This is a genomic window from Streptomyces sp. NPDC001781 (assembly GCF_053596035.1).
The window spans coordinates 1-93,185 of sequence record NZ_JBSFFI010000025.1 but is presented as its reverse complement, the minus strand read 5'-3'; the positions used below and the strand labels follow the sequence as shown (position 1 = coordinate 93,185).

Genomic DNA, 93,185 nt, shown 5'->3' with positions numbered 1-93,185 from the left:
CGGCCGGAGGATCTCCGACCAGGAGCCGACCCCGGACGCCTCGGCGGTCTGCACCGGGTCCCCGACCCGCTCCATGACCCTGGTCGGACCGCACCTGACGCCGCCCGCCGATCCACCAGTGATTACGGGACAGCCCTTAGCCCACGGACACCGACACCCCCGCCGCCAGTCCCCACCCGGCCATCACCCCGGCCCCGGCCTCCAGTACGTGCCGGGACCGGAGGCGGGGCAGCCCCAGGCGCCCCGGCGCCATCGTGCGCACGGCCAGCACCCGGAGCGTACGGTCCAGGTACGCCACGTCGATGGCCATCCGCATCCCGAAGGTGTGCACACTCGCGGCCGGCGACAGCAGCAGCGCCCCCTTCACCGCGTCCCGCCCGAGCAGCCCGCGGGTGCGTGCCCGGTAGGACACCGCCAGCTCCAGCGGCACACACACCTCGCCCCCCGGCCGATGCACCGTCAGAGTCCCGTAGCCGTCCCGCCAGCGCGCCATCCCGCCCCACCTCCGCCGGGACCGTACCCACCGTCCCCAGGCCGCACGCGAGTGTCAGTACCCCCTGCCACACTCCGGACCATGACAGCCGAGACAGCAGAAGTCCGCCTGCGGGGCGTGACCGAGGACGACCTCGAGATCTTCCTCGCCTTCGAACACGACCCGGAGGCCGTCCGCCGGTCCCGTTTCACCCCGCGCCCCCGGGATGCCTTCCTCACCCACTGGCGCACCCGCATCCTCCCCGACCCCGACTGCCTGGTGCGGACGGTCACCGTGGACGGCGAGGTGGCGGGCAACGTCGTCTCCTGGACGCAAGACGGCAGGCGCTTCGTCGGCTACTGGCTGGGCCGCCCCTACTGGCGCCGGGGCACAGGCACCCGCGCCCTCGGCCTCTTCCTCGCCGAGGAGCCCGTCCGCCCCCTGTACGCCGACCCCTTCGCCGGCAACACCGCCTCCGTCGCCCTGCTGGAGAAGCACGGCTTCGTGCGGGTGGGTGAGCCCGACGAGGAGGGGTTCGTGCTCCTGGTCCTCGACGGCCAGGCCCCGAAAGCCCCGTGACACCGTTCCCCCCGGGTCGAGTAGTGGTGCGCGCCGGCTGCTTCGTGGCCCGGAGACCGGCTGCCGCCGAGGTCGTCGCTTAGCGGAATGGTCAAGTCACTGTTCGTCGGCGGGGTCGTCCGTGGGAGGTACCCCGGTCCTGGAGCGCCGGGGTCGCCCGAATGGCGCGAAAACCTGATGATCGTTCGCCGAGAAGGCGGATCGCCTGGGAATCCGCTGTGGATCGACCCCCGGATGCCCCTGAACCGAGGATTCCGCGCTCGCCGTGACGTCGCCGGATGACTCCGCAGCGTAGTTGTGGCGCGCCGGGTCGCGCTTCCATCCTCACGAAGGGTTATGGTGGAAACCCCCCCTCGGGCCGGTCCGTCTCCCCCCCCCACGGACCGGCCCGTTTTTCTTGGGCGCGCGCGGCGCGGGTTAGGCTCGGCGTCCGCGGGAACCGCAACCGCGGTGTTTTGGAGGGGCTCTCACGTGAACCTGCGCGACAAGCTGCGCGGCCTGCTGGTCAGGGTCTACGCACGCCGGGTGGAAGGCCACCTGGACCACGCGTCGGTGCCGGAGCACATCGGCGTCATCATGGACGGCAACCGACGCTGGGCGAAGGCAGCGGGGTCCAGCACGGTCCACGGCCACCGGGCCGGCGCCGAGAAGATCGAGGAGTTCCTCGGCTGGTGCGACGAGACCGACGTCAAGGTCGTCACCCTCTGGCTGCTCTCCACGGACAACTTCGACCGCCCGCAGGACGAGCTCGGCCCCCTGCTCGACATCATCGACGGGGTCGTGCGCACCCTCGCCGAGGACGGCCGCTGGCGCGTGCACCACGTCGGCACCCGTGACCTCCTGCCCGCCGGGATGCAGCGGACCCTCAAACAGGCCGAGGAGAGCACCGCCCACGTCGACGGCATAGTGGTCAACGTCGCCATCGGCTACGGCGGCCGCCAGGAGATCGCCGACGCCGTGCGCGCCATGCTGGCCGACGCCCAGGACAGAGGCGTCGGCATGGCGGAGCTGGCCGAGTCCGTCGACGTCGACATGATCGGCCGGCACCTCTACACCGGCGCCCAGCCCGATCCCGACCTGGTCATCCGAACCAGTGGCGAACAGCGGCTCTCCGGGTTCATGCTCTGGCAGACCGCCCACTCGGAGTACTACTTCTGCGACGTCTTCTGGCCGGCCTTCCGCAAGGTCGACTTCCTGCGCGCCCTGCGCGACTACGCCGCCCGGCACCGCCGCTACGGCGGCTGACCCGGGCAGCCCGCCCGCATCAGGACACCACGAGCACCCCGTCGGCACCCGTCCGGCGGGGTGCTCACGGTGTACCCGGCCCCGCCCGGAAGTAACAAGGAGTTCACCGGCCTGCCGGTGGCCGCTTCTGCATGGGCGTGCGACTTCGAGGGCATAACGCTCTCAGGCCGACACCCGAACCACGGGCGTCGGACTCAGCGGGCGGCACGGGGTCGCCCGCCCGGGAGGTCCTTTGCACCAGCCCGACCGTGCCTCGTACGTACGGCAGCAGTGGCGGAGGGCCGGTCAGCGGCCCGCCGCGCGCGGGGACCGCAGACCGGCCCGGTTCCACCTCGTCGCTCCCCGACCTCATCCGAGGGGGTACGTCCTTCCGTGGTGACCAGCACAAAGCGCCACAAGCCCGACCGGCGCACCTATGTTCTCGACACCAGCGTCCTGCTGGCCGACCCCAACGCCGTGACCCGGTTCGAGGAGCACGAGGTAGTGCTCCCGATCGTCGTGGTCACCGAGCTGGAGGCCAAGCGGCACCATCCCGAACTCGGGTACTTCGCCCGCCAGGCCCTGCGCCTGCTGGACGACTACCGGGTCAGGTACGGCCGACTCGACGCCCCCATCCCGATCGGGGAACTCGGCGGGACCGTCCGTGTCGAGCTCAACCACTCGGACCCCAGCGTGCTGCCCAGCGGCTACCGCCTGGGGGACAACGACTCCCGCATCCTCGCGGTGGCCCGGAATCTCCAGGCCGAGGGGTTCGACGTCACCGTCGTGTCGAAGGACCTGCCGCTCAGGATCAAGGCGTCCTCGGTCGGTCTGCTGGCCGAGGAGTACCGCGCCGAACTCGCCATCACGGACTCCTCCGGCTGGACCGGCATGTCCGAGCTGACGCTTCCCGGCGAACAGGTGGACATCCTCTTCGAGGAAGGCCGCGTGTTCGTCCCCGAGGCGGCCGAACTGCCCGTGCACACCGGACTGACCATCCAGTCCGAGCGCGGCAAGGCGCTCGGCCGGGTCACCCCGGACGGCAACGTCCGGCTGGTGCGCGGCGACCGGGAGGCCTTCGGTATCAAGGGCCGCAGCGCAGAGCAGCGCATCGCGCTCGACCTGCTGCTCGACGCGGACGTCGGCATCCTCTCCATGGGTGGCCGCGCGGGCACCGGCAAGTCGGCGCTGGCGCTGTGCGCCGGCCTGGAGGCGGTCCTGGAGCGCCGCCAGCACCAGAAGGTGATGGTCTTCCGGCCGCTGTACGCGGTCGGCGGGCAGGAACTGGGCTACCTGCCGGGCAGCGAGTCGGAGAAGATGGGCCCCTGGGCCCAGGCGGTCTTCGACACGCTCTCCGCGGTCACCAGCCGGGAGGTCATCGAGGAGATCACGGCGCGCGGGATGCTGGAGGTCCTCCCGCTCACCCACATCCGCGGCCGCTCGCTGCACGACGCCTTCGTGATCGTGGACGAGGCGCAGTCGCTGGAACGCAACGTGCTGCTGACGGTGCTCTCGCGGATCGGCGCCAACTCGCGGGTGGTGCTCACCCATGACGTGGCGCAGCGGGACAACCTGCGTGTCGGCCGCTACGACGGCGTCGTGGCCGTCGTGGAGAAGCTGAAGGGGCATCCGCTCTTCGCGCACGTCACGCTGAACCGGTCCGAAAGGTCCCAGATCGCGGCGCTGGTGACCGAAATGCTGGAGGACGGGCACATCTGACCCGTCCTCGGACAACCACAGGCGCCGCCCGGAGAAGCAGAAGAGCTTAGCCGGGCGGCGTCCGCGTGCGCGGGTATTTCCTGAATCCCCTTGGGCCAAACGAGGTGTGAGCTTTCACACGGCACCCGGAATTGCCACTCGCCACCGGGTTACGGCAGAGTCTCTGTCCTGTCAGGCCCCGCATACGACACACCTGTACCCCGAGGCACGTTCCAGCCCCCCGGCAGGCGCGATCCACGGAGCAAGTCGCCAACTCCATAGCGTCGTCGTATGCCGCCCGAGCATCACGCGGCGCTCCCCGTGCGGGAGTTCCCACCGGGCCCGTGTCTCCTGTGACCCTTCAGTTGGGAGGCCAGTGTCGGGGGCACGATTGCGTCCGCCACGGTCACCGAAGCGGGCGATGCTGGAAGGAAACCGTGTGAGCCGGATTTCGGTCCGGGGATTCGCAGTGGCCTCCGCCACCGCGGTCACCGCCGTAGGAAGCGTCGTCGGAGTTGCCTCGGGCAGCGTCGCGCAGAACAACGACGCCGAGCCGACGGCTGCCGACACCACGCTTCTCGCTGAGCTCCCCGCGGATCAGCAGGCGCAGGTTCAGACCGCGTCCCTGACGCAGCAGGCGGACGCGCAGGCCATCGCGGCCGACGCCAGCGCCAAGAAGGACGCGGAGGCAGCGGCCCGCAAGGCCGCCGCCGAGACGGCCATCGCCAAGAAGAAGGACGCCGAGAAGGCGGCCGAGCTGGCCAAGGAGCGTGCCGAGACCAAGGCCGCCGCCGCCAGCCGCAGCGATGTCCGCGACGCCTCCAGCTTCGCTCCCCAGAGCAGCTACTCCGTCGCCCAGATCCAGGCCATGGCCCGTCAGATGGTGGGCGCCGGCCAGTTCCAGTGCTTCAGCAACATCGTCGACCACGAGTCGAGCTGGAACTACCGTGCCGTGAACGCCTCCTCCGGTGCCTACGGTCTCTTCCAGGCCCTGCCCGGCTCCAAGATGTCCTCGGTGGGCGCCGACTGGCAGACCAACCCGGCCACCCAGATCAAGTGGGGCCTCAACTACATGGACAGCCGCTACGGCAGCCCGTGTGAGGCATGGACCTTCTGGCAGGCCAACCACTGGTACTAGAGCGGCTTCCGGGCACCCGGCCGCGCGCAGCCCCTCCCCCTCACGGGGTGAGGGGCTTTCGCGCGGTACGGTCGTCCTCGCACGGCTCCCCGGCGTGACGAAGCGCGCCGGAGTGGGCCCGGGACGCGGGGGAAGGGTACGGAACATGACGCGAATGCCAGGATGGCTCGGACGGCTCGGTGCCGGACTGACCGAGATGAGCGAGCGCCTGGACGAGCGCCGCGCCGAGGTCCAGAAGGAGCACGCGGGACCCGAGGGGCCCCCTGAGCCGGTTGCCGTACCGGCGCCGCGCCCGGCTCCGACCGCCCAGCGTCCCGACCCCGCCCACGCCGTGCCGTGGGGAGTGCGGGTCGCGGCCGAGGCGGGCTGGCGGCTGCTGGTGCTGGCCGGCACGGTCTGGGTGCTGATGCGGGTGATCAGCGCCGTACAACTCGTGGTGTTCGCGTTCGTGGTCGCCCTGCTGGTTACCGCGCTGCTGCAGCCCACCGTGGCCCGGCTGATGCGGTACGGCATGCCACGCGGCCCGTCGACGGCGCTCACCGCCATATCGGGCTTCGTGATCATCGGGCTGCTCGGCTGGTTCGTGACCTGGCAGGTCATGGAGAACATCGACACCCTCTCCAGCCAGATCCAGAACGGCATCGACGATCTGCGCAACTGGCTGCTGAAGAGTCCGTTCCACGTCACCGACAAGCAGATCAACCAGATCGCCAAGAACCTCCGCGAGGCCGTCGGAGCCAACACCGACCAGATAACGTCCGCCGGTCTGGAAGGCGTTCAGGTCGTCGTCGAGGCGCTGACCGGAATCCTGCTCGTCTTCTTCTCCACGCTCTTCCTGCTCTACGACGGCAGGCGGATCTGGGAGTGGTTCCTGAAGCTGGTGCCCGCCGCCGCCCGTCCGGGCGTGGCCGGTGCCGGTCCGCGCGCCTGGGCCACCCTGACCGCGTACGTGCGCGGCACCGTGCTGGTCGCCCTGATCGACGCCATATTCATCGGCCTCGGCATCTACTTCCTCGATGTGCCGATGGCGGTGCCGCTGGCGGTCTTCATCTTCCTGTTCTCCTTCATCCCACTGGTCGGCGCTGTCGCCTCCGGGGCGCTGGCCATCGTGGTCGCGCTGGTGACGCAGGGCGTTTTCACCGCCCTGATGACGCTGGTCGTGGTGCTCGCGGTCCAGCAGATCGAGGGCCACGTCCTCCAGCCGTTCATCCTGGGCCGGGCGGTCCGGGTCCACCCGCTCGCGGTGGTCCTCACGGTCGCGGCCGGCGGCATGGTGGCCGGCATCGGCGGAGCGGTCGTCGCCGTCCCGCTGGTCGCGGTGACGAACACGGTCGTGGGCTACCTGCGGAAGTACTCGGCCGAGCTGGACCGGCCGGTGACGGAGATAGGGGACCCGGCTGCCGCGACGGCCGAGGACGAGCCCCCGGTCCGGGCCCTCGCGGAGCCGTCCGGGGACACCGCCCCCGAGGACGCCCGCGAAACCACCGAAGGCCCCGCTCACCAGATGTGAGCGGGGCCTTCGGGCGGGGGTACTACTCGGCGAGGACGGCCTCGGCGTCGAGGGTGACGCCGACCGCCTGGATCACCGAGGCGATCTTGAACGCCTCCTGGATCACCTCGCGCTCGACACCGGCCTTGCGGAGCACCTGCTCGTGCGAGTCGAGGCACATACCGCAGCCGTTGATCGCGGAGACCGCGAAGGACCACAGCTCGAAGTCGACCTTGTCGACGCCGGGGTTGCCGATGACGTTCATCCGCAGACCGGCGCGCAGGGTGCCGTACTCGTGGTCCGACAGCAGGTGCCGGGTGCGGTAGAAGACGTTGTTCATCGCCATGACGGCGGCGGCGGACTTGGCCGCGCCGTACGCCTCCGGCGAGAGGGCCGCCTTCGCGTCCGGCTCCAGCTCACGCAGCACGATGGGGGAGCGCGAGGCGATCGCGGTCGCCAGCACGGTGCCCCAGAGCTGCTGGGCGGGCAGGTCGGAGTTGCCGATGACCGAGCCCAGGTTGAGCTTCAGGTCCTTGGCGTAGTCCGGGACGCGGGACTTCAGCGAGTCGAGCGACATGGGTCACTCACCGGCCAGCAGCGCGACCGGGTCCAGGGTCTCGTCGCCCTTGCTCCAGTTGCACGGGCACAGCTCGTCCGTCTGGAGGGCGTCGAGGACCCGCAGGACCTCCTTGGGGTTACGGCCGACGGAGCCGGCGGTCACCATGGTGAACTGGATCTCGTTGTTCTGGTCGACGATGAAGACGGCACGCTTGGCGAAGCCGTCCTCGCCCTCGATGCCCAGGTCGCGCATCAGCTCGTGCTTGGAGTCCGCCATCATCGGGAACGGCAGGTCGGTCAGGTCCGGGTGGTCCTTGCGCCAGGCGTGGTGGACGAACTCGGAGTCACCGGAGAAGCCGAGGACCTGCGCGTCACGGTCGGCGAACTCGTCGTTCAGCTTGCCGAAGGCGGCGATCTCGGTCGGGCACACGAAGGTGAAGTCCTTGGGCCACGCGAAGACGATCTTCCACTTGCCCTCGTAGGTCTTGTGGTCGATCGTCTCGAACTCCTTGCCCTTCTCCAGCGAGACGCAGGCGGTCAGTTCGAACTCGGGGAACTTGTCACCGACAGTGAGCACGTGCTCTCCTTGCAGCGCGGGGGCACCCCAGCTTGCGGGATGTCTCCCATGGGTTGGACGGGGCCGATGGTGGCACAGGGTGGATTGATTAGTGAAATAGCTACACTCGGTCCGGTTGATCGGAGGTGGCTATCAGTGACCATCAGTAGTGGCAAGCGGAAGCAGCCGACCCTGGCGCAACTGCGGGCCTTCACCGCGGTCGCCGAGCACCTGCACTTCCGGGACGCGGCCGCCGCCGTCGGGATGAGCCAGCCGGCGCTGTCCGGGGCGGTCGCCGCGCTGGAGAAGACCCTCGGTGTGGCCCTGGTGGAGCGTACGACCCGCAAGGTACTGCTCTCGTCCGCGGGGGAGCGGCTCGCGGTGCGGGCCAGGGCGGTGCTGGCCGAGATGGCAGCGCTGCTGGAGGAGGCCGAGGCGGTGCGGGCGCCGTTCACCGGGGTGCTGCGGCTCGGCGCCATACCGACCGTCGCCCCCTATCTGCTGCCGACCGTGCTGCACCTGGTGCACGAGCGCTATCCGCAGCTCGACCTCCAGGTGCACGAGGAGCAGACCGCCAGCCTGCTCGAGGGCCTGCAGTCCGGACGGCTGGACCTCCTGCTGCTCGCCGTGCCGCTCGGTGTGCCCGGTGTGAGTGAACTCCCCCTGTTCGACGAGGACTTCGTGCTCGTCACGCCGCTCGGCCATGAACTCGGCCGCCGCAGCGGCATCCCGCGCGAGACGCTGCGCGAGCTGAACCTGCTGCTGCTGGACGAGGGCCACTGCCTGCGCGACCAGGCGCTGGAGATCTGCCGGGAGGCCGGCCGGGAGATCCGGGGCGGCGGCGCGGCGCCGGTCACCACGACCGCCGCCGGGCTCTCCACCCTGGTTCAGCTGGTCGCGGGCGGCCTCGGCTGCACCCTGCTGCCGCGCACCGCGACACGGCTGGAGGCGACCCGCGGCAGCAAGGTCCTCACCAGCTCCTTCGCCGCTCCGGCCCCGAGCCGCCGGATCGCCCTCGCCATGCGCACGGCCGCGGCCCGCTCCGCCGAGTACGAGGAGCTGGCCGCGGCCCTGCGCGAGGCGATGACCCCGCTGCCGGTACGGATCGTGGGCGCGGAGGGCTGAGTCCCTACTCGGTGCGCAGCCCGTCGGGGCGGGTCATGCGCAGCAGGGGCGGCAGGGTGAGCAGGGTGACCGAAAGGACGACGCCCGCGCCGACGCCTGCCAGCGCCAGCACGTCGGGCCAGACCACCCTCACCTCGGCCGCCGACATGCGCAGCAGCACCGCGCCCAGTCCCACGCCCACGGCCGAGGCCGGCAGCAGGCCCAGCGCGATCGGGAGGGCCGACTGCCACAGCACCGACAGGCCGAGCGTGCGGCGCCGGGTGCCGAACGCGACCAGCGCCGACAGCAGTCTGCGCCGCTCGCGCAACTGCTCCAGCTGGGAGACCAGCAGGCTCGCCCCGACCAGCACCAGCACACACGAGGCGCCGATCAGCATGCCGGTGCGCAGCGACGTGAACCGGGCGGACGTCTCGGTCGGCGTCACGGCCATGACCTCCGCGACCGGGTCGACCCGCGCGGCGGTGTTGCGCACGTACTCCTGCACGTCCGGCAGCGCCCGGTCCATCCGCACGAAGACCTCGCCGGACAGTGCCGGTTCGGCGGCCTTCGGGAACGCGGCCGGGGTGACCAGCAGGCCGTTGGCGCGGGGCATCAGCGAGTCCTTCCGGGCCGTCGCCCAGCGCAGGTGCTCCGGCACCGCGACCGGGACCGACAGGCCCTGGACATCCGAGTACGCGGGGTCGATGTAGGCGTCGTGGCCGGGGCGCAGCACGGCGGCACGGGAGGCGCGGTCGAAGTCGGTGGCGTACTCGGGACCGGCCAGGGCGAAGGTGTCGCCGTCGCGGCACGACGGCAGGTGCGCCAGCTCCCGCAGCGAGGCGCAGTCGCCCATGATCACGTCGAGCGCGGCGTCCGCGTCCCGCGGCTTCTCGCCGAGCGGGGCCCTCGCCAGACCCACCGAGGCCCGCACCCCCCTGGTCCGGGCGACCGCGGCGGCGGCCGGGCCCACCCGGCCGTGGTCGGAGAGGGCGATCTCCAGCTGGGCGCGGGAGGGGTCCTTCCCGGTGTCCTTCTCGTACTCGCCCTGCACGCCGGCGAAGAGCATCTGGAGGGCGATCGCGCCGGCCACGGCGACCGCGACACCGTTGACCGTTCGGGCCGCCGTACCGCTGCTCAGCTGGAGCCTGCGCACGGCCAGTTGCCAGGACAGCGGGCCCGGATCGAGGCGGGCCACGGCGCGCTCCACCAGCCAGGGCAGCAGCGCGGTGACGCCGACCAGGAGCAGCAGGACACCGGCGATGACGAGGTACTGGTTGAAGTCACCGCCCGAGTGGCCCTGGCCGGTCATCGGGTAGAGCAGTGCCAGGCCGGCCGGCGGCAGCAGCAGCCGCCACCACAGCCGGCGCCGGGCGGGCACGGCGGCGCGGACCACACCGAGCGGCTCGACGACCACGGCGCGCATGGCCAGCAGGGTGACCAGCACCGCACAGGCCGGGACCGCGAGCGCGACCAGCAGGGCCAGCAGGGGAGAGGGGTCGAGGTAGGCGGGGTAGAAGCTTTCGCCCATGACCGTCACCGATCCGGCGAGCTGCCGCCCGGCCAGGAACAGCCCGGCGCCGACCACCAGCCCGATCAGCGAGCCGGCCAGCGCCTCGCCCGCCGCGATCCGCCGGGTTGTCCGGCCGTCGGCGCCCACCAGCCGCAGCGCGGCCAGCCTGCGGTCGCGCCGCTCGCCGCCGAAGCGCACGGCGGCGGTGATGAACACCGCGACCGGCATCAGCAGCACCACGAACACGACCAGCACCATCATCACCAGCACCGGGTCGGCCTGTGCGGTGTCCGGCTGCGGGTCGCCGAAGGCGCGCAGCCGCTCGGTGCGGGCACCCCCGGCCTTCGGCTTCAGCCCCTCGGCGCCCGCGTAGTAGACGAGTTCGCGCGGACCCAGCAGCCCCTTGGCGCCGATGGTCCCGGTGATCCGGTACGGCAGCCGCTCGCGCAGCAGCCCGGCGTCGCCGGAGGCGAGGAGTTCGCCCAGCGCGGGGGAGACCAGCATCTCGCCCTTGGCCGGCAAGCGGCCGACGCCGGGAGGGAGCGATGCCTTCGGGCCCTCGGGTTCGAGGAGGCGGCCGCGGATGGACTCGGTCCGCCACCAGGTGCCGGTGTCCGCCAGCAGCAGGGTGTCGTCGCCCTTGGGGAGCGGGTGCACGGCGAACGTGTAGTCGGTCCGGGCCTCCTCCACCGCGTGGCGCGCGGAGACGACGCCGGGCAGCGCGGTGGTGAGCAGCAGCAGCGCCACGCCCATACCGACGCCGACCGCGGTCAGCGCCGTACGGACCCACCCCTCGCGCCCCCCGGTCACGGCGAACCGGGCCCCCATCCCCAGGTCACGGGCGTACCGCCGCACACTCATGCGCTGCGCTCCATGTCCCGCGACCGGCCGTCGCGCACGACGATCTCGCGGTCGGACCAGGCCGCGACCCGCGCCTCATGGGTGACGAGGACGACGGCCGCGCTGGTGGAGCGGGCGGCGTCGGTGAGCAGTTCCATCACGCGCTCGCCGTTGAGCGAGTCCAGCGCGCCGGTCGGCTCGTCCGCGAACAGCACCCGGGGCCCGGTGACCAGGGCACGCGCCACCGCGACCCGCTGGCCCTGGCCGCCGGACACCTCGCCGGGCCGCTTGCGCCGGAGGCCGTCCACCTCCAGGCGCTCCATCCAGGTGAGCGCGGCTTGTTCGGCTTCCTTGCGCGGCGTGCCGTTCAGCCGCAGCGGCAGCGCCACGTTCTCCACGCAGGTCAACTCCGGGACGAGCTGGCCGAACTGGAAGACGAAGCCGAACTCACCGCGCCTGAGGGCGCTGCGCTCGGTGTCGCTCATGGTGGTCAGCTCGCGTCCGGCGTAGGTGATCGAGCCGGAGTCGGGCCGGACGATCCCGGCGAGGCAGTGCAGCAGGGTGGACTTGCCGGAGCCGGAGGGGCCCATGACGGCGACGACCTCGCCGGGGTGGACGGAGAAGGCCGCGCCGTCGAGGGCGGCGGTGGGGCCGTAGGACTTGTGCAGGTCCCGGGCGACGAGCAGGGAGCCGTCGGGCGGGATCATGCGACCACCTCCGTGCGAAGTCTGTCGAGACGTGCGGCGGTCAGTTCCAGCCATCGGAGGTCGGCCTCCAGATGGAACAGGGCATGGTCGCAGATCAACTGGTCGGCCAGATCGCCCTTGCGCTTGCGGTCGGTGAGCACGCGCATGGCGCGCAGGTGCTCGGAGCGCTGGGTGTCGAGGACGTCGGCGGCGTCGCGCCGGGTCAGCAGGGCGAGCACGACCTTGGTGTACAGGGTCGAGCGGAGGTAGTCCTCCGGCTTCTCCGGACTGGCGAGCCAGCGCTCGACGTCCGTGATGCCGGCGTCGGTGATGGCATAGCGTTTCCGGTCCGGCCCGTCGCCCGCCTCGATGCCCTCGACCTCCACGAGGCCGTTCTTCAGCAGCCGGGACATGGTCGCGTAGACCTGCCCGTAGGCGAGCGGCCGGTCGTGGCCGAAGGTGTCGTCGAAGGCGCGCTTGAGGTCGTAGCCGTGCCGGGGGCCGGACTCCAGGAGCCCTAGAAGGGTGTGACCGATGGACATGGCGGGGACTATACACACGATGTATACCCGCGGTGCACAGGAATGCTCGGAATGGGAAACTCCGCTTTTTCGGGCGTTCTCCCGGGCAACCTCGGACCCTTCCTGCCCGTCCGTTCCTTTGGGGTGGGTGCTCATTCTCACGTCCGTAAAAGAGTGGATCGGGCGCTCTTTGTCGCATACAGGGGTGTTAGCTTTCGGAGCTGACCCCGAGACGGAAGCGGAGCCAAGGGACCCATGGGACGAGCGGACGAGAGACGAGCGCGACAGCGCGGCGGCCACCGCGCGGCACCCGGACGCCGTTCGGCCGTCCCGGCCCCGGAGCCCGGCGGCAGGCCCGCCAAGGGCCGAATACGCCGGATCTTCACCTGGAAGAAGATCCTCGGCACCGTCTTCGGTCTCTGCCTGCTGTGCATGGGCGCCTTCGCCGCCCTCTACATGTCGGTCGACGTGCCCGCGGGCAACGTGGCCGCCCAGCGGCAGAGCAACGTCTACAAGTACAGCGACGGCACGGTCCTCGCCCGCGACGGCAAGGTGAACCGCGAGATAGTCGACCTCTCCAAGGTGCCGCGCAAGGTCCAGCTCACCTTCGTCGCCGCCGAGAACAAGTCCTTCTACACCGACCCCGGCGTCGACCTGAAGGGCACCGCCCGCGGCCTGCTCAACACCCTCGCGGGACGCGGCAAGCAGGGCGGCTCGACCATCACCCAGCAGTACGTCAAGAACTACTACCTGAGCCAGGACCAGACCGTCTCCCGCAAGCTCAAGGAGATGGTCATCTCGCTGAAGGTGGAGCGCGAGAAGTCCAAGGACGACATCCTCGCCGGATACATCAACACCAGTTACTACGGCCGCGGCGCCTACGGCATCCAGGCAGCCGCCCAGGCGTACTACCACGTCGACGCCCAGGACCTCAGCGTCCAGCAGGGCGCCTACCTCGCCGCCCTCCTCCAGGCCCCCAGCCAGTACGACTGGGCCACGGCCACGGCGACCGGCAAGCGGCTGGTCACCGACCGGTGGAACTACGTCCTGGACAACATGGTCAAGGAGCACTGGCTCGACCCGGGCAAGCGCGCCGCCCTGAAGTTCCCCGTGCCCAAGCCGCCCAAGGGCGCGCCCGGCATGGAGGGGCAGAAGGGCTACCTGGTCCAGCTCGCCAACTCCCAGCTCGAGAACCAGCTCATGAAGCAGGAGGGCATCTCCCGCTCGGAGGCCGAGGCGAAGGTCGAGGGGCAGGGCTGGACCATCACCCTCAACGTCGACCGCAGGAAGCAGGCGGCGCTGGAGAAGTCGGTCAGCACCCAGCTCACCGGCAAGCTGGAGCCGAAACAGCGGCCCGTGGACGCCGACGTCCAGGCCGGGGCGGTCTCCGTCGACCCCAGGACCGGCCGGATCGTCGCCCTCTACGGCGGCAAGGACTACTACAGCCACTGGGTCGACAACGCGGCCCGCCGTGACTACCAGCCCGCCTCCACCTTCAAGCCGGTCATCCTCGCGGCCGCGCTGGAGCACGGCGCCACCACCCAGAGCGGGACCCTCATCGGCGCCGGCACCGCCTACGACGGCACCAGCCGCCGCCAGGTCCTCGACCACGGTGCCCGCGTCGGCTTCGCCCCGCCCAACGAGGACGACGCCGACTACGGCCCGATCACCGTCCAGACCGCCATGAACAAGTCCGTCAACTCGGTGTTCGCGCAGATGGGCGTGGACGTCGGCATGGACAAGGTGATGGACACCGCGAAGCGGCTCGGCATGGACACCGAGGGCATGCAGGCGGTGCCCGCCCAGACCCTCGGCTCCATGGGCGCGAGCCCGCTGGAGATGGCGGGCATGTACGCCACCCTCGACAACCACGGCCGCAAGGTCACCCCGGCCATCGTCAAGTCGGCCGAGCAGCAGGGCCGTACGGTCCAGATGCCGAACCCGGTCGGCGAGCGGGTGCTCGACCGCACCACCGCCGACACCGTGACCTCCGTGCTCACCGGCGTCGTCGACGACGGCACCGCCCGGCAGTCCGTCGCCGACAACGCGCTGCGGGCGGGACAGCAGGTCGCGGGCAAGACCGGTACCTCCGACTGCGACCGCTCGGCCTGGTTCACCGGTTACACACCCGATCTCGTCACCTCCGTCGGCCTGTTCGGCGAGGCGCACAAGGACGGAGTCACCGGCTGCGAGGGCGAGAAGACCAAGCGGTTCGCCCATGTCTCGCTCAAGGGCGCCCTGGGCGGCGGCCGCGTCAACGGCGGCGGGCCCCCGGCCCAGATCTGGGCGGCATACACCTTCGGTGTGACCCGGCAGGCCGGGTTCGACCTCGACACCACCCAGGGTGCCGCCGTCGCCCCGACCCCGTCGCCGACCCCCAGCGAGACCCCGTCCCAAACGCCGTCCGAGACCCCGAGCAGCGAACCGCCCACCTCGAAGGCGCCGTCCGAGACGCCCAGCCAGACCCCGAGCGACACCCCGACCTCGGAGCCTCCCACCCAGAGCCCGCCCCAGACGCCGACCACCCCGCCGCCGCCGTCCGGAGGCTTCACCCCGCCCAACCCGTTCGACCCCGGCCAGCGGGACGGCGGCCAGTAGGACCTCCGCACACGCGAAGGGCGCCCGGCATCGTGCCGGGCGCCCTTCGCGTCGTACGGGACGGGGGAGTTCAGCCCCCGTGCAGCTCGAACCAGACGACCTTGCCGACACTCAGCCGGGTCGCACCCCAGCGCCGGGCCAGCTTGTTGACCAGGTACAGGCCCCGGCCTCCCTCGTCGGTGGCTCTCGCCTGGCACAGCCGGGGCAGCTGCGGCACGTCGTCACCGACCTCGCAGCGCAGCACGTCCGTGCGCAGCAGCCGCAGGGTCACCGGACGCGTGGTGTAGCGCACCGCGTTGGTGACCACCTCGCTCACCAGCAGCTCGACGGAGTAGGTGAGGTCCTCCAGCCCCCAGTCGGCCAGCGCCGCACGGGCCAGCCGGCGGGCCTTGCCGGGGGCCGCGTCCTCCGCGTCCAGCGACCAGTACCGCACATCGTCGGACGCGATCCCGTCGAAGCGGGCCGCGAGCAGGGCGATGTCGTCGTCCCGGTCGCCCGGGCCGAGCATGTCCAGCACCTCGTCGCACAGCGCCTCCAGCGGCGGCGGATGGTCCGGGCCGGTCAGCTGCGCGGTCGCGGTCAGCCGCTCCCGCAACTGCTCTATGCCCGTCCACACGTCCCGCAGCCGGGACTCCACCAGGCCGTCGGTGTACAGCAGCAGCGTGGCCCCGGCGGGAGCCTCCAGCTCGACCGCCTCGAAGTCCACCCCGCCCACACCGATCGGCGCGCCCGGCGGCACCCGCAGCACCTCGGCCTCGCCGCCCAGGTGCAGCAGCACCGGCGGCGGATGGCCGGCGTTGGCGATGGTGATGCGGTGCGCGACGGGGTCGTAGACCGCGTACATGCAGGTCGCCATGCGGTCGGTGCCCAGACGCTGGGCCTGCTCGTCCAGGTGGTGCAGCACCTCCTGCGGGGGCAGGTCGAGACCGGCCAGGGTCTGCGCGGTGGTGCGGAGCTGGCCCATGATGGCGGCCGAGGTCATGGAGTGGCCCATCACGTCGCCGACCACCAGAGCCACCCGGCTGCCGGGCAGCGGGATCGCGTCGTACCAGTCGCCACCCACCCGCGCCGTCTCCGCCGCAGGCAGATATCGCGAGGCCAGCCGCACACCGGTGGGATGCGGGAGGGTCTCGGGGAGCATGGTGCGCTGCAGCTCGTCGGCGATGTACGCCTCACGGCCGTACAGCACCGCCTTGTCGATGCCGAGCGCGCTGTGCGTGGCGAGCTGCGCCGCCACCAGCAGGTCCTCCGCCTCGAAGGCCAGCCGGTCCGGGCGGCGCAGGAACACCGCCGCGCCGATCACCCGGCGCCGTCCCCGCAGCGGCGCGAGGATCGCCCGCTGTCCGGACGGGACCAGCACCTCGCCGTCCTCGCCGAGCAGCTCGGGCAGCGCGGCGCGGGCGGCCGGGGTGTCCGCGAACACCGGGCGCACCCCGCGCAGCACCTCGTTCAGCGCGCCGCCGGGGCGCACCTCGCACAGCTCCGCGGTGAGCGCGGCCGGGCCCGAGAGCGCGGCCAGCGCCGCCGCCTCGGCGTCCGGCTCCGGGAACGCGGGCGGCAGCAGCAGACCCTCGGACTCCCGCTCGTCCGGAAGCCGGTCGGTGCGGCGCAGCCGCAGCACCACCGGGCCGGTCGGCCGCTCGTCGCCGACCGGCAGCGGATCGCGCAGGTAGACCAGGATCGCGTCGGAGAAGGTGGGCACGGTGGCGCGGCACAGACCCATGACGATCTCGTCCAGGTCGAGACCGCGCGCGATGCGCCGGGTGGCCGCGCCGACGAACCGCAGCCGGTCACCGTCGCGGCGCATCGGCATCGGACGTCCGGGCGGGCCGCCGCGGCCGGTACGCCGCTCCTGGCCGCCCGGAGGGCGCTCCTGCTCGGCGCCCGGCTGGGCGGGAATGGACTCCGGCGCCGGCCTCGGACGGTGCTCCCCCACGCTGGAGTTCGCGCGCGCGGGAGGTTCCCCCATGGGCTCGGCGGCGGCAGGCTGCGAGTGCTCAGGGCCGTTGACTGGGCGCTCCTTCTTCTTGTTCTTCCCCGTGCCCCCGCCGCCCCGGGTCTGGGCCGGTGCGCCCAGCAGCGCCCCGCGCACGGCGGGGTCGACGCCCGGCTGGGGGCGTCCGCAGGAGGAAGTGGGCTGCTCCGTCACGCGTGTCGAATCCGTCCGTCCGGGGCTGCGCGCCGGGCGCGCAGGAGATGCCGCCGAAGTCCCGATACCCGGATCACGTGTCCCATGAACGCAATTCCCGGGTGGACAGGGGCGGTTTCCGCCGAGCGGGTGAATCCCGCGCGGGCCGGGCCGCCGCCCGCCTCGTACCCCTCGCTCACGTGCTCCCGCCCCTCGGTGACATACGGTCAGGCTCTGCGCGGACTAGGGTAGTTCCATCTCGGCGCCCTTGCGGAGGACGATCCTACGGTTGTGGTCCGGGGGCGCATCAAGGGTCTCATGAGGACATGTGCGCGGGCGTACGGTCCCAGTCCTCCGGAAGCGCGGGCACCGACCAGGACGGATCGGGCCGCCAGTGCTGCCAGCCGTCCGGGTAGGGGGAGCCCCACGCCTCGATCACCTCCACCGCCCGCCGTCCCGCCGACTTCACCCGTACGGCGGTCTCCGCGTCCATCAGGCCGTCCCGCTGGGCCTGGGCGAACTCGTCCTCGTCCCGCCAGTGCCAGGTGCGGTCCGGGTGCACGGAGATGTCCAGGAAGTGGTCCTCGGAGTCGACCCCGCCCGCCCAACGGGCCAGCGGCTGCTCCAGGTTGACGTACCAGTTCTTGAAGCGCCAGCCCGGTTCCCAGAACAGCCACACCGACCAGGGCTCGCCGGGCCGGGCCAGCTTCAGCACGCCGGTGCCGAACCAGCGGTCCCGCCGCACCACGCGCGGCTTGGTGTAGCGGGACTCCAGCGGCTCCAGGTGGACCGGGGTGCCGTCGGCCAGTACCGGCTTGACGCACTCGGTGCCGGGGGCCAGCCATACGGCGAGCAGCTCGGCGTCGTCGCGGACGACGGTGACGGGACGCGCGATGTGGAACGCGTCGCCCGCGTTCTCCCGGTACCGCCACAGGATCGGGGTGCCGGGGGTCCAGTACGCCGCCGTCGGGCCCGCTTCCGCTCGTCTCACCGCTTCGTCGTCCGCCATGGACAGATATTAGGTGCCGGAAGCACCCGATGCTGCGGTGCGCGTCACCCTTCCGGACAGGTGGCGGAAAATCGGCGGTGCTGTCCGCCCGACGTCACGGGCGCGTCATCCGCAGGACATCCAGCGCCTCGTCCAACTGCGCCGGCGTCAGCTCACCGCGCTCCACATAGCCGCCCTCCAGCACCACTTCGCGGATCGTCTTCCGCTCCGCGAGGGACTTCTTGGCGATCCGCGCCGCCTCCTCGTAGCCCACGTACCGGTTGAGGGGGGTCACCACGGAGGGGGAGGACTCGGCGTACTCACGGGCGCGTTCGCGGTCGGCGGTGATGCCGTCGACGGTGCGGTCGGCCAGCAGGCGGGAGGCGTTGGCCAGCAGGCGCACCGACTCCAGCACGTTCTTCGCCATGACCGGGAGCATCACGTTCAGCTCGAAGTTCCCCGCCGCGCCGGCCGTGGCGATGGTGGCGTCGTTGCCGACGACCTGGGCCGCGACCATCAGCACCGCCTCCGGGACGACCGGGTTGACCTTGCCCGGCATGATCGAGGAACCGGGCTGGAGATCGGGCAGGCGGATCTCGGCGAGGCCCGTGCGCGGGCCGGACGACATCCAGCGCAGATCGTTCGCGATCTTCGTCAGTCCGACCGCGACGGTCCGCAACTGGCCACTGGTCTCCACGATCCCGTCGCGCGCGCCCTGTGCCTCGAAGTGGTCGCGGGCCTCGGTGAAGGGCAGCCCGGTCGCCCGCGCCACCTCCTCGATCACGGCCGCCGAGAAGCCGGGCGGGGTGTTGATCCCGGTGCCCACCGCCGTCCCGCCGAGGGGGAGTTCGGCCAGCCGGGGCAGCGACGAGCGCAACCGCTCCACGCCGTACGTCACCTGCGCCGCGTAGCCGCCGAACTCCTGGCCCAGGGTCACGGGCGTCGCGTCCATCAGGTGGGTGCGCCCCGCCTTCACCACGTCCGCGAACTCCTCCGACTTGCGGGTGAGGGCGGCTGCCAGGTGCTCCAGCGCGGGGATCAGGTCGTGGACCACGGCGGCGGTGGCCGCGACGTGGATCGAGGAGGGGAAGACGTCGTTGGACGACTGGGAGGCGTTCACCTGGTCGTTGGGGTGCACGTCCCGGCCCAGCCGCTCACCGGCCAGGGTGGCGATGACCTCGTTGGCGTTCATGTTGGACGAGGTGCCGGACCCGGTCTGGAAGACGTCCACCGGGAAGTGCTCGTCCCAGGCCCCGTCGGCGACCTCGGCGGCGGCCCCCTGGATCGCGTCGGCCACGTCCCGGTCCAGCACACCCAGGTCGGCGTTCACCTTCGCCGCCGCGCCCTTGATCCGGGCCAGCGCCTCGATGTGGGCCCGCTCCAGACGCTGCCCGGACACGGGGAAGTTCTCGACGGCGCGCTGGGTCTGCGCGCGCCACTTGGCGTGGGCGGGAACGCGGACCTCGCCCATGGAGTCGTGCTCGGTGCGGTACTCGTCGGTCATGACCGGTACAGCGAACGGGGGCACCAGGATGTTCCTGGCCTCGGCCGGACGGAGTGACCTTTCGGCGTGCCCGGCCTCTCAGTGCACCGAGAACCCGCCGTCCACGAAGAGGGACTGGCCGGTGACGTACCCCGAGGCGCCGCTCGCCAGGAAGACGGCGGCGCCCGCGAAGTCCTCGGCGAGGCCGTTGCGCCCCACCATCGTCCGTGCCGCCAGCGCCGCCACCTTCTCCGGGTCGGACGACAGCCGCGCGTTGAGCGGCGTCATCACGAAGCCCGGCACCAGGGTGTTGGCGGTGACGCCGTACGGCGACCACTCCTCGGCCTGGGAGCGCGCGAGCGACTCCAGCGCGCCCTTGGACACGCCGTAGGCCCCGGAGCGGACGAAGGCGCGGTGGGCCTGCTGGGAGGAGATGTGGATGATCCGCCCGAACCCCCGCTCGGCCATCCCCGGCCCGAACCGGCGGCTCAGCAGATGCGGTGCGCGCAGGTTCACGGCGAGAGTGAGGTCCCACTCCTCGTCGCTCAACTCGCTGAACGGCGGACGCAGGTTGATCCCGGCCGAGTTGACGAGGATGTCGGGTTCGCCGAACACCCCCGCCGCCTCCTCGGAGGCGGCCCGCACGCCGTCCCGCGTGCTCAGGTCGGCGCTCACCCACCCGGCACGGCAGCCGAGTCCGGCGAGCCGGGCACAGGCCGCCTCCAGCGCCTCCCTGCCGCGCGCGACGACCACCACCGAGGCCCCTGCCCGCGCCAGCGCCTCGGCGATCGCGCGCCCGATGCCCGAACTGCCCCCGGTCACCACGGCGACGCGCCCGTCCAGCGCGAACAACCCCGAGAGATAAGCCGCAGAAGTCATGCCGGCACCCTAGGGTGCCGGCCGGATCGGCCCCCTCAGGAGGGATCTTCAGGCGAGGCCGGGTCCCCGGACCGGGATCGAGGTGAACGTCGGCGCGGGCGCCGGGTCCTGGAAGAAGTCGTTGCCCTTGTCGTCGACCACGACGAAGGCCGGGAAGTCCTCGACCTCGATCTTCCAGACCGCCTCCATGCCCAGCTCCTCGTACTCCAGGACCTCGACCTTCTTGATGCAGTCCTGGGCCAGGCGGGCGGCGGGGCCGCCGATGGAGCCGAGGTAGAAGCCGCCGTGGGCGTCGCAGGCGTCGGTGACCTGCTTGCTGCGGTTGCCCTTGGCCAGCATCACCCTGGAGCCGCCGGCCGCCTGGAACTGCTCCACGTAGGAGTCCATCCGCCCGGCCGTGGTCGGGCCGAAGGAACCGGAGGCGTACCCCTCGGGGGTCTTCGCCGGGCCCGCGTAGTACACCGGGTGGTCCTTGAGGTACTGCGGCATGCCCTCGCCTGCGTCGAGCCGCTCCTTGATCTTGGCGTGCGCGATGTCGCGGGCCACGACCAGCGGACCGGTCAGCGAGAGGCGGGTCTTGACCGGGTACTTGGTCAGCTCCGCGAGGATCTCGTCCATGGGCTGGTTGAGGTCGATCCTCACGACGTCACCGGCCTCGTCCAGGTGCTCGTCGGTGGTGTCCGGCAGGAAGCGCGCCGGGTCCGTCTCCAGCTGCTCCAGGAAGACGCCCTCGGCGGTGATCTTGGCGACGGCCTGGCGGTCCGCCGAGCAGGAGACCGCGATGGCGACCGGGCAGGACGCGCCGTGCCGGGGCAGGCGCACCACGCGCACGTCGTGGCAGAAGTACTTGCCGCCGAACTGCGCGCCGATGCCGATCTTCTGGGTCAGCTCGAAGACCTTCTCCTCCAGCTCCTTGTCCCTGAAGCCGTGGCCGAGCGCGGAGCCCTCGGCCGGGATCTCGTCCAGGTAGTGCGCGGAGGCGTACTTGGCGGTCTTCAGCGCGAACTCGGCGCTGGTGCCGCCGACCACGATCGCCAGGTGGTACGGCGGGCAGGCGGCCGTGCCCAGCGAACGGATCTTCTCCTCCAGGAACTTCATCATGGAGGACTCGTTCAGGACGGCCTTCGTCTCCTGGTAGAGGAACGACTTGTTGGCCGAGCCGCCGCCCTTCGCCATGAAGAGGAACTTGTAGGCGCCGCCGTCCGTCGCGTACAGCTCGATCTGCGCCGGGAGGTTGGAGCCGGTGTTCTTCTCCTCCCACATGGTGAGCGGAGCCATCTGCGAGTAGCGCAGGTTCAGGTTCAGGTAGGCGTCGTAGATGCCGCGGCTCAGTGCCGCCTCGTCGCCGCCCTCGGTCAGCACGTTCTGGCCGCGCTTGCCCATGACGATGGCGGTGCCGGTGTCCTGGCACATGGGCAGCACGCCGGCCGCCGCGATGTTCGCGTTCTTCAGCAGGTCCAGCGCGACGAACTTGTCGTTGCCGGACGCCTCGGGGTCGTCGATGATCCGGCGCAGCTGGGCGAGGTGGGCGGGGCGCAGGTAGTGCTGGATGTCGTGGATGGCCTCCTCGGCCAGCTTGCGCAGCGCCTCCGGCTCCACCTTGAGAAACGTCCGCCCGTCCGGCCCCTCGACGGTGGACACGCCCTCGGAGGTCACCAGGCGGTACGGCGTGGTGTCCTCTCCCTGGGGGAGCAGATCGGTGTACGCGAACTCAGGCATCTCAGCCCATTCCTTCTTCGACGGACGGCGCCCGCCGACGCTGGCGGGCCTCTCCAGCGTAGAACCCGGTGCGGACGGTGCTGCGGTGAGGTAGGACTCAGTCGCTTCCCGGGGCCCTCCGGAGGGATGGTCCGGCGACGCCGCCACGGGAGTTGTCCACAGACCCTGGTCGCGATCTATCGCGTTTCGGTACCCTGCTGCCGTGGACCTTCAGAAGCACGCCCAGCCCGCGGACACCGGCCCGCGCCCGGCCGACCTGCGCGCCTCGGACGCCGACCGAGACCGGGTCGCCGACATCCTCCGCGACGCCCTGGCCGAGGGCCGGCTGACCGCCGAGGAGCACGCCGAGCGGGTGGAGGGGGTGCTGCACACCAAGACCGTCGGCGGGTTGGACGCCTTCATACGCGACCTGCCCGCAGCGCACGAGCGCCCGGCGGCGCCCGCGTACTCCTCCGTCCCGCACCGGCCGCCGCCCGGCTCGCTCCCGGCCGACGCGGACACCAGCGTGGTCGCCGTCTTCAGCAGCGCCGTGCGCCGGGGCCGCTGGCGCGCGGGGCGCCGGGTGCACGCGTTCGCGGTGTTCGGCACCGTGGAGATAGACCTCAGCGAGGCCGTCTTCGAGTACCAGCAGGTGGTCGTCAAGGCGGTCTCGGTCTTCGGCGACATCCAGATCCGCGTCCCGGAGAACGTGTCGCTGCGCGGCACCGGCGGCAGCGTGCTGGGCAACTTCGAGGTCAGCGCGCTGGACTCGGTGCAGCCGGACGCCCCCGTGATCTACGTCGACGGCTGGTCGGTGCTGGGCAACGTGGAGGCCCGGCCCCGGCGCGGCCGGGTGGTCGCGGACATCCTCGACCGGGTCCAGGGCGCGGTCGAGCGGGCCCATGGCAAGGTCGACCGCAAGCTGCACAAGTACCTGGGGGGCTGACGCCGAACAGGCCGTCGTACGCCGGTGGTCGGGAACGCAGTGCATAGGCGCGCGCACAACGGGTAGGGCTTGCTGCATCGTCTCTCGCTAGCGAATCCGTCGTCAGGAGTAGACCGTGCTGCAACCGCCGCATTCGTCCCTGCAGGTAGCCGCCGTTCCGGCCCAGCGGGGCCCGGCGCGAGACAGGGATCAGGACGTGCCCTGGCACACCGAGGCGGTGTGCCGCCGCGACGAGGCCGGTCTGTTCTTCGCCCCGTCGAAGGAGCCGACCGCCGCGCGCCTGTCCCGCGAGGAGGCGGCCAAGCGGGTGTGCGCCCGTTGCCCGGTGATGATCGAGTGCCGCGAGCACGCTCTGCTCCAGCCCGAGCCGTACGGCGTCTGGGGCGGCCTGACGGCGGCCGAGCGCCGCGTGGTCCTGGCCCGCCGGCGCAGGCGTGAGGTGGAACTCAAGAAGGCGACGGCCGCCCGCATAGCCGGCTGACCGACTTCTCAGGGGCGCGGGGAGGCGCACGGCCGGTCACGACGGACCTGCACGTGCCGGCCGCCCGCGCCCCCTGATCCGCTACTTCGCCCGGTCGAAGTCGACCGCGCTGTAGGCCCGCAGCTTGCTGAGCCGGTGCTCGGACTCGATCTTCCGCACGGTCCCCGACTTGGACCGCATCACGATGGAGTCGGTGGTGGCGGTCTCCGACCGGTACCGCACCCCCCGCATCAGCTCTCCGTCGGTGATCCCGGTCGCCACGAAGAAGACGTTCTCCCCGCCCACCAGGTCGTTCGTGGTGAGTACCCGGTCCAGGTCGTGGCCGGCGGCGACCGCCCGCTCCCGCTCCTCGTCGTCCTTGGGCCAGAGCTTGCCCTGGATCGTGCCGCCCAGGCACTTCACGGCGCAGGCCGAGATGATCCCCTCGGGCGTGCCGCCGATGCCGAGCAGCAGGTCGATGCCGGTGCCCTCGCGCAGGGCGAGGATGGACCCCGCCACATCGCCGTCCGAGATCAGCTTGATCCGCGCGCCGGTGTCCCGGATCTCCTTGATGACGCCCTCGTGCCGGGGCCGGTCCAGGATGACGACCGTGACGTCCTCGGGCGTGCGCCGCTTCGCCTTGGCGACCCGGCGGATGTTGACCGACACGGGCGCGTCGATGTCCACGAAGTCGGCCGCCTCGGGGCCGGTGACCAGCTTGTCCATGTAGAACACGGCGGACGGGTCGAACATGGCGCCCCGCTCGGCGGCGGCCAGCACGGCGATCGCGTTGGCCATGCCCTTCGCCGTCAGGGTGGTCCCGTCGATCGGGTCGACGGCGATGTCGACCTCGGGTCCCGTCCCGTCGCCGACCCGCTCCCCGTTGAAGAGCATCGGCGCCTCGTCCTTCTCGCCCTCGCCGATGACGACGACGCCGTTCATCGAGACGGTCGAGACGAGGGTCCGCATGGCGCGCACGGCGGCGCCGTCGGCACCGTTCTTGTCGCCCCGGCCGACCCAGCGGCCGGCGGCCATGGCCGCGGCTTCGGTGACCCTGACCAGTTCCAGGGCGAGGTTGCGGTCGGGGGCCTCGGAGGGGACATCGAGTTCGGACGGCAGATGATGCTCGGTCATCGGAGCGCACCTTTCTGATACGACGACGGCCGGATGAGTATGAGGTGACTCTATCTCCGGGCTTGCAGAATGAGCAGGGGGCCCCACGGATGAGCGCGGAGGGCACCTGAGACCATAGATGGCGTGGCAGGTTCGAACGGCAAGCAGAAGACGGCCCGGGACATGATCCTCTCCCTGGCCCTGATCGGTATCGCGGCGGCGGTCGTCTACGTCTTCGTCCCGCACGACGACCACAAGCCCGACCTCCCGCGGGTCGACTACGCGGTCGAGGCGACCACGGCGCGCAGGGCCGTGAGCTATCCGGTGGCGGCCCCCGAGGGGCTGCCGGACACCTGGAAGGCGACCTCCGTCCGCTTCCGCGGTGAGGAGTCCGATCGCTGGCACCTCGGCTTCCAGGACCCCGAGGGCGAGTACGTGCAGGTCGAGCAGTCCACCCAGAAGCGCTCCGACTTCATCCAGCAGGCCACCCAGGGCTCCTCGGCGACGAAGAGGACCGAGAAGATCGACGGCCGCACCTGGACCCGGTACTCCGGCGGCCGTTACGACGCCCTCGTTCTGGAGGGCACCCCCGGCTCCACCACGGTGGTGTCGGGCACCGCGTCGTTCGACCGTCTGACGGCCATGGCCTCGGCGCTCAAGATGGCGTAGGGGTCCCCTCCACCATGCGCGAAGGCCCCCGGAAGCGCATTCCGGGGGCCTTCGCGTCCGCCGTGAACCGGCGGCAGAGCGCTGCTCAGACGGTCGTGATCACGTCGTCGTAGGAGAGGCGCGGGCCGCGCGGGTGCGAGGCGTCGGCGGCAGGGCGGCCGATGTTGACGATCATCAGCGGGGCGTGGTCGTCGTCCAGGAACTCCTTGCGGACCCCCTCGGCGTCGAAGCCGGTCATCGGGCCCGCGGCCAGGCCGGCGGCGCGGACGCCGATGACGAAGTAGGCGGCCTGGAGAGCGGCGTTCAGCGCCGCGGAGTGCTCGCGCACCGGGCGCTCGGCGAAGAAGGCGTCCTTGGCCTGCGGGAATGCCGGGAACAGGGCCGGCAGCTCCTCGTGGAACTCGTTGTCCGCGGAGAGGATCGCCACCAGCGGGGCCGAGGCGGTCTTGGCGCGGTTGCCCTCTGCCATGTGCCCGAGCAGGCGCTCGCGGGCCTCGGGGGAGCGGACCAGGGTGATCCGCAGCGGGGTCTGGTTGAAGGCGGTGGGGCCGTACTTGACCAGGTCGTAGATCGCGCGGACCTGCTCGTCGGTCACCGGCTCGTCGGTGAAGGAGTTCGCGGTGCGGGCCTCGCGGAACAGCAGGTCCTGGGCGGCCGGGTCGAGAACGAGAGACATCTGTGACTTCCTGGGGTGCGCGTACGGTCCGTGTGCGGGACCTGGTGACGGGCCCGACCTTACGCCAGAGAAGTTCAAGGTTCAACAATGCTCTCGGTAGGTGCCCGGTCCGCTACTCGCCCTCCTCGTCCTCCGCCTCCTCCGCGAGCGCCGCGTCCAGCCGCTCCCGCGCCCCCTCCAGCCAGCGCCGGCACACCTTGGCCAGCTCCTCGCCGCGCTCCCACAGCGCGAGCGACTCCTCCAGCGTCGACCCGCCCGCCTCCAGACGCCGCACGACCTCGATCAACTCGTCCCGCGCCTGCTCGTACGAGAGCGCCTCGTCCACCTTGCTGCTCATCCGCCCACCCTATTCATCGCCGCCGACATCGACCCGTACGGCGAACTCGCCCGCCGCCACCCGGGCCCGCAGCGGCTCGCCGCCATCCACCTCGGCCGGGTCGCGGACCACATGGCCGTCCTCCTTCTGCAGGACGGCGTAGCCGCGCCGGAGCGTGGCCGCGGGCGAGAGGGCGACCACGCGCGCGTGCGTGTGGGTCAGCTCCGACTCCGCCCGGTCCAGCAGATGCCCCAGCGTGCGCCGGGCGCGCCCCAGCAGCGCCTCCACCTGCGTCTCCCGCTCGTCCAGCATCCGGTGCGGGCGCTCCATCACCGGCCGGGCCAGCGTGTGCGCCAGCCCCCGCTCCTCCCGCTCCAGCAGGGAGTTCGCGCACCGCCGGCCCCGGTCGCGCAGCATCCGTACCCGCGCCAGCTCCTCACCCACGTCCGGGACGACCTTCTTGGCCGCGTCGGTCGGGGTGGAGGCCCGCAGGTCGGCCACCAGGTCCAGCAGCGGGGTGTCCGGCTCGTGCCCGATCGCCGAGACCACCGGTGTCCGGCAGGCCGCGACCGCGCGGATCAGCTCCTCGTCGGAGAAGGGCAGCAGGTCCTCCACGCTGCCCCCGCCGCGGGCCACCACGATCACGTCCACGTCGTCCCGCGCGTCCAGCTCCTCGACCGCCCGGACCACCTGCGGCACCGCGTGCACCCCCTGCACCGGCACATTGCGCACCTCGAAGCGGACGGCGGGCCAGCGGTGCCGGGCGTTCTCCAGCACGTCCCGCTCCGCCGCCGAGGCCCGGCCGCACACCAGCCCGATGAGCTGCGGCAGGAAGGGCAGCGCCTTCTTGCGGTCGGCCGCGAAGAGCCCCTCCGCGGCCAGCGACTTCTTGAGCTGCTCCAGCCGCGCCAGCAGCTCGCCCACGCCCACCGGCCGTATCTCGGCGGCACGCAGCGAGAGCTGGCCGCGCGGGGCGTACCACTCCGGCTTGGCGAGCACCACGACCCGCGCGCCCTCGCCGACCACGTCGGCGACCGCGTCGAACACCTGCCGGAAGCAGGTGACGCTCACCGAGATGTCGTGCGAGGGGTCGCGCAGCGTCAGGAACACCACCCCGGCGCCGGGCCGCCGCGACAACTGGGTGATCTGCCCCTCCACCCACACCGCGCCGAGCCGGTCGATCCAGCGGCCGATCAGGCGGGAGACCTCCCCGACCGGGAGCGGGGCCTCGGGCGACGTGTTCACAGCCATGCGGCGAGGGTAACGGCCGCCGCCGACAGCGGGCGTGTGCCGGGACCACCCCCTGTGGGCGGATCCACCAGGTCCGGCACCCGGCCTTACGATGGGCGCATGACCGCTTCGCCTGGCCGCCGTGTCCTGCTCGCCGCCCCCCGTGGCTACTGCGCCGGTGTGGACCGCGCCGTGATCGCCGTCGAGAAGGCCCTCGAACAGTACGGGGCCCCGATCTACGTCCGGCACGAGATCGTCCACAACAAGTACGTCGTGCAGACCCTGGAGAAGAAGGGCGCGATCTTCGTCGAGCGGACGGAGGAGGTGCCGCCGGGCCAGATCGTGATGTTCTCCGCGCACGGCGTCGCCCCGGCCGTGCACGAGGAGGCGAAGCGCGGCCGGCTCGCCACCATCGACGCCACCTGCCCGCTGGTCACCAAGGTCCACAAGGAAGCCGTCCGCTACGCCAAGGACGACTACGACATCCTGCTGATCGGGCACGAGGGGCACGAGGAGGTCATCGGCACCTCCGGCGAGGCCCCCGACCACATCCAGCTCGTCGACGGCCCCGAGGACGTGGCCAAGGTCGAGGTCCGCGATCCCTCCAAGATCGTCTGGCTCTCCCAGACCACGCTGTCCGTGGACGAGACCATGGAGACCGTCGACGCGTTGAAGGCGAAGTTCCCCGGCCTGGTCTCCCCGCCCAGCGACGACATCTGCTACGCCACGCAGAACCGTCAGCTCGCGGTGAAGCAGATGGGCGCCGAGGCCGATCTGGTCATCGTGGTCGGCTCGCGCAACTCCTCCAACTCCGTGCGGCTCGTCGAGGTCGCCAAGCTCGCCGGGGCCCGGGCGGCGTACCTGGTGGACTTCGCCGGCGAGATCGACGAGACCTGGCTGGAGGGCGTGACCACGGTCGGCGTCACCTCCGGCGCCTCCGTGCCCGAGGTCCTGGTCGAGGAGGTCCTCGAGTGGCTGGCCCGGCGCGGCTACGGCGACGTGGAGCTGGTCAAGGCGGCCGAGGAGTCCATCACCTTCTCGCTGCCCAAGGAGCTCCGCCGCGACCTGCGCGAGGAAGCCGCCGCCCTGGCGGCCGAACGCGGCGGAACCGGTACGCCCGGGGCGTGACCGTCAGTCGTACGCCGTAACGTGGGGCCATGCAGATCTTCGGCGTGGACATCGGTGGGTCCGGCATCAAGGGTGCCCCGGTGGACCTGGACAAGGGCGATCTCGCCCAGGAGCGCTGCAAGGTGCTCACCCCGCATCCGGCGACGCCCGAGGGCGTCGCCGACGGCGTCAAGGAAGTGATCGACCACTTCGGCTGGACCGGCCCGGTCGGGCTGACCTTCCCCGGAGTGGTCCAGGACGGCGCGACCGTCCTCACCGCGGCGAACGTCGACAAGAGCTGGATCGGCACGGACGCCCGCACCCTGTTCAGCGAGAAGCTGGGCGGCCTGCCGGTCACGCTGGTCAACGACGCGGACGCGGCCGGCCTCGCCGAGATGCGGTTCGGTGCCGGGCGCGGACGGGGCGGCACGGTCATCGTGCTGACCTTCGGCACCGGCATCGGCAGCGCGGTCTTCACCGACGGCGTGCTGGTCGCCAACACCGAGCTGGGCCATGTCGAGCTGAACGGCCACGACGCGGAGAAGAAGGCGTCCAGCAAGGCCAAGGAGGACGGCGACCTGAGCTGGGAGCACTGGGCACGCCGGGTCGAGAAGTACCTCGCGCACCTGGAGATGCTCTTCTCGCCGGAGCTGTTCATCGTCGGCGGCGGGGTGAGCCGCAAGGCCGAGAAGTTCCTCCCGCACATCAAGGGCATCAAGGCCGAGATCGTCCCGGCCCAGCTCCAGAACAACGCGGGCATCGTGGGCGCGGCGATGCGCGCCGGGCAGCGCGAAGCCGCGGAGTAGCGGTGGCCTGGGGCCCGGCCTGCGTCTTCCGCCGGCCGGGCCCCTGCCACCCAGGCGTGCGGCACAGCGGCGCCCTGGGCGCCGCTCCACCGGTCTTCACGCGGTTCGGCGCCGTCTGCCGCGGATCCAGCGCACCCGGCGCACCAGGACCGTCACCCCGGCGATCAGCGTCCCGCCGTACAGCCAGCCCGCCTGGGTGGCGAGGCCGGTGAAGACGCCCATCAGGGAGCCGAGGAAGCCCGCGCTGCCGTCGGCGACCGGGAAGAGGCCGGCGCCGAAGGCGATGGGCAGGGCGACGGGGGCGGTCAGCAGGTCGCCGGGGCGCACCCAGAGCGCGGTGAGCACGCAGACGGGCAGGAACAGCACGCCGTAGGCGATCAGGGACGAGCCGAACAGCAGGGCGTCCAGGCCGCCGAGCAGCAGCATCGCGGCCACGCAGAACAGGCCGCCGCCGAGCCCGGTGAGCCGGGGGTCCGGGAAGCGCCGGCCACCGGGCGCGCGGCCCGGCTCGGCGACGGACCGGCGCACGGCCTCGGGGCCGCGGCGGGCCGCGACGGACCCCCCGGCCGGTCGCACGGCGTCCGGACCGCGCCGGGCCTGGGGCGGAAGATGCGCGGGCGTGGGTGTGCCGCGTCGCGGCCCGTCTTTCGGAGGTCGCGTTCTGTGTTGCTCCACTGGACCAACTTAGGTCTGTTTATGTGCCGAATCGCCCTTCAGACACGCCGAAGACCTGCCCGCGGGGTCAGTCCGGCCGGACGGGGGACTCTCCCGCCGGTCACCCCGCGCGGACGCCGTAAACTGGTGGATCGGCCGGTGTCCCTCGGGCCGTGTCCGCGAAGTCGCCTGGCTCGCGTCGCCTGGCACGCGCGCTCGCCGCGTTGTCGGGGTCGCCCTCGTACGCCCAGTACGAAGGCGACCCTCCGCCCTGCGATCGCACGCACCAGACGCCACGAGCACTGCCCTCCGGGCAGACGGCGCTGCTTCGCGAACACGGCCCAGGCCCTGGCAGCCCCTGGCCCACTCCTCTACGGGAAGTCGCAACGTGTCGCTCACGATCGGAATCGTCGGCCTGCCCAATGTCGGCAAGTCGACCCTGTTCAACGCCCTGACCAAGAACGACGTGCTGGCGGCCAACTACCCGTTCGCCACGATCGAGCCGAACGTCGGCGTGGTCGGCGTCCCCGACGGCCGCCTGGCGCAGCTCGCGTCGATCTTCTCGTCGGAGCGCATCCTCCCGGCGACGGTGGACTTCGTCGACATCGCGGGCATCGTGCGCGGCGCGTCCGAGGGTGAGGGACTGGGCAACAAGTTCCTGGCGAACATCCGTGAGTCCGACGCGATCTGCCAGGTCATCCGCGCCTTCAAGGACGAGAACGTCGTGCACGTCGACGGCAAGGTCTCGCCGAAGGACGACATCGAGACGATCAACACCGAGCTGATCCTCGCCGACCTCCAGACCATCGAGAAGGTCCTGCCGCGCCTCCAGAAGGAGTCCCGGATCAAGAAGGACGTCGCGCCGAAGGTGAAGGCGGTCGAGGAGGCGAAGGAGATCCTGGAGCGGGGCGACACCCTGTCCTCCCAGGGCATCCTCCAGGGCTCGGAGCGCGCGGAGCCGCTGCACGACCTGCACCTCCTGACGACGAAGCCCTTCCTCTACGTCTTCAACGTGGACGAGGACGAGCTGACCGACGAGGACTTCAAGAACACCCAGCGCGCGCTGGTCGCCCCGGCCGAGGCGATCTTCCTCAACGCCAAGCTGGAGGCGGACCTCGCCGAGCTGGACGAGGAGGACGCGATGGAACTCCTGGAGTCCGTCGGCGCCGAGGAGCCCGGCCTCGCCACCCTCGCCCGCGTCGGCTTCAACACCCTCGGCCTCCAGACCTACCTCACGGCCGGCCCCAAGGAATCCCGCGCCTGGACCATCCCCAAGGGCGCCACCGCCCCCGAGGCGGCCGGTGTCATCCACACCGACTTCCAGAAGGGCTTCATCAAGGCGGAGGTCATCTCCTTCGACGACCTGGTGGAGACGGGCTCCGTGGCGGAGGCCCGCGCCAAGGGCAAGGCGCGCATGGAGGGCAAGGACTACGTGATGCGGGACGGGGACGTGGTGGAGTTCCGGTTCAACGTCTGAGCGGATGAACTGACACCACGTCGTTGACGTGGCAAACATGCAGGTCAGATGGGGCCCACCTCTCCGGAGGTGGGCCCCTACCCTTTCCCCGTGCTGGATGGGTGCTGGATCAGCTGAGGCACCATCAGTCGGTCCCTCTCTCAGATGACACCAAGGGTGGTACGTTATTGAGTACCACTTGATGGGAGGGTTGAAGTCATGTCCATCACTGCGAGTGAAGCGCGCAAGGAACTGTTTCCGTTGATCAAAAAGGTCAACGAGAATCACGAGGCCATCGAGATCGTCTCCAAACACGGTAACGCGGTGCTCGTCTCGGCCGAGGACTACATGGCGCTGCGCGAGGGCTCCTACCTGCTGCGCTCGCCAGCGAACGCCCGGCGTTTGCTCAAGGCGTACGAGAACGCCCTGTCGCACATCAACGTGTCGGAGCGTGAGCTGATCGATCCCGAGTCGCCGGACGCAGGTGCGGGTGCCGCGTGAGGCTCGTCTTCGAGGATCAGGGCTGGGAGGACTACACGTCCTGGCTCAAGAACGACCGTAAGATGCTCGCCCGGATCAACAAGCTCATCGAAGATGTCAGGCGTGACCCCTTCGTGGGCATCGGCAAGCCGGAGCCGCTGAAGTATCACCTGCCAGGGGCCTGGTCGCGACGGATCGACGAAGAGCACCGCCTCGTCTATCTGGTGACCGACAATGAGATCGTCATCCTCGCTGCCCGGTATCACTACTGATCGGTGATTGTCCGGTGTGCTGGGACAGTCAGGCCGAACCGGTTGATGAGTACGGTCGTGCTCTTTTTGCGGTATCGCGGTCAATTCTGAGGGCCCATTTTGATGAATTGTCGCAAGCGGACCTTGAAGACCTCAATTGCGATCGGGTTGATGTCACGTTTCGACAGCTCGCTAAACTCGCTCGCCTGCACCGCGACAAGGGATGCTGGATGTCGCCGGCGTGAGGCTGCCTCAAACCTTGACGACCTCCACGGAAGGGCCGCACAGGAGTGTCAGATCCTCGGGGTCGGACGTGAGGACGGTGACCGGCCGGGGTGCGTTGCGGGCGATGACGGCGAAGGCGGCATCGATGGCGTACTTGTGGCCGTGGCAGTGATGGGTGCGCAGAAGCGCGACAGCCTGGTCGGTGATCTCCTTGGTGACGTCGTGAACGTCGACGCGGGAGAGGATCCACGAGGTGTCGCGCTGGCTGGGACACCGATCGGTCAAAACGACGGTCGATATCTACGGGCATCTGCTGCCCGGCGCGTGGGAGCGCTGCCGGGAAGTCTTGCAGCGTTCCATGCGGCCGCTGCCCCTGGACGTGACGTCCTTGCCGTCAGAGGCGACGAGCTCAAGCGCCGGCAACTGAGCTGGGTAGGCGTACCAGGGCGGGCTGGCCTGTGCGGTGCTGGGATGGAACGCCCGTGCTGGGATGGTGCTGGGATGCCCACCGTAGAACGCGCGTTTCCGCAGGTGGGAGCTCTGCACTACAGGTTCCGCTTCAACGTGTAGTGGCCGACGCGTCACCGCGTCGCTGATCCGGCGGGTACGCAGGCCGGATGAGGTCCGACCCTTCGGGGTCGGGCCTCTCGTTCTTTCCCGTGGTGGGACGGTGCTGGGGCGTGGCCGCCCGGCCCGCGCTCGGAGTGAGCGGGCGGCGGCGCGAAGGTGTGATCACGGCTCAGCGGGGGAGTCATGGCCGGAGGAAGTCGCTGGACGCGGGTGTGCCCCGTCCCTCGTCATCACTTCGAGTGATTCTCTGGCCTTTGCTTGCATGGCCCAACCCACGGTTGCCACGCTGTTGCTGTCTGTACAACCTGATGGGAGCGGCCAGTGACATTCGGTGAGCAGCCGGCGTACCTGCGGGTGGCGGGTGATCTCCGCCAGAAGATCGTCGACGGTTCACTGCCGCCCCATACCCGCCTCCCGTCGCAGGCCCGCATCCGCGAGGAGTACGGGGTCTCGGACACGGTCGCGCTGGAGGCCCGCAAGGTGCTGATGGCGGAGGGGCTGGTCGAGGGGCGGTCCGGCTCGGGTACGTATGTGCGTGAGCGGCCGGTGCCGCGCAGTGTGGCGCGCTCGGGGTACCGCCCGCAGGGCGGCGCCACCCCCTTCCGGCAGGAGCAGGCCGACGCGACCGCGCGCGGCACCTGGGAGTCCAGCAGCGAGCGTGCCGAGGCCGGTACCGGGATCGCGGAGCGGCTCGGGATCGAGCCGGGCGAGCGGGTGATGCGGACCAAGTACCTGTTCCGGGACGCCGGCGAGCCGATGATGATCTCCACCTCCTGGGAGCCGCTCGCCGTGACCGGCCGCACCCCGGTCATGCTGCCCGAGGAGGGTCCCCTGGGCGGGATGGGCGTGGTCGAGCGGATGCGCGCCATCGACGTCATCGTGGACAACGTCACCGAGGAGGTCGGGGCCCGTCCCGGCCTCGCGGAGGAGCTCCTCCTGCTCGGCGGCGTTCCCGGCCATGTCGTCCTCGTCATCCAGCGCACCTACTACGCCTCGGGCCGCCCGGTCGAGACGGCCGACGTCGTCATCCCGGCCGACCGCTATCAGGTCGCGTACCACCTGTCCGTGCGGTAGCGGAGCCTCATGAGGTAGCGCACACGGGACGCGCTCCCCCGGGGCGTGCTCCGGCGTGCGATTCCCGCGCCCCCTGTCGCCGTCCGGCCGGCCGGCCGACCGTCGTCCCTGGTGGACGGCGGTCGAGGCCGTCCCGGGCGCGCTCCTCGGGACGCGGCGCGTTCGATTCCGTGCGCCCCCGTACGTTCTGGCCGGTTGCGTACCTCTTCGTGAAAAGCCGTATCCGCTGTGTGAAGGTTGGGCGTACGCTCGGGCATATGCGTACTGCGGTTTCCTCGGGCGGGACACCTTGGAGCCCCGGAGCGGAAAGCGGGTGGGGCGGGTGCTTAGGGCTACGGGAGGGGAAGCGATGGGGGCGATGAACGAGGGTGCGGTCGTTCTGCCCTGGCTCGTCATACGTCAGGACGACAACGGCAATCGCTACCGGGTCGGCCGGTACGCGACGCGGGCCGAGGCCCAGAAGATCGCCGACAGTCTCGACGGCCGCGGGCACAGGCAGCTCTACTCCGTGGAGCGCGTGAGTCAGCACGGCGAGAGCACGCGCAACTGACCACGGGCGTGCTCCCGTAGGCTCCGGACCATGACCGAACGGATCGTGGTGGTGGGAGCCGCCCTGCTCGACGGGGACCGGCTGCTCGCCGCGCGGCGCAGCGCGCCCCCGGAGCTGGCCGGACGCTGGGAGCTGCCCGGCGGCAAGGTCGAGCCCGGCGAGCGACCCGAAGAAGCCCTCGTGCGCGAACTGCGCGAGGAGCTGGGCGTCGACGCCGAGGCGGTCGAACGCGTACCGGGGGAGTGGCCCCTGAGGACTCCTTACGTGCTGTGGGTCTGGACCGCCCGGCTCCGTCCGGGCTCACCCGGACCCGAGGCCCTCCAGGACCACGACGAACTGCGCTGGCTCACCCCCGGCCACCTCTGGGACGTGCCCTGGCTCGACCAGGACGTCCCGGCGGTGCGCGAGATCGCCGCACGCCTCGGCGCGCAGGCGCGCTGACCGGGGTGCGGGGTGCGCGGCCCGGCGTGCGGAGCCGGAGCAGGGCCGGCCCCGACCCGCCGCGCCGCCGTACTCCCCGCCCGGGTGTACCGGGAGTGGTCCGGCCGGCTCCCGGAAGCCGCACGTCGTTCGCGCCACGGTGTCCCGGCCCGCACGGTACTGCGCACCGCATACCGGGTATGTGGCCAGTAACCCCATGAAATCGGACATGGGTGGGTCCGCTCACGTGGGAAGTGATCGGCGTGTTCGACACCGAGGGCGACTGCGTCGAGCGGACGTTCCCCCCGGAGCCCGGCGCGGTGCGCACAGCCCGTGCCGCTGTCCGGGACCAGTTGGGGCGCTGGCATCTGGACTCCCTCGCCGACCTGACGGTGTTGCTGGTCAGCGAGCTGGTGACCAACTCCCTGCGGCACGCGGACGGCCCGATCGGGCTGCGCCTGGTGCGCCCGGTCGGGCTCGGCGGGGTGCTGCGGGTGGAGATCTCCGACCAGGTGCCGGACCCCCCGCGCGAGCGGATCGCCCGGCCCGAGGACGAGAGCGGCCGGGGGGTGGCGCTCGTCGCGTCCTCGTCCGCCCGCTGGGGTACCCGGCCGGGCGGGAGCGGCAAGACCGTCTGGTTCGAACTGGCGATCCCCGAATGATGCCCGCCCGCCCGTCACGACCCGGAGCGCGGGCGGGAGCATCGGGGGCACGGCTGGACAGGCCGGGGGTAAGGAGGGGGTGCGCGCGCCCCCGCGTGGGTCGGCTCGCACCCCGGTGCGCGAGCGCGTTGCCGGGCGCGTGGTTCGAGGCCGTGTTCGCTGGTTAGAAGACTGGAAGTGTTGTCGCGGCGCGGTCCGGAAGGCATCCGTACCGAGCTGTGATCGTGAACACCGTGTCGTGCGGCGCCGTAGTGCTGGATACTGCGGGCAGCCGCCCCCGGTGACCGGTGCCGGACGCGGTGAGCTGGAGGGGACGGTTCGCGTGAGCGAGATACCAGCGAAGGCCACGGAGTCCGAGGACCCGTCGGACGGCGCGAGGAGCCGGGCCGCCCAGGAGGCGGCCCCCGCTGACATGTGGCAGAGCAGTCCGCCCGGCTCGATGTACGACTACATAAAGGTCGCGTCCTTCTCCCTCAGTCCCGGCGGGCTGGTCGAGCAGTGGAGCCTGCGCGCCGAACAGCTCTTCGGCGTCCCCGCCCGCCGTGCCGTGGGGCTGGACCCGATCGAGGCGTTCGTCGACCCCGACCTGCGCAGTCGTGGCGAGCGGAAGATGGCCGAGATCCTGGACGGGCGGGAGTGGACCGGCGTGGTCCCCTTCCGCATGCCGGCCGGCGAGGACGGCTCGCGCGGCGAGGAGGGCATGGCGGAGGTCTACGTCATGCCCACCCGTACCGCCGAGGGCGACAAGGCCGCCGTGTGCATCGTGGTGGACGTGCGGACCCTGCGCAGCATCGAGACCGACCTCGCCGCCTCGCAGGCGATATTCGGCCAATCTCCCTTCGGGTTCCTGCTGATCGACACCGATCTCCGGGTGCGCCGGGCCAACACAAGGTTCGCGTCGATCTTCGGTGGCACCCCGGACGACCACCGGGGCAAGGGCGTGCACGACTATCTCCCGCGCGGCGAGGCCGACCGGGTCGCGGCCACCATGCGCAGGGTGCTGGAGTCCGGCGATTCCATCACCGACATGCACGTCACCGGCTTCGTACCGGACTCCGACGAGCGCCGGCACTGGTCCATCAACCTCTACCGCGTGCACAGCGGCAGCGGGCGCCCCATCGGTGTGGCCTGGCTCGGCACCGACATCACCGCCCGGCGCGAGGCCGCCCGTGAGGCCGCCTCCGCGCGGCGCAACCTCGCCCTGCTCAACGAGGCGGGTGCCCGCATAGGGAACTCGCTCGACCTGGAGACGACCGCCCGCGAACTGCTCGACGTGGTCGTCCCCGGCTTCTGCGACCTGGCCACCGTCGACCTCTACCAGGCCCTGCTGACCGGCGACGAGGCCCCGCCCAAGCTGGCCGACGGCAGCGCGGAACTGCGCCGGGTGGCCTTCGCCAGCGCCGTCTCCGACGCGCCCTTCGGCGGTTCGGCGGAGCGGGTGGAGCTGGGCGCGGTGCACCGCTTCCCGTTCAACTCCCCGTGCGCGGACGCCCTGCGCACCGCCCGGCCGCAGCGGGTGCCCGCCGAGGAGGGCGGCCTGGTGCAGTCCACGCTCGCCGTGCCGATGGTCGCGCACGACACCGTGGTGGGCATCGTGCAGTTCGCCCGCACCAAGGGCAGCGAACCGTTCGGGGACCGCGACCGCGACCTCGCGGTCGAGCTGGCCGCGCGCGCCGCCGTCTGCATCGACAACGCCCGGCTCTACCGCCGCGAGCACGAACGCGCGCTCATACTCCAGCGGTCCCTGCTCCCGCCCGGCGACCCCGAGGCGTCCGGCCTGGACATCGCCTGCCGCTACCTGCCCGGCAACGCGGCGACCGAGGTCGGCGGCGACTGGTTCGACGTCATCGAACTCCCCGGCCACCGCACGGCGTTGGTGGTCGGCGACGTGATGGGCCGCGGCCTGCGCGCGGCCGTGGCGATGGGTGAGCTCCGTACGGCGGTGCGCACCCTGGCCCTGCTCGACCTCGAACCGGCCGAGGTGCTCTCCGCGCTGGACGAGATCGCCCGCGGCCTCGGCACCCCCGGCGGGGTCCAGCAGGCCACCCGCGCGGCCCGCCAGCCGCGCGACGCCGACCTGTCCGAGGTGTACCTGGCCACCTGCGTGTACGCGGTCTACGACTCCGTCACCCGGCGCTGCACCTTCGCCAACGCCGGCCATCTGCCGCCGGTGCTGGTGGAGCCCGGCGAGGCCGCGCTGATGCTCGACGTGCCGCCCGGGATGCCGCTGGGCGTGGGCGGCGAGCCGTTCGAGGAGGTGGAGGTCGAGCTGCCCGAGGGCGCCCTGCTCGCCCTCTACACCGACGGTCTGGTCGAGTCCCGCGACCATCCGCTGGACGAGGGGCTCCAGGCGTTCGTGCAGGCGCTCACCGACCCCTCCCGCCCGTTGGAGGACGTCTGCGACCACGTCCTGAACAGCCTCGACACCCGGCACGGCGAGGACGACATCGCGTTGCTCATGGCCCGCGTCCAGGGTCTGCCCACCGAGTCGGTCGGAGACTGGACCCTGCCCCGCGAGCCGCGCAGCGTGGGCCGGGCCAGGGAGTACGCGCGGTCCCAGCTGCTGAGCTGGGACCTGGAACCCCTGGTCGACACCACGGAACTCCTGGTCAGCGAGCTGGTGACGAACGCCCTGCGGTACGGCGAGGGCGAGATCCGGCTCCGGCTGCTGCTGGACCGCACCCTGGTCTGCGAGGTCTGGGACGGCGGTCTGGTCCAGCCCCGCAGGCGGCGGGCCCGTGACACCGACGAGGGCGGGCGCGGCCTGCAACTGGTCGGCCTCCTCAGCGCGGCCTGGGGCTCCCGGCGCACCCCGCGCGGCAAGACGGTGTGGTTCGAGCTGCCGCTCCCCGGTGGCGACAGCCCCCTGACCGACCCGGCGGAGGCGCTGCTCAGCCTGTTCTGAGGGGCCGGCCCGCACCGCGTCCACGACGGCGCCGCTCAGTGCGTTCGGGGGCCGAGGCGGCCGCGGGTCTCCGGGCCGCCGAAGGACACCGGCGGCCCGCCGTCCGGTCCCTCGCCGAGGAGCACCCCGCCGAGGACCGCCCCGGCGGTTCCCTCGGCGCCGGACTCCGGCCCGCCGTGCGTGCGGACGTCCCGGTCGGCCAGTTCCAGGGCCCGGCGGGCCAGGACGGCCGCCTCGACGGGGTGGGGCGCGGCGAGGGTGCCCACGGCCGCCGTGAGCAGGGAGCGGGGGCCGGCGCCGACCGCGCCCCGGTGCACCGCGACGAAGTCCTCCGCCTCGCCGACGGCCGCCCGCGCCACCAGACAGGCCGCGGTGTCCAGCACTCCCGACCGGGACCCCGGCAGCCGGACCAGGGCGCGGGTGACGCGCCGCAGCGCGTCCAGCGGGTCGTACGGGCCCGCCGTCAGCTCCGTGCGTACGGCGGCCAGGGTGCCGTCGGCCCCCGACGGCACCGGTGTGCCCGTCGCCCGCGCCCGCGCCAGTACCGCCTCCGCCCCGGTCAGCGCGGCCGGTACCAGTGCCGCCGCCTCCCGCAGCCACCGGGCCGTGCGGTCCGTCCCCGCCACCAGAATCCCCGCCTGCGCCACCGATCCCTCCGCCGCACGGAGTTGACGCAGAACCCGCATCTCCTCGCCCGAGTCGGCTGCCCGGCGTGCCTCGTTGAGCCGGGCGGTGGCGAACACCAGCCGGTCCATCGCCTCTTCGGCGCACCGGGCGGCCCGCGCACCGACCGCGGGGCCGTACCGCTCGCCCAGTTCCGAGGCCGTGGCCCGCGCGCCCGCCGCACGTGGGGCCAGCCGGCGGAACGCGCCCTCGGCCACCTCCAGCGCCGGGCCCACCTCCGCCCGGCGCAGCCGGTCCAGCTCCCCGGCCCGCGCGTCCAGCACCCGCCCCGCCTCCGCGCACCGGCCGACGACGCCCGCCAGGGCCTGCCGGCGGTCACCGGGGTCGCGGGGTTCGCCCTCCTCGTAGCGGTGCCACAGGGCGAAGGCGGCGGAGAGTTCGGTCCGGGCGGCGTGGATCGCTTGCCGGAAGGGGGCGAGAGCCCGCTCGTCCGCGAGCGCGGCCGCGAAGGGCAGTTCCTCCTCGCTCGCCCGGACGCTGTCGTCGGCCCGGACCAGGGCCTCGCGGGCCCGGCGGTCGGACTCGGCCGGGGCGGGGGCGGCCGGGGCCGACGGGTGTACGCCGGACGCGCGGCGGCCCCGGCGCACGTAGCCGTACGCGGCGACGACTCCGGCGGTGCCGAGCACGGCGACCGGGAGGATCAGGTCGGTGGCGGAGGACTCGTCGTCCCGAGGGGCGGCGGGAGCGGCCGGTGCCCTGCGGGGAGGGGACGCGGTCGCCGGTTCCTGCGCCGCGAGCACCGGGACGGCCAGCCAGCCCGCCCCGGCGACCGCGCCGACCAGCGCGTGCGCGACCCGCACGCGTATGTGCGCCGGGGCGTGCCGGGGGCGGCCCCGGACCTGGGAGGACGTCACTTTGGGAGCGTATGGGCGGGTTCGCGGCCCCGCGAGCGGAGGGTGTTGCGCCGCACGGGTGGGCTTGCCGCGCGGCGCGGTCGTGTCGCTCCGTTTCCCCCGGCACGGTCGCCTTCAGTGGGTGCATAGATCTGATCAGCTCCATATACCGCCAAAAGTGATCAAAACGCCCGCGGCTTTCCGGAGGTAGCAGAGATGTCCCACGACGGCGTCGGCTCACGCGCGGTCCTGCGCGCGACCGCCTTCCTCACCGCGGGCGCCCTCGCGGTGCCCCTCCTCGCCGGATGCGGCTCGGACGAGAAGGCCGGCCGCCCGCCGGCCGGACCGGACATCGCCCACGTCACCCGCGACAAGGTCGCCGAGGGCGGTACCGTGAAGTGGGCCGTGGACGCGCTGCCGGAGACGCTCAACGCCTATCAGGCCGACGCCGACGCGGGCACCACCCGAGTCGCCCAGGCCACCCTCCCCTCGATGTTCCAGCTCGACGCGGGCGGCCGCCCGGCGGTGAACCCCGCCTATCTGGAGTCCGCCAAGGTCATCGAGACCGAGCCGCGCCAGGTCGTGTTGTACAAGCTGAACCAGCAGGCCGTGTGGAGCGACGGCCGCGAGATCGGCGCCGCCGACTTCCTCGCCCAGTGGCGCGCCCTGTCCGGCAAGGACAGCGCCTACTGGACCGCCCGCAACGCCGGGTACGACCGCATCTCCAAGATCGAGCGCGGCGCCAGCGACCTCCAGGTCCGGGTCACCTTCTCCCGCCCTTACGCCGACTGGAAGTCGCTGTTCTCCCCGCTGTACCCGAAGGACGTCATGGGCACCCCGGACGCCTTCAACGACGGTGCCCGGCGCAAGCTGAAGACCACCGCGGGCCCCTTCCGGGTGGACAAGGTCGACACCGCCGGCAAGGACGTCGTCCTCTCCCGCAACCCGCGCTGGTGGGGACAGCCCGCCAAGCTCGACCAGATCGTGCTGCACACCGTCCCGCGGGACGAGCGGGCCACCGCGCTGGCGGACGGCAAGGTCGACGTCGCCGACGTGGACGCCGCCACGGCCGGGCGGATCGGCGGTGCCGCCGGTGGCAGCGGGACCGGGAGCCCGCTCGCGGGCGGCGGCAGGACCTCCGCCAAGAAGCTCCGCTCCTGGGCGCTCGCCCACGGTCTGGATACGGAGAAGGTCGAGCACGCGGGCAGGCAGAAGCTGCGCAAGGCCATCACCCGGTACCTGGAGGAGCAGGATGGGCTCCGCTCCTACGAGGTGCGCAAGTCCCTGGAGCCCGCCTACACCCAGCTCGCCCTGAACGGCGCCGGGGGCCTGCTCGCGGACGAGCGGGTACGCCGGGCCGTGGCCCGCGCACTGGACCGCAAGGAGCTGGCCAGGCTGGTGCTGACCCCGCTCGGCCTGCCCGCCGAGCCGGTCGGCAGCCACCTGGCGCTGGCGGGCCAGCCCGCCTACGCCGACAACAGCAACGCCCTGGGCGGCCAGGACACCAAGGAGGCGCAGGCCCTGCTCTCGGAGGCGGGCTGGGTGCCGGGCGGCCCGGTCAAGGCGCAGAAGAAGGCCGAGAAGGCCGCCGGACCCGAGCGCGGCACCAAGGACGACGAGGACCGGTCCGAGGGCGGCAAGGACGGCGAGTACATCGTCGGCGAGGACGACGACAACACCGACGGCAAGAACGAGCACGGCGACGGCAGCGGCCGTCACCTCGCTCAGGACGGCAAGCAGTACACCGGCCAGGGCGGTGCCCCCGGTGCCTACGCCCCCAAGGGCACCGCGGCCCCGGCGGGCGCGGTGAACGGACCGCTCGCCAAGGACGGCCAGGCGCTCAACCTCCGCTTCGTCCTCCCCACCGGCGCGGGCTCGGAGACCCTGAACACCGTCGCCGGGCGGATCTCCGCGATGCTGGAGAAGGTCGGCATCCGCACCACGCTCATCAAGGTCCCCGACGAGAGCTACTTCAAGGACCACATCGCGGCCGGCGACTTCGACCTCGCCCTGTACTCCTGGCCCGCCTCCGCCTTCCCGGCCACCGACGCGCGCCCGATCTTCGCCAAGCCCGCGCCCGCCGCCGACGGCTCGGTGAACGTCGAGCAGAACTACACCCGCGTCGGCACCGACCAGGTGGACCAGCTCTTCGACCAGGCCGCCTCCACGCTGGACGAGGACGAGTCCCGCGACCTCATCCGCAAGGCCGACACCCGCATCTGGGCGGCGGCCGCCTCCATCCCCCTCTACCAGCGCCCCCAGCTCGTGGGCGTACGGAAGACCCTGGTCAACATGGGTGCCTTCGGCTTCCAGGCGCCGGTCTACGAGGACATGGGCTTCCTGAAGAAGGGCGCGAAGGTCTCGCCCAGCCCGACCGGGAGCTGAACCCCGCTCCCACCGCCCGTTCCACCCGGAAACCGGGCCCCGTGGCCCTGCGGAGGCCGCCCCCCGCAGGGCCACGTACCATGGGGTGAGGCCGTGGCGTGTCCAGCCCGGCAGGTCCCGCGCAAGAGAATCCCGCGCAGGGCAGTCCGCACACTCCGGGAGTACGCCGCAATATGGCCACGCGCCACGACATCCGTAACGTCGCCATCGTCGCCCACGTCGACCATGGCAAGACCACCATCGTCGACGGCATGCTGAAGCAGGCCGGCGCGTTCGCCGCTCACCAGCTCGACTCCGTCGACGACCGGGTCATGGACTCCAATGACCTGGAGCGTGAGAAGGGCATCACGATCCTCGCCAAGAACACGGCGGTGAAGTACCACCCCAAGGACGGCGGCGAGCCGATCACCATCAACATCATCGACACCCCCGGCCACGCCGACTTCGGTGGCGAGGTCGAGCGCGGTCTGTCGATGGTGGACGGCGTCGTCCTCCTCGTCGACGCCTCCGAGGGCCCGCTGCCGCAGACCCGCTTCGTGCTGCGCAAGGCGCTCCAGCAGCGGCTTCCCGTCATCCTGTGCATCAACAAGACGGACCGCCCCGACTCGCGCATCGACGAGGTCGTCAACGAGACCTACGACCTCTTCCTCGACCTCGACGCGGACGAGGAGCAGATCGAGTTCCCGATCGTCTACGCCTGCGGCCGCGACGGCATCGCCTCGCTGACCAAGCCGGAGAACGGCACGGTCCCGGCGGACTCCACCAGCCTGGAGCCGTTCTTCTCCACCATCCTGGAGCACATCCCGGCCCCCACGTACGAGGAGGACGCGCCGCTCCAGGCCCACGTCACCAACCTCGACGCGGACAACTTCCTCGGCCGTATCGCGCTGCTCCGCGTCGAGCAGGGCGAGCTGCGCAAGGGCCAGACCGTCGCGTGGATCAAGCGCGACGGCACGGTCTCCAACGTGCGCATCTCCGAGCTGATGATGACCGAGGCGCTCACCCGCAAGCCGGCCGAGGTGGCGGGCCCCGGTGACATCTGCGCCGTGGCCGGTATCCCGGACATCATGATCGGTGAGACCCTCGCCGACCCGGAGAACCCTGTCGCGCTCCCCCTGATCACGGTGGACGAGCCCGCGATCTCCATGGTCATCGGTACCAACACCTCGCCGCTGGTCGGCCGCGGCGGCACCGGCAAGGGCGCGGACGCCAAGTCCGCCGTCAAGGACCGCAAGGTCACCGCCCGCCAGGTCAAGGACCGCCTCGACCGCGAGCTGATCGGTAACGTCTCCCTCCGCGTGCTCGACACCGAGCGCCCGGACGCCTGGGAGGTCCAGGGCCGCGGTGAGCTGGCGCTCGCCATCCTGGTCGAGCAGATGCGCCGTGAGGGCTTCGAGCTGACCATCGGCAAGCCCCAGGTCGTCACCCAGATGATCGACGGCAAGGTGCACGAGCCGGTCGAGCGCATGACGATCGACGTCCCCGAGGAGCACATGGGCGCGGTCACGCAGCTCATGGGCGTCCGCAAGGGCCGGATGGACAACATGTCCAACCACGGCTCCGGCTGGGTCCGCCTGGAGTTCGTCGTCCCGTCCCGCGGCCTCATCGGCTTCCGTACCGAGTTCCTGACCAACACCCGCGGTACGGGCATCGCCCACTCCATCCACGAGGGCCACGAGCCGTGGTTCGGCACCCTGACGACCCGTAACAACGGCTCGCTCGTCGCCGACCGCGCCGGCTCCGTCACCGCGTTCGCGATGACGAACCTCCAGGAGCGCGGCGTGCTCTTCACCGAGCCGGGCACCGAGGTGTACGAGGGCATGATCGTCGGCGAGAACTCGCGCTCCGACGACATGGACGTCAACATCACCAAGGAGAAGAAGCTCACGAACATGCGGTCGGCCTCGGCCGACTCGTTCGAGGCGATCGTTCCGCCGCGCAAGCTCTCCCTGGAGCAGTCGCTCGAGTTCTGCCGCGACGACGAGTGCGTCGAGGTGACCCCGGAGGCGGTCCGCATCCGCAAGGTCGTCCTCGACCAGAAGGAGCGCGGTCGCACCGCGAGCCGCGCCAAGCACGGCTGACGCGGGGGCTGTCCGCAGCCGAAGTGAGTGAGAAGGGTCCGCCCGGCACCTGCCGGGCGGACCCTTCCTCTTCCCCGTCGCACCACCAGGGCCATGCAGGGTTTTCCCTATGAACGCGGATCAGGTTCACTCCGGGTTACGGCGGCCTCCCGCGCGTGGTTAAAGTGGCCGGAATCGGTGAGTCCTCGGGCGACTCCGGCGCTCCTTCCAGCGCAACCGGTTTTCTCTCCCTGTGTCCGCTATTCGGACAACTGCATCCGATAGTTGTGTAACAAGTCCGTTTCGCAGGGATCTTTCACCCATGCGTTTGTCCGGATTTTGGGAGAAGTAGACGGCAGGTGTGATCGAACCGAGACCTCGAAAGTGTGGTTCGCTCCGGCCCGCATGGCAGATAGTTAGGCGCGTAGATAGCTCGGGTCACGCGCTGTTGTTGAGGGCGCCGGGCTCACGAGCGCGGGGGCACTTGAGCATTTCAGGCACCGGTGACGGTGGTGCGTCCAGTGTCCCTCCATGCGGTGAACCAATGGACTCATGAGGAGGAGCCCCATGCGTGGTGCCAAGAGCGCCAAGTGGGTTGCGATAGCGGCGATTGTGGCGCTGGGTGCGACGGCCTGTGGCGGCGGCGGGGACGACGGCTCGGGCGATGGCGGCTCGCGCGCGGTGAACGCGAAGGGCGTGTTCAGCTACCAGAGCAACGAGCCCCAGCACCCCATCCAGCCGGCGAACGTCATGGAGACCGGCGGTGGCCGTATCACCGACGCCCTCTTCAGTGGCCTGGTCGACTACAACCCGAAGTCGGGCAAGCTGGAGAACCTGGTCGCCGAGTCCATCAAGCAGGACGACGCCAGCCACTACACGATCAAGCTCAAGCAGGGCTGGACCTTCCACAACGGTGAGAAGGTCACCTCGCACTCCTTCGTGGACGCCTGGAACTGGGGCGCCAACTCGAAGAACGCACAGCAGAACGCCTCCTGGTTCTCGGACATCAAGGGCTACGCCGACGTCCACCCGGACAAGGGCGACCCGAAGACCGACAAGATGTCCGGTCTGACCACCCCGGACGACTCGACCATCAAGGTCGCGCTGGCCTCCCCCGTTCCGTACTGGACCTACAAGCTGGGCTACAGCGCCTTCTACCCGCTGCCCAAGGTCTTCTACACGAACCCCAAGAAGTACGGCCAGGAGCCTGTCGGCAACGGCGCGTACAAGTTCGTCAAGTGGAACCACAACCAGGACTTCCTGGTGAACACGTACGCCGACTACGCGGGCCCCAAGCCCAAGAACGGCGGCATCGACTTCAAGTTCTACACGACCTCTGAGGCCGCCTACCAGGACGCCGTCTCCGACAACCTGGACGTGCTGGACCAGGTCGCGCCGAGCGCGATGTCCAAGTACCACCAGGACCTGGGCGACCGCGCGGTCGACGCCCCGCAGAACGCGATCCAGACCGTCTCCGTCGCCGAGTACGCGCCGACGATCAAGAAGCTCAAGGACCGCGCGAAGTTCATCGAGGGCCTGTCCATGGCCGTCGACCGCAGCACCATCACCAAGACGGTGCTGGCCGGCTCGCGTGAGCCCGCCACGGGCTTCGTCCCGCCGGCCGTCGAGGGTTACAAGGCCAACGCCTGTGGCGAGGCCTGCACGTACAACCCGAAGAAGGCCAAGCAGCTGATCCAGGAGGCGGGTGGCGCCAACGCGACCATCTCGATCCTGTACAACGCCGACGGCGGCCACAAGGAATGGGTGACGGCCGTGTGCGCCAACATCACCCAGAACACCGGCGTCAAGTGCGAGGGCGACTCGAAGGCCGACTTCAAGACGGCCCTGGACGTCCGCACCAAGAAGAAGGTCCAGAGCCTCTACCGCTCCGGCTGGGTGCAGGACTACCCGCTGAACGCCAACTTCCTCAAGGACCTGTACGGCAGCACCGCCGCGGGCAACGAGGGCGGCTACTCCAACAAGGAGTTCGACAAGCTGGCGGCCAAGGCGGACAAGGCTTCCTCGCTTGACGAGTCGGTGAAGCTGTACCAGGACGCCGAGGCGGCCCTGTACAAGGACATGCCCGCCATCCCGCTGTGGTACTACAAGACGAACGCGGGTTACTCGAAGAACGTCACGAACGTCAGCTACGACACCTTCGGCAAGCCGGTCTTCGCGGACGTCGAGGTCTACAAGAAGTAAAGGCCGCAACGGTCGATTCACTGAGGCGCCCGCGCAGGCCGCGGGCGCCCCACCGTTCGCAACCGGTGGCCGCCCCGCACCACCCCCCACCAGGAGAGCGCGGCAGGGGCGGCCACCAGAGCGGCTGACAATGGAGGCTCGATGGGGCGCTATGTCGCGCGGCGACTGCTCCAGATGATCCCGGTGTTCGTCGGGACCACTCTGCTCATCTTTTTGATGGTCTACTCCCTGCCCGGTGACCCCGTCCGGGCGCTGTGGGGCGACAGACCTGCCGATCCCCAGGCGATGGCGCGCCTGAAGCACGAGTACTGGCTCGACAGGCCGGTTCTCGAGCAGTACTGGCACTACATCAGCAATGTTTTCAAGGGAGACTTCGGCACCAGCTTCGTGACGGGGCGCAAGGTCGTCGACGTCATGTCCGAGGTCTTCCCGGTGACGATCCGGCTCGCGCTGGTCGCCTTCACCATCGAGATCGTGGTCGGACTGGTCCTGGGCCTGGTGTCCGGCCTCAACCGCGGCAAAATCTACGACAAGCTCGTGCTGGTGATCACGCTGCTGCTGGTCTCCATCCCGATCTTCGTGCTCGGCTTCATCGCCCAGACGGTCTTCGGCAACCAGCTCGGCTGGGTGACCCCGACGGTGCAGGACTCCAACGACATCACCCAGTTGATCCTGCCCGGCATCATCCTGGGCTCCCTGTCCTTCGCGTACGTGGCCCGGCTCAGCCGGACCTCCATCGCAGAGAACCTCCGGGCCGACTACGTGCGCACGGCCGTGGCCAAGGGCCTGCCGCGCCGCCGTGTCATCGGCGTCCACCTGCTGCGCAACTCGCTGATTCCCGTGGTCACGTTCCTCGGCACCGACCTGGGCGCCCTGATGGGTGGCGCCATCGTCACCGAGGGCATCTTCAACGTCCACGGCATCGGCAACACGCTGTACCGGTCCATCAACCAGTCCGACAACACGACGGTCGTCGGCATCGTGACCGTCCTTGTGATCGTCTACCTGGTCTCCAGCCTCGTCGTCGACCTGCTCTACGCCGTCCTGGACCCGAGGATCCGCTATGTCTGAGGCACTCACGACCGAAACGGCCCTGGAGGAAGCGGTCGCCGGCACGGCGGCCCCCAACCCCTCGCAGGACAGGCCGCGCAGCCTCTGGTCCGACGCGTGGCGGGACCTGCGCCGCAACCCGTTCTTCGTCATCTCGGCAGTACTCATCCTCCTGCTGATCGCGATCGCCGCCTTCCCGGGTGTGTTCACCTCGACCGACCCGAAGCACGCGGACCTCGTGCACCACTACCTGACCGGGCCCAACTGGAGCCACATCGGGCAGGCCGACTGGTTCGGCTACGACGGCCAGGGCCGCAGCGTGTACTCGCGGACGATGTACGGCGCCCGTGCGTCGATCATCGTCGGCATCTTCACCACGCTCGGTGTCGCGATCCTCGGCAGTGTGGTCGGCATGCTCGCCGGCTACTACGGCGGCTGGTTCGACGCGGTGCTGTCCCGGGTCACCGACGTGTTCTTCGGTATCCCGCTGCTGCTCGGCGCGATCGTCGTCCTGAACGCCTTCACCCACCGCACGGTGTGGACCGTGGTGGCCGCGATGGTCTTCCTCGGCTGGACCCAGATCACCCGCGTCATGCGCGGCTCCGTGATCACCGTCAAGCAGCAGGACTTCGTGCAGGCCGCGCGGGCGCTCGGCGCCGGCACCGGCCGCATCCTGCTGCGGCACATCCTGCCGAACGCCGTCGCTCCGGTGATCGTGGTCTCCACCATCGCGCTCGGTGGTTACATCTCGCTGGAGGCGACCCTGTCGTTCCTGGGCATCGGCCTCCCGCCCAGCACGGTCTCCTGGGGCAACGACATCTCGTCCGCGCAGACGGTCATCCGTACCGCGCCGCACGTGCTGTTCTTCCCCAGCGCCATGCTGAGCCTCACCGTGCTCGCGTTCATCATGCTCGGCGACGCGGTCCGCGACGCCCTCGACCCGAAGCTGCGCTGAGGGAGGCGTACGTGACGATCATCGAAGATTCCGAATCCGGCTTCGCCTCAGGCGAGGCTCACACCGGACCGCTACTCGAAGTACGCGACCTGCACGTCGAGTTCCACACCCGGGACGGGGTGGCCAAGGCCGTCAACGGCGTCAACTACAACGTGAGCGCGGGCGAGACGCTCGCCGTGCTCGGCGAGTCCGGCTCCGGCAAGTCCGTGACCGCGCAGGCGATCATGGGCATCCTCGACATGCCGCCGGCGAGGATCCCGCGGGGCGAGATCCTCTTCCGCGGCCAGGACATGCTGAAGATGTCCGCCGAGGAGCGACGCAAGATCCGGGGCCGCCGGATCGCCATGATCTTCCAGGACGCGCTCAGCTCCCTGAACCCGGTGCTGTCCGTCGGCTACCAGCTCGGTGAGATGTTCCGCGTCCACCGGGGCCTGTCCAAGAAGGACGCCAAGGCCAAGGCGATCGAGCTGATGGACCGGGTGAAGATCCCGGCCGCGGCGTCCCGGGTGAACGACTACCCGCACCAGTTCTCGGGCGGTATGCGCCAGCGCATCATGATCGCCATGGCGCTGGCCCTGGAGCCGGACCTGATCATCGCCGACGAGCCGACCACGGCTCTCGACGTGACGGTCCAGGCCCAGGTCATGGACCTGCTCGCGGAGCTGCAGCGCGAGTACAACATGGGTCTGATCCTGATCACCCACGACCTCGGTGTCGTCGCGGACGTCGCCGACAAGATCGCGGTGATGTACGCGGGCCGAATCGTGGAGGCCGCCCCGATCCACGAGCTGTACAAGCGCCCCGCGCACCCGTACACCCGGGGCCTGCTGGACTCGATCCCGCGTCTGGACCAGAAGGGCCAGGAGCTCTACGCGATCAAGGGCCTGCCGCCCAACCTGCTGCACATCCCCAGCGGTTGCGCCTTCAACCCGCGCTGCCCCAAGGCCCAGGACATCTGCCGCACGCAGAGCCCCGCCCTGCTGCCGGTCACCGAACAGGACGGCAGTGACGTGGTCGGCCGCGCCTCGGCGTGCCACTTCTGGAAGGAGACGATCCATGGCTGAGCTCAGCAAGAACGACGAGCGGCAGGACGCCACGCCGAACGTCTCCGAGGTCGAGGTGGTGGACGCGCACTCCGAGCAGGAGGCGGTCGCCGCCATCGAGGCCCCCGTGGAGCGCGGCGAGCCGATCCTGCAGGTGCGCAACCTGGTGAAGCACTTCCCGCTCACCCAGGGCGTCCTCTTCAAGCGCCAGGTCGGTGCGGTCAAGGCCGTCGACGGCGTCTCCTTCGACCTGTACCAGGGCGAGACCCTGGGCATCGTGGGCGAGTCCGGCTGCGGCAAGTCGACGGTGGCCAAGCTCCTGATGACCCTGGAGCGGGCCACGGCGGGCGAGGTCTTCTACAAGGGCCAGGACATCACCAAGCTGTCCGGGCGCGCCCTGAAGGCCGTACGCCGCAACATCCAGATGGTGTTCCAGGACCCGTACACATCGCTCAACCCCCGCATGACGGTGGGCGACATCATCGGCGAGCCCTTCGACATCCATCCCGAGGTGGCCCCCAGGGGCGACCGGCGCCGCAAGGTGCAGGAACTGCTGGACGTCGTCGGTCTCAACCCCGAGTACATCAACCGCTATCCGCACCAGTTCTCCGGCGGTCAGCGCCAGCGCATCGGCATCGCCCGCGGCCTTGCGCTCAACCCCGAGATCATCATCTGCGACGAGCCGGTGTCCGCCCTGGACGTCTCGGTGCAGGCCCAGGTCATCAACCTGATGGAGCGACTGCAGGACGAGTTCAACCTCTCCTACATCTTCATCGCGCACGACCTGTCGATCGTCCGGCACATCTCGGACCGCGTGGGCGTGATGTACCTCGGCAAGATGGCCGAGATCGGCACGGACGAGCAGATCTACGACCACCCGACGCACCCCTACACCCAGGCGCTGCTGTCGGCGGTCCCGGTGCCGGACCCGGAGGCCCGCGAGCACCGCGAGCGGATCATCCTCACCGGTGACGTGCCCTCCCCGGCCAACCCGCCCTCGGGCTGCCGCTTCCGCACCCGCTGCTGGAAGGCCCAGGACAAGTGCGCCGAGGAGGTGCCGCTGCTCGCCGTCCCCGAGCGCTTCAAGGGCGCCGACAGCCCGGCGGCCCACGAGTCCGCCTGCCACTTCGCCGAGGAGAAGGACGTGGTCCACGCGGTCTGATCCCTCCCACGGTCGGACCGGTTCCCGGCGCCCTCACTCCCGAGGCGCCGGGAACCGTCTTTTCACGACACCGCCCGCGGCCACCTCGCCGGATCCCCCGACCGCCCCCCGCCGGCCGTCAGCCGGGCACCCGGGAGCGGGCCCAGTGGCAGGCCACCTCGGGTTCCGGGCCCGCGCCGAGGACGGCCGGGTCCTCGGCGCGGCAGGCGTCCGCGACCCCCGCCCGGTCCGCCTCGCCGCTCGCCAGGACCGGGCAGCGTGCGCGGAAGCGGCAGCCGGTGGGCATGCGGGAGGGGTCCGGGGGTTCGCCGGTGAGGATCACCGGGTCGCCGGGGGCGTCCGGCAGGACGGACAGCAGTGCCTGGGTGTACGGATGCCGGGGGGCGGTCAGCACCTCCTCGACCGGGCCCGTCTCCACGATCCGGCCGAGGTACATCACCGCCACCCGGTCGGCGATGTTCCATGCCAGACCGAGGTCATGGGTCACGATCAGGGAGGCCAGCCCCAGTTCGTCGCGCAGTCTCAGCAGCAGCGCCAGGATCTCACCGCGTACCGAGGCGTCCAGCGAGGCCACCGGCTCGTCGGCCACCAGGAGTTCGGGCTCCAGGACGAGCGCCCCGGCGATCACCACGCGCTGGCGCTGCCCACCGGAGAGCTCGTGCGGGTACCGGAGGAAGAAGCGCTCGGGTGGTCGCAGTCCCGCACGGGACAGAGCGGCGGCGACCGCGGCCCCCTCGTCGCCGGTACCGCCGTGGATGCGCAGGCCCTCGGCCACCGCGTCGTAGACGGTGTGCCGCGGGTTCAGCGAACCGCTGGGGTCCTGGAGCACGAGCTGCACCCGGCGCCGGTACGCCTTCAGGGCACGGGAGGAATGGCCGAGCTGTCTGCCGTCGAACCGTATGCTGCCCGAAGTCGGCCGGACCAGACCCAGCAGCGACCGGGCCAGCGTCGTCTTGCCGCACCCGGACTCACCGACCAGCGCGACCGTCTCCCCGGTGCGGATGTCGAGCTCGACCCCGTCCACCGCTCGCGCCACCGGGTCACCGTTGCGCCCGGGAAAGGACACGTGCAGTCCTCGTGCGCTCAGCAGCGCCGGAGCGGGCGTCGTCATGTGGTGCTCCTCGTGTCCTCGGCCCCGGCCGCTTGGCCGGGGGCGGCCGCCGCCACGTGAACGCAGGCGGCCCGTCGCCCGTGGGACAGGGCGCGCAGCGGCTGATCCCGGGTGGCGCAGTCGTCCAGCGCGACGGCGCAGCGCGCGTGGAACGCGCAGCCGGCGGGCAGGGCGAACGGGTCGGGCGGGTCGCCGGGCAGACCCTGGGGGGCGAAGCGGGAGGCCGGGTCCCCGATGCGCGGGAACGCCGTCGACAGGGCCTTGGCGTAGGGGTGCCTGGCGTCCTCGTGCACCGAGCGGGCCGGACCCTCCTCCACGACCCGCCCGGCGTACATCACCGCCAGCCGGTCGCAGGTTTCCGCGAGTACCGCCAGGTCGTGACTGATCATCATCAGCGCGACGTCCTGGTCGGTGACGAGTCGTTCGATCAGCCCCAGGATCTGCGCCTGAACCATCACGTCCAGTGCGGTGGTGGGCTCGTCGGCGATGACCAACTGCGGGTCGCATGCCAGTGCCATGGCGATCATGACGCGTTGCCGCTGTCCGCCCGAGAGTTCATGCGGGTACGCCGATGCCCGCGCGGCCGGCAACCCGACCTGTTCCAGGAGCTCGCCGGCCCTCTTCCCGGCCGCCGCGGCCGTCGCCCGGCCGTGCAGCACGACCGGCTCGGCGATCTGCTCTCCGACACGCTGTACGGGGTTGAGAGCGTGCATCGCGCCCTGAAAGACGATCGAGGCTCCGGCCCAGCGGACGGCGCGGACCCGGCCCCAGCGCATCGTCAGCACGTCCTCCCCGTCGAGGAGGATCTCTCCGCTCACCCGTGTCCCGACGGGTAGCAGCCGCAGCACGGCGAGCGCCAGCGTCGACTTGCCGCAGCCCGACTCACCGGCGATTCCGAGCTTCTGGCCGGCCGCCACCGAGAGGTCGACCCCGCGTACGGCGGCGGCTCCGCCGGGGTAGGTGACCGTGAGGTCGCGTACGTCGAGAAGGGTCAATGGGAAGCCCCCAGCCTGGGGTTGAGCACGGATTCCACGGCACGTCCGCACAGCGTGAACGAGAGGGCGACCAGGGCGATCGCCACGCCGGGTGGCACCAGGTACCACCAGTCGCCCGCGCTCACCGCGCCCGCCTCGCGCGCGTCCTGGAGCAGCCCGCCCCACGAGACGACGGTGGGGTCGCCGAGGCCGAGGAACGCAAGGGTCGCCTCGGAGAGGATGGAGGACGAGACCATCAGCGTGGTCTGCGCCAGGACGAGGGGCATCACGTTGGGCAGCACGTGGCGGGTCATGACGTGCCAGTGGCCGCCCCCCAGCGCCTTGGCCCGCTCTATGTAGGGGCGTGACTCCACGGCCAGCGTCTGGGCCCTCACGAGCCGGGCGGTCGTCGGCCAGGAGGTGACGCCGATGGCGAGGATCACCGTCCCGAGGGAACGGGACATGACGGTGGCCAGCGCGATGGCGAGTACCAGGGTCGGCATCACCAGGAACCAGTCCGTGACACGCATCAGCACAGTCGCGTACGCGCCACGGAAGTGACCGGCGGTGATGCCGACCACCGCGCCGATCGCCACCGACAGCACGGCAGCGAGGAGCCCGACGAGCAGTGACACCCGCGCGCCCCAGATCACCAGGGCCAGCAGGTTCCGCCCGAACCGGTCGGTGCCCAGAGGGAAGTGGCCGCTGGGCGCCTCCAGCGGGGCGCCCGGGGCGTCGGTGACGCTGGAGACGTCCGACCCGACGATCAGCGGCGCCGCCAGCGCGGTCACCGCGAGCAGGACGAGTGCGGCCAGTCCGGTGACACCGGCACGATGGGCGCGGTACCGCCGCCAGAACCGGTTCGCGGAACGCCACCGCCGCTGCCGGGCGAGCGCCCTGGGGCCGGACCGCGCGACCGGGGTGCTCATCGGCCCACCCGGGGGTCGAACAAGGGGTAGACCAGATCGGCCAGTGTGTTCATGACGATGACCGCCGAGGCGAAGAAGAGGAACAGGCCCTGCACCAGCGGCAGGTCGGGGACGCTCAGGGCCTGGTAGAACAGTCCGCCGAGGCCCGGCCAGGAGAACACGGTCTCGACGAGGATCACTCCGGCGACGGTCCGGCCGAGGTTCACGAAGACGAGGGTGACGGTCGGCAGCAGTGCGTTCGGCACGGCGTGCCGACGGCGCACCAGATCGTCCCGCAGCCCCTTCGCGCGTGCGGTCGTCAGGTAGTCGCTGCCCATCTCGTCCAGCAGGGCGGAGCGGGTGACCAGCAGGGTCTGGCCGTACTCGACCGCGACAAGCGTGATCACCGGAAGAACGAGATGGTGCGCGACGTCGAGACCGTGCGCGAAGCCGTCCGTGCCACCGGCCTCCATGCCGCCGGTGGGGAACAGACCTGGCACGGGGCCCAGTCCCACGGAGAACACGATGATCAGCAGCAGGCCGAGCCAGAAGGACGGGAGGGAGTACAGGGTCAGGGCCAGGCCCGTGTTCACCCGGTCACCCGGGCTGCCGTGCCGCCACGCCGAGCGCGTACCCAGGTACATCCCGAGCGCCGTGTAGAGCACGAAGGCCGTACCCGTCAGCAGCAGGGTGTTCGGCAGGGCTTCGGTGATCTTGTCGATGACCGGTGTGCGGAACTGGTAGGACGTACCGAGATCGCCGGTGAGTGCCTTGCCGCAGTAGTCCGTGAACTGTTGCCACAGCGGTAGGTCGAGGCCGAACTGTTGCCGGTAGGAGGCGAGTTGTTCCGCCGAGACGGGCCGGCCGCCGGTCATGGTCTTGACCGGGTCGCCGGGGATCAGGCGGAAGAGGAAGAAGCCGGTGACGAGGACGGCGAGCAGGGAGACGATCGCGCCACCCAGCTTGCCGGCCCCGTACCGCGCATAGCCGGCCCCTGCGCGGGGCCTCGGCCTGAGGGCCGCGGTACCGGTGGTGACCGGGACCGCGGTGCCGGCCGGTGCCGGCTCGGTGTCAGCTGTCATGACGCGCCGCCCACGGGCCGGCGGACAGGATGGTCCGGTTCATGGGCTACTCGCGGTCGTCGGCGGTGGTACGGCGCCGCCGGGCGAGGAAGAAGCCGGCACCCGCGAGGACCAGGACGCCGGCGACCACGCCGACGATCACACCGGTCGAGTCCTGGTCCTCCGACGAGCCGGACTGTGCGGGGACCGCCGACCACCAGCTCCAGTAGCCGTCCTGGCCGTAGATGTTGCCCGCCGCCTCGGGCATCGTCTCGATCGACTTGATCCGGTCGGTGCGGTAGGCCTCGACAGCGTTCGGATAGGCCATGACGTTCATGTAGCCCAGGTCGTACAGCCGCGACTCGGCCTGCTTCACGAGTGCCGCCCGCCGTGCGGGGTCGTACTCGGCGAGCTGCTTGGCGTACAGGCCGTCGAAACCCTTGTCGCAGATGAAGTTGTCTGTCGCGCCGGTGTCCTTGGGAGTGGCGGGGAGCGCACCGCAGGTGTGGATCGACAGCACGTAGTCCGGATCCGGGTTGACCGACCAGCCGTCGAACGCGAGATCGTACTTCCCGGCGAGCCAGGGGTCGGTGACGTTGTCCAGGCAGTCGAGCGTCATGCCGATGCCGAGCTTGCCCCACCACTCCTTGAGGTACTGCCCGACCGCCTTGTCGTTGGGGTCGGTGGCATGGCACAGGACGCGGTAGGTGAGCGGCTTGCCGTCCTTCCCCAGCCGCTTGCCGGCACCGTTGGCCCGGTACCCCGCCTGATCGAGGAGCCGGGCCGCCTCGGCGGGGTCGTAGGCGAGTTCCTGGCCGGCGGCGGGCTTCCAGAAGTAGCTCGAGAAGCGGGGCGGTATGTAGCCCTGGCCCTGGACCGCGTGCCCCTGGAAGACTCTTTCGACGATGGTCTTGCGGTCGACCGCGCTGAACAGGGCGTGGCGCACCCGCTCGTCCAGCAGGGACGGATCGCCGTCGCCGAACCTCTGCCCGCTCTTCGACCGGGCGCCGGGATTGACGGCCAGTGCGTAGAAGCGGCGGCCAGGGGCGTCATTGACCCGGATGTTCTTCTCGCCCTTGAGGGAGGCCGCCTGGGCGGGGGTGAGGGAGGGTGAGCCCGCCACGAAGGACACCTCGCCCTTGCGCAGCGCGGCCACCGCCGCGTCCTGGTCCTTGTAGTACTTGAAGACCAGTTCGTCGAACTTCGGCGCTCCCCGCCAGAAGCTTTTGTTCGCCTTCAGCCGTACGTAGCTGTCGGCTTTGTAGTCGGCGAGTACGAACGGTCCGTTGCCGACGACGGGGAAGCTCTTGTCGTTATTGAATTTGGAATAATCCTTGACCTTCTCCCATACGTGCTTGGGCACTATGGGTACGTCCAGTGCGGCCATCGTGGCTTGCGGCTTCTTCAGCTCGATGACCAGCTTGGTGGGGCTCGGCGCGGAAACCTCGCGGAAGTTGGTGACGAAACTGCCGTTCGCCGTGGCGGCCGCCTCGTCCGTCATGAGCTTGTTGAAGGTCCACGCCGCGTCCTCGGCGGTCACCCGGTGCCCGTCCGACCACTTCGTGCCGGAGCGGATGGTGTACGTCCAGGTGAGCTTGTCGGTGGACGGTTTCCAGCTCGTGGCCAATCCGGGGACCGGTCGGGCGTCCTCGGGGGCGTAGTCCGTCAGGTACTCGTAGGTCAGCCGCAGGAGGCTGGTGCTGACCAGGCGGACCGCCAGGAAGGGGCTGAGCGAGTCCACGCTCTGTGCGACGGCGACGGTGAGGACCTTGTCGGCGGGAGCGGCCTCCGCTCGCTGCGGCGCCGGGCCGAACGGAGTGGTGAGGCCGGCGGTGAGCGCCATGGCGGCCGTCCCGGCGGTTACGAGCCGGCGGACAGGGGACCACGGGCGTCTCGGCGCCGTCTGCTCCACTCCTTGCTGGTCGTGTGGGCTCATAGCTCGTGACCTCATGTCATCACTCGTACGAACAGCGCCTGTCGGACTGGCGATCGGGGCCGCCACGGGGGTGGCGGCCGCGATGGATGAGCCTGTCTATCAGCGCTGATCTGCACGCGTCAACGGGCCGAAGAGCCGTCGTGGCCTGGGGAAAGACGGGCCGTCATCGACGCGGCGCCGACTATTGGTCTAGTCCGGTGAAGCGGTCCTGGTGAGGGCCTGACGAGTGGTCGCGACCGGCATGGATCACCTGGTGAGAGGGTGCGCGAACGGCTGTGCGCCCACCGGGCGATCCGGTGGGCGCACAGCGCGGCATCAGGATCATCCGTACTGGATGCCCCAGAGGTTGTTGTTGCGCTTGGCCGGCGCCACGATGCCGGTCTTCTTCCAGACCTTGCTCTTCACGCACTGCTGCCGGCCGTTGGGCACCAGCCGGTACTTGGTGACGCTGAACCCCTTGGCCTCGTGGCTCATCATCAGGCGGCCCTTGGACTTTCCACGCTGCTTCTTGACCGTGGCGGAGTAGGTCCACGTGTCGGACTTGGACCAGGTCTTTCCGACCGAGACGCTGAACGAGGTCGAAGCCTTGGCGAAGATGACCCCCGCCTCGGTGCCCAGCTGGGCGGTGCCCGTCGCGGTCCAGCTGCCGGTCTTGTTCTTCGCGTAGCTGATGGTCACGCCCGCCCTCGCCCAGTCGCTGTGGACGTTGGTCGACTTCCAGACCGTGTGCTTGTCCGAGATCGTGTAGATCGGCGAGCTGCTGCAGACGACTCCCGCGGCGGCGGGCGACGCGGAGACCGCTACCGCGCCGCCGCTCAGGAGCGCGGTGGACAGGACTGTGCTCAGGGCACGTCTCATGAAATGCCTTCCCCGTGAAGACCCAAGGGCGCTGGTCGTCGCCCGGTTGTTCGGTACGCGTCAAATAGTGGACCCGACTCGCCTTCCAGTAAATGAATTTGAGTACTTCTTGAGGTTGCCGCAGTTGTGCGGATGGGGAGACTTCGCTTTCTGCCGGTCCTGGATCCGCCGAAAGGGTTGAGGAACGCCGCATACGGGTCCGTGTGCATGCGCCGAGTGGCGTTCCCGCCGATATTTGGGAGCAGGAACAGCGTGCTGGAAAACGACGGCAGAGGTGGTCATGCGCGGATTCACGCACGCCCGATGGCTGGCCGGCGCCGCCGCGGTGATGCTCGCGGCCACCGGCTGCGGCGGTGGGGCGAGCGGGGCGGCGGACGGCGGGATGCTCACCTCCTCCTGGGGCGACCCGCAGAACCCGCTGGAGCCGTCCAACACCAACGAGGTGCAGGGCGGCAAGGTGCTCGACATGGTCTTCCGGGGCCTGAAGCGGTACGACCCGCGCACCGGCGAGGCCCGGAACATGCTGGCCCGGTCGATCGAGACCACCGACTCCCGGCACTACACCGTGAAGCTCAGGGACGGCTGGACCTTCTCCAACGGAGAGAAGGTCACCGCCCGCTCCTTCACCGACGCCTGGAACTACGGCGCGAGCCTGAGGAACAAGCAGAAGAACGCGTACTTCTTCGGCTACATCGAGGGCTACGACAAGGTCCACCCCGAGATGGGGAGCCAGCGCGCGGACACCCTCTCCGGGCTCGAAGTGGTCGACGACCGCACCTTCACCGTCACCCTCAACCAGAAGTTCTCCGGCTTCCCCGACACCCTCGGCTACGCCGCCTTCGCCCCACTGCCCCGCGTCTTCTTCACCGACCACGCCGCCTGGCTGAAGACCCCGGTCGGCAACGGCCCGTACACCGTCGAGTCCTACACCAGGGGCTCCCAGATGACCCTGCGGAAGTGGAACGGCTACCCCGGCGCGGACAAGGCGCTCAACGACGGGGTGATCCTCAAGGTCTACACCGACAGCAACACCGCCTACACCGACCTGATGGCCGGCAACCTCGACCTCGCCGACGACATCCCGGCCGCCCAGCTCAAGAACGTCAGGACCGACCTGGGCGAGCGGTACATCAACACCCCGGCCGGCATCCTCCAGACCCTCGCCTTCCCGTACTACGACGAGCGCTGGAACCGGCCCGGCACGGAGAGGGTCCGCACCGGACTCTCCATGGCCATCAACCGGGACCAGATCACCAAGACGATCTTCGAGCACACCCGTACCCCCGCCACCGACTGGACCTCGCCCGTACTCGGCACCGACGGCGGCTACAAGGCGGGCCTGTGCGGACGCGCGTGCACCTACGACCCGGCGGCCGCCCGGCGGCTGGTGCGGCAGGGCGGCGGCATCCCCGGCGGCTCCCTGCGGCTCACCTACAACGCTGACACCGGCTCGCACCGGGAGTGGATCGACGCGGTCTGCAACTCCATCAACCACGCCCTCGGCGACGACAACGCCTGCGTCGGCAACCCGGTCGGCACCTTCGCCGACTTCCGCAACCAGATGGCGCAGCACAAGATGAGCGGCCCCTTCCGGGCGGGCTGGCAGATGGACTACCCCCTCATCCAGAACTTCCTCCAGCCCCTCTACTTCACCGGCGCCTCCTCCAACGACGGCCAGTGGTCCAACTCCGAGTTCGACGAGCTGGTGGACCGGGCCAACGCCGAGACCGACCCGGCCAAGTCGGTCGCCACCTTCCAGCAGGCCGAGGAGGTCGTCCGGGACAACATGGCCGCCATCCCGCTCTGGTACCAGAACGGCAACGCCGGCTACTCCCAGCGGCTCACCGGCGTCCGGCTCAACCCGTTCAGCGTGCCGGTGTACAACGAGATCAAGGTGAGCTGAGCGCATGGGACGCTACGTCGTCCGGCGGCTGCTCCAGATGGTGCCGGTGTTCGCCGGAGCCACCCTGCTGATCTTCCTGATGGTCAATGTGATGGGCGACCCCATCGCGGGCCTGTGCGGGGAGCGGCAGTGCGACGCGGCCACCGCCGCCCAGCTCCGGAGCGAGTTCGGGCTCGACCAGCCGCTCTGGCAGCAGTACGCGACCTACATGGGCAACGTCTTCACCGGCGACTTCGGCACCGCCTTCAACGGACAGCCCGTCACCGAGCTGATGGCGGCCTCCTTTCCCGTCACCGTCCGGCTCACCGTCGTGGCCGTCCTCCTCGAACTCGTCGTCGGCATCAGCCTCGGCGTGCTCACCGGACTGAGCCGGGGCCGGCCCGTCGACACCGGGGTACTGCTGCTCACCCTCGTGGTGATCTCCGTGCCGACCTTCGTCACCGGTCTGGTGCTCCAGCTGCTGCTCGGCGTGGAGTGGGGATGGATCAAGCCGTCGGTCTCGCCGGAGGCGCCGTTCGGCGAGCTGATCGTGCCGGGACTGGTGCTGGCGTCGGTGTCGCTCGCCTACGTCACCCGGCTGACCCGTACCTCCATCGCGGAGAACCGGCGCTCGGACTACGTCCGCACCGCCGTGGCCAAGGGGCTGCCCCGGCGGCGGGTCATCGTGCGGCACCTGCTGCGGACCTCGCTGATCCCCGTCGTCACCTTCATCGGCACCGACATCGGGGCGCTGATGGGCGGGGCGATCGTCACCGAGCGGATCTTCAACATCCACGGCGTCGGCTTCCAGCTCTACCAGGGCATCCTCCGGCAGAACACGCAGACGGTGGTCGGCTTCGTCACCGTGCTGGTCCTGGTCTTCCTGGTCGCCAACCTGCTGGTGGACCTGCTCTACGCGGTACTCGACCCGAGGATTCGCTATGCCTGAGCCTTCGTACGAGCCGCGGGGGGCCATCGCCGGGACCGGGATGGGCGGGACCATGGACCTCGCGGCCGGTGAGGCCGCGACGCTGGAACGGGTGCCGGGCGGACCGGCGGGCGGCGGGCCCGAGGGCAGACCGCGTTCGCTGTGGTCCGACGCCTGGCGGGACCTGAGGCGCAACCCGGTCTTCCTGCTCTCCGCGCTCGTCATCCTCTTCCTGGTCTTCATCTCCATCTGGCCCTCGGCCATCACCTCCGGCAACCCCCTCGACTGCGACCTCGCCAAGGCCCAGGACGGCTCGGCGCCCGGCCACCCCTTCGGCTTCGACGGCCAGGGCTGCGACGTCTACACGCGGACCGTCTACGGCGCCCGTACGTCGGTCACGGTGGGCGTGTGCGCCACGCTCGGGGTGGCGCTGCTCGGGTCGGTGCTCGGCGGTCTCGCGGGGTTCTTCGGCGGGGCCCCGGACGCCGTGCTGTCCCGGATCACCGACGTCTTCTTCGCCATCCCGGTCGTCCTGGGCGGCCTGGTACTGCTGTCGGTGGTCACCAGCAACACCGTCTGGCCGGTCATCGGGTTCATGGTGCTGCTCGGCTGGCCGCAGATCTCCCGGATCGCCCGCGGCTCCGTCATCACCGCCCGGCAGAACGACTACGTGCAGGCCGCCCGCGCGCTCGGCGCCTCGCCCACCCGGCTGCTGCTGCGGCACATCGCGCCCAACGCCGTCGCCCCCGTCATCGTCGTGGCCACCATCGCGCTCGGCACCTACATCTCGCTGGAGGCAACCCTGTCCTACCTCGGCGTCGGCCTGAAGCCGCCGAGCGTGTCCTGGGGCATCGACATCTCCGCCGCCTCCCCCTACATCCGCAACGCCCCGCACGCCCTGCTCTGGCCGTCCGGGGCGCTGGCCATCACCGTCCTGGCCTTCATCATGCTCGGCGACGCGGTGCGCGACGCCCTCGACCCGAAGCTGAGGTGACGGCGCCATGCTGCTCGAAGTGCGCGACCTGCACGTGGAGTTCCGCACCCGCGACGGCGTCGCCAAGGCCGTCAACGGGGTGTCGTACGAGGTAGCGGCGGGTGAGACGCTCGCCGTGCTCGGGGAGTCCGGGTCCGGGAAGTCGGTGACCGCGCAGACCGTGATGGGCATCCTCGACATGCCGCCCGGCCGGATCACCGGCGGCCGCATCCTGTTCCAGGGCCGTGACCTGCTGACCATGAAGGAGGAGGAGCGGCGGCGGACCAGGGGCGCCGGAATGGCGATGATCTTCCAGGACGCGCTCTCCGCCCTCAACCCCGTGCTCAGCGTCGGCGACCAGCTCGGCGAGATGTTCACGGTCCACCGGGGGACGTCCCGGGGGGACGCCCGCAAGCGTGCCGTCGAGCTGATGGACCGGGTGCGCATCCCGGGCGCCGCCCAGCGGGTGCGGGACTATCCGCACCAGTTCTCCGGCGGCATGCGCCAGCGGATCATGATCGCCATGGCGATCGCACTGGAGCCCGCGCTCGTCATCGCCGACGAACCCACCACCGCGCTGGACGTCACCGTGCAGGCCCAGGTGATGGACCTCCTCGCGGAGCTGCGCCGGGAGTACGACATGGGGCTCGTGCTCATCACCCACGACCTCGGCGTCGTCGCGGACGTGGCCGACCGGATCGCCGTCATGTACGCGGGCCGGATCGTGGAGACGGCGCCCGTGCACGACGTCTACAAGGCTCCGGCCCACCCCTACACCCGCGGCCTGCTCGACTCCATCCCCCGCCTCGACCACAAGGGCCGGGAGCTGTACGCCATCCGCGGTCTGCCGCCCAGCCTCACGCACGTTCCGGCCGGCTGCGCCTTCCACCCGCGCTGCGCGATGGCGCGGGACGTCTGCCGCACGGACGAGCCCCCGCTGCACCCGGCCGGGCCGGGCCGGGCGAGCGCCTGCCACTTCTGGAGGGAGTGCCTCGATGGCCTCGGCGGCTGAACCCGTGCTGGAGGCGTGCGGCCTGGTCAAGCACTATCCGCTGACCCGGGGCATCCTGCTGCGCAAGCAGATCGGCGCCGTCAGGGCCGTCGACGGCGTCGACTTCGCCCTCGCCCGGGGCGAGACCCTCGGCATCGTGGGCGAGTCGGGGTGCGGCAAGTCCACCGTGGCCAGGCTGCTGTGCCATCTGGAGCACCCCACCGAGGGCGGTATCCGGTACCGGGGCGAGGACATCACCGACGTCTCCGGGCGCCGCCTGAAGGAGGTGCGCCGGAACATCCAGATGGTGTTCCAGGACCCGTACACCTCGCTCAACCCCCGGATGACGGTCGGGGACATCGTCGGGGAGCCGTACGAGATCCACCCCGAGGTCGCGCCGAAGGGCGAACGGCGGCGCAAGGTGCAGGAGCTGCTGGAGGTGGTGGGGCTCGACCCGGAGTTCCTGAACCGCTATCCGCACCAGTTCTCCGGTGGCCAGCGGCAGCGGATCGGCATCGCGCGGGCGCTGGCACTGCGCCCGGAGGTGATCGTCGCGGACGAGCCGGTGTCCGCGCTGGACGTCTCGGTGCAGGCGCAGGTGATCAACCTGCTGGAGCGTCTCCAGGCGGAGTTCGGGCTGAGTTACGTGTTCATCGCGCACGACCTGTCGATCGTGCGGCACATCTCGGACCGGGTCGCGGTGATGTACCTGGGCCGGATCGTGGAGACCGGCACGGACGCGCAGATCTACGAGCACCCCACGCATCCGTACACCCAGGCGCTGCTCTCGGCGGTTCCGGTGCCCGATCCGGAGGCGCGGGCGCACCGGGAACGGATCATCCTGAGCGGTGACGTGCCGTCCCCGGCCGCGATCCCGTCCGGGTGCCGGTTCCGCACCCGGTGCTGGAAGGCCGAGGAGCGGTGCGCGCGGGAGGTGCCGGAGCTGGCGGTGCCGCAGGAGTTCCGGGCGGCCGGGGGGCCGGTCGCGCATCCGTCGGCGTGTCTGTTCGCGGCGGAGCGGCGAGTGGTGCCGGGTGCCATGGAGGAACACGGCAACGGGCCGGGATGACATGGCGTACCCCGGCCCGTTCCACGGCACCCGCACGGCCGTACGCGATCAGCCTCGCGGGTGCGTATATCTATGCGGCTTCCATGAAGTTGCCTGTGCGTTAACGCTGTTCCGGTCCGTCTGATCCGCCGAGGGCGCGCCTGAGGAAGTCGACCTGGAGGAGGAGCAGGTTCTCCGCGACCTGCTCCTGCGGGGTCATGTGGGTGACGCCGGACAGCGGGAGCACCTCGTGCGGGCGGCCGGCGGCCAGCAGGGCGGAGGACAGCCGGAGGGTGTGCGCGGCCACCACGTTGTCGTCGGCGAGACCGTGGATGATCATCATGGGCCGGTGCGGTTCGGCGGGGCCGGCGAGGCCCTCGTCGGTGATCAGGGAACTGCGGGCGTAGCTCTCCGGGTCCGCCTCGGGGTCGCCCAGGTAGCGCTCGGTGTAGTGGGTGTCGTACAGCCGCCAGTCGGTGACCGGGGCGCCGACGATGCCCGCGTGGAAGACGTCCGGACGGCGCAGCACGGCCAGCGCGGACAGGTAACCGCCGTACGACCAGCCCCGGATGGCCACGCGGGAGAGGTCGAGCGGGTAGCGCTCGGCGAGGTCCCGCAGGGCGTCGATCTGGTCGTCGAGGGTGACCGTGAAGTCCCGGTGGATCGACTTCTCCCACTCGGGGGAGCGGCCGGGGGTGCCCCGGCCGTCCGCGACGACCACCGCGAAGCCCTGGTCGGCGAACCATTGCGAGGTCAGATGGGCGTTGTGGGCGGCGACGACCCGCTGGCCGTGCGGGCCGCCGTAGGGGTCGAGCAGGACGGGCAGGGGAGTGTCGCCGGGGTAGTCCGATGGCATAAGCACGGCGCACGGAATTCGGCGTGCGCCCCCCTCGGTCAGGGTCACGCCGGGAGACAAACCGGGGTCTTCGGCGTACGAGGGGACACCGAGCGCCGCTTTTCCGTCACGCAGCACCTGGACACGGGCGCCGGGACTGTCCAGGGTCGCGGAGACCAGGACGGTCACGCCGCCCGAGCGCACCGCCGAGTGCACACCGGGCTCCCGCGACACGCGCTGCGCGCCGGCCTCGCCGACCCGGTACACGTGGATCTCGCCTGTCTCCGGGTCCTTGGCCGCCTCTCCCGCGGAGGCCGAGACCAGTACGTCCTGCGACGACACGTCGAGCACCGCCCGGACGTGCAGCTCCGGTCCGGTCAGAACACGTTCGCCCACGGTGAGAACGCGCGCGCCGCTCTCGTCCGCGATCCGGACCAGTGCGCCGGAGGGGGTCCAGGCGGGCACCCCGGCGAAAAGATCCAGCCATACTGGATCTTCGGCGGTGTGCAGCGTCCGGGTCTCACCGGTGTCCGGGTCCAGGGCGAGGACGAGCAGGCTCCGCTGGTCCCGCGACTGCACCTGGAGAAGCGGCGCACCCGCCTGCGACCAGTGCACTCGTGCCAGATAGGGGTACCGCTCGCGGTCCCAGCGGACCTCGCTGCGGGTGCCGTCCAGGCCGATGACGAGCAGGGTCACCTCGGCGTTGGCGGTGCCCGCGGCCGGGTAGCGCACGTGGTGCGGCTCACGGTCCGGGTGTGACGTGTCCGCGATCCACCAGCGCCGCACCGGCGTGTCGTCCACCCGCGCCACCAGCAGCCGGTCCGACCGGGGGGACCACCAGAAGCCCCGCGTACGGTGCATCTCCTCGGCGGCGATGAACTCCGCCAGACCGTAGGTCACTTCGTCGCTCTCGGGGACGGCCAGCGCCCGGTCGTCGGCCCCCTCGGCCCCCACGACGCGCAGTTCGCCTCCGGCGACGTAGGCGACACGGGTGCCGTCGGGGGAGGGGCGGGGGTCGATCACCGGTCCGGGGACGGGCAGTTCACGGGCGGTGCCGGCGCGCAGCTCGGCCGTGAACAGCCGCCCCGACAAGGCGAAGGAAGCCAGTTCGGCGGCCGCGTCGGTGGCGTAGCCGACGATGCCGGCGCCGCCCTCGCGGCTGCGTTCGCGGCGGGCGCGTTCCTCCGGGGACAGCTCCTCGGCCGCGCCCGCGAGCAGGGCGCGGGGGTCGGCGGCGAGGCGTTCGGTGCCGTCCTCGGTGTCCAGCACCCACAGGGAGTTGGCGCGGTCCGTGCCGGAGCCGGAGCGCAGGAACGCGACACGGGAGCCGTCGGGGGCCACGGTGAACGCGCGCGGCGCGCCGAGCGAGAAGCGCTGGGTCCGGGCGTGTCGGCGGGGGAAGGAGTCGGTGCCGCCTGTCTGGGTCGTCATGGGCCGACCATATTGGCCATGCGCCCCCTTGTGCGGCCGTGCGCCGAGCGATGCGCGAGCACACATAGTTATGATCAATGTCGCTGCGTGGGTATGAACCTGGCGGCGTCCGCGTGGACTTGGCTCTCGGGCCGGTCCGCCGGGGCTGTACCGAGTCACGACCCCCATAGTCCGAACCCCCCGTGTCCCTGGGATTCATTGGAGGTGAGCCGCCGTGGCACTCTCGATTTCGGCGGTGGTGCTGCTGGCGATCATCGTCTTCCTGCTGATCAAGAAGTCGGGATTGAAGGGGGGGCACGCCGCCATCTGCATGCTCCTCGGCTTCTATCTCGCCTCCTCGACCATCGCACCCACGATCAGCGAGCTGACCACGAACGTCGCCAGCATGATCGGCAGCATCAAGTTCTGACGCGGGGCGGGGTGATGGCGTCGGCCGTCACCCCTCCCGCCGTGATCGGCCCATGGGCAGTGCGGGCTGGACGCGGCGCAGGAACGTGGCGTCGTCCGGAGTCTGCCGAAGTCGCGCCAGCAGGGTTTCCAAGGGTGCGTCCCCGTGTGAGCGCAGGCCGCGGCGCAGACCCCTGGTGATCGCCAACTCCTGTCGTGTGAGCAGGAGTTCCTCTCGGCGGGTGCCGGTGCGGTCGATGCCCACAGGCGGGAAGACGCGGCGGGAGGCCAGTTCGCGGTCCAGCCGGATCTCCATGTTGCCGGTGCTCTTCAGCTCCTCGAAGAAGTAGCCGTCGGCGCGTGAACCCGTGTCCACGAGCGCGGTCGCGAGGATGGTCAGCGAACCGCCCTCCTCCGCCTTCCCGCCGGGGTGTGCCGGGGCGGGAAGGCGGATCAGTCCGGCGTCACCAGACCGCACTCTCCGGTGCTCCGAACCACTGCTTCAGCGCCTCCGCCAGCCCGGCCGTCGACATCGGCGTTCCCACGTCGGCTGCCCAGGCCGTGAAGCCGTCCGGACGGACGAGGACCGCCGCCAGGTCCTGGCGGGACGGGCAAGCGGCTGTCAGGGTGTCGACGCGATCGGCATACCCCGCGACGAGGGCCCGGAGCTGCGGATCGTCGCTGAGGTCGAGCAGGAGCGCCCGGCCGCCGTGGAGGTGGTCCGCGAGGCGGCCGCCGTCGCTGAGTTCGAGGTCCGGGGTGCTACGGCCGGTCAGCGGGTGCTCGCCCGGCAGCTCGTACCGCACCCCGGCGCCGTTGAGCCGCGCGGTGAGGTACGTGGTGCCCACGACCGTCTCCGCCAGGTCGCTGACGATCTCGCGCAGGGCCCGGGACCGCGGGTCCGGGCGCATGGCCGCGACCTGGGACCGGGTCCAGTCCAGGACCCACGCACCGACCGGGTGCCGCTCGGAGGTGTACGTGTCCAGCAATCCTTCTGGCGCCCGGCCGCCGATCACCGCGGCGAGCTTCCAGCCGAGGTTCATCGCGTCCCCGATACCCAGGCTGAGACCCTGGCTTCCGAACGCGGAGTGAACGTGCGCCGCGTCGCCCGCCAGCAGAACCCGGCCCTTGCGGTACTCGGTGACCTGGCGGGCGTGGTCGGTGAAGCGGGTCGCGGCCCGTACCCCGGTGATCGTGACGTCCACGCCGGATACGCGGCGCAGCCGCGTCTGGAGGTCCTCGGCGGTGACCGGCGCGTCCCGGTCGGCCGGCGGGCCGTCGAACTCCACGGTGACGACGCGACCCGGCATCGGCCCGTAGGCGTACACCCCGGTGTCCGTGGCGGTCCAGCCGACCTTCAGATTCTCGGCGCCGGTCATCTCCACGACCGCCTGGTGGCAGGTGATCTCCGGGTCCGTACCCGGAAATTCAAACCCCGCGAGCTTGCGGACCACACTGCGGCCGCCGTCGCAGCCCACGAGCCAGCCGGCGCGTACCACCCCCTGGCTGGTCCGCACGGTGACGGCCCCGTCGTCCGCGTCGAAGCCGGTCAGCTCCGCCCCCCGGCGAACGTCGACGCCGAGCTCGTCCGCCCTCCCGCCGAGCAGCCGCTCGATGTCCTGCTGCGTCACGAAAGCGATCTCGGCGGCGGGTCCGGCATCGCCGAGGCCCGGTTCCGTTCGGTCGACCAGGTCGGCGCGCAGCATGATTCCGGCGAAGTGCCCGACGATCCCCAGCCCTCGGCCAGCTGCCCCGGCTCCGTTCCCGCCGTTCCGCTCGCTCACGAATGCCTGGAAGCGGTCCATCGCCTGCCGCTGCACCTCGGCCAGCGCGGGCAGCATGCCCCTGCGGTAGAGCGCCACGGCGCTGGGCGTGGTGATCGCCCCGCCCTTGATCGTCGGATTCACTTCGGTGAGGCGCTCCAGCACGGCCACGCGCGCGCCCCCGAGCCGGAGTTCGCAGGCCAGCATCAGTCCGACCGGGCCGCCTCCGGCCACCACTACGTCCACGTCATGGTCCATGACGCCGACTATGACCGAGGCCCACGGAGGCCAGAAAGCCGCCGAGGTGTCAAGGAAGCGGCGGACGCTCTCCGGCTTCTTGTGCCTGCCTGCACGAAAGCCCGGCCGGCCCGATCGTCTGTCGCGAACCAACCCCGGCCGGGTCCTGAGGAGGGGCAACCGGTGTCAGCCGCGTACGCCGGTGACGAAGGCGGTCCCGGTGTCTGGGTGAGGGCGAGCTGGGGGCCGTAGGTGTGCTCGGAGGCGCGGACGTGGATCGTGCCTGGGGTGACGTGTCGGTCTACGCGATCTTCGCCCCCCGTACCGGCTCCGGCGCCGTCTCACCGACATCCCCCCACTTCCGCCGGCGCGCCCTACGCCACCCGCAAGGAGTCCGTCTACGGAGAGGACGTCACCACCGTGGAGTGGGCCGTCCCTGCGGACGGCCTGCCGCGCTACGCCGACGACAGCAGGTGACCGAAAGTCTCGCCGGGCGAGGATGGAGGATGACCGCGTGGCACACCTACCGACAGATGTACGGGCCGCTCTCAGGTTCTTCGCGTTCTACCTGGGCAACGGCACGCTGGACGTCGAGCTGCTGGACGGCATCGACTACCGCGCCCGCCTGCTGGAGTACGGCTCGGACCTGGAGATGATCTTCGCGATCTACGCCAACGTCCTCGAGGTCGACGAACACGGGGAGACGCTCAACGACGGCGACGCCCAGTACCGCGTCGCCCAGTGGATTCGGCAGTGCTGTGATCCCGGCTACCGGGCGGAGCCCCCGTTCGAGGCGTGGGAGACCGAGCTGCACGGTCCCTGACGGCAATGTCAGGAGTACCACTGCCTGCACCGCGCCTCGTACGCTGGACCCCATGACCGAACTGCCCCCCCGGCGTCTGCTGCTCGTGCACGCGCATCCCGACGACGAGTCGATCAACAACGGCGCGACCATGGCCAGGTACGCGGCCGAGGGGGCGCACGTGACTCTGGTGACCTGCACGCTGGGAGAGCGCGGGGAGGTGATCCCGCCGGAACTGCGGCACCTGGAGGGGGCCGCGCTCGGGGCGCACCGGCGGGGCGAGCTGGACGCCGCCCTCGGGGAGCTGGGCGTCAGTGATGTGCGGGTGCTCGGGTACCAGGACTCCGGGATGATGGGGCTGGCGGACAACGACGACCCCGCCGCCTTCTGGCAGGCCGACGTCGACGAGGCCGCCGGGGCGCTCGTGGACGTGATCCTGGAGGTCCGGCCGCAGGTCGTCGTCGCGTACGACGACAACGGGGGGTACGGCCACCCCGACCACATCCAGGCCCACCGGGTCGCGATGCGCGCCGTCGAGCTGGCCGGAGGCCGGGGGCACCGGGTGGACAAGGTCTACTGGAACCGCATGCCCCGCTCGGTCGTCGAGGACGCCTTCGCGCGGCTCGCCGCGGAGCTGCCCGGCCTGCCGTTCGGCAGCAGCGCCGACATCGCCGACCTGCCCGGCGTGGTGCCGGACGGGCGGATCACCACCGCCGTCGACGGCACCGCGTACGCCGCGGCCAAGGCCGCCGCGATGCGCGCCCACGCCACCCAGATCACCGTCGCCGGCGAGTACTTCGCACTCTCCAACGACCTCGCCCAGCCGCTGTTCGCCACCGAGTACTACGAGCTGGTGCGCGGCCACGCCGAACCCGGCGAGAGGGACCTCTTCGCCGGAGTCGAGGTGGCGTCATGAGCGGCTCGATGCTCGCCCAGCCGCTGCGGCGCCCCTCCTCCGGCCGGATGGCCGCGCTCCTCGGGCTCGCGCTGCTCGGCGCCGTCGTCGGCGCCGCCGGGGCGCTGGTGCAGGCCGCCTGGTTCCCGCTCGGCCTGCTGCTCGCCCTCGCGGGCGCGGGCGGGCTGTTCCTCGGCGGCGGCTACGCGCTTCGTGCCCGCTCGGGCGCGGTCGCCCCGGTGCTCGGCTGGGTCATCGCGGTCATCCTGCTCACCGCCAGCCGCCCGGAAGGTGACTTCCTGTTCGGCGCGGGCGGCGGCTCGTACGTCTTCCTGCTCGGCGGCATGGCCCTCGCTGTGATCTGCGCCACCTTGGCCCCGGGGCGGCAACCCGACGGCGACACCGACCGACTTGGCAAGTGACGTATCACCTCGCGGGACTCCCGTGCGGGTCCGGTGCGGATTTCCACAGCGGTCGTGGGATTCGCGCCAGAGGTGGCCAGTATGGTGGTGCGCGCCGCCGAGATGCCCGCTGAGGTCGTGACGGGCGGCGGAGCCAACCGGGAGAACCTGCCTTGAGTCGTGAAACTGACACTCCGTCCTCCGGGCCCGACGGGCGCGGCGGAGCCGCTTACCCCTCCGGCACCCCGCCGTACGGGACGCCCATGGCTTCCGGCGACGGGACCGGCGCGGGAAGTCCGGACGCGCGTCCCGAGGACCGCAAGACCGAGACCACGCTGACCACGCGCATCCGGATCAACATCCCCGGATCGCGGCCGATTCCGCCGGTCGTCGTGCGCAAGACCGTCGACGGCGCCCCGGCCGGCGAGAGCGGCGGCGACGAGCCGGCCGCCGACGCCCGGCCCGAGCCCGCCGCGCCGTCCGCGCCCGAACCGGCGGCCGAGGGCGCCCCGCAGGCGGAGGAGAAGACCAGCGACTGGTTCGCTCCCCGCAAGTCCGGTGCGCCCAAGGGAGGTTCGGGTGGCGGTGACACCAACGGCGCCGGAATCCCCGGCGGTTCCGCCGCCGGTGCGAGCGGTCCGCGCCCCGGCGCCCCGGCGCTCGGCCCCGGACCCTCCGCCCAGCGCCCGGCCGCCCCCGCGCCGAACACCCCCCGCCCCGGCGGCACAGGCGGCCCCGGCATGTCCGGCGCCACCGGTGGTCCCGTCGCGCCGGGCCACGGCGGCGGCACCGGATCGTTCGACGTGACCGAGGCGCTGGCCTCGGGCCCGCGCGGCGGCGCCCGCCCCGGCGAGTCCGCCCGCGACGACCTGCCGTTCTTCTCCGACAACGGCGGTGCCCCGGCCGGTGGTCCGGGTGCCCCCGGCGCAGGCGGACGCGGCGGCCCCGGAGGTCCGAGCGGCTTCAACGGCCCCGGCGGCCAGGGCGCCCCCGGCCCGAACGGCCCCGCAGGACCGACCGGCGGCCCGGTCACCGGCGACGGCCCGCTGCCGACGCGTCCGGTACCGGGCAACGCGCCCGGCGCCCCCGGCACGCAGGGCATGCAGCCCGGTGAGCCCTTCGACGGCCCGCCCGCGTTCCGCGCGCCCGGAGGCGGCCCGCCCAGGACCCCGCAGAGCCCTCAGGGCGCCCCGCAGACCCCGCAGGCCGGCAACCCCCTCGGCGACGACACCGCGATCCTCACCCCGCAGCAGCTCGCCGCCGCCCCGGGCACTCCCGGCCACGCCCCGCACGGCACCGTCTCCGGGCACACCGTCACCAGCGGTGTCCCCGTCTTCCCCGGTGCCGGGGCCGACCCCTTCGGCCCCGCCCCGGCCGCCGACCGCCCTGCGTACACGGCGCCCAAGCCGCCCGCCCCGCAGGCCAAGGCCACGCCGCAGCCCAAGAAGAAGGGCCGCAGCAAGCTGATGCTGCTGGTCGCCGGTGTGGTCGTCGTCGCGGGCGGTGCCTACGGCGCCGGGCTGCTGATGAACCGCACCGACGTGCCCAAGGGCACCACCGTGCTCGGCGTGGACATCGGCGGCGGGACCCGTGACGACGCGGTCAAGAAGCTCGACGACGCCTTCCGGGACCGGGTCGGCAAGCCGCTCCAGCTCTCCGTGGGCGGCGGCAACGTGGCCCTCACCCCGGACAAGGCGGGCCTGCAGTTCGACTACCAGGCCACGGTCAGCGACGCCGCCAGGAGCGACTACAACCCGCTCTCCGTGATCGGCTCCCTCTTCGGGCAGAAGCGGGTCGTCCCGCCGGTCACCCCGGTGGACGAGGAGAAGCTCCAGGTCGCCCTCCAGCAGGCGGGCGGCGGTTCGGGCTCGGTCGTCGAAGGCGGCATCAAGTTCGAGTCCGGCAAGGCCGTCCCGGTCTACGGCAAGCCCGGCAAGGCCGTCGACGCGGCCGGCTCCACAAAGGCCGTCGAACAGGCGTACCACACCCTGATCGAGACCGGCACCGCGACCCCGGTCGCCGTGCCCACCACCACCAGCCGGCCCACGGTCCCGGACGCCGAGGTCGACCGCGAGATGAAGGCGTTCGCGGAACCGGCCATGTCCAACATCGTCACCGTCCAGGTCGACGCGGCGCACAGCATCAACTTCGGGCCCAAGTCGCTGCCGAAGATCCTCGGGTTCAAGGCGGTGGGCGGCAAGCTCACCGACACCTACGACCTCCAGGCGCTCAAGGCGGCGTACGGCACCACCTTCGACGGCGTGAAGGTGGAGAGCGCCACCGGCAAGCGGGACGTGCTCCCGCAGGACGTGGTGGCGGCCCTGCGCAAGGCCCTGGTCGGGAAGACCGCGGCACAGCGCATCGGCACGATCGACACCAGGCCGAACTAGGGTCTGTCCGGCGGATCGAGGGGCGGGGAGGCAGCGGTGCCGGTCGATCCCGGTGAGCGGGGTCCGGCCTGATCCGAACGAAGGACCCTGGGCGCGTACGGCTCGGCGAGGGCGTCCGGGGCGGTTCCGGGTGCCCTCGCCGTCGTATGACATCTGTCATCCGGCACCGAGGACCGACGGCACTGCCGCCCCCACCCCTCTCGCGGCCAGCATGGACGGCATGACGACGACAGCGGTGCCGACCGCGACCGGGATGCCGGTGGCGGTCGGGTTCGAGCAGGTGAGCAAGGCGTACGGGGACGTGCGGGCGGTGGACGGGCTGTCGCTCGTGCTGCGGCCCGGGGAGACCGTCGCACTGCTCGGGCCCAACGGGGCGGGAAAGTCCACCACGCTCGATCTGCTGCTCGGGCTGAAGCAGCCGGACGAGGGGCGGGTGACCGTGTTCGGGACCGGGCCGCGCGAGGCGATCGTCGCCGGGCGCATCGGCGCGATGCTGCAGAGCGGCGGGCTGATGGAGGACGTGACGGTCGCCGAACTGGTCCGCCTCGCCTGCTCGTTGCACCCACGCCCCCACCCCGCCTCCGACGTGCTCGCCCGCGCCGGCATCACGCAGATCGCCGACCGCAAGGTCAACAAGCTCTCCGGCGGCCAGGCCCAGCGCGTCCGGTTCGCCCTGGCCACCGCCGGGGACAGCGACCTGATCGTGCTGGACGAGCCGACCACCGGCATGGACGTCTCCGCCCGGCACGCGTTCTGGTCCACCATGCGCGAGCAGGCCGACCAGGGCCGTACGGTCCTCTTCGCCACCCACTACCTCGAGGAGGCCGACGCCATCGCGGACCGTGTGCTCGTCCTGCACCGGGGCCGCCTGCTGGCGGACGGCACCGCCGCCGAGATCAAGGCCCGCGCGGGCGCCCGCCGGGTCTCCTTCGACCTGGCCGGCGCCGTCGACGAGACCGCGCTGGCCGGGCTGCCCGCGCTGACCTCGCTGGACGTCTCCGGGCAGACCGTCCGCATCCAGTCCTCCGACGCCGACGCCACCGTGCACGCCGTGTACGGGCTCGGCCTCCACCCCCGCAACCTGGAAGTCGCCGGGCTCGGCCTGGAGCAGGCTTTCGTCGCCATCACCGAGGCCGAGGAGGCCAAGCGCGCATGACCGGCATCCTCGCCTCCCGGGCCCTGATCAAGCTGGAACTCTCCCGCGCCCTGCGCAACCGCAAGTTCCTGTTCTTCTCCGTGCTCTACCCGTCGATCATCTTCCTGATCTTCGCGGGGAGTTCGGGCACCGACGAGAAGGTGGGCGGCACCGGCCTCACCGTCGCGACCTACCTGATGGTCTCCATGGCCTCCTTCGGCGCGCTGACCGCCGTGCTGATGGGCAACAGCGAGCGCATCGCCAAGGAGCGGGAGAGCGGCTGGGTGCGCCAGCTCCGGCTGACCCCGCTGCCCGGCCACGGATACGTCCTCGCTAAGACCGCGAGCGCGGCCGTGGTGAGCCTGCCGTCCATCGTGATGGTGTTCGCCGTCGCCGCAGTCGTGAAGGACGTACGCCTCGACGCCTGGCAGTGGCTCGCCCTCACCGGCGTCATCTGGGCCGGCAGTCTCGTCTTCGCCGCGCTCGGCGTCGCCATCGGCTACCTCGCCTCCGGGGACGCGGTACGCCCCATCACGATGATCGTCTACTTCGCGCTCTCCCTCCTCGGCGGCCTGTGGATGCCCTCGGCCGGGTTCCCGCGCTGGCTCCAGGACATCGCCGAGTGGCTGCCGACGTACGCGTACGCTGCCCTGGGACGCGCGGTCGAGCAGAGCCAGGCCCCGCACGCGCGGGACGTCGCCGTCCTCGCCGTGTACTTCGCCCTCTTCGCGGGCGGCGCGGCCTGGCTGTACCGGAAGGACACGCTGAAGGCGTGAACGCCATGACCGAGGACCCGGCCGCCGGACCCGGCAGGGGCGCCCCGCTGGGGCGTCCGCCGCAGGGGCGGCGCGAGCTGTGGGTGAAGCTGCTGTGGATCGGCGTCTGGCTGGTCTTCCTCAGCTCACCCGTCCACGACCTGGTGAGCGGCGGCCACGGGAGTGCGGCCACCTGGGCCGGAGCGGTCGGGCTCACCGCGTTCGTCGCGGTCTACCTGGGGCTGGTCTTCCGCAACATGGGCCGGACCTTCTCCGGACCGGCCGTCGTCGTGCTCCTGCTGGTCCTCGGCATCCTCGCGACGCTGCTGGTCTACACCTTCGGCAGCGCCTGGCTCGGCCTCTTCGTCTACCTCTCGGTGGCCTGCGGGGCGACCCTCCCGGCCAAGGCCACCTACTGGGCGATCCCGGCCTCGGCGGCCCTGATGTACCTGGTCGGGCTGCACACCGGTGAGGAGGAGGCGGGAAACCTGATCCTGCTGGTGGTGCTGATCGGCTTCGCCATGACGGGCGTACGGCAGCTCGTCCGCACCACGATCGAGCTGCGCAAGGCGCGGGCGACGGTGGCGCAGCTCGCCGCCAACGAGGAGCGGCTGCGGCTCGCCCGCGACCTGCACGACCTGCTGGGGCACTCGCTGTCCCTGATCACGCTCAAGAGCGAGCTGGCGGGGCGCATGCTGCCGGGCCGGCCGGAGGAGGCCGCCCAGCAGGTGGCGGACATCGAGCGGGTCAGCCGGCAGGCGCTGGTCGACGTCCGCGAGGCCGTCACCGGATACCGGCGGCCCCGGCTCGCGGCCGAACTGGCCGGGGCGCAGGTCGCGCTGACGGCCGCCGGGGTGATCGCCGAGATCCCGGCCGAGCCCGACCTCGCCGGGCTGCCCGAGGAGGCGGAGGCCGCGCTCGCGTGGACGCTGCGGGAGGCCGTCACCAACGTGGTCCGGCACAGCGGGGCCGAGCGGTGCGCGGTGGAGCTGCTGCACCGGCACACCCTGGACGGGCCGGTGCTGGAACTGTCCGTCGAGGACAACGGCTCCGGCGGCTCGGGCAAGGGGCCCGGCAACGGGCTCACCGGGCTCGCGGAGCGCCTCCAGGGTGCCGGGGGCACGCTGGAGGCGGGGCGGTCCGCCAAGGGTTTCCGGGTGGTCGCCCGCGTCCCGTCGGCCGTCGCGGCGGACGTAGTATCCGGGTCATGACGAGCACGATCAAGGTCCTCCTCGCCGAGGACCAGTCGATGGTCCGCGAGGCGCTCGCCGCCCTGCTCGGACTGGAGGACGACATCGAGGTCGTCGCGCAGGTCGCCCGCGGGGACGAGGTGCTGGCCGCCGTGGGGGAGCACGGGGTGGACGTGGCCCTGCTCGACATCGAGATGCCCGGCTGCACCGGGATCGAGGCCGCCGCCCAGGTGCACCGGGCGCACCCCGGTGTGAAGCTCGTCGTCCTCACCACCTTCGGCCGCCCCGGTTACCTCCGCAGCGCCATGGAGGCGGGCGCCGACGCCTTCCTCGTCAAGGACGCCCCCGCCGCCCAGCTCGCCGCAGCCGTACGCAAGGTCCTCACCGGCGAACGCGTCATCGACCCCACCCTGGCCGCCGCGGCCCTCGCGGACGGCGCCAACCCCCTGACGGACCGCGAACGGGAGATCCTCCGCACCGCCGCGGACGGCTCCACCAACGCCGAACTCGCCCGGGTCCTCCACCTCTCCCAGGGCACGGTCCGCAACTACCTCTCCACGGCCATCCAGAAACTCGCGGCCCGCAACCGGGCGGAGGCCGTCCGTATCGCACGGGAGAAGGGCTGGCTCTGAGGCGCCCCGCGGCCGACGGAACCGGGGCCGGCCGGAGTGGCCGCCGGCCGCCGCGCCGGCCCCCGCCGGTCAGTTGAGCAGCGCCCTCGCCGCCTGGGCCTGGGCCCTGGCCTTCTCCTCGGCCGTGGGGTCGACCACCGAGACCAGCTCCGCGTACGCCTCCAGTTCGGCCGCGCCCTCGGTGAAGGCGCCGCGCTGGACGAGGAGCCGGGCGCGGTCGTAGCGCAGGCGGGCCGGGCGGGAGGGGAGGAGCATGGCCAGTTCGACGGCCCAGAGGGCCACGTCGGAGCGTTCCGGGCGGGCGGTGGCCCAGGCGCGGATGTTGTTCAGGATGCGCTGGACGACCTGGAGCGGAGCCGCCGGAACCAGCATGGACGGCTCCAGCGGCGCGCCCGTCGCACCGGCCACCAGCAGCTCGGTGTCCATGCCGCTGAGCACCCGGCCGCCCACGAAGGGGTCCGCGAGGACCCGGTCGCCGGCCGTGCCGAAGCCGACCACGAAGTGGCCCGGCAGCGCGACCCCGTACACCGGGGCGCCCGCGCGCCGGGCGACCTCCATCCACACCACCGACAGCAGGATCGGCAGCCCGCGCCGCCGCCGCAGCACGGAGTGCAGCAGCGAGGAATCCAGCCGCTCGTACTCCCCGGCCGTACCGCAGAACCCGTGGGTCCCGCCCAGCAGCCGGCCCACCGCCCGCGCCCACGCCAGCGGCTCGCCCGGCCGGTACGGCAGCCGCCCGGCGAGTTCGTCCAGCTCGATCTGGGCCGCGTCCATCCCGGCCTCGTCCAGCGTGCCGTCCGCCTCCGCGCCGATCATGAGGCACAGCGCGGACAGGTCGGGCCACTGCGACCGCGCCTCCTGCGCGAACCGCCGCCGCAACTGCGCCGACCGCTGGGGCCCGGGCGGGTACGGCGGCGGGAAGGCGGGGCGCCGGGCCGGTTCCTGGGGCTCCACGACGGACTCCTAGGACAGCCCGGAGCCGGCCGTGTCCGGCTCCCGGTAGTGGTGGTACGCGTGATGCGGGGCGAAGCCGAGACCGTCGTACAGCCGCCGCGCGCCCTCGTTGTCCTCCTCGACCTGGAGCCACGCCGCCGAGGCGCCCTCCTCCAGCGCGCGCCGGGCCAGCGCCGTCATGACGTCGGTGGCCAGCCCCCGACGGCGCCGGGCCGGATCGACCTCGACCGCGGCGAAACCCGCCCAGCGGCCGTCCACCACGCACCGCCCGATCGCGGCCGGCGGTTCGCCGTCCGCGCCGGGCACACGTGCGAACCACACCGACGGTCCGCCGTTCAGCACCCGCAGGGCCACCTCGCTCACTCCCTCGCGCCCGTACCGCGCGAGCCACGCCTCGTCCGCCTCGCGGGAGAGCACCACGCCGGCGCCCCCGTCCCGGTCCGCGACCGGCGCCAGCCCACCGGTCCACAGCTCCGCCGTGACCTCCCGCGTCCAGCCTCGCCGCGCCAGCTCCGCCGACAGCAGCTCCTGCGTGCCCTCGGCACCGGAGGCGGTCTGGACGTAGGCGGGCAGTCCGCGCTCGCCGTACCAGCGTCTTACGGAAGTCAGGGCCGCGTCGAGCGGAAGCCCCGGCTCACCGAGCGGCAGCACGCTGTTGGCCCGCCGGGTGAAGCCGCCCGCGGCCCGCAGCTCCCACTCGCCGAGCCGCTCGCTCTCCACCGGGCGCCACGCCCGCGCCGCGACCCCCGCGAGCTCCTCGTAACCCGCCGACGGGCCGCGGCGACGCGCCGGGGCGGACGGAACGACCTTGCCCGCGACCAGCGTCGACGCCTCGGCCCTCACCACCCGGCCGTCCCGCCGTGTGATCATGAGCACGCCGTCGTCGTCCCAGGATGTGAGAACGCCTACCGTGTCGGTGAACTTCTCGCCCGCCGCACCCGATCCCGTCAACTGCCGTACGGACACCCTTTTGCCCACGTCTGCCGGTGTGATGAGGACTTTGAGCAGTCCTGTCACCGAGATTTCCACGGGTCGCTCCACCCCTCCTGTTCGGATCACGGTCCGGAACGGAGATACTAGGTGCGGGCATCGACTACGCCGCGCTCCCGCGCGCCAGGCGGCGGAGCCTGAGGAGGCCCGCCAGCGCCCTATCGAGGAGGAACGACAGCGTGACCTACGTCATCGCGCAGCCTTGTGTCGACGTCAAGGACAAGGCGTGCATCGAGGAGTGCCCGGTCGACTGCATCTACGAGGGCCAGCGGTCCTTGTACATCCACCCGGACGAATGCGTCGACTGTGGTGCCTGTGAGCCGGTCTGCCCGGTCGAGGCGATCTTCTACGAGGACGACACTCCGGAGGAGTGGAAGGACTACTACAAGGCGAACGTCGAGTTCTTCGACGAGCTGGGCTCCCCCGGCGGCGCCAGCAAGCTGGGTCTGATCGAGCGCGACCACCCCTTCATCGCCGCGCTGCCGCCGCAGGGCGAGTAACCGGTCGCCAAGGCCCGGCGGCCCGTAGAAGCGCACCGCCTCGGTCCCGTACGGCCCGGTCACCCCCGGCCGTGCGGGACCGACGCGTTTCGCGCCCCCTAGGAAAGAGAGCAAGCCCCGTGTCCGCAGTCTCCGACCGGCTCCCCGCCTTCCCCTGGGACAAGCTGGAGCCCTACAAGAAGACCGCTGCCGCGCACCCCGGCGGCATCGTCGACCTCTCCGTCGGCACCCCGGTCGACCCGGTTCCCGAACTGATCCAGAAGGCACTGGTCGACGCGGCCGACTCGCCGGGCTACCCGACGGTCTGGGGCACGCCCGCGCTGCGCGACGCGATCACCGGCTGGCTGGAGCGCCGCCTCGGCGCCCGCGACGTCACCCACCGGCACGTCCTGCCGATCGTCGGTTCCAAGGAACTCGTCGCCTGGCTGCCCACCCAGCTCGGCCTCGGCCCCGGCGACAGGGTCGCCTACCCGCGCCTGGCCTACCCCACCTACGAGGTCGGCGCCCGCCTCGCCCGCGCCGCGTACGAGGTCTACGACGACCCGCGCGAGCTGGACCCCGCGAACCTGAAGCTGCTCTGGCTCAACTCGCCGTCCAACCCCACCGGCAGGGTCCTCTCCCAGGAGGAGCTGACCGGGATCGTCGCCTGGGCCCGCGAACACGGCGTACTGCTCGTCTCCGACGAGTGCTACCTGGAGCTGGGCTGGGAGGCCGACCCGGTCTCGGTGCTCCACCCGGACGTCAACGGCGGCTCCTACGACGGCATCCTCGCCGTCCACTCCCTCTCCAAGCGGTCCAACCTGGCCGGTTACCGCGCGGCCTTCGTCGCGGGCGACCCGGCGGTGCTCATGCCGCTGCTGGAGATCCGCAAGCACGGCGGCATGATGACCTCCGCGCCGACCCAGGCCGCGGTGGTGGCCGCCCTCGGCGACGACGAACACGTACGCCTCCAGCGCGAGCGCTACGCGTCCCGCCGCGCCAGGCTCCGCGCGGCCCTGGAGTCCCACGGCTTCCGCATCGACCACAGCGAGGCGAGTCTCTACCTCTGGGTGACGCGGGACGAGTCCTGCTGGGACACCGTCGCCCACCTCGCCGGCCTCGGCATCCTGGTGGCGCCGGGCGACTTCTACGGCGAAGCGGGCGGGAAGTTCGTCCGCGTGGCACTGACGGCAACGGACGAGCGCATCGACGCGGCGGTGGCCCGCCTGACCGCGTGAGTACACGACGAGGGGGTCCAGGGAACTCCCCGGACCCCCTCGTCATCCGATGGCTAACCGAGCGGCAGACCCTTCAGCGGGAGCCCGCCCAGGACGTTGCCCGCCGCCTTGCCCGCCGCGGGCGCCGGCACGGCCTTCTTCACGGCCTTGCTGTCCGCCAGCCCACCCACGGTCTTGTCCACGTGCGTCGCACCGTCCAGCTTGGTCAGCCCACCGAGGTCCGGCACGGCCGGCTGGTTGGTGGCCGCACCGGCCGTGCCGGCGGCACCGACCCCGGCGGCCGCCCCCGCGGCGACGAGCAGCGCGGCACGGGCGATACGGCGGGTCAGGGGGAGGGACATGATGCTCCATTCGGGAGGAGAGAACGGTGTGGTGTCCGAGCCCGGACGCACTGACTACCGCTCGAACCCGCCGAAGGTTGCGGACGTCGAAGGTAAAGACTGGATAACGCATCGCATTATCAGGTGTGGATAAAAACGGGCAAAGCCCGTGGGGAAGTGCCCTTGCGGAATCCTTTCACCCCTTGCGGCGCAAGGTCCGGAGGTCGCCCTGGCGCCCCTGCCCCGGAACGCGCCCCCGACACGCCTCGCGACCCGTACGGGGCATCCCCCGCACAGGCGTCCGCGCTCCCTCAGGACCCCGTGACGATCCGCACGGCCGTCAGCGACGACTCCGCCCCGGCCGCTCCCGGTGCCGTGGTCCTCACCGGATGCCAGTCGCCGCCGCCGTTGGACGCGGTCCACTCCCGCCCCTCGTACGTCACGCGGGTGATGCGCAGGGCGGAGGAGTTGGCCACCGCCCACTGCGCGAGCTGCCACCCCCGCTCCCGCTCGGTGCGCCCGTGGGCGTCCGTCCGTGTGCCCTGCGGCACCGGCACGGTCACCGTCCGCCCGTTCGCCGTCGCGGTCACGCTGGGCGAGGGGGAGGGCGAGGGGACGGCCGTGCCGCCCACCACCGCGCCGGTCTCCTGCAGCGCGTCGCGCCCGAAGTCCCTCGCCAGCGCGGCCCGTACGGCGTCCGGGCGCGCCGGCTCGGCGGTGCGGGAGGTGCGGCCGTCGCAGGTCAGGGTGGCCGCCGAACGGCCGGTGAGGGCGGCGGCCAGCAGCTTCGCGTCCGGTTCGTGCTTGGCGTACGCCTCCGGGAAGCCGCTGCGCTGCACCTTCTGCGCGGCGACGGTGAGCGGCAGTCCGGTGTAGCCGGGCACGCGGGCCAGGTGCGCGTAGAAGATGCCCGCCGAGTACGCCGGGTCCATGATCTGCCGCTGGGTGCCCCATCCCTGCGAGGGCCGCTGCTGGAACAGGCCGAGTGAATCCCGGTCCCCGTGGCCGATGTTGCGCAGCCCCGACTCCTGGAGCGCGGTGGCGAGCGCGATGGTCACGGCGCGCTCGGGCATGCCGCGCCCGGTGCCGACGGCCGCGATGGTGGCCGCGTTCACCGCCTGCTCGGGCGTGAAGGCGTACGACTCCGTCCTGTCCTGCATCGAGACCACGGTGCAGCCGCGCGCGGCACCGCCTCCGGTGACGTACTGGACGACGAGGTAGGCGCCGACACCGGCGAGGACGAGCAGGGCCGCGCCGATCCGGAACGCACGGCCGCGACGCTTGGGGCGAGAGGGGGACGGCTCTGACACGCGTACAAGGTACTGGAGCCCGCAAGGGCCCCCGTCGGGGACCCGCGCCCGGTGGCACGGCGGGTCCCCGCCCCGCCTGGCGTTAGGGTCACCAGCATGGCCGACACCACCCTTGACCTCACGCTGGACGCCGCCGAGCTGACCGCACGGCTCGTGGACATCCCGTCGGAGAGCGGCACGGAGAAGCCCCTCGCGGACGCGATCGAGGCCGCGCTGCGCGCCTTGCCCCACCTCACGGTGGAGCGCCTCGGCAACAACGTCCTCGCCCGCACCGACCTGGGCCGCGCCGAACGCGTCATCCTCGCGGGGCACATCGACACCGTCCCCATCGCGGAGAACGTCCCCTCGCGCCTCGACGAGGACGGCGTGCTGTGGGGCTGCGGCACCTGCGACATGAAGGCCGGCGTCGCGGTCCAGCTCCGGATCGCGGCCACCGTGCCCGCCCCCAACCGCGACCTGACCTTCGTCTTCTACGACAACGAGGAGGTCGCCGCCGAGCTAAACGGCCTCAAGCACCTCGCCGAGGCCCGCCCGCAGTGGCTGCGCGGTGACTTCGCGGTGCTGCTGGAGCCCTCCGACGGCGAGGTGGAGGGCGGCTGTCAGGGCACGCTCCGGGTGCTGCTTCGGACCAAGGGCGAGCGGGCCCACTCCGCGCGCGGCTGGATGGGCTCCAACGCCATCCACGCCGCCGCCCCGATCCTCGCCCGCCTCGCCTCGTACGAGCCCCGGTGGCCGGTGATCGACGGGCTGGAGTACCGCGAAGGCCTGAACGCGGTCCGTATCGGCGGGGGAGTCGCCGGCAACGTCATCCCGGACGAGTGCGTGGTCACGGTCAACTTCCGCTACGCCCCCGACCGCACCGAGGAGGAGGCGGTCGCGCACGTGCGTGAGGTGTTCGCGGACTGCGGTGTCGAGGAGTTCGTGATCGACGATCACAGCGGCGCCGCCCTGCCCGGCCTGTCCCACCCGGCCGCCGCGGCCTTCATCGAGGCGGTCGGCGGCACACCGATGCCCAAGTACGGCTGGACCGACGTCTCCCGCTTCGCCTCCCTCGGCATCCCGGCGGTCAACTACGGCCCCGGTAACCCCCACTTGGCCCACAAGCGGGACGAGCGTGTCGAGGTGGCCAAGGTGCTCGCCGGTGAGGAGCGGCTGCGCGCCTGGCTCACCGCGTGACGCCCGCACCGCGCGGCGCCGTGTTCCGGACATGCTCACGTCCCCCCTCCGTAACGGTCGCGGATCTAGGCTGAGCACGAAATACCGGCAAGCGGAGGGAGCGCACATGGCTACCGGAAACCCCGAGGGGAAGAAGCGCCCACCGGACGAGCAGCGGCTCGGCCCGGTGCTCCGGCGGCGGGGGCAGGTGCAGGCCGGCACCACGGACCAGCGGCTGCTGGACGAGCGCGCCCCCACCGACTGGGTGCACACCGACCCCTGGCGGGTGCTGCGCATCCAGTCGGAGTTCATCGAGGGCTTCGGAACCCTGACCGAACTGCCGCCCGCGATCAGTGTGTTCGGTTCGGCACGTACCCCGGTGGACTCACCCGAGTACGACGCCGGTGTGCGGCTCGGGCGCGGCCTGGTGGAGTCCGGCTGGGCGGTGATCACCGGGGGCGGACCCGGTGCCATGGAGGCGGCCAACAAGGGCGCGCTGGAGGCGGGCGGAGTCTCCGTCGGCCTCGGCATCGAGCTGCCCTTCGAGCAGGGGCTGAACCAGTACGTCGATATCGGCTTGAATTTCAGGTACTTTTTCGTCAGAAAGATGATGTTTGTTAAATATGCACAAGGGTTTGTCGTTCTGCCCGGTGGTCTCGGCACCCTGGACGAGCTGTTCGAGGCACTGACCCTGGTCCAGACCCAGAAGGTGACCCGCTTCCCGATCGTGCTGTTCGGCAGCGAGTACTGGGGCGGCCTGGTGGAGTGGCTGCGGAGCACACTGGTCGCGCAGGGCAAGGCGGCGGAGAAGGACCTGATGCTGTTCCACGTGACGGACGACGTGGAGGAGGCGGTCGCGCTGGTCTCCAAGGAAGCGGCCCGTTAGGACCGGCACCGGGGGGCCGTCACGGCGGCCCCCCGGGGAGATCCCTGTCAGGCGAGACCCCTGCGGGCCGTCGCCGGCGGCCGGTGGCCCGCGATCGACGCCACCATGTCCAGCACCTGGCGGGTCTCCGCGACCTCGTGCACCCGGTACACCTGTGCCCCGAGCCACGCCGAGACCGCCGTGGTCGCCAGGGTGCCGATCAGGCGCTCCTTCACCGGGCGGTCCAGCGTCTCCCCGACGAAGTCCTTGTTGGACAGCGACACCAGCACCGGCCAGCCCGTCGCCACCATCTCGTCCAGCCGGCGCGTGGCCTCCAGGCTGTGCCGGGTGTTCTTGTTGAAGTCGTGCCCCGGGTCGATCAGCACCGACTCGCGCGGCACCCCCAGCGCCACCGCCCGCTCCGCCAGCCCCACGGTCACGTCGAGGATGTCGGCCATCACGTCCCCGTAGGCCACCCGGTGCGGCCGGGTACGGGGCTCCGCGCGCCCGGCGTGCGTGCACACCAGGCCCACCCGGTGACGGGCCGCGACCTCAGCGAGACCGGGGTCCACGCCGCCCCACGCGTCGTTCAGCAGGTCCGCGCCCGCCTCGCACACCGCCTCGCCGACCTCGGCCCGCCAGGTGTCCACGCTGATGATCACATCGGGGAAGCTGCGCCGGACCTCCGCCACGAAACCGACCGTGCGCCTGGCCTCCTCCTCGGCGGTTACCTCCTCGCCCGGCCCGGCCTTCACCCCGCCGATGTCGACGACGGCCGCGCCCTCGGCCACGGCGCGCTCCACGCGCGCGAGGGCGGCGTCGTCGGTGAACGTCGCCCCCCGGTCGTAGAAGGAGTCCGGGGTCCGGTTGACGATCGCCATGATCACCGGCTCGTGTGCGCCGAATTCCCGCTTGCCCAGCCTGAGCATCCCCTGTGACCTCTCCTCGTGCTTCGGACGTCCGGCGCCTCGCGGCCCGCACTGTCAGCCTCGCATGGCACGATCGGACCCAGACACATCCGGCTTCCGAACGCGAGGTCTCACGAGGCCCGGCGTCCGGCACATCGAGCTTGGGGAACCCTGGCGATGCTGATGTTCTTGTTCCTGGTCCTCGCGCTGGCCGTCGTGGTCGGCGCGGTGACGCTCGCCGTGGTGGGCGGCGGCGACAGCGCCCCGCTCCAGGACGCCGCGCCCGAGCGGCTCCAGGACCCGTTGCCCGCGGACCGTCCGCTGCACGGCACCGATGTGGAGAGCCTGCGCTTCCCGGTCGCCGCCCGCGGCTACCGCATGGCCGACGTGGACGACGCCCTCAGCCGCCTCGCCGCCGAACTCGGGGAGCGGGACGCCCGGATCGCGGACCTGCAGAGCGCGCTCGCCGGTGCCCGCGCCGTCCAGCCCCGGCCGGACGAGCCCGGCCCGCAGGACGGCCGGTGAGCACCGGGGAGGCCCTCGCCGGGGCGGACGGGGCGCTGCGCTGCCCCTGGGCGCTCTCCACCGAGGACTACGTCTCGTACCACGACGACGAGTGGGGGCGCCCGGTGCACGGTGACGACGCCCTCTTCGAGCGGCTCAGCCTGGAGGCGTTCCAGTCCGGGCTGTCCTGGATCACGATCCTGCGGCGCCGGCCCACCTTCCGGCTCGCCTTCGCGGACTTCCGGATCGAGAAGGTCGCGGCCTTCACCGGCGAGGACCGCGAGCGCCTCCTCGCCGACCCCGGCATCATCCGCAACCGCGCCAAGGTGGACGCCACGCTCGCCAACGCGCGCGTGCTGGCCGGGTGGTCCGAGGGCGAGCTGGAGGAGCTGATCTGGTCCCACGCCCCCGAACCGGACGGGCGGCCCGTGCCGAAGGTGCTGGGCGACGTGGCGGCGGTGACCCCCGAGTCCACCGCCCTGTCCAAGGCGCTGAAGAAGCGCGGCCTGAGGTTCGTCGGCCCCACCACGGCGTACGCCCTGATGCAGGCGTGCGGCCTGGTGGACGACCACCTCGAAGCCTGCGTCAGCCGGGGCGCGGCCACACGCGGCTGAGGCACGGGCGGCCGGGGACGCGGGCCGCACACCCTGCCCCGTCCCGGCCGTCCCGTCGCTCAGCGGCCCACGTACTCGGGCTTCTCCTTCTGCACGAACGCCCGCACGGCGATGACGTGGTCTTCGGAGGCGCCGGCGCGGGTCTGCAGCTCGTCCTCCTTCTCCAGGGCCTCGTCCAGCGAGTGCGTCAGCCCGTACGCCACGGCCTCCTTGATCGCCGCGTAGGCGACCGTGGGCCCCTCGGCCAGGGCACGTGCCACCTTCTCCGCCTCGGCGCGCAGCTCGGCGGCCGGGACGACCCGGTTGGCGATGCCCAGCTCCAGCGCCTCCCGGGCGTCGACGGTGCGCGGGAAGAGCAGCAGGTCGGCGGCGCGGCCGGCGCCGATCGCGCGGGGCAGCGTCCAGGAGAGGCCCGAGTCCGCGCTGAGCGCCACGCCCGCGAACGAGGTGTTGAACGCGGCGGTGTCCGCCACCAGGCGGTAGTCCGCGAGCAGGGCGAAACCGAAGCCCGCTCCGGCCGCCACGCCGTTCACCGCGGCGACCACCGGCTTCCTCGCGCCCGCCAGCGCCCGCGCGATCGGGTTGTAGTGCTCCTTGACGGTGCTCATCGTCTGACCGCCCCCCTCGCCCTCCCGGTCGGCGGCGAGCAGCCCGATGTGCTCCTTGAGGTCCTGGCCCACGCAGAACGCCCGCTCGCCCGCCGCGGTCAGCAGGATCGCCCGCACCGCGTCGTCCGCCGCCGCGGCCTCGACCGCCTCGCGCAGCGCGTTCTTGGTGGCGATGTTCAGGGCGTTCATCGCCTCGGGGCGGTTCAGGGTGATCGTGGCGAGCCCGTCGTTCACCTCGTGGAGCACGGTGTCGGCCATGGCGCGTCCCCTCCGTTGTCGCATGACGGCGTACCGGCCGGTACGCCGTTGTCCGGGGACAGCATGGCGGAGATCCCGGCCCGGAAGTCGCACGGGCGATGTGACCTGCGTCTAACAAAACCGCCACAGACGTGGCCGGCGGGTGTGCCGGGGGTGGCGCAGTATCGCAGGCACATCGCCGCTTTGAGTGGTTTTGCTCGCGCGCGTTGCCCAAGCGATGCGGACCGATGTTGGTCATCGGGTCCTGGGATGCGGGATAATGGCTGGGAAGCAATGTGTTCGATGCCGGTGTCGCGTGTCCCTCATGGACCGCGGGTGCCCTCCGTGGGGTCGTCGGCAGACGATGAGCCTGGTTTCAGGAAGGGGTACGAGCATGGCGGCCATGAAGCCGCGGACGGGTGATGGCCCGCTCGAGGTGACCAAGGAGGGGCGGGGCATCGTCATGCGCGTTCCGCTCGAAGGCGGCGGTCGACTCGTCGTCGAGCTGACCCCCGACGAGGCAGAGGCACTCGGCGACGCCCTCAAGAAGGTCGTCGTCTGACGCGCTGCGATCTTTTCCTTCCGACTGCCCCGGCACCCGACAGGCGCCGGGGCAGTCGCGTGTCCGGGGGCCGTGCCGGCGGCTCAGCGCTTGACGGCGCAGAGCAGGCCGTCGCCGACCGGCAGCAGCGAGGTCACGAGCTCCGTGCTCTCGCGCACCGTGCGCAGCAGCTCGCGCAGCCGGACCACCTCGGTGGGCTGCGGGCCGGAGTCGACCGTGCGGCCGCTGGCGAAGACGCCCTCGAAGACGACCAGCCCGCCCGGCCGCAGCAGGCGCAGCGATTCGGCGAGGTAGTCGGAGTACTCCAGCCGGTCGCCGTCGCAGAAGACGAGGTCGTAGCCCGAGTCCGCGAGGCGGGGCAGCACGTCGAGGGCGGGGCCGGGGATGAACCGGGCGCGGTTGCTGGCGAAGCCGCAGGCGCGGAACGCCTGCCGGGCGAACTGCTGGTGCTCCGGCTCCGGATCGACCGTGGTCAGGACGCCGTCGGGGCGCATTCCGTGCAGCAGGTGGATGCCGGACACCCCGCAGCCGGTGCCTATCTCCGCGACCGCCTTGGCGTCCACGGAGGCGGCGAGCAGTCGCAGCGCGGCGCCCGTGCTGGGCGCCACCGAGCGCAGCCCCGCGTCGCGGGCACGGTCCCGGGCCCAGCGCAAAGCTTCGTCCTCGGCGACAAAGGCGTCGGCGAACGCCCAGCTCGTCTGCCGGTTGCCGGTAATGACCCTCTCCTGTCCCCGTGATTGCCTCGGCGTGACTGTATCCGTTGCGCCGGGAACCCGCTGATGGGACCGAGCGTTCACAGGGGAGAGCCGGCGTGCGGCGAGCGCGGCCGGTACACGACGGGGGGTGAGAGGTGACGGAGGGTGTGGACCGCATGCCGACGCGGGTGGATGAGCCGGGTCAGCGCGTGTCAAATTCTCGTAAAACCGCTTATCCGGAGCTAACGGGCGAGGTGGCTATGGTAGGGGCTCCACTGGACACCACCAGAGCCGACAGGGGAGGTGCGGCCGCACCCGAGGACCGAGGGGGAGTGCTGCGGCGCTTTCTCGGGTCGGGCAGGCCGAAATCCGTGACCGACACCGCTGCTGACCACCACGCCGCCGGCCCCGCCGCAGGCGAGGCCCAGACCGCGACCTTCGCCACCGACGCGGACGGGCAGGCGTGGACTCCGCCCACCTGGGAGGAGATCGTCAGCACGCACAGCGGCCGCGTCTACCGCCTCGCCTACCGCCTGACGGGCAACCAGCACGACGCCGAGGACCTCACACAGGAGGTCTTCGTCCGCGTCTTCCGTTCGCTGTCGACGTACTCGCCGGGCACCTTCGAGGGCTGGCTGCACCGCATCACCACCAACCTCTTCCTGGACATGGTCCGGCGCAAGCAGCGCATCCGCTTCGACGCCCTGGGCGACGACGCGGCCGAGCGCCTCCCCAGCCGCGAGCCGTCCCCGCAGCAGGTCTTCAACGACGCCCACTTCGACGCCGACGTCCAGCAGGCGCTGGACACCCTCGCGCCGGAGTTCCGCGCGGCCGTGGTGCTGTGCGACATCGAGGGGCTCTCGTACGAGGAGATCGCCGCGACCCTCGGGGTCAAGCTGGGCACCGTCCGCTCCCGCATCCACCGGGGGCGCTCGCAGCTCCGCAAGGCCCTCGCCCACCGTTCACCCGAGGCCCGCAAGGCCGAGCGCCGCTCGTTCGTGCCCAGGGTGCCCGCGCTGGGGGGAGGGGGCACGCCGGCGTGAGTGGAACCGGAACCGACCCCGCGGAGGCGCGCCTCGCGGAACAGCATCTGGGAGACCGGCTCTCCGCCCTGGTGGACGGAGAACTGGGTCATGAGTCGCGCGACCGCGTCCTCGCCCACCTGGCCACCTGCTGCCGGTGCCGGGCGGAGGCCGACGCGCAGCGACGGCTGAAGAACGTGTTCGCGGAGGCCGCCCCGCCGCCGCCCTCCGAGTCCTTCCTCGCCCGCCTCCAGGGCCTCCCCGGCGGCGACGCCGACGGGCCCGGCGAACGATTCGCCTTCAGCTACGTCCCGGCGGACTCCGGGCACGCCCCCGAGCCGCGCGGCTTCCGTGTCCATCCCGTCGCCGACCGGCCCTCCTCGCGGGGGCTGCGGTTCGCTGCGGCGGCCGCCGGGGCGGTGTCCCTCGCGGCCGTCGCCCTGGGGGGCGTGACCACCGCCCTGCCGGGCGACCTCGCGGCCGACGCCCGCAGCGGCCCGGGCAACGGGAACAACGTGGCGCCCTCGCGCTCGGCGAGTACGGGTACAGGCGCAGGTACGAGGACGGCCCCGGCTCCGGGCGCCCCCGACACCCAGCGGCGCCGCTCTCCTGTCCCGCTGCTCGCGCAGGGCGGGGGCACGCTCAACCGCACCCCGGCCGCGCAGGTCTCCGTCTCCGCGCCGCTGCTGCCGGGCATCCCGGCGCCGGCCGACGCCCGGGTCACGGACACCGCACGGGACCTGGCCATGCCGGTGATGGCCGGCGCGGCCGCCGTCTCCCCGCTGATACGTCCTCTCGGTGAGACCACCCCCTTCTCCCTGGACGCCTGGCCCCTGGCGACCCCCTCCACCGAGACCACCACGGCAGCCGCCCCGACCAACTCCCCCTCCCCCTCGGCCCCCTGACCCCCCGATCCCTGGTTGAATCCCGTAAGGCCGTCCCCGCACGGCCTCCGAACCGCGACTGGGGAGAGCATGAACGAGGGGCACCCGAAGCCGCCCGCACCCAGCGACGACTTCGAACTGGCCAAGCCGGCGGCCGCCGCCGGCGTTGACGGTCCGGAGGCCGGCGCCCGGCACCCCGCCGACGAGGGGCGGCCCGCCGAGCGCGTTGCCGGCGAGGACACCGGCCGTCCGGCCGCGCTCGCCGGCGACCCGCGCACGGCCGACAGCGGCCGTGCCACACCGCTGCACGACCCCGACCCCTACGGGACCCCTCCCTACGGCGGACCGGGCCCCTGGGCCCCCGCGCCGCCCGTCCAGCACCCCCTGGCCGCCCCGGCCCACGGCACGCCCGCCGCGGACGCGACCCCGGTCCCCGCCGTGCCGGCGCCCGCCCAGTCCCCGGATGCCGCCCCGGACCCCGCGCCGCAGCAGGGCGTCCCGGAACCGGCACCGGGGCAGGATCCCGCGGCCCCCCGCTACGACCCCTGGAACCCCGCACCCCCCTCCCACCAGGCCGGCCCCCTCCAGCACCCCGGCGCCCCCGTGGCCGAGGCGCGGCCGACGTGGCCCGGATGGAAGCGGGTCCTCGGGGTCTTCGCCGGAGTCACCCTGCTCGCCGCCGGCGTAGGCGGGTTCGCCGGGGCCTGGGTCGAGCGGACCGTGACGACCACCGTGACGTTGCCGCGGGCCGGGGACGTGCCCGAGGGGCGGGCGCGGGACAGCGTGGCAGGGATCGCCGCCCGGGCGCTGCCCGGGGTGGTCACCCTGCACGTGCGTGGTGGGGACGAGGGCGGGACCGGGACCGGGTTCGTGCTGGACGGGCGGGGCCACATCCTCACCAACAATCACGTCGTAACACCCGGGGCCGGGGGCGGGCACATCACCGTGACGTTCAGCGGCGGGGACACCGCCGAGGCGGAGGTCGTCGGGCGGGACAGCGGGTACGACCTGGCCGTCGTCCAGGTCAAGGGCGTACGCGGGCTCACCCCGCTGACCCTCGGCGACTCGGACGCCGTACGCGTGGGAGACCCCGTTGTGGCGATCGGCGCCCCCTTCGACCTTGCCGACACCGTCACCTCCGGCATCGTCAGCGCCAAGGACCGCCCCATCACGGCGGGCGGCGGGAAGGGCGGCGGCACCGACGTCAGCTACGTCGACGCGCTCCAGACCGACGCCCCGATCAACCCCGGCAACTCAGGCGGACCCCTCCTCGACGCCCACGCCCGCGTGATCGGCGTCAACTCCGCCATCCGCTCCGCCGACCGTGACTCCGACTCCGCGGAGAGCCGGTCCGGCTCGATCGGCCTCGGCTTCGCCATCCCGGCCAACCAGGCGCGCCGGGTCGCCGAGGAACTGATCAACACCGGTCACGCCACCCACCCGGTGATCGGCGTCACCCTCGACATGGACTACACCGGTGACGGCGCCCGTATCGACACCGAGGGCGGTGCGGGCGGCCCCGCCGTGCTGCGGGGCGGACCCGGAGACCGGGCCGGGCTGAAGCCCGGTGACCTGATCAGCGCGGTCGACGGACACCCCGTCCACTCGGGTGAGGAACTGATCGTCAGGATCCGCGCCCACCGGCCCGGCGACCGCCTCCGCCTGACCGTGGGGCGGCCCGGCGCCCGGCACACCGTCACGCTTCGCCTGGGAGCTTCCGGCCGGAACTGACGCGAGTCTCACCTCGGGGCGGTACCGGTCCGGAGGTCGCGCCGGGTACCGTGGAGCGACCGAGGACACGCAAGGAGCTTTCAGGTGTTCAATGACATAGGGCCGCTTGAGCTGGTCACGCTCATCGTCCTCGCCGTGCTCGTCTTCGGTCCGGACAAGCTCCCCAAGTTCATCCAGGACGTCACGCGCACGCTCCGGAAGATCCGGGAGTTCTCGGACAACGCCAAGAACGACATCCGCAGCGAGCTCGGCCCGGAGTTCAAGGACTTCGAGTTCGAGGACCTCAACCCCAAGGCGTTCCTGCGCAAGCAGCTCGACAACGACGACCTGGGGCTCAAGGAGATCCGCAGCACCTTCGACCTCAAGCGCGAGATGGCCGAGCTGACGGACTCCGTGAACGGCCACGACACCGCCTCCGCGCTGCCCGGCCCGACCTCCTCGGGCGGCCGTGTCGACATGACGAAGAAGCCCGAGGCCCCGAAGGACGACCGCCCGCCCTTCGACGCCGACGCCACCTGACGCCCCGCGGCGACGTCACCCGCTCGGCCCCGCACCCCCGGAACAGATCACGACACGCGAGGAAACCCGCCTCACCGGGCGGGTTTCCCCGCGTGTACCAGCCGGACGTCCCGCGTTCGGCCGTCCCCTGCGCCCGCCGCGTTCCGGGCACTCCCCAGCAGTGTGGATATGCTGCCGAGTTGTTGTGCGGACCGGGCGCGTACGCCCGAAGGGGGGCGGGCACTTGTCCCGGTCCGACGAGAACGAGGAGGCGTCCGGGCAGATGGAGACCACAAGTCGGGTAAGCGCGCAGACGACGGCCACCGAGAGCGGCCGTCGCGGCCAGCTCGGCGGCCGGACGGTCGACGGCTATCTGCGCGCGCCCTTCCCCTGGTACGGCCTCGACGAGGCGTTCACCGGGCACCGCTGGCTGCTCCAGGTCGGCCTGGCCGCCGACGGAGCGGTGGAGCACGGTTCGATCGGGCACGGCGACGAGCCCTCCGTACGCCACGAGCACAGCGCGAACTCCTCCGCCGAGCCGCGGGAGAAGTTCGCCGTCGTCGTCACCGTGCCGGTGAACCCCTCCCGCCGCAGCGCGGACGGCACCGGGCTGCTGGAGGCCACCTCGGTCTCCTCGGCTGCCTGGCTGGCCGGGCTGGGCCTGCTGTCGGTCACCTGGCCCGGCCAGATGGACCACACCCTGCGCGACGACTGGCTGGACCAGCAGACCGAGACCGCGTGGGCGCTGGCCGACGACCTCGACGGCTCGGAGTGGACGAAGCTCTCCCTGCCGGTGGACGGCGTGGCCACGCCCTTCCACTACCGGGAGTCGGCGTTCGGCTGGGTGCTCGCCGGAGCCACCGGGGCGGGCGTCCACGTCGGCGCGTACGGCCGGGGCATGAGCGCCTACGGGCTCGGCTTCGCCGTCGTCAAGGACGTCGGCGCCCTCGCCTGAGCACACGACGTGAGGGGGGCGCCGGCGGAATCCGCCGGCG

Annotated in this window: 85 protein-coding genes and 2 pseudogenes; 53 read left to right on the top strand and 34 right to left on the bottom strand. The window is 71.6% G+C overall.

Annotated features, from left to right (window positions below):
- Nucleotides 1-136 precede the first annotated feature (136 nt).
- Nucleotides 137-493, bottom strand: coding sequence for a DUF192 domain-containing protein (locus tag ACWCV3_RS22190; protein WP_451226780.1), 357 nt, complete (start codon nt 491-493; stop codon nt 137-139).
- An 81-nt stretch (nt 494-574) separates the two neighbouring features.
- On the opposite strand from ACWCV3_RS22190, the gene ACWCV3_RS22185 reads away from it, so the two are divergent.
- The 5 genes from ACWCV3_RS22185 (at nt 575) to ACWCV3_RS22165 (ending at nt 6,621) form a co-directional block, all read left to right on the top strand.
- Entirely contained in the window at nt 575-1,051 is a 477-nt protein-coding gene (locus ACWCV3_RS22185) for a GNAT family N-acetyltransferase (RefSeq protein WP_451226777.1), read from the top strand.
- Between the two features lie 471 nt (nt 1,052-1,522).
- The gene (locus ACWCV3_RS22180) at nt 1,523-2,296 is read left to right on the top strand and encodes an isoprenyl transferase (RefSeq protein WP_451226774.1); all 774 of its coding nucleotides are present in this window, start codon (nt 1,523-1,525) and stop codon (nt 2,294-2,296) included.
- A gap of 372 nt (nt 2,297-2,668) precedes the next feature.
- The gene (locus tag ACWCV3_RS22175) at nt 2,669-3,994 is read left to right on the top strand and encodes a PhoH family protein (protein ID WP_451226771.1); all 1,326 of its coding nucleotides are present in this window, start codon (nt 2,669-2,671) and stop codon (nt 3,992-3,994) included.
- 400 nt (nt 3,995-4,394) lie between these two features.
- Nucleotides 4,395-5,111, top strand: coding sequence for an aggregation-promoting factor C-terminal-like domain-containing protein (locus tag ACWCV3_RS22170; protein ID WP_135783927.1), 717 nt, complete (start codon nt 4,395-4,397; stop codon nt 5,109-5,111).
- Nucleotides 5,112-5,265: 154 nt separating this feature from the next.
- Nucleotides 5,266-6,621, top strand: a complete 1,356-nt coding sequence (locus tag ACWCV3_RS22165) for an AI-2E family transporter (protein ID WP_451226767.1) — start codon at nt 5,266-5,268, stop codon at nt 6,619-6,621.
- 22 nt (nt 6,622-6,643) lie between these two features.
- Here ACWCV3_RS22165 and ACWCV3_RS22160 read toward each other — a convergent pair whose 3' ends face one another.
- Together ACWCV3_RS22160 and ACWCV3_RS22155 are read right to left on the bottom strand one after the other, a co-directional pair.
- Complete coding sequence (locus ACWCV3_RS22160; RefSeq protein ID WP_451226764.1) at nt 6,644-7,177, bottom strand: alkyl hydroperoxide reductase; 534 nt, start codon at nt 7,175-7,177, stop codon at nt 6,644-6,646.
- Nucleotides 7,178-7,180: 3 nt separating this feature from the next.
- Nucleotides 7,181-7,735, bottom strand: a complete 555-nt coding sequence (locus ACWCV3_RS22155; protein ID WP_030806994.1) for a peroxiredoxin — start codon at nt 7,733-7,735, stop codon at nt 7,181-7,183.
- A gap of 135 nt (nt 7,736-7,870) precedes the next feature.
- Between ACWCV3_RS22155 and ACWCV3_RS22150 the strand changes: the two genes are divergently transcribed.
- Nucleotides 7,871-8,839, top strand: a complete 969-nt coding sequence (locus ACWCV3_RS22150; RefSeq protein ID WP_451226759.1) for a hydrogen peroxide-inducible genes activator — start codon at nt 7,871-7,873, stop codon at nt 8,837-8,839.
- Nucleotides 8,840-8,843: 4 nt separating this feature from the next.
- Here ACWCV3_RS22150 and ACWCV3_RS22145 read toward each other — a convergent pair whose 3' ends face one another.
- Genes ACWCV3_RS22145 through ACWCV3_RS22135 form a run of 3 tightly spaced genes read right to left on the bottom strand, consistent with a single transcriptional unit; the run spans nt 8,844 to nt 12,396 of the window.
- Nucleotides 8,844-11,189 carry an FtsX-like permease family protein gene (locus ACWCV3_RS22145; protein ID WP_451226756.1) on the bottom strand — a complete coding sequence of 782 codons (2,346 nt, stop codon included), beginning with the start codon at nt 11,187-11,189 and terminating at the stop codon, nt 8,844-8,846.
- Complete coding sequence (locus ACWCV3_RS22140) at nt 11,186-11,875, bottom strand: ABC transporter ATP-binding protein (protein WP_451226753.1); 690 nt, start codon at nt 11,873-11,875, stop codon at nt 11,186-11,188. Before ACWCV3_RS22140 ends, ACWCV3_RS22145 begins: the two co-directional genes overlap by 4 nt.
- Complete coding sequence (locus ACWCV3_RS22135) at nt 11,872-12,396, bottom strand: PadR family transcriptional regulator (RefSeq protein WP_451226750.1); 525 nt, start codon at nt 12,394-12,396, stop codon at nt 11,872-11,874. The genes ACWCV3_RS22140 and ACWCV3_RS22135 overlap by 4 nt, the downstream gene beginning before the upstream one ends.
- Nucleotides 12,397-12,630: 234 nt before the next feature.
- Between ACWCV3_RS22135 and ACWCV3_RS22130 the strand changes: the two genes are divergently transcribed.
- Nucleotides 12,631-14,973, top strand: a complete 2,343-nt coding sequence (locus ACWCV3_RS22130) for a transglycosylase domain-containing protein (protein WP_451226747.1) — start codon at nt 12,631-12,633, stop codon at nt 14,971-14,973.
- A gap of 70 nt (nt 14,974-15,043) precedes the next feature.
- On the opposite strand, the gene ACWCV3_RS22125 is transcribed toward ACWCV3_RS22130, so the two are convergent.
- The 5 genes from ACWCV3_RS22125 to ACWCV3_RS22105 form a co-directional block, all read right to left on the bottom strand.
- Nucleotides 15,044-17,122, bottom strand: a complete 2,079-nt coding sequence (locus tag ACWCV3_RS22125; protein WP_451226744.1) for a SpoIIE family protein phosphatase — start codon at nt 17,120-17,122, stop codon at nt 15,044-15,046.
- 295 nt (nt 17,123-17,417) lie between these two features.
- Complete coding sequence (gene fomD / locus ACWCV3_RS22120) at nt 17,418-18,110, bottom strand: cytidylyl-2-hydroxypropylphosphonate hydrolase (RefSeq protein ID WP_451226741.1); 693 nt, start codon at nt 18,108-18,110, stop codon at nt 17,418-17,420.
- Nucleotides 18,111-18,204: 94 nt separating this feature from the next.
- On the bottom strand, nt 18,205-19,593 hold the full coding sequence (locus ACWCV3_RS22115) for a class II fumarate hydratase (protein WP_451226786.1): 1,389 nt from the start codon (nt 19,591-19,593) through the stop codon (nt 18,205-18,207).
- Nucleotides 19,594-19,671: 78 nt separating this feature from the next.
- Complete coding sequence (locus ACWCV3_RS22110) at nt 19,672-20,451, bottom strand: SDR family NAD(P)-dependent oxidoreductase (protein ID WP_451226738.1); 780 nt, start codon at nt 20,449-20,451, stop codon at nt 19,672-19,674.
- A 48-nt stretch (nt 20,452-20,499) separates the two neighbouring features.
- Complete coding sequence (locus ACWCV3_RS22105; RefSeq protein ID WP_451226735.1) at nt 20,500-22,170, bottom strand: fumarate hydratase; 1,671 nt, start codon at nt 22,168-22,170, stop codon at nt 20,500-20,502.
- 202 nt (nt 22,171-22,372) lie between these two features.
- On the opposite strand from ACWCV3_RS22105, the gene ACWCV3_RS22100 reads away from it, so the two are divergent.
- Nucleotides 22,373-23,095, top strand: a complete 723-nt coding sequence (locus ACWCV3_RS22100; protein ID WP_451226732.1) for a DUF1707 SHOCT-like domain-containing protein — start codon at nt 22,373-22,375, stop codon at nt 23,093-23,095.
- A gap of 115 nt (nt 23,096-23,210) precedes the next feature.
- Nucleotides 23,211-23,576 carry a WhiB family transcriptional regulator gene (locus ACWCV3_RS22095; protein WP_451226729.1) on the top strand — a complete coding sequence of 122 codons (366 nt, stop codon included), beginning with the start codon at nt 23,211-23,213 and terminating at the stop codon, nt 23,574-23,576.
- An 81-nt stretch (nt 23,577-23,657) separates the two neighbouring features.
- Here the strand turns inward: ACWCV3_RS22095 and glpX are convergent, their stop codons facing one another.
- Nucleotides 23,658-24,689 (bottom strand): class II fructose-bisphosphatase, encoded by a 1,032-nt coding sequence (gene glpX / locus ACWCV3_RS22090; protein WP_451226726.1) that lies wholly within the window; start codon nt 24,687-24,689, stop codon nt 23,658-23,660.
- Nucleotides 24,690-24,812: 123 nt separating this feature from the next.
- Here glpX and ACWCV3_RS22085 point away from each other — a divergent pair, with 123 nt between their 5' ends.
- Nucleotides 24,813-25,337 carry a DUF4245 domain-containing protein gene (locus ACWCV3_RS22085; RefSeq protein WP_451226723.1) on the top strand — a complete coding sequence of 175 codons (525 nt, stop codon included), beginning with the start codon at nt 24,813-24,815 and terminating at the stop codon, nt 25,335-25,337.
- 85 nt (nt 25,338-25,422) lie between these two features.
- Here ACWCV3_RS22085 and ACWCV3_RS22080 read toward each other — a convergent pair whose 3' ends face one another.
- The 3 genes from ACWCV3_RS22080 to xseA all read right to left on the bottom strand — a co-directional run bounded on the left by ACWCV3_RS22080 (nt 25,423) and on the right by xseA (nt 27,580).
- Nucleotides 25,423-26,013 carry a malonic semialdehyde reductase gene (locus ACWCV3_RS22080; RefSeq protein WP_451226720.1) on the bottom strand — a complete coding sequence of 197 codons (591 nt, stop codon included), beginning with the start codon at nt 26,011-26,013 and terminating at the stop codon, nt 25,423-25,425.
- 112 nt (nt 26,014-26,125) lie between these two features.
- Nucleotides 26,126-26,350 (bottom strand): exodeoxyribonuclease VII small subunit, encoded by a 225-nt coding sequence (locus ACWCV3_RS22075; RefSeq protein WP_451226717.1) that lies wholly within the window; start codon nt 26,348-26,350, stop codon nt 26,126-26,128.
- A 9-nt stretch (nt 26,351-26,359) separates the two neighbouring features.
- Nucleotides 26,360-27,580: an exodeoxyribonuclease VII large subunit gene (gene xseA, locus ACWCV3_RS22070; protein ID WP_451226714.1), complete on the bottom strand. Its 1,221-nt coding sequence runs from the start codon at nt 27,578-27,580 to the stop codon at nt 26,360-26,362.
- Between the two features lie 99 nt (nt 27,581-27,679).
- Between xseA and ACWCV3_RS22065 the strand changes: the two genes are divergently transcribed.
- On the top strand, nt 27,680-28,687 hold the full coding sequence (locus tag ACWCV3_RS22065) for a 4-hydroxy-3-methylbut-2-enyl diphosphate reductase (RefSeq protein ID WP_451226711.1): 1,008 nt from the start codon (nt 27,680-27,682) through the stop codon (nt 28,685-28,687).
- A gap of 29 nt (nt 28,688-28,716) precedes the next feature.
- Nucleotides 28,717-29,472, top strand: a complete 756-nt coding sequence (gene ppgK, locus ACWCV3_RS22060) for a polyphosphate--glucose phosphotransferase (protein WP_451226708.1) — start codon at nt 28,717-28,719, stop codon at nt 29,470-29,472.
- A gap of 96 nt (nt 29,473-29,568) precedes the next feature.
- Here ppgK and ACWCV3_RS22055 read toward each other — a convergent pair whose 3' ends face one another.
- Nucleotides 29,569-30,147 carry a DUF6542 domain-containing protein gene (locus ACWCV3_RS22055; RefSeq protein ID WP_451226706.1) on the bottom strand — a complete coding sequence of 193 codons (579 nt, stop codon included), beginning with the start codon at nt 30,145-30,147 and terminating at the stop codon, nt 29,569-29,571.
- Between the two features lie 367 nt (nt 30,148-30,514).
- Between ACWCV3_RS22055 and ychF the strand changes: the two genes are divergently transcribed.
- The 3 genes from ychF (at nt 30,515) to ACWCV3_RS22040 (ending at nt 32,334) form a co-directional block, all read left to right on the top strand.
- Nucleotides 30,515-31,603 (top strand): redox-regulated ATPase YchF, encoded by a 1,089-nt coding sequence (ychF, locus tag ACWCV3_RS22050; RefSeq protein WP_451226703.1) that lies wholly within the window; start codon nt 30,515-30,517, stop codon nt 31,601-31,603.
- A gap of 198 nt (nt 31,604-31,801) precedes the next feature.
- On the top strand, nt 31,802-32,083 hold the full coding sequence (locus ACWCV3_RS22045) for a type II toxin-antitoxin system Phd/YefM family antitoxin (RefSeq protein ID WP_053623546.1): 282 nt from the start codon (nt 31,802-31,804) through the stop codon (nt 32,081-32,083).
- The gene (locus tag ACWCV3_RS22040; protein WP_111380477.1) at nt 32,080-32,334 is read left to right on the top strand and encodes a Txe/YoeB family addiction module toxin; all 255 of its coding nucleotides are present in this window, start codon (nt 32,080-32,082) and stop codon (nt 32,332-32,334) included. Before ACWCV3_RS22045 ends, ACWCV3_RS22040 begins: the two co-directional genes overlap by 4 nt.
- Before the next feature lie 231 nt (nt 32,335-32,565).
- Here ACWCV3_RS22040 and ACWCV3_RS22035 read toward each other — a convergent pair.
- Nucleotides 32,566-32,787, bottom strand: a pseudogene (locus ACWCV3_RS22035) (DNA-binding protein); the annotation flags it as partial.
- A gap of 642 nt (nt 32,788-33,429) precedes the next feature.
- Here ACWCV3_RS22035 and ACWCV3_RS22030 point away from each other — a divergent pair.
- From ACWCV3_RS22030 to ACWCV3_RS22010, 5 genes are all read left to right on the top strand, one after another.
- The gene (locus ACWCV3_RS22030; protein ID WP_451226699.1) at nt 33,430-34,182 is read left to right on the top strand and encodes a GntR family transcriptional regulator; all 753 of its coding nucleotides are present in this window, start codon (nt 33,430-33,432) and stop codon (nt 34,180-34,182) included.
- Between the two features lie 358 nt (nt 34,183-34,540).
- The gene (locus tag ACWCV3_RS22025; protein WP_135783953.1) at nt 34,541-34,732 is read left to right on the top strand and encodes an SPOR domain-containing protein; all 192 of its coding nucleotides are present in this window, start codon (nt 34,541-34,543) and stop codon (nt 34,730-34,732) included.
- A gap of 30 nt (nt 34,733-34,762) precedes the next feature.
- On the top strand, nt 34,763-35,173 hold the full coding sequence (locus ACWCV3_RS22020) for a (deoxy)nucleoside triphosphate pyrophosphohydrolase (protein WP_451226696.1): 411 nt from the start codon (nt 34,763-34,765) through the stop codon (nt 35,171-35,173).
- Nucleotides 35,174-35,385: 212 nt separating this feature from the next.
- The gene (locus ACWCV3_RS22015; RefSeq protein WP_451226694.1) at nt 35,386-35,814 is read left to right on the top strand and encodes an ATP-binding protein; all 429 of its coding nucleotides are present in this window, start codon (nt 35,386-35,388) and stop codon (nt 35,812-35,814) included.
- 322 nt (nt 35,815-36,136) lie between these two features.
- The gene (locus ACWCV3_RS22010) at nt 36,137-38,719 is read left to right on the top strand and encodes a SpoIIE family protein phosphatase (protein WP_451226691.1); all 2,583 of its coding nucleotides are present in this window, start codon (nt 36,137-36,139) and stop codon (nt 38,717-38,719) included.
- Between the two features lie 35 nt (nt 38,720-38,754).
- Here ACWCV3_RS22010 and ACWCV3_RS22005 read toward each other — a convergent pair whose 3' ends face one another.
- Nucleotides 38,755-40,257 (bottom strand): hypothetical protein, encoded by a 1,503-nt coding sequence (locus ACWCV3_RS22005; RefSeq protein WP_451226688.1) that lies wholly within the window; start codon nt 40,255-40,257, stop codon nt 38,755-38,757.
- Between the two features lie 195 nt (nt 40,258-40,452).
- On the opposite strand from ACWCV3_RS22005, the gene ACWCV3_RS22000 reads away from it, so the two are divergent.
- The 7 genes from ACWCV3_RS22000 to ACWCV3_RS21970 all read left to right on the top strand — a co-directional run bounded on the left by ACWCV3_RS22000 (nt 40,453) and on the right by ACWCV3_RS21970 (nt 51,093).
- Nucleotides 40,453-42,621 (top strand): ABC transporter family substrate-binding protein, encoded by a 2,169-nt coding sequence (locus tag ACWCV3_RS22000; protein ID WP_451226685.1) that lies wholly within the window; start codon nt 40,453-40,455, stop codon nt 42,619-42,621.
- Nucleotides 42,622-42,794: 173 nt separating this feature from the next.
- Entirely contained in the window at nt 42,795-44,702 is a 1,908-nt protein-coding gene (typA, locus tag ACWCV3_RS21995) for a translational GTPase TypA (RefSeq protein WP_451226682.1), read from the top strand.
- 546 nt (nt 44,703-45,248) lie between these two features.
- Nucleotides 45,249-46,883, top strand: a complete 1,635-nt coding sequence (locus ACWCV3_RS21990) for a peptide ABC transporter substrate-binding protein (protein ID WP_451226679.1) — start codon at nt 45,249-45,251, stop codon at nt 46,881-46,883.
- Between the two features lie 141 nt (nt 46,884-47,024).
- Entirely contained in the window at nt 47,025-47,954 is a 930-nt protein-coding gene (locus tag ACWCV3_RS21985; RefSeq protein ID WP_451226676.1) for an ABC transporter permease, read from the top strand.
- On the top strand, nt 47,947-48,888 hold the full coding sequence (locus tag ACWCV3_RS21980) for an ABC transporter permease (RefSeq protein WP_451226673.1): 942 nt from the start codon (nt 47,947-47,949) through the stop codon (nt 48,886-48,888). The genes ACWCV3_RS21985 and ACWCV3_RS21980 overlap by 8 nt, the downstream gene beginning before the upstream one ends.
- A gap of 11 nt (nt 48,889-48,899) precedes the next feature.
- Nucleotides 48,900-49,952, top strand: coding sequence for an ABC transporter ATP-binding protein (locus ACWCV3_RS21975; RefSeq protein ID WP_451226670.1), 1,053 nt, complete (start codon nt 48,900-48,902; stop codon nt 49,950-49,952).
- Complete coding sequence (locus ACWCV3_RS21970) at nt 49,945-51,093, top strand: ABC transporter ATP-binding protein (RefSeq protein ID WP_451226667.1); 1,149 nt, start codon at nt 49,945-49,947, stop codon at nt 51,091-51,093. Before ACWCV3_RS21975 ends, ACWCV3_RS21970 begins: the two co-directional genes overlap by 8 nt.
- Before the next feature lie 118 nt (nt 51,094-51,211).
- Here the strand turns inward: ACWCV3_RS21970 and ACWCV3_RS21965 are convergent, their stop codons facing one another.
- From ACWCV3_RS21965 to ACWCV3_RS21940, 6 genes are all read right to left on the bottom strand, one after another.
- Nucleotides 51,212-52,204 carry an ABC transporter ATP-binding protein gene (locus ACWCV3_RS21965; RefSeq protein WP_451226665.1) on the bottom strand — a complete coding sequence of 331 codons (993 nt, stop codon included), beginning with the start codon at nt 52,202-52,204 and terminating at the stop codon, nt 51,212-51,214.
- Entirely contained in the window at nt 52,201-53,199 is a 999-nt protein-coding gene (locus ACWCV3_RS21960) for an ABC transporter ATP-binding protein (protein ID WP_451226662.1), read from the bottom strand. The genes ACWCV3_RS21965 and ACWCV3_RS21960 overlap by 4 nt, the downstream gene beginning before the upstream one ends.
- Complete coding sequence (locus ACWCV3_RS21955) at nt 53,196-54,107, bottom strand: ABC transporter permease (RefSeq protein WP_451226659.1); 912 nt, start codon at nt 54,105-54,107, stop codon at nt 53,196-53,198. The genes ACWCV3_RS21960 and ACWCV3_RS21955 overlap by 4 nt, the downstream gene beginning before the upstream one ends.
- Nucleotides 54,104-55,168, bottom strand: coding sequence for an ABC transporter permease (locus tag ACWCV3_RS21950; RefSeq protein ID WP_451226656.1), 1,065 nt, complete (start codon nt 55,166-55,168; stop codon nt 54,104-54,106). Before ACWCV3_RS21950 ends, ACWCV3_RS21955 begins: the two co-directional genes overlap by 4 nt.
- A gap of 46 nt (nt 55,169-55,214) precedes the next feature.
- The gene (locus ACWCV3_RS21945; protein ID WP_451226653.1) at nt 55,215-56,990 is read right to left on the bottom strand and encodes an ABC transporter substrate-binding protein; all 1,776 of its coding nucleotides are present in this window, start codon (nt 56,988-56,990) and stop codon (nt 55,215-55,217) included.
- Nucleotides 56,991-57,404: 414 nt separating this feature from the next.
- A complete protein-coding gene (locus tag ACWCV3_RS21940) occupies nt 57,405-57,941 on the bottom strand; it encodes a hypothetical protein (RefSeq protein WP_451226650.1) in 537 nt (178 codons plus the stop codon).
- Between the two features lie 280 nt (nt 57,942-58,221).
- On the opposite strand from ACWCV3_RS21940, the gene ACWCV3_RS21935 reads away from it, so the two are divergent.
- Genes ACWCV3_RS21935 through ACWCV3_RS21915 form a run of 5 tightly spaced genes read left to right on the top strand, consistent with a single transcriptional unit; the run spans nt 58,222 to nt 63,784 of the window.
- Nucleotides 58,222-59,844: a peptide ABC transporter substrate-binding protein gene (locus ACWCV3_RS21935; RefSeq protein WP_451226647.1), complete on the top strand. Its 1,623-nt coding sequence runs from the start codon at nt 58,222-58,224 to the stop codon at nt 59,842-59,844.
- Between the two features lie 4 nt (nt 59,845-59,848).
- Nucleotides 59,849-60,772: an ABC transporter permease gene (locus tag ACWCV3_RS21930; protein ID WP_451226644.1), complete on the top strand. Its 924-nt coding sequence runs from the start codon at nt 59,849-59,851 to the stop codon at nt 60,770-60,772.
- Complete coding sequence (locus tag ACWCV3_RS21925) at nt 60,765-61,745, top strand: ABC transporter permease (RefSeq protein WP_451226642.1); 981 nt, start codon at nt 60,765-60,767, stop codon at nt 61,743-61,745. The genes ACWCV3_RS21930 and ACWCV3_RS21925 overlap by 8 nt, the downstream gene beginning before the upstream one ends.
- A gap of 7 nt (nt 61,746-61,752) precedes the next feature.
- On the top strand, nt 61,753-62,736 hold the full coding sequence (locus ACWCV3_RS21920) for an ABC transporter ATP-binding protein (RefSeq protein ID WP_451226639.1): 984 nt from the start codon (nt 61,753-61,755) through the stop codon (nt 62,734-62,736).
- On the top strand, nt 62,720-63,784 hold the full coding sequence (locus tag ACWCV3_RS21915) for an ABC transporter ATP-binding protein (protein ID WP_451226636.1): 1,065 nt from the start codon (nt 62,720-62,722) through the stop codon (nt 63,782-63,784). The genes ACWCV3_RS21920 and ACWCV3_RS21915 overlap by 17 nt, the downstream gene beginning before the upstream one ends.
- Before the next feature lie 100 nt (nt 63,785-63,884).
- Here ACWCV3_RS21915 and ACWCV3_RS21910 read toward each other — a convergent pair whose 3' ends face one another.
- Nucleotides 63,885-66,029: a prolyl oligopeptidase family serine peptidase gene (locus ACWCV3_RS21910; protein WP_451226633.1), complete on the bottom strand. Its 2,145-nt coding sequence runs from the start codon at nt 66,027-66,029 to the stop codon at nt 63,885-63,887.
- 214 nt (nt 66,030-66,243) lie between these two features.
- Between ACWCV3_RS21910 and ACWCV3_RS21905 the strand changes: the two genes are divergently transcribed.
- Nucleotides 66,244-66,438, top strand: a complete 195-nt coding sequence (locus tag ACWCV3_RS21905) for a hypothetical protein (RefSeq protein ID WP_018544306.1) — start codon at nt 66,244-66,246, stop codon at nt 66,436-66,438.
- 27 nt (nt 66,439-66,465) lie between these two features.
- Here the strand turns inward: ACWCV3_RS21905 and ACWCV3_RS21900 are convergent.
- Nucleotides 66,466-66,834, bottom strand: a pseudogene (locus ACWCV3_RS21900) (transcription termination factor Rho); the annotation flags it as partial.
- 46 nt (nt 66,835-66,880) lie between these two features.
- Nucleotides 66,881-68,437: an FAD-dependent monooxygenase gene (locus ACWCV3_RS21895; RefSeq protein ID WP_451226630.1), complete on the bottom strand. Its 1,557-nt coding sequence runs from the start codon at nt 68,435-68,437 to the stop codon at nt 66,881-66,883.
- Between the two features lie 493 nt (nt 68,438-68,930).
- Here ACWCV3_RS21895 and ACWCV3_RS21890 point away from each other — a divergent pair, with 493 nt between their 5' ends.
- The 8 genes from ACWCV3_RS21890 to ACWCV3_RS21855 all read left to right on the top strand — a co-directional run bounded on the left by ACWCV3_RS21890 (nt 68,931) and on the right by ACWCV3_RS21855 (nt 76,616).
- Complete coding sequence (locus ACWCV3_RS21890; protein ID WP_451226627.1) at nt 68,931-69,239, top strand: DUF7677 family protein; 309 nt, start codon at nt 68,931-68,933, stop codon at nt 69,237-69,239.
- Between the two features lie 52 nt (nt 69,240-69,291).
- The gene (gene mshB / locus ACWCV3_RS21885) at nt 69,292-70,134 is read left to right on the top strand and encodes an N-acetyl-1-D-myo-inositol-2-amino-2-deoxy-alpha-D-glucopyranoside deacetylase (RefSeq protein WP_451226624.1); all 843 of its coding nucleotides are present in this window, start codon (nt 69,292-69,294) and stop codon (nt 70,132-70,134) included.
- Nucleotides 70,131-70,535 carry a DUF6113 family protein gene (locus tag ACWCV3_RS21880; protein WP_451226621.1) on the top strand — a complete coding sequence of 135 codons (405 nt, stop codon included), beginning with the start codon at nt 70,131-70,133 and terminating at the stop codon, nt 70,533-70,535. The genes mshB and ACWCV3_RS21880 overlap by 4 nt, the downstream gene beginning before the upstream one ends.
- Before the next feature lie 152 nt (nt 70,536-70,687).
- Nucleotides 70,688-72,904 (top strand): hypothetical protein, encoded by a 2,217-nt coding sequence (locus tag ACWCV3_RS21875; protein WP_451226618.1) that lies wholly within the window; start codon nt 70,688-70,690, stop codon nt 72,902-72,904.
- 220 nt (nt 72,905-73,124) lie between these two features.
- Nucleotides 73,125-74,060, top strand: a complete 936-nt coding sequence (locus ACWCV3_RS21870) for an ABC transporter ATP-binding protein (protein ID WP_451226615.1) — start codon at nt 73,125-73,127, stop codon at nt 74,058-74,060.
- Nucleotides 74,057-74,815: an ABC transporter permease gene (locus ACWCV3_RS21865; RefSeq protein WP_451226612.1), complete on the top strand. Its 759-nt coding sequence runs from the start codon at nt 74,057-74,059 to the stop codon at nt 74,813-74,815. The genes ACWCV3_RS21870 and ACWCV3_RS21865 overlap by 4 nt, the downstream gene beginning before the upstream one ends.
- A 5-nt stretch (nt 74,816-74,820) precedes the next feature.
- A complete protein-coding gene (locus ACWCV3_RS21860; RefSeq protein WP_451226783.1) occupies nt 74,821-76,005 on the top strand; it encodes a sensor histidine kinase in 1,185 nt (394 codons plus the stop codon).
- Nucleotides 76,002-76,616 (top strand): response regulator, encoded by a 615-nt coding sequence (locus ACWCV3_RS21855; RefSeq protein ID WP_451226609.1) that lies wholly within the window; start codon nt 76,002-76,004, stop codon nt 76,614-76,616. The genes ACWCV3_RS21860 and ACWCV3_RS21855 overlap by 4 nt, the downstream gene beginning before the upstream one ends.
- A gap of 69 nt (nt 76,617-76,685) precedes the next feature.
- On the opposite strand, the gene ACWCV3_RS21850 is transcribed toward ACWCV3_RS21855, so the two are convergent.
- Nucleotides 76,686-77,570 carry a transglutaminase family protein gene (locus ACWCV3_RS21850; protein ID WP_451226607.1) on the bottom strand — a complete coding sequence of 295 codons (885 nt, stop codon included), beginning with the start codon at nt 77,568-77,570 and terminating at the stop codon, nt 76,686-76,688.
- Nucleotides 77,571-77,579: 9 nt separating this feature from the next.
- The gene (locus ACWCV3_RS21845) at nt 77,580-78,599 is read right to left on the bottom strand and encodes a GNAT family N-acetyltransferase (RefSeq protein WP_451226604.1); all 1,020 of its coding nucleotides are present in this window, start codon (nt 78,597-78,599) and stop codon (nt 77,580-77,582) included.
- A 140-nt stretch (nt 78,600-78,739) separates the two neighbouring features.
- Between ACWCV3_RS21845 and fdxA the strand changes: the two genes are divergently transcribed.
- Both fdxA and ACWCV3_RS21835 read left to right on the top strand, forming a co-directional pair.
- Complete coding sequence (gene fdxA / locus ACWCV3_RS21840) at nt 78,740-79,060, top strand: ferredoxin (RefSeq protein ID WP_018561461.1); 321 nt, start codon at nt 78,740-78,742, stop codon at nt 79,058-79,060.
- Between the two features lie 119 nt (nt 79,061-79,179).
- On the top strand, nt 79,180-80,277 hold the full coding sequence (locus ACWCV3_RS21835) for a bifunctional succinyldiaminopimelate transaminase/glutamate-prephenate aminotransferase (RefSeq protein ID WP_451226600.1): 1,098 nt from the start codon (nt 79,180-79,182) through the stop codon (nt 80,275-80,277).
- A 53-nt stretch (nt 80,278-80,330) separates the two neighbouring features.
- Here the strand turns inward: ACWCV3_RS21835 and ACWCV3_RS21830 are convergent, their stop codons facing one another.
- Both ACWCV3_RS21830 and ACWCV3_RS21825 read right to left on the bottom strand, forming a co-directional pair.
- Complete coding sequence (locus ACWCV3_RS21830) at nt 80,331-80,618, bottom strand: ATP-binding protein (RefSeq protein ID WP_381118783.1); 288 nt, start codon at nt 80,616-80,618, stop codon at nt 80,331-80,333.
- Between the two features lie 290 nt (nt 80,619-80,908).
- Nucleotides 80,909-81,907 carry a heavy metal transporter gene (locus ACWCV3_RS21825; RefSeq protein WP_451226597.1) on the bottom strand — a complete coding sequence of 333 codons (999 nt, stop codon included), beginning with the start codon at nt 81,905-81,907 and terminating at the stop codon, nt 80,909-80,911.
- 96 nt (nt 81,908-82,003) lie between these two features.
- Between ACWCV3_RS21825 and dapE the strand changes: the two genes are divergently transcribed.
- Both dapE and ACWCV3_RS21815 read left to right on the top strand, forming a co-directional pair.
- Complete coding sequence (gene dapE, locus ACWCV3_RS21820) at nt 82,004-83,083, top strand: succinyl-diaminopimelate desuccinylase (RefSeq protein WP_451226594.1); 1,080 nt, start codon at nt 82,004-82,006, stop codon at nt 83,081-83,083.
- A gap of 106 nt (nt 83,084-83,189) precedes the next feature.
- The gene (locus ACWCV3_RS21815; RefSeq protein ID WP_451226591.1) at nt 83,190-83,948 is read left to right on the top strand and encodes an LOG family protein; all 759 of its coding nucleotides are present in this window, start codon (nt 83,190-83,192) and stop codon (nt 83,946-83,948) included.
- Nucleotides 83,949-83,995: 47 nt separating this feature from the next.
- Here ACWCV3_RS21815 and folP read toward each other — a convergent pair whose 3' ends face one another.
- A complete protein-coding gene (gene folP, locus ACWCV3_RS21810) occupies nt 83,996-84,856 on the bottom strand; it encodes a dihydropteroate synthase (RefSeq protein WP_451226588.1) in 861 nt (286 codons plus the stop codon).
- 156 nt (nt 84,857-85,012) lie between these two features.
- Between folP and ACWCV3_RS21805 the strand changes: the two genes are divergently transcribed.
- On the top strand, nt 85,013-85,360 hold the full coding sequence (locus tag ACWCV3_RS21805) for a DivIVA domain-containing protein (protein WP_451226585.1): 348 nt from the start codon (nt 85,013-85,015) through the stop codon (nt 85,358-85,360).
- Nucleotides 85,357-85,953 (top strand): DNA-3-methyladenine glycosylase I, encoded by a 597-nt coding sequence (locus ACWCV3_RS21800; RefSeq protein ID WP_451226582.1) that lies wholly within the window; start codon nt 85,357-85,359, stop codon nt 85,951-85,953. Before ACWCV3_RS21805 ends, ACWCV3_RS21800 begins: the two co-directional genes overlap by 4 nt.
- 59 nt (nt 85,954-86,012) lie before the next feature.
- Here ACWCV3_RS21800 and chcB read toward each other — a convergent pair whose 3' ends face one another.
- Nucleotides 86,013-86,819 (bottom strand): 2-cyclohexenylcarbonyl CoA isomerase, encoded by an 807-nt coding sequence (gene chcB, locus ACWCV3_RS21795; protein WP_451226579.1) that lies wholly within the window; start codon nt 86,817-86,819, stop codon nt 86,013-86,015.
- 373 nt (nt 86,820-87,192) lie between these two features.
- Here chcB and ACWCV3_RS21790 point away from each other — a divergent pair, with 373 nt between their 5' ends.
- Nucleotides 87,193-87,360, top strand: coding sequence for a DUF3117 domain-containing protein (locus ACWCV3_RS21790; RefSeq protein WP_018544333.1), 168 nt, complete (start codon nt 87,193-87,195; stop codon nt 87,358-87,360).
- 83 nt (nt 87,361-87,443) lie between these two features.
- Here ACWCV3_RS21790 and ACWCV3_RS21785 read toward each other — a convergent pair whose 3' ends face one another.
- On the bottom strand, nt 87,444-88,157 hold the full coding sequence (locus tag ACWCV3_RS21785) for an O-methyltransferase (RefSeq protein ID WP_361651400.1): 714 nt from the start codon (nt 88,155-88,157) through the stop codon (nt 87,444-87,446).
- Between the two features lie 230 nt (nt 88,158-88,387).
- Between ACWCV3_RS21785 and sigE the strand changes: the two genes are divergently transcribed.
- The 5 genes from sigE (at nt 88,388) to ACWCV3_RS21760 (ending at nt 93,145) form a co-directional block, all read left to right on the top strand.
- Nucleotides 88,388-89,098 carry an RNA polymerase sigma factor SigE gene (gene sigE / locus ACWCV3_RS21780; protein ID WP_451226575.1) on the top strand — a complete coding sequence of 237 codons (711 nt, stop codon included), beginning with the start codon at nt 88,388-88,390 and terminating at the stop codon, nt 89,096-89,098.
- The gene (locus ACWCV3_RS21775) at nt 89,095-89,982 is read left to right on the top strand and encodes a zf-HC2 domain-containing protein (protein WP_451226572.1); all 888 of its coding nucleotides are present in this window, start codon (nt 89,095-89,097) and stop codon (nt 89,980-89,982) included. The genes sigE and ACWCV3_RS21775 overlap by 4 nt, the downstream gene beginning before the upstream one ends.
- Before the next feature lie 69 nt (nt 89,983-90,051).
- Nucleotides 90,052-91,692: a trypsin-like peptidase domain-containing protein gene (locus tag ACWCV3_RS21770; protein WP_451226570.1), complete on the top strand. Its 1,641-nt coding sequence runs from the start codon at nt 90,052-90,054 to the stop codon at nt 91,690-91,692.
- Nucleotides 91,693-91,776: 84 nt separating this feature from the next.
- The gene (locus ACWCV3_RS21765; protein ID WP_451226567.1) at nt 91,777-92,211 is read left to right on the top strand and encodes a sec-independent translocase; all 435 of its coding nucleotides are present in this window, start codon (nt 91,777-91,779) and stop codon (nt 92,209-92,211) included.
- A gap of 262 nt (nt 92,212-92,473) precedes the next feature.
- A complete protein-coding gene (locus tag ACWCV3_RS21760) occupies nt 92,474-93,145 on the top strand; it encodes a hypothetical protein (RefSeq protein ID WP_451226565.1) in 672 nt (223 codons plus the stop codon).
- Nucleotides 93,146-93,185 lie beyond the last annotated feature (40 nt).

Coding starts and splice junctions, on each gene's coding strand:
- ACWCV3_RS22105 (WP_451226735.1), bottom strand. CDS start 22,170: ATGCCTGAGTTCGCGTACACCGATCTGCTCCCCCAGGGAGAGGACACC.
- mshB (WP_451226624.1), top strand. CDS start 69,292: ATGACCGAACTGCCCCCCCGGCGTCTGCTGCTCGTGCACGCGCATCCC.
- ACWCV3_RS21830 (WP_381118783.1), bottom strand. CDS start 80,618: ATGTCCCTCCCCCTGACCCGCCGTATCGCCCGTGCCGCGCTGCTCGTC.
- ACWCV3_RS21935 (WP_451226647.1), top strand. CDS start 58,222: ATGCGCGGATTCACGCACGCCCGATGGCTGGCCGGCGCCGCCGCGGTG.
- ACWCV3_RS22065 (WP_451226711.1), top strand. CDS start 27,680: ATGACCGCTTCGCCTGGCCGCCGTGTCCTGCTCGCCGCCCCCCGTGGC.
- ACWCV3_RS22140 (WP_451226753.1), bottom strand. CDS start 11,875: ATGATCCCGCCCGACGGCTCCCTGCTCGTCGCCCGGGACCTGCACAAG.
- ACWCV3_RS21880 (WP_451226621.1), top strand. CDS start 70,131: ATGAGCGGCTCGATGCTCGCCCAGCCGCTGCGGCGCCCCTCCTCCGGC.
- ACWCV3_RS21915 (WP_451226636.1), top strand. CDS start 62,720: ATGGCCTCGGCGGCTGAACCCGTGCTGGAGGCGTGCGGCCTGGTCAAG.
- ACWCV3_RS21990 (WP_451226679.1), top strand. CDS start 45,249: ATGCGTGGTGCCAAGAGCGCCAAGTGGGTTGCGATAGCGGCGATTGTG.
- typA (WP_451226682.1), top strand. CDS start 42,795: ATGGCCACGCGCCACGACATCCGTAACGTCGCCATCGTCGCCCACGTC.
- ACWCV3_RS22025 (WP_135783953.1), top strand. CDS start 34,541: ATGAACGAGGGTGCGGTCGTTCTGCCCTGGCTCGTCATACGTCAGGAC.
- ACWCV3_RS21770 (WP_451226570.1), top strand. CDS start 90,052: ATGAACGAGGGGCACCCGAAGCCGCCCGCACCCAGCGACGACTTCGAA.
- ACWCV3_RS21930 (WP_451226644.1), top strand. CDS start 59,849: ATGGGACGCTACGTCGTCCGGCGGCTGCTCCAGATGGTGCCGGTGTTC.
- ACWCV3_RS22080 (WP_451226720.1), bottom strand. CDS start 26,013: ATGTCTCTCGTTCTCGACCCGGCCGCCCAGGACCTGCTGTTCCGCGAG.
- dapE (WP_451226594.1), top strand. CDS start 82,004: ATGGCCGACACCACCCTTGACCTCACGCTGGACGCCGCCGAGCTGACC.
- ACWCV3_RS22160 (WP_451226764.1), bottom strand. CDS start 7,177: ATGTCGCTCGACTCGCTGAAGTCCCGCGTCCCGGACTACGCCAAGGAC.
- glpX (WP_451226726.1), bottom strand. CDS start 24,689: ATGACCGAGCATCATCTGCCGTCCGAACTCGATGTCCCCTCCGAGGCC.
- ACWCV3_RS21865 (WP_451226612.1), top strand. CDS start 74,057: ATGACCGGCATCCTCGCCTCCCGGGCCCTGATCAAGCTGGAACTCTCC.
- ACWCV3_RS22145 (WP_451226756.1), bottom strand. CDS start 11,189: ATGAGTGTGCGGCGGTACGCCCGTGACCTGGGGATGGGGGCCCGGTTC.
- ACWCV3_RS22135 (WP_451226750.1), bottom strand. CDS start 12,396: ATGTCCATCGGTCACACCCTTCTAGGGCTCCTGGAGTCCGGCCCCCGG.
- chcB (WP_451226579.1), bottom strand. CDS start 86,819: ATGGCCGACACCGTGCTCCACGAGGTGAACGACGGGCTCGCCACGATC.
- ACWCV3_RS21805 (WP_451226585.1), top strand. CDS start 85,013: ATGCTGATGTTCTTGTTCCTGGTCCTCGCGCTGGCCGTCGTGGTCGGC.
- ACWCV3_RS21760 (WP_451226565.1), top strand. CDS start 92,474: ATGGAGACCACAAGTCGGGTAAGCGCGCAGACGACGGCCACCGAGAGC.
- fomD (WP_451226741.1), bottom strand. CDS start 18,110: ATGGCGGACGACGAAGCGGTGAGACGAGCGGAAGCGGGCCCGACGGCG.
- ACWCV3_RS22170 (WP_135783927.1), top strand. CDS start 4,395: ATGCTGGAAGGAAACCGTGTGAGCCGGATTTCGGTCCGGGGATTCGCA.
- ACWCV3_RS22020 (WP_451226696.1), top strand. CDS start 34,763: ATGACCGAACGGATCGTGGTGGTGGGAGCCGCCCTGCTCGACGGGGAC.
- ACWCV3_RS22110 (WP_451226738.1), bottom strand. CDS start 20,451: ATGACTTCTGCGGCTTATCTCTCGGGGTTGTTCGCGCTGGACGGGCGC.
- ACWCV3_RS22165 (WP_451226767.1), top strand. CDS start 5,266: ATGCCAGGATGGCTCGGACGGCTCGGTGCCGGACTGACCGAGATGAGC.
- xseA (WP_451226714.1), bottom strand. CDS start 27,580: ATGGCTGTGAACACGTCGCCCGAGGCCCCGCTCCCGGTCGGGGAGGTC.
- ACWCV3_RS22115 (WP_451226786.1), bottom strand. CDS start 19,593: ATGACCGACGAGTACCGCACCGAGCACGACTCCATGGGCGAGGTCCGC.
- ACWCV3_RS21870 (WP_451226615.1), top strand. CDS start 73,125: ATGACGACGACAGCGGTGCCGACCGCGACCGGGATGCCGGTGGCGGTC.
- ACWCV3_RS21970 (WP_451226667.1), top strand. CDS start 49,945: ATGGCTGAGCTCAGCAAGAACGACGAGCGGCAGGACGCCACGCCGAAC.
- ACWCV3_RS21860 (WP_451226783.1), top strand. CDS start 74,821: ATGACCGAGGACCCGGCCGCCGGACCCGGCAGGGGCGCCCCGCTGGGG.
- ACWCV3_RS21895 (WP_451226630.1), bottom strand. CDS start 68,437: ATGGACCATGACGTGGACGTAGTGGTGGCCGGAGGCGGCCCGGTCGGA.
- ACWCV3_RS22190 (WP_451226780.1), bottom strand. CDS start 493: ATGGCGCGCTGGCGGGACGGCTACGGGACTCTGACGGTGCATCGGCCG.
- ACWCV3_RS22045 (WP_053623546.1), top strand. CDS start 31,802: ATGTCCATCACTGCGAGTGAAGCGCGCAAGGAACTGTTTCCGTTGATC.
- ACWCV3_RS22000 (WP_451226685.1), top strand. CDS start 40,453: ATGTCCCACGACGGCGTCGGCTCACGCGCGGTCCTGCGCGCGACCGCC.
- ACWCV3_RS21855 (WP_451226609.1), top strand. CDS start 76,002: ATGACGAGCACGATCAAGGTCCTCCTCGCCGAGGACCAGTCGATGGTC.
- ACWCV3_RS22185 (WP_451226777.1), top strand. CDS start 575: ATGACAGCCGAGACAGCAGAAGTCCGCCTGCGGGGCGTGACCGAGGAC.
- ACWCV3_RS21925 (WP_451226642.1), top strand. CDS start 60,765: ATGCCTGAGCCTTCGTACGAGCCGCGGGGGGCCATCGCCGGGACCGGG.
- ACWCV3_RS21815 (WP_451226591.1), top strand. CDS start 83,190: ATGGCTACCGGAAACCCCGAGGGGAAGAAGCGCCCACCGGACGAGCAG.
- ACWCV3_RS21940 (WP_451226650.1), bottom strand. CDS start 57,941: ATGAGACGTGCCCTGAGCACAGTCCTGTCCACCGCGCTCCTGAGCGGC.
- ACWCV3_RS21955 (WP_451226659.1), bottom strand. CDS start 54,107: ATGAGCACCCCGGTCGCGCGGTCCGGCCCCAGGGCGCTCGCCCGGCAG.
- ACWCV3_RS22130 (WP_451226747.1), top strand. CDS start 12,631: ATGGGACGAGCGGACGAGAGACGAGCGCGACAGCGCGGCGGCCACCGC.
- ACWCV3_RS21965 (WP_451226665.1), bottom strand. CDS start 52,204: ATGACGACGCCCGCTCCGGCGCTGCTGAGCGCACGAGGACTGCACGTG.
- ACWCV3_RS21945 (WP_451226653.1), bottom strand. CDS start 56,990: ATGGCGCTCACCGCCGGCCTCACCACTCCGTTCGGCCCGGCGCCGCAG.
- ACWCV3_RS21950 (WP_451226656.1), bottom strand. CDS start 55,168: ATGACAGCTGACACCGAGCCGGCACCGGCCGGCACCGCGGTCCCGGTC.
- ppgK (WP_451226708.1), top strand. CDS start 28,717: ATGCAGATCTTCGGCGTGGACATCGGTGGGTCCGGCATCAAGGGTGCC.
- ACWCV3_RS21985 (WP_451226676.1), top strand. CDS start 47,025: ATGGGGCGCTATGTCGCGCGGCGACTGCTCCAGATGATCCCGGTGTTC.
- ACWCV3_RS21910 (WP_451226633.1), bottom strand. CDS start 66,029: ATGACGACCCAGACAGGCGGCACCGACTCCTTCCCCCGCCGACACGCC.
- ACWCV3_RS21980 (WP_451226673.1), top strand. CDS start 47,947: ATGTCTGAGGCACTCACGACCGAAACGGCCCTGGAGGAAGCGGTCGCC.
- ACWCV3_RS22075 (WP_451226717.1), bottom strand. CDS start 26,350: ATGAGCAGCAAGGTGGACGAGGCGCTCTCGTACGAGCAGGCGCGGGAC.
- ACWCV3_RS21790 (WP_018544333.1), top strand. CDS start 87,193: ATGGCGGCCATGAAGCCGCGGACGGGTGATGGCCCGCTCGAGGTGACC.
- folP (WP_451226588.1), bottom strand. CDS start 84,856: ATGCTCAGGCTGGGCAAGCGGGAATTCGGCGCACACGAGCCGGTGATC.
- ACWCV3_RS21920 (WP_451226639.1), top strand. CDS start 61,753: ATGCTGCTCGAAGTGCGCGACCTGCACGTGGAGTTCCGCACCCGCGAC.